The sequence below is a fragment of the Vreelandella sulfidaeris genome, assembly GCF_042429665.1.
GTDB lineage: Bacteria > Pseudomonadota > Gammaproteobacteria > Pseudomonadales > Halomonadaceae > Vreelandella.
The window spans coordinates 574591-689933 of sequence record NZ_JBHMAC010000013.1 but is presented as its reverse complement, the minus strand read 5'-3'; the positions used below and the strand labels follow the sequence as shown (position 1 = coordinate 689933).

At 55.8% G+C, this 115343-nt stretch carries 105 protein-coding genes and 1 riboswitch (2 of these 106 only partly in view); of the genes, 58 read left to right on the top strand and 47 right to left on the bottom strand.

Annotated elements, in window-relative coordinates; all coding sequences use genetic code 11:
* Positions 1-37 carry the 3' end of a zinc-binding alcohol dehydrogenase family protein gene (locus ACFFLD_RS17760; RefSeq protein ID WP_386042807.1) on the top strand. The gene continues 1019 nt to the left of window position 1, outside the view, so the window shows 37 of its 1056 coding nt (coding positions 1020-1056); its start codon lies beyond the left edge, outside the window; its stop codon occupies positions 35-37.
* A gap of 168 nt (positions 38-205) precedes the next feature.
* On the opposite strand, the gene nanR is transcribed toward ACFFLD_RS17760, so the two are convergent.
* From nanR to ACFFLD_RS17720, 8 genes are all read right to left on the bottom strand, one after another.
* Complete coding sequence (gene nanR / locus ACFFLD_RS17755) at positions 206-925, bottom strand: transcriptional regulator NanR (RefSeq protein ID WP_386042805.1); 720 nt, start codon at positions 923-925, stop codon at positions 206-208.
* A 76-nt stretch (positions 926-1001) separates the two neighbouring features.
* Entirely contained in the window at positions 1002-2078 is a 1077-nt protein-coding gene (locus ACFFLD_RS17750; RefSeq protein ID WP_386042803.1) for an Ldh family oxidoreductase, read from the bottom strand.
* 16 nt (positions 2079-2094) lie between these two features.
* On the bottom strand, positions 2095-3474 hold the full coding sequence (locus ACFFLD_RS17745; protein ID WP_386042801.1) for a TRAP transporter large permease: 1380 nt from the start codon (positions 3472-3474) through the stop codon (positions 2095-2097).
* 35 nt (positions 3475-3509) lie between these two features.
* On the bottom strand, positions 3510-4046 hold the full coding sequence (locus ACFFLD_RS17740; protein ID WP_386042799.1) for a TRAP transporter small permease: 537 nt from the start codon (positions 4044-4046) through the stop codon (positions 3510-3512).
* Between the two features lie 103 nt (positions 4047-4149).
* A complete protein-coding gene (locus ACFFLD_RS17735; RefSeq protein WP_386042797.1) occupies positions 4150-5151 on the bottom strand; it encodes a sialic acid TRAP transporter substrate-binding protein SiaP in 1002 nt (333 codons plus the stop codon).
* A 161-nt stretch (positions 5152-5312) separates the two neighbouring features.
* On the bottom strand, positions 5313-6488 hold the full coding sequence (locus tag ACFFLD_RS17730; RefSeq protein ID WP_386042795.1) for a four-carbon acid sugar kinase family protein: 1176 nt from the start codon (positions 6486-6488) through the stop codon (positions 5313-5315).
* On the bottom strand, positions 6485-7507 hold the full coding sequence (gene pdxA / locus ACFFLD_RS17725) for a 4-hydroxythreonine-4-phosphate dehydrogenase PdxA (RefSeq protein ID WP_386072485.1): 1023 nt from the start codon (positions 7505-7507) through the stop codon (positions 6485-6487). The genes ACFFLD_RS17730 and pdxA overlap by 4 nt, the downstream gene beginning before the upstream one ends.
* Positions 7504-8268, bottom strand: a complete 765-nt coding sequence (locus ACFFLD_RS17720) for an SDR family NAD(P)-dependent oxidoreductase (RefSeq protein ID WP_386042791.1) — start codon at positions 8266-8268, stop codon at positions 7504-7506. Before ACFFLD_RS17720 ends, pdxA begins: the two co-directional genes overlap by 4 nt.
* Positions 8269-8499: 231 nt before the next feature.
* On the opposite strand from ACFFLD_RS17720, the gene ACFFLD_RS17715 reads away from it, so the two are divergent.
* From ACFFLD_RS17715 to ACFFLD_RS17705, 3 genes are read left to right on the top strand one after another with little or no spacing between them, the layout of a single operon-like run.
* On the top strand, positions 8500-9663 hold the full coding sequence (locus ACFFLD_RS17715; RefSeq protein ID WP_386042789.1) for a fumarylacetoacetate hydrolase family protein: 1164 nt from the start codon (positions 8500-8502) through the stop codon (positions 9661-9663).
* Between the two features lie 46 nt (positions 9664-9709).
* On the top strand, positions 9710-11011 hold the full coding sequence (locus ACFFLD_RS17710; protein ID WP_386042787.1) for an L-fuconate dehydratase: 1302 nt from the start codon (positions 9710-9712) through the stop codon (positions 11009-11011).
* Positions 11011-12438, top strand: a complete 1428-nt coding sequence (locus ACFFLD_RS17705; RefSeq protein ID WP_386042785.1) for an FAD-binding oxidoreductase — start codon at positions 11011-11013, stop codon at positions 12436-12438. The genes ACFFLD_RS17710 and ACFFLD_RS17705 overlap by 1 nt, the downstream gene beginning before the upstream one ends.
* 72 nt (positions 12439-12510) lie before the next feature.
* Here ACFFLD_RS17705 and ACFFLD_RS17700 read toward each other — a convergent pair whose 3' ends face one another.
* The 4 genes from ACFFLD_RS17700 to ACFFLD_RS17685 form a co-directional block, all read right to left on the bottom strand.
* A complete protein-coding gene (locus ACFFLD_RS17700; protein ID WP_386042783.1) occupies positions 12511-13806 on the bottom strand; it encodes a TRAP transporter large permease in 1296 nt (431 codons plus the stop codon).
* Positions 13803-14345, bottom strand: coding sequence for a TRAP transporter small permease (locus ACFFLD_RS17695; RefSeq protein WP_386042781.1), 543 nt, complete (start codon positions 14343-14345; stop codon positions 13803-13805). Before ACFFLD_RS17695 ends, ACFFLD_RS17700 begins: the two co-directional genes overlap by 4 nt.
* A gap of 106 nt (positions 14346-14451) precedes the next feature.
* A complete protein-coding gene (locus tag ACFFLD_RS17690; protein WP_386042779.1) occupies positions 14452-15432 on the bottom strand; it encodes a TRAP transporter substrate-binding protein in 981 nt (326 codons plus the stop codon).
* Between the two features lie 299 nt (positions 15433-15731).
* Positions 15732-16631, bottom strand: coding sequence for a LysR family transcriptional regulator (locus ACFFLD_RS17685; RefSeq protein WP_386042777.1), 900 nt, complete (start codon positions 16629-16631; stop codon positions 15732-15734).
* A 151-nt stretch (positions 16632-16782) separates the two neighbouring features.
* Here ACFFLD_RS17685 and ACFFLD_RS17680 point away from each other — a divergent pair, with 151 nt between their 5' ends.
* Both ACFFLD_RS17680 and ACFFLD_RS17675 read left to right on the top strand, forming a co-directional pair.
* Positions 16783-17988 (top strand): CaiB/BaiF CoA transferase family protein, encoded by a 1206-nt coding sequence (locus ACFFLD_RS17680; RefSeq protein WP_386042775.1) that lies wholly within the window; start codon positions 16783-16785, stop codon positions 17986-17988.
* Positions 17989-17997: 9 nt separating this feature from the next.
* Positions 17998-18939 carry a hydroxymethylglutaryl-CoA lyase gene (locus ACFFLD_RS17675; RefSeq protein ID WP_386042773.1) on the top strand — a complete coding sequence of 314 codons (942 nt, stop codon included), beginning with the start codon at positions 17998-18000 and terminating at the stop codon, positions 18937-18939.
* Here the strand turns inward: ACFFLD_RS17675 and ACFFLD_RS17670 are convergent.
* The 6 genes from ACFFLD_RS17670 to speB form a co-directional block, all read right to left on the bottom strand.
* A complete protein-coding gene (locus ACFFLD_RS17670) occupies positions 18936-20408 on the bottom strand; it encodes an aldehyde dehydrogenase family protein (RefSeq protein WP_386042771.1) in 1473 nt (490 codons plus the stop codon). The two genes, ACFFLD_RS17675 and ACFFLD_RS17670, sit on opposite strands and share 4 nt — an antisense overlap.
* Positions 20409-20421: 13 nt before the next feature.
* The gene (locus tag ACFFLD_RS17665) at positions 20422-21156 is read right to left on the bottom strand and encodes an MBL fold metallo-hydrolase (protein WP_386042769.1); all 735 of its coding nucleotides are present in this window, start codon (positions 21154-21156) and stop codon (positions 20422-20424) included.
* Positions 21153-22463, bottom strand: a complete 1311-nt coding sequence (locus tag ACFFLD_RS17660; protein ID WP_386042767.1) for a purine-cytosine permease family protein — start codon at positions 22461-22463, stop codon at positions 21153-21155. Before ACFFLD_RS17660 ends, ACFFLD_RS17665 begins: the two co-directional genes overlap by 4 nt.
* On the bottom strand, positions 22453-24111 hold the full coding sequence (locus ACFFLD_RS17655) for a 5-guanidino-2-oxopentanoate decarboxylase (protein ID WP_386042765.1): 1659 nt from the start codon (positions 24109-24111) through the stop codon (positions 22453-22455). Before ACFFLD_RS17655 ends, ACFFLD_RS17660 begins: the two co-directional genes overlap by 11 nt.
* 9 nt (positions 24112-24120) lie before the next feature.
* Positions 24121-25503 carry a YjiH family protein gene (locus ACFFLD_RS17650; protein ID WP_386042763.1) on the bottom strand — a complete coding sequence of 461 codons (1383 nt, stop codon included), beginning with the start codon at positions 25501-25503 and terminating at the stop codon, positions 24121-24123.
* A gap of 153 nt (positions 25504-25656) precedes the next feature.
* The gene (gene speB / locus ACFFLD_RS17645; protein ID WP_386042761.1) at positions 25657-26604 is read right to left on the bottom strand and encodes an agmatinase; all 948 of its coding nucleotides are present in this window, start codon (positions 26602-26604) and stop codon (positions 25657-25659) included.
* 218 nt (positions 26605-26822) lie between these two features.
* Here speB and ACFFLD_RS17640 point away from each other — a divergent pair, with 218 nt between their 5' ends.
* From ACFFLD_RS17640 to ACFFLD_RS17620, 5 genes are all read left to right on the top strand, one after another.
* Entirely contained in the window at positions 26823-28238 is a 1416-nt protein-coding gene (locus ACFFLD_RS17640) for a sigma-54 interaction domain-containing protein (RefSeq protein WP_386042759.1), read from the top strand.
* Between the two features lie 110 nt (positions 28239-28348).
* Positions 28349-29479: an ABC transporter ATP-binding protein gene (locus ACFFLD_RS17635; protein ID WP_386042757.1), complete on the top strand. Its 1131-nt coding sequence runs from the start codon at positions 28349-28351 to the stop codon at positions 29477-29479.
* Positions 29480-29536: 57 nt separating this feature from the next.
* Complete coding sequence (locus ACFFLD_RS17630; RefSeq protein ID WP_386042755.1) at positions 29537-30817, top strand: ABC transporter substrate-binding protein; 1281 nt, start codon at positions 29537-29539, stop codon at positions 30815-30817.
* 101 nt (positions 30818-30918) lie between these two features.
* Positions 30919-31803, top strand: coding sequence for a carbohydrate ABC transporter permease (locus tag ACFFLD_RS17625; RefSeq protein ID WP_386042753.1), 885 nt, complete (start codon positions 30919-30921; stop codon positions 31801-31803).
* The gene (locus ACFFLD_RS17620; protein WP_386042751.1) at positions 31800-32648 is read left to right on the top strand and encodes a carbohydrate ABC transporter permease; all 849 of its coding nucleotides are present in this window, start codon (positions 31800-31802) and stop codon (positions 32646-32648) included. Before ACFFLD_RS17625 ends, ACFFLD_RS17620 begins: the two co-directional genes overlap by 4 nt.
* A gap of 45 nt (positions 32649-32693) precedes the next feature.
* Here ACFFLD_RS17620 and ACFFLD_RS17615 read toward each other — a convergent pair whose 3' ends face one another.
* Entirely contained in the window at positions 32694-33941 is a 1248-nt protein-coding gene (locus ACFFLD_RS17615) for a GGDEF domain-containing protein (protein WP_386042749.1), read from the bottom strand.
* Between the two features lie 188 nt (positions 33942-34129).
* Between ACFFLD_RS17615 and ACFFLD_RS17610 the strand changes: the two genes are divergently transcribed.
* On the top strand, positions 34130-34414 hold the full coding sequence (locus tag ACFFLD_RS17610) for a YrhK family protein (protein ID WP_386042747.1): 285 nt from the start codon (positions 34130-34132) through the stop codon (positions 34412-34414).
* Between the two features lie 46 nt (positions 34415-34460).
* Here ACFFLD_RS17610 and ACFFLD_RS17605 read toward each other — a convergent pair whose 3' ends face one another.
* The 3 genes from ACFFLD_RS17605 to ACFFLD_RS17595 all read right to left on the bottom strand — a co-directional run bounded on the left by ACFFLD_RS17605 (position 34461) and on the right by ACFFLD_RS17595 (position 36213).
* Positions 34461-34727 (bottom strand): DksA/TraR family C4-type zinc finger protein, encoded by a 267-nt coding sequence (locus ACFFLD_RS17605; RefSeq protein WP_386042745.1) that lies wholly within the window; start codon positions 34725-34727, stop codon positions 34461-34463.
* A 135-nt stretch (positions 34728-34862) separates the two neighbouring features.
* On the bottom strand, positions 34863-35438 hold the full coding sequence (locus tag ACFFLD_RS17600) for a YgjV family protein (RefSeq protein ID WP_386042743.1): 576 nt from the start codon (positions 35436-35438) through the stop codon (positions 34863-34865).
* 16 nt (positions 35439-35454) lie between these two features.
* Complete coding sequence (locus tag ACFFLD_RS17595; protein WP_386042741.1) at positions 35455-36213, bottom strand: DeoR/GlpR family DNA-binding transcription regulator; 759 nt, start codon at positions 36211-36213, stop codon at positions 35455-35457.
* 154 nt (positions 36214-36367) lie between these two features.
* Between ACFFLD_RS17595 and ACFFLD_RS17590 the strand changes: the two genes are divergently transcribed.
* From ACFFLD_RS17590 to ACFFLD_RS17570, 5 genes are read left to right on the top strand one after another with little or no spacing between them, the layout of a single operon-like run.
* Positions 36368-37354 carry an ABC transporter substrate-binding protein gene (locus ACFFLD_RS17590; RefSeq protein ID WP_386042739.1) on the top strand — a complete coding sequence of 329 codons (987 nt, stop codon included), beginning with the start codon at positions 36368-36370 and terminating at the stop codon, positions 37352-37354.
* A 2-nt stretch (positions 37355-37356) separates the two neighbouring features.
* A complete protein-coding gene (locus ACFFLD_RS17585) occupies positions 37357-39057 on the top strand; it encodes an ABC transporter permease (RefSeq protein WP_386042737.1) in 1701 nt (566 codons plus the stop codon).
* Positions 39045-40118 carry an ABC transporter ATP-binding protein gene (locus ACFFLD_RS17580; RefSeq protein ID WP_386042735.1) on the top strand — a complete coding sequence of 358 codons (1074 nt, stop codon included), beginning with the start codon at positions 39045-39047 and terminating at the stop codon, positions 40116-40118. The genes ACFFLD_RS17585 and ACFFLD_RS17580 overlap by 13 nt, the downstream gene beginning before the upstream one ends.
* Positions 40115-41197, top strand: coding sequence for an MBL fold metallo-hydrolase (locus ACFFLD_RS17575; protein ID WP_386042733.1), 1083 nt, complete (start codon positions 40115-40117; stop codon positions 41195-41197). Before ACFFLD_RS17580 ends, ACFFLD_RS17575 begins: the two co-directional genes overlap by 4 nt.
* On the top strand, positions 41194-41640 hold the full coding sequence (locus ACFFLD_RS17570) for a phosphatase domain-containing protein (protein ID WP_386042731.1): 447 nt from the start codon (positions 41194-41196) through the stop codon (positions 41638-41640). The genes ACFFLD_RS17575 and ACFFLD_RS17570 overlap by 4 nt, the downstream gene beginning before the upstream one ends.
* Here ACFFLD_RS17570 and ACFFLD_RS17565 read toward each other — a convergent pair.
* The 3 genes from ACFFLD_RS17565 to ACFFLD_RS17555 form a co-directional block, all read right to left on the bottom strand.
* Positions 41637-42800, bottom strand: coding sequence for an MFS transporter (locus tag ACFFLD_RS17565; protein ID WP_386042729.1), 1164 nt, complete (start codon positions 42798-42800; stop codon positions 41637-41639). The genes ACFFLD_RS17570 and ACFFLD_RS17565 overlap by 4 nt on opposite strands.
* Positions 42791-43795 carry a GlxA family transcriptional regulator gene (locus ACFFLD_RS17560; RefSeq protein WP_386042727.1) on the bottom strand — a complete coding sequence of 335 codons (1005 nt, stop codon included), beginning with the start codon at positions 43793-43795 and terminating at the stop codon, positions 42791-42793. Before ACFFLD_RS17560 ends, ACFFLD_RS17565 begins: the two co-directional genes overlap by 10 nt.
* Before the next feature lie 188 nt (positions 43796-43983).
* Positions 43984-44667, bottom strand: coding sequence for a GntR family transcriptional regulator (locus ACFFLD_RS17555; protein WP_386042725.1), 684 nt, complete (start codon positions 44665-44667; stop codon positions 43984-43986).
* Between the two features lie 155 nt (positions 44668-44822).
* Here ACFFLD_RS17555 and dctP point away from each other — a divergent pair, with 155 nt between their 5' ends.
* The 19 genes from dctP (at position 44823) to ACFFLD_RS17460 (ending at position 65557) form a co-directional block, all read left to right on the top strand.
* Positions 44823-45818 (top strand): TRAP transporter substrate-binding protein DctP, encoded by a 996-nt coding sequence (gene dctP, locus ACFFLD_RS17550; protein WP_386042723.1) that lies wholly within the window; start codon positions 44823-44825, stop codon positions 45816-45818.
* Between the two features lie 83 nt (positions 45819-45901).
* Positions 45902-46423, top strand: coding sequence for a TRAP transporter small permease subunit (locus ACFFLD_RS17545; RefSeq protein ID WP_386042721.1), 522 nt, complete (start codon positions 45902-45904; stop codon positions 46421-46423).
* A gap of 2 nt (positions 46424-46425) precedes the next feature.
* Positions 46426-47760, top strand: a complete 1335-nt coding sequence (locus ACFFLD_RS17540) for a TRAP transporter large permease (RefSeq protein WP_386042719.1) — start codon at positions 46426-46428, stop codon at positions 47758-47760.
* Positions 47761-47771: 11 nt separating this feature from the next.
* Entirely contained in the window at positions 47772-49139 is a 1368-nt protein-coding gene (locus ACFFLD_RS17535; RefSeq protein WP_386042717.1) for a malonyl-CoA decarboxylase, read from the top strand.
* Positions 49136-50674, top strand: coding sequence for a malonate--CoA ligase (locus ACFFLD_RS17530; RefSeq protein ID WP_386042715.1), 1539 nt, complete (start codon positions 49136-49138; stop codon positions 50672-50674). Before ACFFLD_RS17535 ends, ACFFLD_RS17530 begins: the two co-directional genes overlap by 4 nt.
* Before the next feature lie 236 nt (positions 50675-50910).
* On the top strand, positions 50911-51369 hold the full coding sequence (locus tag ACFFLD_RS17525; RefSeq protein WP_386042713.1) for a DUF2170 family protein: 459 nt from the start codon (positions 50911-50913) through the stop codon (positions 51367-51369).
* Positions 51370-51481: 112 nt separating this feature from the next.
* Positions 51482-52177: a PspA/IM30 family protein gene (locus ACFFLD_RS17520; protein ID WP_386042711.1), complete on the top strand. Its 696-nt coding sequence runs from the start codon at positions 51482-51484 to the stop codon at positions 52175-52177.
* Positions 52178-52251: 74 nt separating this feature from the next.
* Positions 52252-52974, top strand: a complete 723-nt coding sequence (locus tag ACFFLD_RS17515; RefSeq protein WP_386042710.1) for a DUF2491 family protein — start codon at positions 52252-52254, stop codon at positions 52972-52974.
* Positions 52975-53068: 94 nt separating this feature from the next.
* Positions 53069-53482 carry a DUF350 domain-containing protein gene (locus ACFFLD_RS17510; protein ID WP_386042708.1) on the top strand — a complete coding sequence of 138 codons (414 nt, stop codon included), beginning with the start codon at positions 53069-53071 and terminating at the stop codon, positions 53480-53482.
* 28 nt (positions 53483-53510) lie between these two features.
* Entirely contained in the window at positions 53511-54119 is a 609-nt protein-coding gene (locus ACFFLD_RS17505; RefSeq protein WP_386042707.1) for a DUF1190 domain-containing protein, read from the top strand.
* 17 nt (positions 54120-54136) lie between these two features.
* The gene (locus ACFFLD_RS17500) at positions 54137-55303 is read left to right on the top strand and encodes a glutathionylspermidine synthase family protein (protein WP_386042705.1); all 1167 of its coding nucleotides are present in this window, start codon (positions 54137-54139) and stop codon (positions 55301-55303) included.
* A 199-nt stretch (positions 55304-55502) separates the two neighbouring features.
* Positions 55503-57560 carry a methyl-accepting chemotaxis protein gene (locus tag ACFFLD_RS17495; protein ID WP_386042703.1) on the top strand — a complete coding sequence of 686 codons (2058 nt, stop codon included), beginning with the start codon at positions 55503-55505 and terminating at the stop codon, positions 57558-57560.
* Positions 57561-57582: 22 nt separating this feature from the next.
* Entirely contained in the window at positions 57583-58650 is a 1068-nt protein-coding gene (gene cheB / locus ACFFLD_RS17490; protein WP_386042701.1) for a chemotaxis-specific protein-glutamate methyltransferase CheB, read from the top strand.
* Positions 58647-60104, top strand: a complete 1458-nt coding sequence (locus ACFFLD_RS17485; RefSeq protein ID WP_386042699.1) for a CheR family methyltransferase — start codon at positions 58647-58649, stop codon at positions 60102-60104. Before cheB ends, ACFFLD_RS17485 begins: the two co-directional genes overlap by 4 nt.
* 1 nt (position 60105) lies before the next feature.
* On the top strand, positions 60106-62214 hold the full coding sequence (locus tag ACFFLD_RS17480) for a hybrid sensor histidine kinase/response regulator (protein WP_386042697.1): 2109 nt from the start codon (positions 60106-60108) through the stop codon (positions 62212-62214).
* A gap of 41 nt (positions 62215-62255) precedes the next feature.
* Positions 62256-62612 carry a response regulator gene (locus ACFFLD_RS17475; protein ID WP_386042695.1) on the top strand — a complete coding sequence of 119 codons (357 nt, stop codon included), beginning with the start codon at positions 62256-62258 and terminating at the stop codon, positions 62610-62612.
* 246 nt (positions 62613-62858) lie between these two features.
* Entirely contained in the window at positions 62859-64529 is a 1671-nt protein-coding gene (locus tag ACFFLD_RS17470) for a diguanylate cyclase (protein WP_386042693.1), read from the top strand.
* The gene (locus ACFFLD_RS17465; protein WP_386042691.1) at positions 64519-65079 is read left to right on the top strand and encodes a chemotaxis protein CheW; all 561 of its coding nucleotides are present in this window, start codon (positions 64519-64521) and stop codon (positions 65077-65079) included. Before ACFFLD_RS17470 ends, ACFFLD_RS17465 begins: the two co-directional genes overlap by 11 nt.
* A 1-nt stretch (position 65080) precedes the next feature.
* Positions 65081-65557: a hypothetical protein gene (locus ACFFLD_RS17460; protein WP_386042689.1), complete on the top strand. Its 477-nt coding sequence runs from the start codon at positions 65081-65083 to the stop codon at positions 65555-65557.
* Here ACFFLD_RS17460 and ACFFLD_RS17455 read toward each other — a convergent pair.
* The 11 genes from ACFFLD_RS17455 to ACFFLD_RS17405 all read right to left on the bottom strand — a co-directional run bounded on the left by ACFFLD_RS17455 (position 65540) and on the right by ACFFLD_RS17405 (position 76356).
* Entirely contained in the window at positions 65540-66745 is a 1206-nt protein-coding gene (locus tag ACFFLD_RS17455) for a molybdopterin molybdotransferase MoeA (protein WP_386042687.1), read from the bottom strand. The two genes, ACFFLD_RS17460 and ACFFLD_RS17455, sit on opposite strands and share 18 nt — an antisense overlap.
* A complete protein-coding gene (moaB, locus tag ACFFLD_RS17450; protein WP_386042685.1) occupies positions 66738-67256 on the bottom strand; it encodes a molybdenum cofactor biosynthesis protein B in 519 nt (172 codons plus the stop codon). Before moaB ends, ACFFLD_RS17455 begins: the two co-directional genes overlap by 8 nt.
* Positions 67257-67260: 4 nt before the next feature.
* On the bottom strand, positions 67261-67587 hold the full coding sequence (locus tag ACFFLD_RS17445) for a DUF1244 domain-containing protein (protein WP_386042683.1): 327 nt from the start codon (positions 67585-67587) through the stop codon (positions 67261-67263).
* 86 nt (positions 67588-67673) lie between these two features.
* Positions 67674-68774, bottom strand: a complete 1101-nt coding sequence (locus tag ACFFLD_RS17440) for a formate dehydrogenase subunit gamma (protein WP_386042681.1) — start codon at positions 68772-68774, stop codon at positions 67674-67676.
* Between the two features lie 11 nt (positions 68775-68785).
* A complete protein-coding gene (fdh3B, locus tag ACFFLD_RS17435; protein ID WP_386042679.1) occupies positions 68786-69400 on the bottom strand; it encodes a formate dehydrogenase FDH3 subunit beta in 615 nt (204 codons plus the stop codon).
* 105 nt (positions 69401-69505) lie between these two features.
* Positions 69506-72358 carry a formate dehydrogenase subunit alpha gene (locus ACFFLD_RS17430; protein ID WP_386042677.1) on the bottom strand — a complete coding sequence of 951 codons (2853 nt, stop codon included), beginning with the start codon at positions 72356-72358 and terminating at the stop codon, positions 69506-69508.
* A gap of 24 nt (positions 72359-72382) precedes the next feature.
* Positions 72383-72583 carry a twin-arginine translocation signal domain-containing protein gene (locus tag ACFFLD_RS17425; protein ID WP_386042675.1) on the bottom strand — a complete coding sequence of 67 codons (201 nt, stop codon included), beginning with the start codon at positions 72581-72583 and terminating at the stop codon, positions 72383-72385.
* Between the two features lie 106 nt (positions 72584-72689).
* The gene (locus tag ACFFLD_RS17420; protein ID WP_386042673.1) at positions 72690-73319 is read right to left on the bottom strand and encodes a TorD/DmsD family molecular chaperone; all 630 of its coding nucleotides are present in this window, start codon (positions 73317-73319) and stop codon (positions 72690-72692) included.
* Positions 73320-73323: 4 nt separating this feature from the next.
* Positions 73324-75051 (bottom strand): 4Fe-4S dicluster domain-containing protein, encoded by a 1728-nt coding sequence (locus ACFFLD_RS17415; RefSeq protein WP_386042671.1) that lies wholly within the window; start codon positions 75049-75051, stop codon positions 73324-73326.
* 199 nt (positions 75052-75250) lie between these two features.
* Complete coding sequence (locus tag ACFFLD_RS17410) at positions 75251-75919, bottom strand: DUF3306 domain-containing protein (protein WP_386042669.1); 669 nt, start codon at positions 75917-75919, stop codon at positions 75251-75253.
* Entirely contained in the window at positions 75916-76356 is a 441-nt protein-coding gene (locus ACFFLD_RS17405; RefSeq protein ID WP_386042667.1) for a DUF3305 domain-containing protein, read from the bottom strand. Before ACFFLD_RS17405 ends, ACFFLD_RS17410 begins: the two co-directional genes overlap by 4 nt.
* Positions 76357-76472: 116 nt before the next feature.
* On the opposite strand from ACFFLD_RS17405, the gene ACFFLD_RS17400 reads away from it, so the two are divergent.
* Genes ACFFLD_RS17400 through ACFFLD_RS17380 form a run of 5 tightly spaced genes read left to right on the top strand, consistent with a single transcriptional unit; the run spans position 76473 to position 81259 of the window.
* The gene (locus tag ACFFLD_RS17400) at positions 76473-77330 is read left to right on the top strand and encodes a formate dehydrogenase accessory sulfurtransferase FdhD (RefSeq protein ID WP_386042665.1); all 858 of its coding nucleotides are present in this window, start codon (positions 76473-76475) and stop codon (positions 77328-77330) included.
* Positions 77327-77953, top strand: a complete 627-nt coding sequence (mobA, locus tag ACFFLD_RS17395; protein WP_386042663.1) for a molybdenum cofactor guanylyltransferase MobA — start codon at positions 77327-77329, stop codon at positions 77951-77953. The genes ACFFLD_RS17400 and mobA overlap by 4 nt, the downstream gene beginning before the upstream one ends.
* A complete protein-coding gene (gene moeA, locus ACFFLD_RS17390) occupies positions 77950-79221 on the top strand; it encodes a molybdopterin molybdotransferase MoeA (protein WP_386042661.1) in 1272 nt (423 codons plus the stop codon). Before mobA ends, moeA begins: the two co-directional genes overlap by 4 nt.
* Before the next feature lie 14 nt (positions 79222-79235).
* The gene (moaA, locus tag ACFFLD_RS17385) at positions 79236-80240 is read left to right on the top strand and encodes a GTP 3',8-cyclase MoaA (protein ID WP_386072482.1); all 1005 of its coding nucleotides are present in this window, start codon (positions 79236-79238) and stop codon (positions 80238-80240) included.
* Positions 80241-80242: 2 nt separating this feature from the next.
* Positions 80243-81259, top strand: a complete 1017-nt coding sequence (locus tag ACFFLD_RS17380) for a CobW family GTP-binding protein (protein WP_386042657.1) — start codon at positions 80243-80245, stop codon at positions 81257-81259.
* Between the two features lie 4 nt (positions 81260-81263).
* Here ACFFLD_RS17380 and ACFFLD_RS17375 read toward each other — a convergent pair whose 3' ends face one another.
* Complete coding sequence (locus ACFFLD_RS17375) at positions 81264-83987, bottom strand: bifunctional diguanylate cyclase/phosphodiesterase (RefSeq protein ID WP_386042655.1); 2724 nt, start codon at positions 83985-83987, stop codon at positions 81264-81266.
* A gap of 201 nt (positions 83988-84188) precedes the next feature.
* Between ACFFLD_RS17375 and ACFFLD_RS17370 the strand changes: the two genes are divergently transcribed.
* Positions 84189-85088: a LysR family transcriptional regulator gene (locus tag ACFFLD_RS17370; RefSeq protein ID WP_386042653.1), complete on the top strand. Its 900-nt coding sequence runs from the start codon at positions 84189-84191 to the stop codon at positions 85086-85088.
* Between the two features lie 60 nt (positions 85089-85148).
* On the opposite strand, the gene ACFFLD_RS17365 is transcribed toward ACFFLD_RS17370, so the two are convergent.
* Positions 85149-86669 (bottom strand): NCS1 family nucleobase:cation symporter-1, encoded by a 1521-nt coding sequence (locus ACFFLD_RS17365; protein WP_386042651.1) that lies wholly within the window; start codon positions 86667-86669, stop codon positions 85149-85151.
* Positions 86670-87369: 700 nt separating this feature from the next.
* Between ACFFLD_RS17365 and ACFFLD_RS17360 the strand changes: the two genes are divergently transcribed.
* From ACFFLD_RS17360 to preA, 4 genes are read left to right on the top strand one after another with little or no spacing between them, the layout of a single operon-like run.
* A complete protein-coding gene (locus ACFFLD_RS17360) occupies positions 87370-88236 on the top strand; it encodes a nitrilase-related carbon-nitrogen hydrolase (RefSeq protein ID WP_386042649.1) in 867 nt (288 codons plus the stop codon).
* Between the two features lie 31 nt (positions 88237-88267).
* Positions 88268-89707: a dihydropyrimidinase gene (gene hydA, locus ACFFLD_RS17355; protein WP_386042647.1), complete on the top strand. Its 1440-nt coding sequence runs from the start codon at positions 88268-88270 to the stop codon at positions 89705-89707.
* A 40-nt stretch (positions 89708-89747) separates the two neighbouring features.
* Positions 89748-91127 (top strand): NAD(P)-dependent oxidoreductase, encoded by a 1380-nt coding sequence (locus ACFFLD_RS17350; protein WP_386042645.1) that lies wholly within the window; start codon positions 89748-89750, stop codon positions 91125-91127.
* Positions 91124-92467 carry an NAD-dependent dihydropyrimidine dehydrogenase subunit PreA gene (gene preA / locus ACFFLD_RS17345; protein WP_386042643.1) on the top strand — a complete coding sequence of 448 codons (1344 nt, stop codon included), beginning with the start codon at positions 91124-91126 and terminating at the stop codon, positions 92465-92467. Before ACFFLD_RS17350 ends, preA begins: the two co-directional genes overlap by 4 nt.
* 42 nt (positions 92468-92509) lie before the next feature.
* Here the strand turns inward: preA and ACFFLD_RS17340 are convergent, their stop codons facing one another.
* Together ACFFLD_RS17340 and ACFFLD_RS17335 are read right to left on the bottom strand one after the other, a co-directional pair.
* On the bottom strand, positions 92510-93727 hold the full coding sequence (locus ACFFLD_RS17340; RefSeq protein ID WP_386042641.1) for a multidrug effflux MFS transporter: 1218 nt from the start codon (positions 93725-93727) through the stop codon (positions 92510-92512).
* Entirely contained in the window at positions 93717-94325 is a 609-nt protein-coding gene (locus ACFFLD_RS17335) for a TetR/AcrR family transcriptional regulator (protein ID WP_386042639.1), read from the bottom strand. The genes ACFFLD_RS17340 and ACFFLD_RS17335 overlap by 11 nt, the downstream gene beginning before the upstream one ends.
* 243 nt (positions 94326-94568) lie before the next feature.
* Here ACFFLD_RS17335 and ACFFLD_RS17330 point away from each other — a divergent pair, with 243 nt between their 5' ends.
* Positions 94569-95432, top strand: coding sequence for an ABC transporter substrate-binding protein (locus ACFFLD_RS17330; protein WP_386042637.1), 864 nt, complete (start codon positions 94569-94571; stop codon positions 95430-95432).
* A 115-nt stretch (positions 95433-95547) separates the two neighbouring features.
* Here ACFFLD_RS17330 and ACFFLD_RS17325 read toward each other — a convergent pair whose 3' ends face one another.
* The 3 genes from ACFFLD_RS17325 to ACFFLD_RS17315 all read right to left on the bottom strand — a co-directional run bounded on the left by ACFFLD_RS17325 (position 95548) and on the right by ACFFLD_RS17315 (position 101669).
* Positions 95548-97251 carry a methyl-accepting chemotaxis protein gene (locus tag ACFFLD_RS17325; RefSeq protein WP_386042635.1) on the bottom strand — a complete coding sequence of 568 codons (1704 nt, stop codon included), beginning with the start codon at positions 97249-97251 and terminating at the stop codon, positions 95548-95550.
* Positions 97252-97522: 271 nt separating this feature from the next.
* The gene (locus ACFFLD_RS17320; RefSeq protein ID WP_386042633.1) at positions 97523-100570 is read right to left on the bottom strand and encodes an efflux RND transporter permease subunit; all 3048 of its coding nucleotides are present in this window, start codon (positions 100568-100570) and stop codon (positions 97523-97525) included.
* A gap of 1 nt (position 100571) precedes the next feature.
* Positions 100572-101669, bottom strand: coding sequence for an efflux RND transporter periplasmic adaptor subunit (locus tag ACFFLD_RS17315; RefSeq protein ID WP_386042631.1), 1098 nt, complete (start codon positions 101667-101669; stop codon positions 100572-100574).
* Positions 101670-101844: 175 nt separating this feature from the next.
* Between ACFFLD_RS17315 and ACFFLD_RS17310 the strand changes: the two genes are divergently transcribed.
* Positions 101845-102465, top strand: a complete 621-nt coding sequence (locus ACFFLD_RS17310; RefSeq protein ID WP_386042629.1) for a TetR family transcriptional regulator — start codon at positions 101845-101847, stop codon at positions 102463-102465.
* Between the two features lie 13 nt (positions 102466-102478).
* On the opposite strand, the gene ACFFLD_RS17305 is transcribed toward ACFFLD_RS17310, so the two are convergent.
* A complete protein-coding gene (locus tag ACFFLD_RS17305; RefSeq protein WP_386042627.1) occupies positions 102479-104155 on the bottom strand; it encodes a methyl-accepting chemotaxis protein in 1677 nt (558 codons plus the stop codon).
* A gap of 447 nt (positions 104156-104602) precedes the next feature.
* Here ACFFLD_RS17305 and codB point away from each other — a divergent pair, with 447 nt between their 5' ends.
* The 4 genes from codB to ACFFLD_RS17285 all read left to right on the top strand — a co-directional run bounded on the left by codB (position 104603) and on the right by ACFFLD_RS17285 (position 108530).
* Positions 104603-105865 (top strand): cytosine permease, encoded by a 1263-nt coding sequence (gene codB, locus ACFFLD_RS17300; RefSeq protein WP_386042625.1) that lies wholly within the window; start codon positions 104603-104605, stop codon positions 105863-105865.
* 19 nt (positions 105866-105884) lie between these two features.
* Positions 105885-107138: a cytosine deaminase gene (codA, locus tag ACFFLD_RS17295; RefSeq protein WP_386042623.1), complete on the top strand. Its 1254-nt coding sequence runs from the start codon at positions 105885-105887 to the stop codon at positions 107136-107138.
* A gap of 51 nt (positions 107139-107189) precedes the next feature.
* The gene (locus ACFFLD_RS17290) at positions 107190-107663 is read left to right on the top strand and encodes a YbaK/EbsC family protein (protein ID WP_386042621.1); all 474 of its coding nucleotides are present in this window, start codon (positions 107190-107192) and stop codon (positions 107661-107663) included.
* A gap of 107 nt (positions 107664-107770) precedes the next feature.
* A riboswitch (FMN riboswitch) is annotated at positions 107771-107929 on the top strand.
* Positions 107930-108032: 103 nt separating this feature from the next.
* Entirely contained in the window at positions 108033-108530 is a 498-nt protein-coding gene (locus ACFFLD_RS17285; RefSeq protein WP_386042619.1) for a 6,7-dimethyl-8-ribityllumazine synthase, read from the top strand.
* A 58-nt stretch (positions 108531-108588) separates the two neighbouring features.
* Here ACFFLD_RS17285 and ACFFLD_RS17280 read toward each other — a convergent pair whose 3' ends face one another.
* Both ACFFLD_RS17280 and ACFFLD_RS17275 read right to left on the bottom strand, forming a co-directional pair.
* A complete protein-coding gene (locus tag ACFFLD_RS17280; protein WP_386042617.1) occupies positions 108589-109038 on the bottom strand; it encodes a rhodanese-like domain-containing protein in 450 nt (149 codons plus the stop codon).
* Positions 109039-109048: 10 nt separating this feature from the next.
* Complete coding sequence (locus ACFFLD_RS17275; protein ID WP_386042615.1) at positions 109049-109495, bottom strand: GNAT family N-acetyltransferase; 447 nt, start codon at positions 109493-109495, stop codon at positions 109049-109051.
* Positions 109496-109588: 93 nt separating this feature from the next.
* On the opposite strand from ACFFLD_RS17275, the gene pdxR reads away from it, so the two are divergent.
* Both pdxR and ACFFLD_RS17265 read left to right on the top strand, forming a co-directional pair.
* Positions 109589-111097, top strand: a complete 1509-nt coding sequence (pdxR, locus tag ACFFLD_RS17270) for a MocR-like pyridoxine biosynthesis transcription factor PdxR (protein ID WP_386042874.1) — start codon at positions 109589-109591, stop codon at positions 111095-111097.
* Positions 111072-111701, top strand: coding sequence for a DNA-3-methyladenine glycosylase I (locus ACFFLD_RS17265; RefSeq protein WP_386042613.1), 630 nt, complete (start codon positions 111072-111074; stop codon positions 111699-111701). The genes pdxR and ACFFLD_RS17265 overlap by 26 nt, the downstream gene beginning before the upstream one ends.
* Positions 111702-111761: 60 nt before the next feature.
* Here the strand turns inward: ACFFLD_RS17265 and ACFFLD_RS17260 are convergent, their stop codons facing one another.
* Positions 111762-112313, bottom strand: coding sequence for a fasciclin domain-containing protein (locus ACFFLD_RS17260; RefSeq protein WP_386042611.1), 552 nt, complete (start codon positions 112311-112313; stop codon positions 111762-111764).
* 179 nt (positions 112314-112492) lie between these two features.
* Between ACFFLD_RS17260 and ACFFLD_RS17255 the strand changes: the two genes are divergently transcribed.
* The 4 genes from ACFFLD_RS17255 to ACFFLD_RS17240 all read left to right on the top strand — a co-directional run.
* A complete protein-coding gene (locus tag ACFFLD_RS17255) occupies positions 112493-113053 on the top strand; it encodes a sigma-70 family RNA polymerase sigma factor (protein WP_386042609.1) in 561 nt (186 codons plus the stop codon).
* Positions 113032-113742 carry an anti-sigma factor gene (locus tag ACFFLD_RS17250; protein ID WP_386042607.1) on the top strand — a complete coding sequence of 237 codons (711 nt, stop codon included), beginning with the start codon at positions 113032-113034 and terminating at the stop codon, positions 113740-113742. The genes ACFFLD_RS17255 and ACFFLD_RS17250 overlap by 22 nt, the downstream gene beginning before the upstream one ends.
* A 275-nt stretch (positions 113743-114017) precedes the next feature.
* Complete coding sequence (pcsA, locus tag ACFFLD_RS17245) at positions 114018-114770, top strand: phosphatidylcholine synthase (protein WP_386042605.1); 753 nt, start codon at positions 114018-114020, stop codon at positions 114768-114770.
* A gap of 33 nt (positions 114771-114803) precedes the next feature.
* On the top strand, positions 114804-115343 hold the 5' portion of the coding sequence (locus tag ACFFLD_RS17240) for a uracil-DNA glycosylase family protein (protein WP_386042603.1). The gene runs 153 nt beyond the window's last position; 540 of the gene's 693 nt are visible here — the first part of the coding sequence; it begins with the start codon at positions 114804-114806; its stop codon lies off the right edge, out of view.

The window sequence follows — 115343 nt, the reverse complement described above, 5'->3', positions numbered from 1 at the left end:
TGCACCCCGACAATCCACTCATGGAGCCTTGTCATGACCCATGCCTTCGGCTGCAGCGTCACTGATGGCGACACCCAGACGCTATGCCAGTTACTCGCATTTTCGATGGTCTGGCCATTGGCAACCAAGTCCAGTCCCTCTCCTCTGTCGAAGCTCAGCATCGGCGTGGAATGTGGTGGTTCAGTCGGCTTTTCCGGGCGGCAGCTCAATCGGACGCGAGACGCCGTTTGAGCTGCATGTAGGTGCCATAATGCCGGTCTAAGTGGCGGCGCATCGCCGCTTCGGCAGCGTCAGGATCACGCGACTCAATAGCCTCGACAATCTCAGTATGTGCCGCGGTGGCAGCCTTGTCTTCATCCTTCTGTTGCAGCACTTGAGCACGCCGGTCATCCAGCCATTCCGACAGCGCCACATGAATGGCATCGAAAATCGGATTTTGCCCAATGCTCGCCAGCACGCCGTGAAAATCGTTATCGGAACGTTTGAAGCGCGCTTCATCACCGATCGCATCGCGGTTGTCGGCAAGTGCCGAACGCAGGCGAGCAAGGTCATCATCACTGGCGTTATGCGCGGCATAACGTGCCAGGGATATCTCGAACATGGCCCGTGCTTCCTGAAAGTACTGCTGACCATCGGGTTTCGAAAGCAGTTGCCGGGTAACGCCGGACAGCCGGGACATCACCGCTTCGGCAGTAGGGCGAATAACCCTGGCGCGGGTGCCACTATTAATGGCGATTAACCCGAGTTGTTGCAGGTGAAACAGCGCTTCGCGCACCGCTGGCCTGCCGACACCAAACTGCTCCATCAACTCCCTTTCAGAGGGTAGTTGATCATTCTCGCTCAGCCGCCCCTCGAGAATTTCGGCCTCGAGTTGCTCGGCGACCTGTTCGGACAGCGTTTTTCGCTCGATCCGGTATCTGCTCATAGGCAGTCACCCTTAGTTAACCTGGAATTCGCCGCCATTTTACTGCATTTCTTACCAATATCCTTCATCCAAGCCATCAATCGAGTCGAATAAGCGGCGCTATTCGATACCGTTCAGCAATTTCTGCGTAGGCGAGTTGATTGGCAGAATCGAGCGGAATGCCTTCGGCGTCGCGTCGGGCTTGGCAGCGCCACTCACGATCTCCAGGCGCCATCACCGTCGCATTGGGAGAGACCGCTTGTCCACGCAGGTCGGCTAAGTAATCGGCTAATCCTTTAGCAAAGGTGCCTTCGTCTACAAATGCATCAGGTTTCATGGCGAGGAAAAAGTGCCCGACCCCGCGTGGTGTCGACATGTCCGGCCCGCCCATGGGAAGTAGCTTAAAACCGTGCTGCATGCCCGACAGCGTTGAGCTTAGCACCTCAACCATGCCTCCCAAACCTGCGCCCTTAAAGCCAAAATCACTGCCTCCCAATGGCAACAGTGCGACAACCTCACTAGGCACACGACTAACCTTGCCGGCGGCATTTGCCGCCACTTGGTCTGGCAGCTCACGGCCAATAGCTCCGTACTGCTGCACGCGGTTCCAGGGAATCGAACTGGTCGCCATATCCAGCAGGTAGGGCGACTCCCCCGCTACCGGTGCCGCAAAGGCAATTGGATTAGTGCCATGAAAAGGGTTAGCGCCGTCGTGTAATAGCACAAAGGGGTCAGAGTTACAGAACGCCATGCCGAGATAACCGCGCTCCGCTGCCGCTAAGGCATAGCACCCTGCTGCACCAAAATGGGAAGAGTTGCCCACGGCGACCGCGCCCAACCCTACTTTATCGGCCATCTCCATGGCATGGTCCATGGCGGTGTAGCCCGCCAAATGCCCCAGCCCATCATCCGCATCCAAGAACCCCGTTGCCGCCAAGCGCTGCTGAAAAACCATGTTGGGCGCCCCCTTGATGCGTCCACCTCCGAGCGCTTGCAAATAGTGAGGCAGCAGACGCAGGCCGTGGCTGTCGGTTCCCATTCGTGAGGCTGTGACTAACGCACGGGCCACCGCTTTTGCTGATGCCGGATCAGCGCCCGCCGCGGCTAACACCGCCTCCATAAAACGCTCCAGATCCTCGCGGGCTATACGGAAGTCTTGCTGGGCATCAGACATAAACCGATCTCTCCTATTAACGATAAAGCAGCGTAGGCAGCCACAGCGAGATGGCTGGCACAAAGGTAACCAACAATAGCGCGATCACCAGCGGCACCAGGAACGGCAGTGTTCCTCGCATGCACTTCTCGAAAGAGATGCCGGAGACCCGCGACAATACATAAAGCACCATTCCCACTGGCGGTGTTAACAAGCCAATCATTAGATTGAGCACCATGATCACACCAAAATGAACCGGGTCGACACCAGCAGTGACGGCTACTGGCAACAGCACAGGCACCAATATGGTGATCGCCGCAATGGTCTCCATAAAGCAACCCACGACGATCAACACCAAATTGATGATGATCAACGTAGCGATGGGGTTATCAGCGAATGGCCCGAGCAGGGTCACCACATGCTGGGTGACCTGGTTGCTAGTCAGGATCCAGGCAAATATCGAGGCGCCAGCGACGATTAACAGAATGACCGCCGTGGTCTCAATCGTCTCCATGCTGACTTTCAACAAACGGCGCCAAGTGAGGGTGCGGTAGATTACGCCACCCAACAAAAGCGCATACACAACCGCCGCGATGGCCGCCTCGGTAGGCGTAAAGGCGCCGCTCATAATGCCGCCGACAATAATAACGGGGGTCAAAAGCGATAGAAAAGCACGCTTGAAGGTATGCCCAAGCACCGGGATAGAGAACACCGCATCACGGGTATAGCCGCGACGCCGCGAAATGATCGTAATCATTGCCATCAAGACTAGCCCCATCAGAAGCCCCGGCACTAATCCCGCGACAAACAGTTGACCAACTGAAACCGACGCCATCACACCGTAGATCACCATCGGCAGGCTTGGGGGAATGATCGGACCGATAGTCGAGGATGCGGCGGTGATACCAACCGAAAATTCCTCGTCGTAACCGGCGTCTTTCATGGCCTTGATTTCGATGGTGCCAAGTCCTCCGGCATCAGCCACCGCTGCACCGGACATGCCTGAAAAGACGATACTGGCACCAACATTGACGTGACCAAGGCCTCCTCGCATCCACCCCATCAGCGCTTTGGCAAAATCGAAAATGCGAGAGGTAATACCGCCATTGTTCATCAGGTTGCCGGCAAGAATGAAAAAAGGAATCGCTAGCAACGGAAAGCTATCGATGCCATTGATCATGCGATGCACTACTACCACATCGGGCACCCTGCCAGTCATCAGTACATAGAGTAGGCATGAACCGGCGAGGCTGATGGCGATAGGCACGCCCATCACTAACAGAGTGAACAACGCCGCGAATAGAAACAGTAGGTAGTGTTGTGTAACGGCCAGCGCCATGCAGCCAAGTATCGCAACCGACGCGACCAGCGGTGCTACCATTGCGCCACCGCGTCGCATGGACAAAATGTTGGGCATTGGTGTGATCTCCGGAAGAGTATCGTTAGAACGATTTATTCTTGACTATTAAGCAGCTCATGAGACCCCGTGCGCCAGTGCCGAACCGCCACCTGTATACCGCGCACCAGCATCATGATGAAGCCCAGCATCACCAGGTAGTAGAGCCAGCTTTTAGGAATGTCGACCGACACCATCATCGCACTGGTGCGGTCGGCCAGTTTGAAAGTGACCCAGGCCATGATGGAGAAAAAAGCGATATTAATCAGGTCGACTACCGTCGCCATCAAACGGCCAAGCCACATCGGCATGTAGCGATAAAAGAACTCCACGGCGATATGTGAGCCCTTGCGCACGGCCATAGTGCTACCCAGAAAGCCCACCATCACCAGCAAGTAGCGCGCCATCTCTTCAGTCCAGGCGATGGAGTTGCCGAGTACATAGCGGCTGAAGAATTGCAGAAAGACATCCAGAGCGAGAAGCCAGAAGATCCCTAGTGTCAAGAAATCCTCCATGCCGTACTCACGAACATCGAAGGAGTCGTCATCGAGGCCAGCGAAGCTGATCTCATTAGTGGCATCGTGTTGGGTCATAGAAGGTTCCCTGTCGCCCCACCCTAGGCTGGAGATGGGGCGAGTTATGGCCTACGAAATTAGCCTCAGGATAAGTGAGTCCAGAAAAGCACTCACCTCGGCGTTATTGCCCGATAGCCTGCAGGCGATCATAGGTTTCCTGATCCCAGGTCGCCGCCTCGCCGTTATGGGCAGACATTGTGGCATCACGGAAGGGAGCGACATCCACCTCATTGACAGTCACGCCCTGCTCCTCGAACCAGGCAACCAGCTCGTCTTCTGACGCCAGGATATCCTGGGTGATACGCTCGCCAGCTTCCTTGTAAACCTCACGAAATATTTCGCGGTCTTCCTCAGAGAGGCGATTCCACAGCGGTCCACCGGCGATGGTGATCAGCGAATCGGTGATATGCCCAGTTAGATTGATATAGTCCTGCACCTCATGGAACGCCTTGGCCCGAATGGTCGGCAGTGGGTTCTCTTGGGCATCCACCACGCCTTGTTGCAGCGCTAGATAAACCTCTGAGAAAGCGATGGGTGTGGGGTTAGCCCCTACCGCTTCAGGGAACATCATGTACATGGGTGCATTCGGTGTCCGGATTTTCAGGTCTTGCATATCCTCCGGCGTATTGATCGGTTTGTTGGAGGTGACATGGCGACGGCCGTAGTAATTCATGGCTAACGGCACGTTACCGGTTTCATCCTGGTAGCCTTGGGCAATTTCTTGAAACAGATCACTGTCAGCGTAAGCTTGCCAATGCTCAAAATCGCGGAACATGTAGGGCGCGCCGGCAATTCCTACGGGGCCATAGAAACGTCCGGCAAATTGATTGCCGGTGTAGATCAGATCGACAGTCCCGAGCTGCAACCCCTCGTTGATATCCGACTCTTTACCCAGCGACGACGCCGCGTGGACATTAATCGAATAGCGGCCATCGGTGCGCTCCTCTATTTCGTCCGCCGCCCACAGTGCCCACTCATGGTAGGGTTCGGATGTCTCATAGACGTGTGCAAACGTAAGCTCTTCTTGCGCATTCACTGCACCGGTCAACGTAAGACCGCTAGCAATCAATGTGGCACTTAGCAGGCGAGACATCTTGAGGTGGTGTTGTCGTTTTTGGCTCATCGTGTACTCCTCACAACCATTGGATTTGTTGTTGGTTATTGTGCGAGTGGCGGCAACCGATATAACTGACCATCTGTCTGTATACGTATCATACCACCAGATTCAAAACTAGCTGGTTGCTTGCCATCCTGCAACCATTGCGATCAGGGTTTTTATCGTACTTATAGCGCGCCTGACGATGTAAAAAGCTGATCATGCAACGTCACTAGCAGCCGGGGGTCACCAAAGCCGCCTGCTTTAGTCATCACTCGTTGCCGCGTATCGCCATCTAAAAAGCCCAGGGCTACCCCCGGCGACCACTCCGTTTCAACGGAGATATACTTGACGTCCATCTTTGTAAGCACAGCCATGGCGATGTCGCCGCCCGTTAGAAACAGCAAGTACTCCTCAGACGCCTGCCAGGAAGTAGCAATGTCAGTTACTTTAGCAGCCATCGCTACTGCCACTTGGCTGGCCGGAATGTTGCAACCAGGTACGACCGCACAGCTACTTAAATCGGGGTGGTATAAATCGTTATGGCCACACGCTTCCACAACATCTAAATCAGGCAAACGCTGACGTAGCTGCTGGAACTGCTCAGCGGCGCGATGACTTCGCGAGCCGATGGCATAGAGCACCGACTTTACGCGGTGGAGCGATCGAAACTGCCCTTTAATTTGTCCAAAACAGTCCTGCGCAATCGCCGTTGCCAGCCCAGCGGCACCCACCATGGCTCGCGCAGCGCCAGCACTCAGAAGTAGGGTATAGAGTGCTGAAAGCTCCTCATCGCTTTCGGTATCGACAATACAGTCCTCACTAGTAAGCAGTTCGTTCTGGCCGGGTCGATAGCGCTGCAAAGGCATACCGTTGGTAGAAAACACGTGATCAATCGGGCCGACAAGCGGTGTTGAGCGAGCATCCTGCTGGTAATCCGTCTCCCTTAAAGGAACGCCATCGACCCACACTTCGGCGCTACGCACCACTCGCCCCTGTGCCGGAACGGCAGGGGCCAGCAGCAGCGGAAGCTCAAGAGCCTCTCGCATCGCCCGACACTCCGCGACCACTTGACCTCGCAGCGTCGAATCGATTTTTTTAAACCACTGCTGCGGGCCTACACGTTTGAGTAAGCGTACTGCTTCGCTCACTCGAAGCGCGGCTTCCTCAGCGTTGAGATGGCGGGATTCGGTATTAACAGCGATAACGTCCGGCCACTGGCCTTGCCAAGCGGTTAGGGTCGCTGCTAGTACCTCCAGGCCGATCACTACCCGGGCATCCCCTCCCCGTGCGGCAAACGGGGCCGCTGTGTCCAGCGCACCCGATAAATCATCGGCAATAATCGCTACCTGGCAGCCACTCACAACGCGGCTCCACTGGCTAACCGACGCGCGTAGGCAATGGCTGACGCCATATTGGTAGCATCGGCTCTACCCTGCCAGGCAATATCAAAAGCGGTACCATGATCCACGGAGGTACGTTGCAGCGGTAGCCCAAGACTGACGTTCACCGTGGTATCAAAAGCAATCAACTTGACGGGGATATGGCCCTGGTCATGATACTGGGCAATCACCAAGTCGAACTCGCCTTGCGAGGCTCGGTAAAACACCGTATCTGCCGAGATAGGTCCGCTCACATCAAAGCCGCGCTGGCGCAAGCGTTCCACTGCAGGTGCGATACAACGGCTATCTTCATCGCCAAAAATCCCACCTTCGCCGCAGTGCGGGTTGAGCCCAGCAACCGCGATACGCGGCTCACGCGTGCCCAGGGCGATTAAATGCGCATGCCCTGCTTCAACAGTGGCAATAATGCGCTCAGGGGTGACACGCTCGATCGCCTCACGCAGCGAGACATGGGTCGACACATGCAGCGTTGAGAGCGTTTCAGATGCGAGCAGCATGAACGATGAGGGCGCACCGGTAAGCGAGGCCAGCATACCGGTATGGCCATCGTAATGGTGCCCGGCCTCATGCAACGCTGCTTTATTAAGCGGCGCGGTGACAATCACTTGGGCATGCCCCGCCTGCACTAGCTCTACCGCTTTTTGAACACAGCGAAACGCCATATCGCCCGCACTGGCGCTTATTTCACCATCGGGTATAACCACCCCCGACGGCACTTCAACGGCGGCGACCGCCACGCTGTCTTCACTATGCTCAGCTTGCTCAAGGGACACGAAGGCCAAGTCATTGGCGCCCGTGCTGGCACTCGCGCGGCGGAGAATCCCAGGATCCCCCACCACTACCGTCGAGGCACGCTCGGCTGCCGACATAGCGCTCAATGCTCGACAAATGATCTCTGGGCCGATGCCAGCAGGATCGCCCATAGTGATCGCTATTTCATAGTGCTTATGCCTTTTAGACGTAGGAGAAGAGGTACTCATGGCATTAGCTGTCCGCCGTTAACTTCAATGATCTGACCCGTGACGTAGCCACTTAATGTATCAGTGCCAAGGAAGACATAAGCGCCTACGCACTCTTCCGCCGTGCCCAACCGCCCCATGGGAATCGAGGCACGCGCGGCATCTAAATGCGCTTCACTGGAGTGCCGGTCATGGAAATCGGTCGCGATCGTGCCAGGGGCGACGGCATTAACGCGAATATTATCCCCCGCCAATTCCTTGGCCATATTACGCGTTACCGTACTTACAAACCCTTTGGCGGAAGCGTACAACCCCGCACCACCTCCACCGCCGTTACGTGCGGCAATTGAGGTCGTGTGAATGATATTCCCGCCCCCAGCACGCTGAAAATGCGGCAGTGCCGCTCGGCTGGCCATGATCACCGAACGCACATTGAGATCCATGACCCGGTCATATTGGTCATCGTCCATCCCATCTAAACCAACACGGCCCTGCATATCGCCAGCGTTATTGATCAACAGGTCTAAACCGCCCAGACGTTCAGCAGCATCATCGACTAATTTTTGGGTCTCGCTGGTGTGGCTTACGTCTGCTTTTAGGGTAAAAGCATCCCCACCCGAATCGCGAATCGCCTTAGCCACGGCTTCAGCGGGTGCCTCACTGCTGTGATAGTGCACCGCTACGTGCGCCCCCAACGCCCCCAATTGTTTTGCGACCGCTGCGCCAATTCCACGGCTGGCACCGGTAATCAACACTCGCTTACCTTTCCACTCGTCTAACATGCAATCCTCCTTACCGCTTTTTGTTTTATGGTGAGCGTTGTACTTCGCGAACCGGCTTCATCGCGATAGATTTAACTATCGACCCGAAATGGAGCGGTGCGCTACAGTAAGTCATGACCTGGCATACCTGTCATACAACACGACATCCATAACATGATAGGCGATGCCACACCAATCGCCAGTCGAGCATCATTTGTTAACAACAATTGTGAACTACTACCGGAGGCGCACGTGCAACCACTTTCTCTAACGGACTCTCTGCCCGATGACCTGGATAAAGCGCTGTTGGTGGGCCGCGTATGGCTGGAGAGCCCGCACCCCGGCCCCGCGCTAGTGACCGTGCAAAGCGGCCAAGTTATCGATATCACTGCGTTTGGCCCGACCATGGCAGACCTACTCGAGCGCGACGATGCTCTGGAGATAGTGCGAAATGCACAAGGAGCCAATCTGGGCAGTATTGAGACATTATTGGCAAACTCTCAGCTCCCCCACCCCAAGGCGCCTTATCTGCTGGCCCCTTGCGATGTGCAGGCGGTGAAAGCGTGCGGCGTCACCTTCGCAGTCAGTCTTTTAGAACGGGTAATCGAAGAACAAGCGGGTGGTGACTCTGCGCGTGCCAACGAGCTGCGCAACGACTTGCAGGCATTAGTCGGCACCGATCTTTCTAAAATTGCACCGGGCTCTGAAGAAGCCATGTCACTGAAAAAAGCACTTCAGGCACGCGGCGCCTGGTCGCAATATATGGAGGTCGGCATCGGTCCCGATGCGGAGGTATTTACCAAAGCCCAGCCGCTCTCATCGGTGGGCTTCGGCACGCCAGTGGGCCTGCACCCGTCATCAAAATGGAATAATCCTGAGCCGGAAATTGTCCTGGCGGTAGACAGCCGCGGCCAGGTGCGCGGTGCCACCCTAGGCAACGACGTTAATCTTCGCGATGTGGAAGGACGCAGTGCTCTACTGCTCGGCAAGGCGAAAGATAATAATGCCTCCTGCTCCATTGGCCCTTTCATCCGCCTGTTTGATGACCATTTTGATATTGATAGCGTTCGCAACTGCCAGGTATCGCTGCGCATTGAAGGTGAGGATGACAACTTCCTGCTCCAGGGCGAGAGCGACATGCGCGAGATCAGCCGCGACCCGTTGGACTTAGTGCATCAAACCATCGGCGCCCACCACCAATACCCGGACGGCTTTATGTTGTTCCTGGGCACCATGTTCTCGCCTATTCAGGATCGCGATGGTGAAGGCCAGGGCTTTACCCATCACCTCGGCGACCGGGTCACCATCACTACGCCAGCGCTGGGCGCCCTGGTTAATCGAGTAGGCAGAAGCGATCAACTATTGCCCTGGACCTACGGCATTCGTGACTTGATGCGCCATTTAGCCCGACGCTGATTCTAACCAGCAATACGCCACTCATCGCACCGCCAAGGAGAGCAACATGACAACGATAACTCGCGTCGAAATTCAGGACATCCGCTTCCCCACCTCGCGCTCGCTGGATGGTTCGGATGCCATGAATGCTGCGCCGGACTACTCCGCCGCCTATGTCATCCTGCATACCGATGACGCCAGTCCCGAGGGGCACGGTCTGACCTTCACGATTGGTCGCGGTAACGAGATTGTGGTCACTGCCATCCAGTCGCTGGCCCCGCTGATTGAAGGGCGCACGCTAGCTTCCATTACCGACAACATGGGGACTTTTTGGCGTGACATCACCGGCGATAGCCAGTTGCGCTGGATTGGCCCCGATAAAGGCGCGATTCATCTGGCCACCGCCGCCATCGTCAATGCCGTATGGGATATGTGGGCGAAACACGAAGGCAAGCCGGTGTGGAAACTACTGGTGGATATGACGCCCGAACAGCTGGTGCGCTGTCTCGATTTTCGCTTCGTCACCGATGCGCTAACCCCACAAGAAGCGATCTGTTTGTTGCGCCGTCAAGCCTCCGGCAAAGCGGCCCGGGAAACCGAAATGCGCCGCGATGGTTACCCCGGCTACACCACCTCAGCGGGCTGGCTAGGCTACAGTGACGAGAAGGTGCGCAGCTTGGCTCGGGAAGCGCTGGCCGAGGGCTGGACCCACTTCAAACAGAAGATTGGCGGTGATATTGAAGAGGATGCAAGACGCGCAGCGCTGCTGCGTGAGGAGATCGGCTGGGATAACGTATTGATGATGGACGCCAACCAAGTGTGGGAAGTCGATGAGACCGTCACCAAAATGCGCCGGCTAGCCGAATTTGATCCGCTCTGGATTGAAGAGCCCACCAGTCCTGACGATATTCTAGGGCATGCCGACATTCGTCATCGCGTCGCGCCTATCGGCGTTGCCACCGGCGAACATTGCCACAACAAGGTAATGTTCAAGCAGTTCTTCCAGGCGGATGCCATCGATTATTGCCAGTTAGATGCAGCTCGTTTGGGTGGGCTTAACGAAGTGATTTTAGTAACGCTAATGGCCGCTAAGTTCGGCGTGCCCATTTGCCCCCACGGCGGTGGCGTTGGGCTTTGCGAATATACTCAGCATATCTCCCTATTCGATTATATTGCGGTATCCGGCAGCCTCGATGGTCGCGTGCTGGAGTATGTGGATCACCTTCACGAGCACTTTGTCGACCCTGTGGTCATCAACCGTGGCCGCTACCAAGTGCCCGAAGCGCCGGGTTACAGTATTGCCATGCACCCAGAGTCTCAAATACAGCACCGCTTTCCCGAGGGTGCTGCCTGGCAGGAAGAGAGTTAATGACCGACACCATTCCCTTTTTAAACGAACTCACTACCCTTCTCGGTGAGCGCGGTCTCATTCGTGAGCCTGACGCCATGGCGCGTTACATCAGCGACTGGGCGGGCGATACACTGGGCATGCCGCTGGCCGTGGCCCGGCCAGCGAATACCGAGGAAGTCGCTGAGGTCGTCAAGCGCTGCCATGAGCATGGTATAGCGATGACACCCCAGGGCGGGCATAGCGGCCTGGTAGCAGGTGCCTTGCCCGCCGCGAGCGGGCAGGAACTGGTCATTAGCCTGGAGCGCATGAATAGCGTGCGCGCCATTGACCCCATTAACTTCACCATCACCGTCGACGCTGGCTGCATTCTTGAGAACGTCAAGCTGGCCGCCGCGGAACATGACTGCGACTTTTCGCTCTCGTTGGGCGCCCAGGGTAGTTGTCAGATTGGCGGCAACATTGCGACCAACGCGGGTGGGCTTAACGTGTTGCGCTACGGCATGATGCGCGAGCTGGTGCTGGGGCTTGAAGTGGTACTCCCCGATGGTCGCCTTTGGGAAAGCCTTAACGCGCTGCATAAAGATAACCGCGGCTACGATCTTCAACAGCTGTTTCTGGGTAGCGAAGGCACATTGGGGATCGTCACTGGCGCGGTGCTGAAACTCTCTCCACGCCTTACCCAAAGCCGCAGCGCGATGCTGGGTCTGCCCTCCGTTCAGGCGGTGATTGACCTATATAGTCTGGCGCGACGCGACTGCTGTGATTTGCTGACGGCTTTTGAGCTGATTCCTCGTCGCTGCATTGAGCTGGCGATCGAAGCAACACCCGAGCTAAGCGATCCACTGGATAACGCCTACCCCTGGTATGTGTTGATGGAAGTGGCAGCCACTGGACCGGTGGATTTGGGGTCATTGCTGGAACAGCTGCTGGAAACCGGTATGGAGCGTGACTTGGTGCTGGATGGCGCGCTGGCATCGAGCGACACTCAATCCGCCCAGTTATGGCAGTTCCGAGAAAGCATGCTGGAAGGTCAGCGGCGACGCGGCGAGCATTTGCGTACCGATATCTCGGTGCCCATCTCATCGCTTCCCGACTTCGTTAGCCGGGCCAGTGACGTCGTTATGGCGGCGTCACCCGAGTGCGAGATCATTGCCTACGGGCACGTGGGCGATGGCAATCTGCACTTCAATATTCTGCCACCCAGCGCAATGATGGACAGCGATAAGAAAGCCCACCTGCACGACCTGGAGGAGCGCCTGTTTGAGGTGCTCGATGAGTTCCACGGCAGCATCAGTGCCGAGCACGGCATTGGCCGTAAAAAGCAAGCGCCTTACCTGGCACGGCTATCGCCTATTGAGCGGGAGTTGATCAGCGGCGTTAAAGCGCTGTTCGATCCCAAGGGACTGATGAATCCAGGCAGGATCTTGCCTGCAAAGGAGCACTAGCAAGCATTAGAAAGGCCCACCTGCCCCGCGGAAACAACGCCGCGGGGCTTTTCTATCAGATAAATGTCTTGATCAATACCCCATAACATCCGGCAGCCACGTGGCCAATCCCGGTACAGCAATGAGCAGCAGAATGGTGGCAATAATCGGCAGCAGGAACGGCAGTATGGCAGTGACTACCTGACCGTAACGCAGCCGGGTAATACCGACCATCAGGAAAAGCACCGTACCGAACGGTGGCGTAATGACGCCCACCGACAGTGTAATCACCATCACGATGCCGAAGTGTACGGGGTCTAGCCCAGCACTGAGCGCCGCTGGCACCACAATGGGGGTGAAAATCAGGATGCTTTCGATTACCGACATAAAGCAGCCGATCAGCAGGAAAAACAGCGCAAAGCAGAGCAACAGCGCAAACATGGGCATATCGATGCTGGCGACCTGGCCCGCCAATGCCTGCGGAATGCCCATGCGTACCAGTATCCAGCCGTAAAAACTGGAAACCGCGATAATCAGCAGGATCACCGCGCTGAACATCAAGGTGCGCCGAAAGGCGTTGAATAGATCCCGCCCATTCAAGTCGCGATAGACCAGCCCCCCCAGAATTACTGCGTAAAGTGACGCTATGGCGCCAGCCTCGGTGGGCGTGAAAAAGCCGCCCCAGATACCGCCGACGATAATCGCTGGCATCATCAGCGGTAAAATAGCGCGTTTACCGGTGCGAACGACTTCACAGGCATCAAAAGGGGTGGGTTTAGGCATCACTACCTTACCGCTGGCAGATAACAACACGGTCATGCCCATTAGCAGCAGCGCCATCAAGATACCCGGCATCAGCCCCGCCATGAACAGCCCGCCAATACTCACATTGGCCAGCCAGCCGTAAACAACCAAGGCAATACTGGGCGGTAGAATCGGCCCGATTACGCTGGAGGCAGCGGTAATCCCGGTAGAATACCCCAGCTCATAGCCGCGCTCTTTCATCGCCTTGATTTCAATACTGCCAAGCCCGGCGGCATCGGCCACAGCGGTGCCCGACATCGTTGCAAAAATGGAGCTTGCCACCACGTTGGCGTGGCCAAGGCCCCCCTTGGTAAATCCCACCAGCGCGGTAGCGAAATCAAAAATTCGCGTGGTGGTGGAGCCAATATTCATGATATTGGCGGCCAGAATAAATAGCGGAATCGCCAGCAGTGTGAAGTTATTGAGCGTTTGCACCATGCGCAGCGGGAGTAACTCAACGGGCAGCCCGCCGGTGCCGGTGGCAACCAAAGCAATAAAGGAGGTAACACCAATGGCGACCACCACGGGCAAACCAATGGCCATCAGTACTAACAGGCCACCGACGAAAATCAGTAGTTCGGTCATGGTTGAGAGGCCTCCTCTTCATGGGACGTTTCCAACCACGCCACCGGGCCGCGCAACGTTTGCCAAAGGGCGATCAGTGCCATACCAACAAAGCTGAAAAAGATACCGTAATAGAGGTAGCTGAAACTGATACTTAACGAGACGGTTTTATTGTTGGCGCTCATGTCCGACATGATCCACGCACCCCAGGCGGCAAGCGCAAAAAATGCGCAGGAGATCAGCGCAGTTAAACGGTACTGAATATTTTTACCCAGCCCGGAAAGCTTGTGGCTAAACAGATCGACCACCAAGTGCTCGCTGCGTGCCCAGGCGGATAGCGAGCCAAAACCAATAGCGTAGATCGCCAGCATCGATGCCACCTCCTCAGTCCAGGGCATCCCCAACCCCAGCAGGTCGCGGGCAATCACGGCCGCCACGATCAGCAGCAAAATGGCTGCCATCAGCGCCACGCCGACCCCATCGCACAGCCGTGTAACGCCGCGCAACGTATAGAAAGCAATTCGATCCGGCCCCTTGTTGGGCACTACCGCGTCTTCCACAGGAGAACTCCTTACCCTGACGTCTTCTTGGTCATCTATGACAACTTACTTGACTGATAAAACAACGACGGCCCAATGGGCCGCCGCGATCTCTGTCCGTTTCGTGTTACTCGCTGTCGTTACCCAGCGCATCTTCACGAACGCCCTCGGCCATGTCAGCCATGACACGATCAATGGCCGGTAACGCTGCCTCGCGGAAAGGCGCCACATCCGGTTCAATGACGGTCATGCCTTCATCCTGCAGCGCTTGCAGGTAGAAATCATCGAGCTCGCGTTCTTGCTCTGACCCATACTGGCGGGCCACCTCAATGGCCTCTTCGATCAGCGCCTGATCTTCCTCTTCAAGACCCTCCCACCAGCGAGCACTGGCCACCCAGCTCCACGGGAACTGCACGTGGCTGGTCATGATCAAATAGTCCTGCACTTCCCACAGGCGACGGGTATAAGGAGAGGAGAGCGAGTTCTCATGCCCATCGACCTGCCCCGTCTGCATGGCGAGATAAATCTCTGGTGCCGGCACGTTGACTACCTGAGCGCCAATCTCCTGCCACACTTCCAGCCATACCGGCAGCGAAGGCAGACGCAGGCGGAAACCCTCCAGATCAGCCGGTGAGTGTATCTCCTTGTTAGCTGTCATGTGGCGGGGGCCGCGGTGCTGCAAACCAAAATACTTCAAACCGCCCTGGCTTTCGGCTTTCTCGACCAGCGCTTGGCCTGAAGGACTCTCCATATAGGCGTCGACCTCGTCCCAGGTGGTGAATACAAAGGGCACCGTAATGGCGTCATATTCAGGCGCATACTGTTGGCGCCAGTTACCACCGGTCAGAGAGAGCTGGGTTTGGCCCAGGTTAAGTAGCTCCAACACGGCGTTTTCACCGCCCAGCGAACCCGCCAAAAAAGGACGCACTTCAAAGCGGCCAGGCGCTTGCTCCTCCAGGTACTCCGCAAAGCGCTCTACCGCTGCGCTTTCCGAGCCGCCTTCGCTCATAGTGTTGTTGACTTGAATTTCGATAGGGTTCGCCAAGACGAACGGCGCCGTCGTCAGCATGCCTAGGGTAGCCAGCGTGGCAAGCAGTTGTTTCCGCATGGGATGACTCTCTACGGTTGTCGTTATTGGGTGTGATGCTCGTTCGATCTTGAAACAAGCCGTCAATGGGCTCAAATCGACGTTCAAGAAGGCTGGCTTCGTCAAATACGATGGCTAGAAACGCTGCTATAGCGCGCTCTGTTAGTTGACCGGTGGCGACCATACGACCAAAGATGAATACCTGTCCGCTATCAATGGCTCTTTAACTAGGCAGTCATGAGCCGCCACAATACCGTGGTGTCACGAAAGCCAAGACTACCGCTTTCACGATGCGCGAAGTCACTGGCTCTCTTTTACAGCTAGCCCTCGACGGTATGCTGGGTAAGGTGATCCACCAGATGTCGGGCCGTCACGTGCAGTGAGGAATAGCGGCGCATGCCAATCACCAACTCGCGCTGGGCCCACGGGTCGCTGAGTGGAATGCTTTTGAGCTGTAAATCACCCAGGTCACGGTAGATGGTTTGCTCAGGCAGTACGCCAACGCCCATGCCGTGGTGAATCATCCGGCAAATAGCATCGAAACTGCGCACCTGTATGCGCATACGCAGCGCTTTACCTGCCAGGGTCGCCTGCTCATACAGCAGCGATTGAAGCGAGGCATCCTGCTGCAAGCCAATAAAATCGAAGGCCAATGCTTCGTTGAAGGCGATGCTTTCACGTTCAGCCAGCGGATGATCGATAGGCGTCATCAGCACCAACCGATCCTGCCGATAGGGAAGCTGTTGAAGATCTGGCGCTGGCACATGCCCGGCGAAAATCCCGACATCGGTCAGGCCATCACGCACGGCAGCAATGATTTCGCTGCTGACCCGCTCCTGCAGGTCGATCTTGATTTCAGGGTAGAGCTTGGAAAAAGCACTGAGATCCTGTGGGAGAAAGGCGATGATCGCCGAGGTATTGGAGTGAATACGCACGTGCCCACGCACGCCTTCACCATACTCACTAAGCTCGGCATGGAGACGCTCGATGTTATCCAGAATACGTCGGGCATGGTGCAAGAACGCCTGGCCTGCGGGGGTCAGCTCAACGCCACGAGGACGACGGTAAAGTAACGTGGTGCCTACCAGCGCCTCCAGATCACTGATTCGCTTGCTCACGGCTGCCAGCGCCAGGTGTTCACGCTCGGCGGCGGCCGTCAGGCGGCCCTCATCCGCCACGGAGATAAACAGTTTAAGGGTGACGAAATCGAAGCGACGCATGACACATAACTCCCATGAGGCAGACGAATGATGCTAACGCATACCTTCGTAAGCGACGAACCCTTTGTTCCCGATTGCCTAATTGTCGCTCTTGGTCGGCTCACGCATGCTGACCATAACCGATGATAACGATAAATAGAGGAAAGCCTTAATGAATGCCTCCGAAGCCCGTCAGCTCCCGCTAAAGGGCTTAAAAGTGCTTGAGCTTGGCCAACTGATAGCGGGACCTTTCGCCACTAAACTGCTGGGTGAATTTGGCGCCGACGTGATTAAAATCGAGCCGCCAGGCACCGGCGACCCACTTCGTAAATGGCGAATGATAGAGGACGGCACCTCGCTGTGGTGGCATGTACAAACCCGCAACAAGCGCTCGGTGGCATTGGATTTAAGGAGCGAAGAGGGCCAGGCCTTGGTGCGAAAGCTCGCCACCGAGGCTGACGTAGTGGTGGAAAACTTTCGCCCCGGCACGCTGGATAACTGGGGGCTGGGCTGGGAGGCGCTTGCCAACCTCAATCCGCGGCTGATCATGGTGCATATTTCCGGCTACGGCCAAACCGGCCCTTACCGCGACAAACCCGGTTTTGGTGTGATTGGCGAAGCCATGGGCGGGTTGCGTTATCTCACCGGCCAGCCGGGAGAGCCTTCAGTGCGGGTGGGCGTCAGCATCGGCGACTCGTTGTCGGCGCTGTATGCCGTTATCGGTACGTTGCTGGCGCTTCAGGAGCGCAACCACAGCGGCCTGGGCCAGGAGATTGATGTTGCGCTGTATGAGTCGGTGTTTGCGATGATGGAGAGCCTGCTGCCGGAATTTGATGCCAGCGGCCAAATCCGCGAGCCCAGCGGCAGTGCTCTGCCCGGCATCACCCCCTCCAACGCCTACCGCTGCCAGGGCGGCGATTACGTATTGATCGCCGGTAACGGCGACAGCATCTTCAAGCGTCTTATGGGCGTTATTGGCCGTGAAGAGTTAGCCAACGATCCGGCGCTGGCTCATAACGACGGGCGAAGCCAGCAGGCCGACATGATTGATGCCGCCATTCAAGCCTGGACCGCAGAGCGCCCAAGAGAAACCATTTTACAGGCCTTGGATGATGCCCGCGTGCCCGCAGGCTATCCCTACACGGCAGAAGACATCGCGGTTGATCCCCACTACCTGGCACGCGAAATGATTCAAACCTTTACCCGTCCCAACGGCAACCCATTAAAAGTGCCCGGCGTACTGCCTAAACTCAGCGCTACCCCTGGCCGCATCGGTAATGGAGGCCCTGCCCTGGGCCAACACACCGACGACGTGCTGGATGAGCTGGGCATTGATCAAGACACCCGCGCCAAACTGCGCCAAGCGGGTATCATTTAGGGAGTTGTCATGAGCCAACGATCATCATGCCCTGCAAAGGTAGAGATCAACGAAGTTGCCCCACGGGATGGTCTGCAGATTGAGGCACGTTTTGTCCCCACGGAAGCGAAAATTCGCTGGATCGACGCGCTCTCTACCACAGGCCTACGCCGCATCGAAGCAACCTCGTTCACCTCACCCAAAGCCATTCCCACCCTGCGCGATGCCGCTGAGGTGGCGACCGGCATCCAGCGCCGGGAGGGTGTCGATATCACCGTACTGGTCCCGAATGTAAAAGGCACCGAGCGGGCATTGGGCTGCCAGGTCGATGAGATCAACCTGGTAATGTCGGCAAGCAATAGTCACGGCCTGGCCAACCTGCGCATGACGCCAGAACGCTCCCTTGAACAGTTCGCCGCCATTCTGGACGTCACTAAGGACAGCGGTGTGTTTATCAATGCCTCACTCTCGACGACCTTCGGCTGCCCCTTTGAGGGTGAGGTTCCCGAAGTACGGGTACTGGAACTGGTCGAGAAGCTTATCGACTTGGGCATTCAGGGCGTGACGCTCTGTGATACCACCGGCATGGCCAACCCCGTCCAGGTCAAACGCCTATGCGAAACGGTGCTAGAGCGCTGGCCCCAAACGCCGTTTACGCTGCACTTCCACAACACTCGCGGCATGGGATTGGCCAATGCGCTGGCGGCTTGGCAGGCGGGCATTACCCGTTTCGATGCCTCATTAGGCGGGCTGGGCGGCTGTCCCTTCGCTCCCGGGGCAACGGGCAACGTATGTACCGAAGACCTGGTGCATATGTTTGAAAGCATGGGCGTCGATACCGGCGTCGACCTGGATGCGCTACTGGATGTTGCCGCCACCCTTCCCGACCTTATCGGCCATGACGTGCCGGGGCAGGTGGTTAAAGCCGGGAAATCGACCCGGCGTTATGCGATGCCAGTACGCGAGTCTTAAGCAGGCCCAATCACATGCTTTACTTCAAGGTACGCACTTAGCCCCCAGGGGCCGAGTTCACGCCCGATACCGCTACGCTTGAAGCCGCCCCAGGCGGTTTCGGGTAGCACCAACTGTTCGCTGTTATACCAGATGCTGCCCGCCTTGAGCTGACGGCCAATCCGCTTGGCGCGTTCTGGGTCACCGCTAATGACCGTCGCCGCCAAGCCAAAAGCGCTGTCATTGGCGAGTTGAATCGCCTCCTCTTCGCTTGCCACGCTGCGGGCGCAGAGCACTGGACCGAAAATCTCCTCTTTCCACAGGCGGCTCCCCACCGGCACATCGCGGTAAAGCGTGGGTGCCAGGAAATAGCCTTTTTCGGGTAGCGTGCGATGTGTCCCATCGCGCACCACTGTCAGCCCTTCCTGCTCGGCAAGATCCAGATAGCGTTGCACGGCGTCACGCTGTTTGGCACTGGTCAGTGGACCAAGGTCGGTAGTGTCAGCAAGCGGGTCGCCCAGCGTTATCGCATCCATGCGCTCGGCAAGCGCGGCGTATAGTGCGTCAGCGACGTCTTCATGCACCAATAAACGCGAGGTTGCTGAGCAGATCTGCCCGGCATTGAAGTAGATGCCCGCCATCACCCAGTCAGCAGCTTGGGCAGGGTCGGCGTCCTCCATCACCAGAATCGGTGATTTTCCGCCTAGCTCTAAAGAGACGCTGGCGGTACGCGCGCTGGCGGCTTGCATCACTGCTTCACCGACACGATTACTGCCAGTAAAGGAAACCTTATCCACGCCTGGATGATTAGCGAGCGGTGCGCCAATGCCCTCACCGTCGCCGTTGAGCAGATTCAAAACACCCGCGGGAAGACCAATCTCCAAGGCAATTTCTGCCAATATCTGCTCGGGCAGTGGGACCACCTCTGAGGGCTTCAGAATGGCCGTACAGCCAGCGGCCAGCGCAGGCGCGAGCTTCCAGGCGCTGGTCACCAGCGGGAAATTCCACGGTGTAATCAATCCCACGACACCAGCGGGGTCGTGATAAGTACGTGCCTCGACGCCTTCCATCTCGACGTCAACACGCTCGCCTTGGCGGGCATCCAGCGCTTTCGCCTGCTTGGCGTAATAGCGGTAACAGGCAATCGCATCGTCCAGATCAATCCCCGCCTCTGCCAGTGGTTTACCGTTATTGGTCGCTGACAATGTGATCAACGAATCCCGGCGAGCCATCAGGGCATCGGCAAAGCCATCAAGGTATGTTGCACGTGCTGCCCCACCCAGTGCCTGCCAAGCGGGTTGCGCTATCTGCGCCGCCTCTACTGCGGCATCAACGTCCGCGGCATCCCCCGCGGTTATCTGTGCAATACGCTCTTCGCGGTAAGGGTTCATCACGTCGAGCAGGCGAGTACCTTTGGAGGCGACCCACTGGTTATTGATAAACTGCTGGTCAACAACTGATGGATAAGTGGTCTGTGAGGTCATGGACATTTTCGTGGCTCCTTTAAAGATCATGTTGGCGAAGCCAATCATCGATGAGCTTTGTGAGATGCTGGCCGCTAAAACTGGGAAAATGGCCGCCGTGAACAATGCGAACGGGCAGCTTGCGCAACCGACGCATGCTGGCGGCGTAGTCGGTAAGATCGCTATGCCAGAGGTCTTCAATTAACGGGCCATCGTAAATCAGGTCGCCCGAGATCAGCGTCTGGGTGGCCGCCTCCCACAGCGCGATCCCGCCGGGCGAGTGGCCCGGAGTATGAATCACCTCCCACTGACGATTACCCAAATCCAGCATTTCACCATCCGCTAGCGGGCGCACCTGCTGCGGCGCCGTGATGCGGTAGCGACTATGCGAATAAGGATTGGAAGGCAGCGCCTCAAACATCTCATCGCTAAGAAACTGATCGGCCAGGGTACGCGTGTTGTCGGGTGAGGCCAGGATGTCCGCCTCGGCGGCATGCACATGGCAGCAGCCAAACTCGTGGGCGGCGCCGATATGGTCAAAATGCGTGTGGCTGGCCACCGCCAACAGGTCACGCTCGGCAAGCTGCGCCACGTGCTGCCGTAGCGGCACTGCGCCCAGGCCGAAGTCCACGACCATGCCGCGCTTGCTGCCCTGAACATGCCAGATATTGCAGCGATAGAATGGCTTGATCCACGGCTCATCGATGAGAGTGATACCGTCTTCCTTAGGGGCGGTACGGTACCACTGCTTTGCATTGATACGCTGAAGAGTCATACGGCCACCCGTTTCCCGACAACCGCTTTACTGACAATAAAATAGAGCGCGCCAGTGATCACGAACACCGGCAGCGACGCACCAAAATCCAACGGATCGACCCAGTTCCAGTAGTAAGCTAGTAACGCACCTACCGCGTAGCTGCCCAGCGCCAGCCAGTTGAAAGCGGGCAGACTATGTTCAGCCTGGATAAGCTGTGCAGAGGTATAACGCTGACGTCCCAGCAGGTAGTAATCGACAATCATCAACGAAAAGGCAGGAATAAACACACTGCCAATAATCAATAAGAATGTCTGGAACTGATCAAGAATTCCAGGAATGAGGGCACCGATTACCGATACTACGCCGATAATCAGCGCCGGTTTCCAGAACGGCACCTTAGGGCGCACGCTCATAAACGAAAGCGTCGCGCTATAGACACACATCACGTTGGTAGTTAGTACCGAGAAGAAAATCACCAGAGCAGCGGGCAGGCCGAATCCGAAGCCGCTCAGCAGGGCCGTGGGGTCGTAGGTGGGCTCCATACCGACGCTGATCGAAAGCGCTGACACCGTAGCGCCCAAGCCCATCGCCACCAGCGTTGCCACCACGTAGCCGCCCCAGGTGCCCACCACTGCGGCTTTTAGCGAGCAGCAATGCCGATTGTAGTCAGCCGCCAAGGGAATCCAGGAAAACGCCGTCGCGACCACGATATCGAACACCACGCCGCCGCCCAGCACGCCTTCGGGCTCCAACTGGGTGATGCTCGGCAAATCGTAATGCCGATTGAGTGCGAACAGCACCACCGCCGAGAGTCCCAGCATCAGCAGTGCCGCTATTTTCTCAACTTTCTCGATCCCTAAGTGACCGCGCAGCGCTATCAGCACCACCAATGATTCACAGATAACTGTGAAGAGCGCCACATTTGAGTAACCGGTAAAGCTTTCCACGGCGTAATCCAGACTCATGCCAGCGAGCAGCGCCTGAATCCAACTCCAGGCAATCAGCGCTAACAGATTCACCCAGGCGGGGAAGTTAGCCCCTTTTCTGCCGAAAGTGCCCCGCGCGAGTACCATCGTGGTCATGCCGGTTTGCTGTCCCATCACCCCGATTAACACCAGCGGAATGATGCCAATCGCCGAACCAATCAAGATCAGCAACATCGCATGCTGAAAGGTCAGGTCAGGGACTAAAAACATGCCGGTCAGGATGGTGGTAACCACCACATTGGCGCCGAGCCACAGTGCAAAGGTTCCCGGCAGCCCGAGGCTATGCTCAACGTTGTCCGCTGATAGGGTATCTTGACCTACGACGTGATTATTTTTCATTATTATCTCCTGTTGATATCAGGCTTTTCTGCCACGCAGCGGCGTCAATTTCGATCAGTAAAGGCCCGTTTGTTTCACGGTTGGCGAGCGCCTGGGCAAGCTCGGCGGGGCTTTCCACCAGCATGCCAGGGCAACCAAAGCCTTCGGCCAGGGTAAGGAAGTTGGGCGCTTGAATATCGACACCTAAGCGCGCCACGCCGTTGGCATCCATATACCGGCGGATCTCTTCGTAACCGGCGTTGTGCCACAGCACAATCACCACCGGCAGGCGGGCTTCGACCGCGGTGGCGATTTCTGAGAGGGTAAACATCACGCCGCCATCCCCCACCAGTGCGACCACGGGCAGATCGGACCGCGCCAGCTGTGCCCCCAGCGCCGCGGGAAGCCCGTAGCCCAAGGTGCCGTAACCGGTGGACGCATTGAAATAGCGCCGAGGCGCTGGCTGGCTAACCAAATGGTTGCCGGCATACACCGGCGCGGTGGAGTCGCCTACCAGAATCGCGTCAGGCAGGTACTCGGCAAGCGTTTTATAGAGTGGCACAAAGTCGCTAAACGCCGGATCATTTGCCAGATCAAGCACGTTCAAGGCGCCAGCGGTTCGCTCCGCGCCATGACGTTTCAGCGGTTCGGGAAAGAGACCGAGCAGAAGCTCCAGACTACGCCCGGCATCGCCTACCAAGCCAAGCGTGGTGCGCTGATTGCGTACCAGCTGTTCTGGGTCGAGATCAATCCGGATCAGCGTGCCGTTGAGCTGAAAGCCGTCATCAAACACCACGTCGTAATCGGTCTCGCCAAGCTCCGTCCCCACCGCCAGAATCACATCGGCGTTAGCGGCAAGCTCTCTCACAGCGGGCAGCGCTGCATTGGCGCCCAAGTCCAGCGGATGATCACGGCCAAGCAGCCCCTTGGCGTTGATAGTGGTGACCGTCGGGGCATCGAGATTTTCTACCAACGCACGCGCGGCGCCAGGTGATGAGACACAGCCACCACCCAGCAGCACCAGGGGCTGTTTCGCCGTTTTCAATAAACGGGCTGCTTCAGCGAGACCCTCTGGGTCAGGTGCGGCACGGTAGAGCATGGGCGCTTGCCAGGTAGCAGGCGCCACCACCGGTGCATTAAACAGATCGATAGGGATTTCAATATGCACCGGACCGGGGCGAGCACCGTTGAAGACCGCAAAGGCACGCGCCAGCACCTCGGGCAACGTGTTGGCATCCAGCAGAGTGTGGCTAAACCGAGCTACGCCGCTGATCATTTGCTGCTGGCTGGGTAGTTCGTGCAGCCGCCCCTGACCTAGGCCCAGCGTATCGCGGCGGTTAACACTTGAGATCACCAGCATGGGTATCGAGTCCGCCAGGGCCTGCCCCATGGCGGTGGCAATATTGGTCATCCCTGGCCCGGTGATAATCAGACAAACCCCAGGCTGACCGCTGGCACGGGCATAGCCATCAGCCATGAACCCAGCGCCTTGCTCATGGCGCGGGGTGATATGCTGAACGTCGCTGTCTTCCAGGCCGCGATATAGCTCCACCGTATGCACGCCGGGAATGCCAAAAACGGCGCGCACTCCGTAACTATCACGCAGCAGGCGAATCAGTAGCTCGGCGCAGGTTATCGTCGCTTGATGGTTCGTTTCGTCAACGCTCATTAGACCCCCTTAAAAGAAAAACGTATGGGCCATAAAGGCGATGATCGGCAGTGTAATCGCGGTACGCAGCAGGAACACCACCGCCAGTTCCCACAGAGCGATAGGAATTTTGGATTTCAGCAGTAGCGCGCCGATTTCCGACATGTACACCAGTTGCGTCATGGAAAGGCACGCAATGACAAAGCGCGTCAGTTCGCTGTCGATATTGGTGGCCAGTACCGCCGGCAGGAACATATCGGCAAAGCCAACCAGCGTCGCCGGTGCGGCCGCTTGAGCCTCGGGAATCCGTAATAGTTCAAGCACCGGCACCATGGGGTAAGAAAGCCAGGTGAATAGTGGGGTAAATTCGGCCAGAATCAGCGCCACGGTGCCAATGGCGAAGACCAGCGGCAGCAGCGTCAAAAAGATATCAATGACGTTAATGAGCGCCAATCTTGCTAGCGCTTTAGGCCCAGGGGCTGCCGCGGCGCGGCGGGTAGCCTGCAGCAGGCTATAGCGGAACAGGCCGACGTTTCCAGTATTCTCCTCGCTGATCTGACAGCCTACCGGTTCATAGTAGTCGTTGGATTTCAGTGATAACGGCGGAATACGCGACACGATAATCGCAGCCACCAGCCCCGACACCACAACGGTGAAGTAAAACGGCACGAAGAGATGATTGATGCCGATAAAGTTGGTGACCAGCAGGCTAAAGGCAATGGACGCCACCGAGAAATTCGTCGCGATCACCGAGGCTTCGCGGCCGTTATAAAAGCCCTGCTCGTATTGCTGTGAGGTAATCAATACGCCCACGGTGCCCGACCCCATCCAAGAAGCCGTCGCATCGATAGCGCTACGCCCCGGCAAGTTGAAAATCACCCGAAACGGCTTGCGCACCAGGCTACCGATAAACTCCATGAAACCAAACTCGACCAGAAACGGCAGCAAAATGGCGGCAAAGAAGAAAAACGTCAGTAGCACCGGCGCCAAGTCGTTGAGCATCACCCCGCCCGTAAACGAAGCGGTGACGAATTCAGGGCCAACCTGAAAGTAAGTCATCACCACGAAGATGGCGCCCAGGAGGCGTAGCGCCACCCAAATCAGCCCGACATTGAACATATCGCCAAAGTGGCCGCCTTGGGCCCAGCCGGGGTTAGCCGCTTTTACGTACAGCGTCACTATCACCGAGATACACAGCACCCCCATCGCTATCAGCGGTAACGCCTCGCCGAGTAGCGCCTGTAGGCCATCGGCCATCATTCCCATCCCGATATTGACCGAGTCGCCTACCTGGAACGGCACCAGAAACAGCAGCACGCCGATAATGGACGGGATCAAGAATTTCAGTAGATGGCGTCGAGGGATAGGTCCCGTTGAAGAGGGCTCGTCGAGATTCACTTGTGAGTAAGACATGAACGTTCACCTATAGGAGTGATTATTGGAGGTGGGCTGGCGGCGTCCTGAAGGGAAGCAGTGCTTCCCTTCTTATATTTTGTAATCTGTGCCTTGTTAGGTCGGCACTTGGTACGTCAAACCTGATGGTTGAACGTTTTAGAAGCCGAGCGATTAGCCGTGTTTCACGCCCGGCAGTACACAGAGCATTTCATATAACAGCGTGGCGCCCATTAGCGCGGTGTTACCGCTGGTGTCATAGGGGGGTGATACTTCCACCAGGTCACCGCCAACAATGTTCAGACCCGCGGCACCGCGCACAATTTCCAGTCCCTGTGTCGACGTCAAGCCGCCCATTTCCACCGTGCCGGTACCCGGCGCTACCGAGGGATCGAGACTGTCGATATCAAAGCTGATATACACCGGCGTATCACCCATCTGCTCGCGCACTTCCTCCATCAATGGCGCAAGCGACCGGTACCAGCACTCCTCCGCTTGCACCACACGAAACCCCTGGTCGCGACACCAGTCAAAATCCTCGGCTGAATAGCCAGTGCCACGCAGACCGATTTGTACCACCTTGCCGTGAGCCAGCAAGCCCTCTTCCTGGGCGCGGCGAAAAGTAGTGCCGTGAGCAATCTCTTCACCAAACATGTGCTCGTTCACATCGGCGTGAGCGTCAATATGAATCAGTCCTACCGGACCGTGCTTTTTGGCCATCGCCCGCAGAATGGGCAGCGTCATGGTGTGATCGCCACCCAGAGTTAGCGGTGTACAGTCGTGGCTAAGCACGTCATCGAAAAAGTCGGTGATAATGTCGATGCTTTTCGGCAGATGAAACGTATTGATCGGCACATCGCCAATATCCGCCACCTGCAGGCTTTCAAACGGCGCAGCACGAGTGGCCATGTTGTAGGGGCGCAGCATGCGCGACTCATCGCGGATCTGACGCGGCCCAAGACGCGTTCCGGGTCGATTGGAAGTGCCAATGTCCATAGGAATGCCAATGAAAGCAGCATCCAAGCCAGCCGCATTTTCCTGCGTTGGCAGGCGCATCATGGTGGCAGGACCTGCAAAGCGCGGCATGGTGTTACCGCCCAGCGGCTGGTTAAATTCCGGCATCGTCGTCTCCCTTGATTTATTTTGGCGCTGAGGCGCGGCTTGCATCTCTCCAAAGATATTGCACAGAGCGTGCCAACTTCATGAAAGCGATAAACAGGTAGGAATACCGATTTTTTGATGCAAAAATGCATCAAAAACACCCATCATCAATTCATTTATGAATCAAAGATTCATAAATGAATTACTATTATGAAGCTGGCAGCCATGAGAGAGACGGGATGAGTGAGATAGACAAACGCGTGCTGGAAATCATTGTGGAGACAGCCAACGACCACTTCTTTATCGTTGGCGGCGATGGAAAGATCATCGATGTCAGTCCAGGTGCTGAAGCGGTTTACGGGGTGTCACGGGAAGAGCTTCTGTCAAGCAGCGTGCAGCAGCTACAAGCCGCCGGAGTGCTCAAGCCCTCCATCACCATGGAGGTGATACGCACTCACAAACCCGCGCAACTAATGCAGGTAACCGGAACAGGTCGCCGTGTCATTGCCGACGCCTACCCGGTGTTCATCGACGGCAAGCTGGAACGTATCATTAGCCGCTCGCGTGACTTAACCGATCTGCAGCTGCTTCAAGACGAGTACGCACTGCTGCAAAAACGCTTCAGCGAACATTTGAAGCGCAGCCAAGTAGCCCCGGATGCTGAGGAGCAAGCGCTGGATGACGCGTTGGACAGTTTACAGGTACGCAGTGGCGTGATGCGTGAAATAGCACTACTCCTGAAGCGAGTAGCCCCTTCGGATGCCAACGTGCTCATGCTAGGCGAAACAGGCGTGGGTAAAACCGCCTTTGCCAAACAGCTTCATCGTTGGAGCCAGCGCCGCGATGGCCCCTTTATTGATGTGAACTGTGCAGCGATTCCTGAAAATCTATTTGAGTCCGAAATGTTTGGTTACCAGCCGGGCGCTTTCAGCGGTGCGGCACGCCAAGGTAAAGCAGGGCTACTGGAGCAGGCCGAAGGTGGCACGCTGTTTCTTGATGAAATAGGCGAGTTACCGCTACTCATGCAAACCAAACTGCTCAAGGTCATCCAGGATGGCAGCCTGACCCGCCTTGGCGACACCCGCTCGCGTAAAGTCAATTTTCGCCTGGTCGTCGCCACCAACCAAGACTTGGCCACGCGGGTCGAGGCAGGACTATTTCGCCTGGACCTTTACTATCGCCTCAACGTGATTCCGGTCACCCTGCCGCCGCTGCGAGACCGCCGTGAGGATATTCCCGACTTGGTAGATGCCTGCCTGAAGCGGCTTAATCAGCGCTATGGCCGGCACAAAATACTTGCCACCCCCGTGTGGTCGACGCTAATGGGTAGCGAATGGCCGGGCAACGTGCGCGAGTTGGAAAACTGGCTGGAAAGGGCTTGGCTCTCAAGCCCGACTGACCAAATAGAGGTACCGACCACGAGTAACAACACTACGCAGCCACCCGAAAGCTTACCGACTATGTCGCCCATGGTGGCGGTGCCGCTAGCACCTAATGAAACCCTCAAGCAGTACCTGGCACGCCTGGAACGCACAACCCTTGAGGAGCTTTGCCGCACGTTGCCGAGCACCTACGCCATCGCCGAGCGGCTGGGCATCAGTCAATCCAGCGTCGTACGTCGACTGCAGCGTTACGGTATTAACGTCGTTAAATAACGTGTATCGATACGTAACCGTCATCTGGCTGCCACGCAAGCGTCATACAACCGCAACACCTTCATCACAAGCTTGACCCATAAAAGCCAATAGTGGGTGACGGGTGTGTTATGTCGAATCAATCGCGAATCCGACTGGAGCAGGTGACGAAGCGTTGGGGCGCATCGACGGCGGTCGATAACATCTCTTTTGACGTCACGCCTGGGCAATTTGTCATTCTGCTCGGCCCTTCGGGCTGCGGAAAGTCCACTACGCTGCGCATGATCGCCGGGCTGGAAGAAGCCAGTAGCGGCCAGGTGCATATTGGCGAGCGCGATGTCACCCACCTGCCCCCCGGCGACCGTGGGCTGAGCATGGTGTTTCAGTCCTACGCGCTGTTTCCACATTTAAGCGTTGCCGACAATATCGTGTTTGGCCTGCGCAGTCGCAAAGTGCCCAAGGCAGAACGGCGCGAGCGTTTAAACAAGGTAGCCGAGCTGGTCGACTTGACCGATTACCTGGACCGCAAACCCGCCCAACTTTCCGGTGGCCAGCGCCAGCGGGTAGCGCTGGCGCGTTCGATAATTTCCGAACACCCCATCTGCTTAATGGATGAGCCGCTTTCCAACCTGGATGCTCGCCTGCGCAGCGATATGCGCCGCGAAATCAAAGCGCTGCAGAGCCGCCTGAACATGACGGTGATCTACGTTACTCACGATCAAGTGGAGGCCATGAGCATGGGCGATCGTGTGATTCTTATGCAGCACGGCACTATCGTGCAGGATGGTACGCCTGACGAGTTATATAACCGCCCCGCCAGTGCTTTTGCCGCCAGCTTTATTGGTAGCCCTGCGATGAACCTGCTGCCCCTGGTGGCAGGTGCAAACGGCGCCGTTATTGAAGGCGAACCCGGCACATCGGTCGCCCCGCTGGAGGCCGCTGGCGGTCAGCTAGGCATTCGGCCTGAGGACATTGAGCTGCATCCTGCCAACTCCCCTGGCGTGCCTGCCACGGTGATTAGTGAAGAGTACCTGGGGGCAGACACCATTGCGTATGTGGCAGTGGGGGCACACACCCTGCGCGTAAGGCTTAACGGAAGACCGTTGCTTACCCAACCGGCATGCCGCCTCTACTGGGCGCCCGAGAAGATACATCTGTTCGATGCTAATGGTCAGCGACGCCATGACACGCTGCAGGAAGATCCCTCAGCGGCTTATCGGCGCGTTCCTCGTCCACCGGCGGTGGGCTCTTTTCAGCACTGATCTTTATCACCCTTGATCGTTTCACCCTGACCCAACCTGACATTTGTGGAGACTTTTATGCGTTTGCGTATCCCTTTTACGATGACGGCCCTGGCAGCGGGTTTGTTAAGCGCCGCCCAGGTCAATGCCGATAGCGTGGATTTGACCATGTACTACCCGGTGTCGGTGGGTGGGGCGTTAACCGAGGTGGTGGATGATCTGGTAGCAGCGTTTGAAAACGAACACCCTGATATCAACGTTGAAGCCATTTACGCTGGCAACTACGACGATACGCGCGTACGCGCCATGTCCGCGATGGAAGCCGGCGACACGCCCCAGCTCTCTGTCATGTTCTCCATTGATCTATATGAATTGCTTGAGCAGGACGCGATTGTGGCGTTCGATGATCTTGTCGAGACCGACGAAGAGCGCGAATGGCTGGATAGCTTCTACCCCGGCCTGATGGAAAATGGCCAACTGGATGGCAAAACCTACGGTATTCCCTTCCAGCGCTCCACCATCGTGCTGTTCTGGAACAAGGATGCCTTTGAAGCCGCGGGGCTAGACCCCGAAGTACCTCCCGAAAACTGGCAAGAGATGGCCGAGATGGCTGCTACCGTGCGCGAAGCCTCCAACGGCGAGCAGTGGGGCGTGATGGTGCCCTCCACGGGTTACCCCTATTGGATGTTTCAGGCATTCGCCTTTCAGAACGGCCACCGCTTAATGAGCGAAGATGGCACCGAGGTCTATTTTGACGACCCCGCCGCGGTGGAAGCGCTTGAGTATTGGGTATCGCTGGCCAATGAACACGACGCCATGCCAAGCGGCACCATTGAGTGGGGCACGCTACGCCAGAACTTCCTGGAAGCGTCCACAGCAATGATGTGGCACACCACCGGCAACCTGACTGCCGTGCGTAACGACGCCAATTTTGATTTTGGCGTGGCGATGCTGCCCATGAAAACGCAGCGCGGCAGCCCTACCGGCGGCGGCAACTTCTATATTTTTAAAGATACTAGCGAAGAGGAACAACGCGCCGCGATGACCTTTATTCGCTGGATGACCGCCCCCGAGCGCGCCGCTGCCTGGTCAATCGAAACCGGCTATATGGGCGTTAGTCCTGCCGCTTACGACACCGACGCGCTACAAAGCTATGTCGATGAATTTGCGCCAGCGGCGGTCGCACGTGATCAGTTAGAACACGGCACCGCAGAACTTTCTACCTATCAGGGCGGCCGTGTACGCCGAGCGCTGGATAACGCTGTGCAAGCCGCGTTAACCGGCCAAATGACACCAGAAGAAGCGCTCAGCCAGGCACAACAGGAAGCCGATAGCGCCCTGCGTCGTTACGCACGCTAACGGCGATTGCCTGGCAATCGCTGCTGTCTGCACGGGACTCATCGCCTGTTTTCCAACCTCGCCGGGGTGCGCCCCGGCCTTGTTTACTAACGGCACCGATAATGACGTTAAATGCTCATGGAAAAATGCAGCTGTACGGAGCACTTCTACTGCTACCTGCTGCAGTACTGCTGACGACCTTTGCTTATTTACCATCGGTCAACACTGTCATTAACAGCCTTTACCTGCCGGGTTTTCGGGGCGGACCCGACGAGTTTGTCGGCATCGAGAATTATCAGGTGCTATTCAATGACCCGACGTTCTGGAAGGTGGCCCGCAATAATCTGCTCTATGCATTGGGCACCATTCCCACCTCTATGGCGCTAGCGTTGGGCATGGCGCTGTTGGTGAACAGCAAGCTACCGGGTCGCGGCTTTGTACGTATGGCATATTTTACCCCCACGATTCTGCCCATGATCGCCGCCGCTAATATCTGGATGTTCTTCTACGCCCCGCAGATCGGCTTGTTTAATAGCCTGCTGGGAGCGCTGGGTTTCCCTGGCGTTAACTGGCTGGGCGACCCAAACGTCGCGCTGGGATCAGTGATTGTCATGTCGGTGTGGAAGGAGGCCGGCTTTTTTATGATTTTTTATCTGGCGGCGCTGCAGAGCTTACCGCCCGAGCTAAAAGAAGCGGCCAACCTTGAAGGCACCAGCCGCTGGAGTTTCTTCTGGCGAGTTACCTTTCCGCTGCTGATGCCCACCACCCTATTTGTGCTGATCAACGCGTTGATTAATTCAGTCAGAGTGATAGACCACCTGTTTATCATGACCAAAGGCGGCCCCAACAACGCCACTAACCTGCTGCTTTATTATGTTTACGAAAACGCCTTCTCGTTCTTTGATCGCACCATGGCGGCGACTATCACCGTCGTGATTCTGTTGGTGCTTGCCGTGGTGGCGACGCTGAAGTTCACGCTTCTTGATCGCAGGACACATTACCAATGAGAGCTGTTATTTCATCGCCCCCAAGTGGGCGCGTTCGCAATGGGGCGCTGCCATCCTTGGAAACCGTTGCGGCATGGCTGCTAGCGATTATCTGGGTATTCCCTCTGCTGTATGCGTTTTGGGCCGCTTTCCACCCCAGCGAGTTCATGGTGAATTTTTCGCTCTTTGCTCCTCTTACCCTGAGTAACTTCACCGACGCCTGGTCTCAAGCGCCTTTTGTCCGCTACTACCTGAACACCTTTGCGCTGGTGACAGGCGTGGTGATTAGCCAATTTATTGTCTGCACCCTGGCGGCGTTTGCCTTTGCGCGTTTTCCGATTCCCGGCAAGAACGTACTGTTTATGCTGGTACTGATTCAGCTCTTCGTGTTTCCCGAGGTGTTGATTGTTGAGAATTACGCGATCGCAAGCGATCTTGGGCTGATCAATACCATCACCGGGATCGGTTTACCTTACGTGGCCAGCGCGTTAGGGATTTTTCTGCTCCGTCAAACCTTCAAGACCATCCCCCGCGAACTTGAGGACGCCGCGCGCATTGAAGGCTGTGGATGGCTGGAAATTCTTTGGAAGGTGTACGTACCGTTAGCTAAACCCACTTATCTGGCCTACGGACTAGTCTCGATCAGCCATCACTGGAACAACTTTATCTGGCCACTGGTAGTCACCAACTCGGTAGAAAGCCGTCCGCTAACCGTAGGTCTCGGTGTGTTCTCCGCCCCGGAAACCGGTGTTAACTGGGCCACCGTCAGCGCTGCGACGCTGCTGAGCATTGCACCGTTGCTTGTCGCTTTTCTGCTCTTTCAGCGCCAGTTCGTGCAATCATTTTTAAGAGCAGGCATTCGCTAACCACACGGTTTACCGAGCAGCCTGTCTGCTCTCTGCCCAATGACGCTATTGGGCGGATACGCCTTCACTACCCCCAACGTCCTCGCCGGTCGTTACCTCAGCCGAGCCCGCTAACCAAGTGCGGTTGCGACCATGCCGCTTAGCTTCATAAAGTGCGTTATCGGCCTGGGAGAGCAGGTCTTCCAGAGTGAGTCCATGGCTTGGGGAGAGCACCGCCACGCCAATGCTGACGGTAATAACACTCTGGGCCGACACGCCACGATTAGGGATCTGCAATGCGCCTATGCTATAGCGAATACGTTCTGCGGCCGTCACAGCTGCCTCGGGTGATGTGTTCACAATCAGCACCACAAACTCTTCACCGCCAAATCGCCCCACTAAATCGGCATCGCGGCTATTGATTCGCATCGCCTGCGACACCTGCCGTAAACAGGCATCCCCCTGCGGATGGCCGTAGTAGTCGTTGTAAGCTTTGAAGTGATCGATATCGAGAATCATCAGGCCTAAACAGAGCCTATTATTAGCGGCGTCCTGCCATAGCATAGGGAAGACCGCATCAAACTGACGTCGATTGGCAAGATTGGTTAAGGAGTCTGTGACCGACAGGTGTGACAATTTTTGATTGTCTTTAAGGTAATAACCCGCCTGGAGCTTTTCTCGTAACACGTGCAGATAGGACGTTCGCTCACTGCGCTCGAAACGATAATTGGCAACCAGAGTAAACAGCGCCGTCGCGATAAGGGTAAAGATAGCCAACCGCTTCACCTCTGACGGCATGGCCGAATAGGGAAGTATAAACGCCAGCATGACCATCATGCAGCTGGCAGTGGTCAGCACCGCATAACGAAACCGCAATGAATAAACAATATTGCCGACTAGAAACAGCAGCCCAAAGGAGAACACATCCAGATAAGAATAGGGAACGGTAGACGTCACAAAAATCAGGCATGAGATTGTGGTAGCGACCACCACGGTACTCGCCATTAGTGCTTCACGTGCTGACGGCACGACGCCGCGATAGACACACCACAATACTGGTAACGCGAAAAACAGTATGCCGCCTAATCGCATTAACAGCGCCGTGGTAAAGGCGTCAGGGCGAAAGCTGTAGTCATTAATCAAAAACAGCCCGTAGATACTCGATGAAATAAGCCCAGCCACCACCATATGGTGGCTGCGCTGGCGCTGGGTATCGGCCTCAAAACGTGTTTCTACGCCCTCAGTAAAACGTAAACGCCAAGGGTGGCTGTCTAGTTCATCTTCAACCGCTTTCAGCAACGCGTCATTATCCATTGCACGCCCTCAATTCAATCACGCTACTGATAGCTTTATTACTTTTAATCAATATTAAAAGCTGAACATCACGCTGATCCCCTTTAACAATGTGCCAAAATAGCGTTTAGTTAAAATCACTATTACGCCTAACTTTAAACGATACATAGCGAATCTTTTATCGCCATCATGCCTGTCGGAGGAACACCATGCAGCGCAAGCAAGACCCGCAAACACGCGATTGGACGTTTACCATAGGGCAGCGTGAATTAGTCATTCATCAACGCTACGAAGTCGTCAGTATGCTTAACGATTTCCTCTTGGGAGTTTGGTTCACCCTTGGTAGCGTGTGCTTCTTCTTTGAAGGCAGCATAAAAACGGCTGGGGTCTGGCTGTTTGTGATTGGCAGTGTGCAGTTGCTTTTGCGCCCCGCTATTCGCCTGCATCGCTATATTTATTTCAAGCAACTTCCCGACACCAATCAAGACGCCTAGCCAGCAATACAGCGTATGAAGATCGCAACGATGGGCGCAGCCAGCGTCAACGCAGTTGGCTATCTTTACTGCCACGACGGTTATAGCCACTGAAAGAGGACTGCTTTTTATCCGCCTTTACCTGGCAATCGATACACAGGCGCACCCCAGGCAATGCCTGACGACGCGCCTCGGGAATCGGTTCACCGCACTCATCACACTCCTTAAGGCTTTCACCGCGGGGTAGTTGATGGCGCGCACGCTGCACCGCATCGTCCAGCGTGTTCTCGATCTGCTCTTGTTCGGCGCCGTCTTTTGACCATCCCCCTGCCATTGTCGCTCTCCTCGCGTCAGCTAACTCATGTATTCAGCATAGCAGCTAGACAACTGAGTGTTCTCGATGGTCCCACGCCTTCTTTTACATCAAGGCGTGCGGCGGCTAAAGGTAACGCCAGCATGAGGCGTTCTGCTAGGGGGTAGGATCTTTCTTCTGGGCATGATCTAGCAGAGCATCATTGAAAACATCGGGATATTTACGCCTGGCCCTCACCAACCGAATAATCGTGACGATATTGGTAATCACAATCAGCCCTTCAGCAATGGTGCCCCCAATGGTGCCGATCAACAGGTTGTTCAACATCCAGGCAACAGCAGCCATCCCTAGGAAAACGCGCATGGCGATACCGCGCAGCATAAACATGCCAACGGTGCCCAACACCATCGCTATTAGCGGCAGAACGTCGACACAACTTCGCCATGTCAGTGCGGCGGCGAGCGCGCTGGCCAGCAGCACAACGGTCATCACGGTTTTGCTGCCCAGGTAACGGCGCGCCAGCACAATGCGCGCAATCACCAGCACCGTGAGCACCGCTGCTGTCCAACTTTCGAAAAATACGAACTGCAGCGCAAAGGCCACATTGGCAGAGATCAGCAGGGCCAATAAGCGGTCATCCTGTTTGCTTGAAAAGGCCACTACGCAAAGGACAAGGGCCACTAGGCCAAAGAACTGGCCGACCATAACGCTATGGCTCATGTTATCGAACACTCGGTATGCTCCTGTGTTAATCCTGCCCTAAAAAACGAACGCCCTGTGCCGCCAACGGGCTTCTTAGTTTGTCGGGGAGCGGCACATCCGTCACCACCGCGTCGTAATCACTAAGTGTTCCTGCCGCGCAGCGAAGCGGCAGATCGAATTTGGATTTATCCAGCACCAACACTCGATAGCTGGCGTGGGCCAGCAGCGCCTCGCGCGCCATGACCTCATCATCGTTGTAGTCATAAAGCTGACCGTGGCTATCCATGCCGCCCACAGAGACAATGCCGACATCGGCGCGGTAGCGCTGAAAAAAACGCCAGGCATCACCGCCAATCACATCCTGATCGCGACGCCGCACGCGCCCTCCCGCGACCACCAACTCACATTTCAACTGACACAGTTTAATCAGCGCATGCAGATTGTTAGTCATGATGTGCAGGCCCTGTTTATCACTCAGTGCACCGGCTAACTGTTCAACCGTGGTGCCAGTGCCTAGAAACAGTGCCTGATAGTTTTGTACCAAGCTGGCAGCTCGCGTGGCAATCTGCCGTTTCCCCGCGCCATTCACGATTTGGCGCTGGTCATAACCAATATTCTCCTGCTCGGGAAAGGGTAACACCTCCCCTTGGCGGCGCAGCACTAGGCCCTTATCGGCCAAGTGACGAATATCCCCGCGCAGCGTCTGCACCGATACCCCAAAGTGGTGCGCCAGGCTATCCAGCGTTTGACGGCCATGGGAGTGAATCCGCTGGAGCAATTGTTGACGGCGTTCTAGCTGGCGCATGGTCCCCCTCAGTGCAGTGAAAGCAAAAGCGTGACAAACGAAAGAAAAATAGCCTCGTACGAAAACCAGAAAGCATCAAACGAAAGCATAGTGTCACTTTGTTGTAAGCAGGTGACAGTAACTTAGGAGGGGCTCACTCACCGGAGGTTTACCCATGTTGAAGCGCCCTGTGGTTTCTGCTCTTGCTGCTGCGATAGCCAGCTTGTCTCTTTCCGCCCCAATCATGGCAAACGAAACGCTCACCCTTTACACCAGTCAGCCCAACGGCGATGCCCAGCAAACCGTCGATGCCTTTCAGGCAGCCTACCCTGATATTGAGGTGGAATGGGTGCGCGATGGCACGACACGACTGATGACGCGGTTGCGCTCGGAGCTTTCGGCTGGCGTAAGCAACCCCGACGTGCTGCTGATTGCCGATAGCATGACCATGGAATCTCTCAAACAAGAGGGCCACCTACAGCCTTATTTGAGCGCTGAACGTGAGTCTTATGACGCTGAGCTTTATGACCCCGAAGGCTATTACTACGGCACTAAGCTGATCACCACCGGCATTGTCTATAACACCGGTGCTGAGCATCAACCGCAAAGCTGGCAGGACCTGCTGGGGCCTGACTATGAAGGCATGGTCACGATGCCCAGCCCACTCTACTCGGGTGCGGCACTGATTCACATGGCGGCGGTGGCTGACAATCCTGACCTGGGCATGGAATATTACGAAGCGCTTAAGGCCAACCGTACCGAGGCCCAAGGCGGCAATGGCGGGGTCTTTAACGCGGTTGCAGCGGGCACCAAGCCCTACGGCATAGTGGTGGATTTTTTGCCGATTCGTGAAGCTGCCAAAGGATCACCGGTCGAGTTTGTATTCCCTGTAGAGGGTGTCAGCGCGGTAACTGAGCCGGTCGCCATTATGCAGGGCGCAGACAACCTGGAGGCTGCGCAAAAATTTGTCGATTTTGTGCTCTCCCAACAGGGCCAGGAGTTGGTAAGTCAGCAAGGTTACCTGCCGGCTCATAACGACGTTGCCGCACCGGAAGGCTTCCCCGCCCGCGATACGATTACCTTGATGCCCGTCGATACCGAACAGGCATTAGCGCAGGAAGAGATGCTTAAACAGCGCTTTAGCGATTTATTCGGCGGGTAATCATGGCACCTGCTATTGCTCACAGCAGCCAGCATCGCTGGCTGCTTTCAAGTCTCTTGATCGCCATCGTACTGCTGAGCCTGGCGCCTAGCCTGCGCCTGCTAATGGAGGCATTGAGCGACCTTTCTCAAGGCCGCCAATCACCGCTGTGGCAGGTGCTCACCAGCGCTGGCACTTGGCGAGCGCTATGGCACAGCTTGTATACCTCAGGGCTTGCTATGCTGATCGCGATGATGCTGGGAAGCCTGTTTGCTTTCGCCATTACATTGACGAATGTGCGCGGCAAAGCATGGTTAGTGTTTTGCTTTATGCTGCCCATGATGATTCCCCCTCAAGTGACGGCCTTAAGCTGGCTACAGCTGTTTGGCCCCGCCAGCCCGTTATTGAAAAGTATCGGCATGGCACCGCCACTGGGCAGCCCGCAGCCCCTCTATTCAGCAGAAGGCATTGCCTTGCTACTGGGAATACAGAGCGCTCCGCTGGTATTTCTAGCACTGCGCACCAGTCTGCTGTCGCTGCCTCGAGAGCTGATCGAAGCCGCTCGCATCAGCGGGGCCAAACAAACCCAGGTATGGGGGCATATTATTCTGCCGGTGACCCGCAGTGGTTTGATTGCCGGTGGGGCCATGGCGTTTATCTCAAGCCTGGGTAATTTTGGCATCCCCGCCATGCTAGGCATTCCGGCGGGCTATTTTGTACTGCCTACGCTGATCTACCAGCGGATGGCCAACTTCGGCACGGGCGTGCTGGCGGAAATGGCCGCTCTGTCACTGCTGATTGGATTATTGGCGCTAGCCGGGGTCGCGCTACAGCAGCATTTAATGCGCAGCAGCCGCTTTGGCTTGGGCGGCCATAGCGGGCGCAGTCACGATTTTACCCTGGGCGGCTGGCGCACGCTGGTGACCACCACCCTCGTCGTAATCTTGCTGATTATTCTGGTGGCCCCACTACTCGCGCTGATCATCAGTTCACTGGTACCCGCCATGGGCGTCCCGCTTAACGCCCAAACAGTCACCCTGAATGCTTATGCAGAAGTAATAGGTCGCCAGGGAGCCACATGGCGGGCAATGCACAACAGCTTATGGCTGGCAGGAAGCGCCGCCGTGGTGCTGATGCTGCTGAGTCTGCCCTTAGCGTATCGACTACAGCGACTGCCGGAGCGCTTACGAAGTGTAGTGCTCAGCGCGATTGAAATCCCCTATGCACTGCCTGGCGTGGTGCTGGCTATTGCCTGCATTCTGCTGTTTGTTCGTCCGTTACCGCTTATCAATGTGGCGCTCTACGGCACCCTGGGGCTGATCTTTATCGCTTATCTGGCGCGCTTTTTAGTGGTGTGCGTCAAGCCTGTAGCGGCTAGTTTGGCGCAGCTGGACCCTTCCCTTGAAGAAGCGGCGCAACTGGCTGGCGCAAGCCCGTGGCAGCGCCTTGGCGGGATCATCTTACCGCTGGTGGCCCCGGCCCTGTTCGCTGGCGGGCTGTTGGTGTTCTTACTGGCAGTCAACGAACTCACTGTATCCGCGCTGCTATGGAGTGCCGGTAACGAAACCCTCGGCGTGCTGATTTTCAACCTGGATGAGGGTGGAGAAAGCGTCCTCGCCTCGGCGGTATCAGTGCTTGTAGTGGCGATGGTGGCCTCATTGATGTTAGCGCTGAGTTTAATGGCGCCGCGCTTACCCAAAGGAGTTATCCCATGGCAGGGTTGATGATTGACCGCGTGACCAAGCGCTTTGGCGAACACACTGCGGTGGATGCACTGTCGCTGGAGATTAAACCAGGCGAATTTGTCGCCCTACTAGGTCCCAGCGGGTGCGGAAAAACCACCATGCTACGCATGCTGGCGGGTTTTGAGTCCACCAACGAGGGTACTATTCAGTTAGCCAACCGTACCCTGGCCAGTGCCGACACGCATGTACCGCCTGAGCAGCGCAACATGGCCATGGTGTTCCAGTCCTATGCACTGTGGCCGCATATGAGCGTCGCCGATAATGTGGGCTACCCCATTAAACTGCGCGGCCTCCGCGGGGCGGCTTACCACCAAAAAGTTCAGCAAGCGCTGGCCCTGGTGGAACTTGAAGCGTACGCCGAACGTATGCCACAGGCCCTTAGCGGCGGGCAACGCCAGCGGGTAGCGCTGGCACGCTGCTTGGTCAGTGACCCTTCGGTGGTACTGTTGGATGAACCACTGGCCAACCTGGACCGCCACCTACGCGCCACCATGGAACACAGCTTTCGTGATTTTCACCGGCGCACCGGCGCTACCCTGGTTTACGTCACCCACGACCAGAGCGAGGCCATGGCACTGGCTGACAAGATTGCGGTAATGAAAGCGGGCAAGCTGGTGCAGTGGGGAGCACCGGAAACTCTCTACCGGGAGCCGCGGACGGCCTGGGTGGCTGGGTTTATCGGCCAGGGCAGCCAATTAAAAGTCGCCGCTGGCCACCCAGGAAAGCGGTTGGAGCGCGCCACCCTCATGCGGGGGTTGAACGCTATTGAGACTGAACGAACCCAAAGCGTACTGGTACGCCCGGAACACATCCAGCTTGACACCACGCGCTCGTGTTCGGCCAGCAGCACCTCTGATGACAGCGCCCACTACCTGACCGCTAAAGTGGAGAGCGTTATTTTCCGCGGAGAGCGTTATGAACTTAATGTGCGCTTGCCCAGTGGAGAAACATTGCTGGCCTATCATCACACCGCGCCCGAGGTGGGTAGTCAGGTCGCCGTTACGCTTCAAGAGGGCTGGTGCCTGGAGCCAGACCAATGAGTGTCACTATCGAGATTCTTAGTGGGTTAGGCGCAAAAGGACCTGCCGCCATCATGGTAGAAGCGCAAGGAAAACGACTATTACTGGACGCAGGCGGCGCACTCCACCTAGGCGACCCCATCACGTGGGCGAATAACCTGGCCGTCGATGCGGTACTGATCAGTCACGACCATATTGACCATATCGGTGGGGTGGCCGAGCTAGCGGAAACCATACCGCTTTACTGCACACCGCAGATCGCCAAGTCATTACCGCATCAACGCGCTTGGCACCCCCTGCCTGAACGCGGCACTCTTAACGTCGCGGGCATCCCCGTTACCACCGGCCAAGCGGGGCACTCACTCGGCGGTGTGTGGCTGCATCTAGCGTTGGAAGAGGGGATTTTCTATAGTGGCGATGCCTGCTTTGAATCACGATTATTTCCATTTGATACCCCACCACCGGCGCGTATTGCGCTGTTGGATGCCTCCTACGGCAGCTACGACCACTCTCAAGCGAGCTGTGTACAGGCGATCAGTGAGCATCTTGATCGACCGCTGGCCTTCCCTGTTCCCGAAACCGGTCATGCCCTTGAAATGGCACTCTGGCTAGCCGACGAAGCTGACCGGCGGCAGTTAAGCCTTGCGATCGACCCAGTAATTCGCAACAACCTGGCAGCCCTGTTGGCACTGCCTGCCACCCTACGCAGATCGGGGCACGACGAAGCCATTCGCGCGCTTTTAAAACAGCCAAACGCTGACCTGCCAGCCCTTCAACTGATGTGTGATCGTAACGACTCGCCGGCACACTGGCCTGACCACCACCTGCTCCATACCGGTTACCTCACCCCTGACCGCCGCACCGAATTCGCTGCGGGCGACATTAGCTGGCAGCGCTGGAATGTTCACTTGCGTGCATCGCACTTGGTAGCACTCGCCGACCAACTGGGCGCTACCCAAGTAGTGCCGCTCTTTACCTTACTCACCGAGAACGAGCTGGCTGCGTGGCACAACCTTCTTAGCGATCGCCTCTGCACGGCTCAGCGTTTCTCTGCGAATTCTCGTTTAACCACTGTTTCCTGTACCGGGAGTTTTGTATGACCACCGTTATTGTTGATGTCGACGGCACGCTCGCCGAGTTCCATCCCCACCAGGTCAGTGACTGGGTGCTGGGTAGCCAGAAGCAGTGGGATCCTTTCTTCGCCCACATGGCCGAAGCGCCAGTCATCGAACCGGTGGCGAAGCTGGTCAAGCTACTAAAAGCTCAGGGCCAACAGATCGTGATTTGCAGTGGCCGCCCCGACACCCACCGTGAGCATACTCAGCGCTGGTTGGAGCGTCACACTATCCCTTTTGATGCGATGTACCTGCGCCCCGAGGGCCATGACCACGTCGATGACGAAGCAGTCAAAGAGGCGCTGCTCAGCACCATGCGGGCCGACGGTTTCGAGCCTTGGTTGGTACTGGATGACCGCGATGCGGTGGTTGCCCAGTGGCGCGCCTTGGGCCTTACCTGCCTGCAATGCGCCCCGGGGGATTTTTAAGCGTTTTCTAGGCGAGGTCGCCGCTGCCACGCCAGCAACACCAAGGGCACTAGCGCCACCGGAATGAGTAGCGCATTTAGCGTCGCCCATCCCAAGATATTGACCAACGGCCCCGCCAGCAGCGCCGTCACGGCGACCGTACCAAACACCAGAAACTCGTTGGCCGCCTGAGTGCGCGCCTTATCTGCTGGCTGGTAGCTTTGCGTCAACAAACCGGTAGCGGGCAGGAAGGTAAAATTCCAGCCAAGCCCCAACAACACCAAGGCAGCGTTAAAGCCTGCAAACCCGGCATCAAATTGTGCGGCGCCAGCGCTTGCGGCCAGCAATAAACAGCCCGCGCCAATCATGCGCGAAGCACCCAGCCGCGCCGTCAAATGGCCGGTAAAAAACGAGGGTAAAAACATGGCCACCACATGCCACTGAATGGTGGTGGCGACATGGTTAAAATCATGCCCAGCACCCGCCATTGCCAGCGGCGTCGCGGTCATGGCTAGGTTCATCACCCCGTAGCCGACCGCCGCTGAACTCACGGCGAGCAAAAAAATGGGCTGCCGAAGGATGGTTTTCAAGGGTTTCTTCTCGCCCTCCACGACCGGCACAAAGGCCACCGGCAGCCGCGTACACAGCAGTATGCCCAGTGCCAGTGCATACAATACGCCCAGCCCGACGAAGCTGCCGAGAAACGGCGTCTCACTTAGCTCGCGACTAACGCGGGCAAGCCAGGGGCCTGCGAACGCAGCCAGCACACCACCGCCCATCACTAAACCAATAGCTCTATCCCGCAAGGCCACAGGGGCTGACTCAATGGCCGCAAATCGGTAAAGCTGTCCAAAGCCGATGCCGATACCAATTAGCCAAGTGGCTAGCAAGAACAGTCCAAAGCTCTGTTGACGTAGCGCTAAAATGGCAACAGCGGTTCCCAACAGACCGACAAGATTGCCCAGTATGAAACCGCGCCTGCGACCCAGCCGCCCCATGATCAGCGAAGCGGGAATAGTGGCACACATCAGCCCCAACCACTGGCTGGCCACCGGCGCGGTGGCCCAGTTAGCGGTAGGTGCCAACGAGGCGCCAATGAGTGGTGAAACGGCAATGAGCAGGATATTACCGCTGACCAACAATGCCTGACAGAGTGATAGCAAGGTGACGGTTATGGGCATGCGTGTGGCTCCATAGAAGAATCAGCAGAGGAAGATGCAAAACGCTGGCGGTAAACCGAGGGCGACACACCGTAGTAGCGCTGGAATTGTCGACGTAACTGTTCTGCCCCACCCAGACGCCAGCGTTGGGCCAAGCGCTCAAGGGAGAGCTGTTCGCGCTCATCCAGTAACGCCAGGCGCGCTTGTTCAAGGCGTAACTGGGTGAGGTAGGCGCCGGGAGTCGTCTTTAAGTGACGCTTGAATAACCGTGTCAAATGGCGGGGAGAGATCGCCATCAGATCGGCCATGCTATCCAGGCCATGATCGACACTGGGATCGGCGTGAAGCTGATCCAGCAAACGGCGCAGCGGCCCCACCTTCTGCTGGCAGCGCAATATCTCGCTAAACTGAGACTGGCCGCCAGGGCGCTGTAAAAACATCACTAGCTCACGCGCCACTCGTCCGGCCAGCCCCGCCCCATGATCCGCCTCTACCAGCGATAGCGCCAGGTCGATGCCCGCCGTGACGCCTGCACTGGTATAGCGACCGTGGCTTTCGATATACAGCGCATCAGGCTCGACATTAAGCGCGGGGTACTCATCGGCCAATTGTTCAGCATGACGCCAATGGGTCGTTACCCGGTAGCCATCCAATAGACCTGCCGCGGCTAGCAAAAAGGCTCCCGAGCAGATTGACCCAAGACGTCTCACCTGAGGCGCCATCTCGCGAAGCACAGCTTTTACCTCAGTGATGTCGCGTTGCTGCATGACGCCACTACCGCCTGCTACCAAGAGCGTATCCAAGGGCAGCAAGGGAGTCAGTTGGTGATAGCTATGCGTGGCATTCACGGCCAAGCCACCATTGGTGACTATCGGGCCCACGCTCTCCGCCAATAGGGTCAATCGATACAGCGGCTGAGGGCTTAGTGCATTGGCGCTGGCAAACACCTGCCAAGGGCCGGTGACATCCAGTAACTGGCAGTCGGGGTAGGCTAGTAGCGCAATATGGCGAGTCACGATCTCTCTCCGCTAGAGGAACATAGAAGCGATAGAGAGAGTGTCAGCGCTGCGCCCAATGTCAGCAAGGACCATTACCCCACCGATAAAGACATGCCGTTGCCTAGAGGGCCAGGCTAGATCGTTAGGCTAAATAGCTAGGTGAAATAGCTAGGTGAAATAATTAAGCGATACCGCTTGGCTTGGGCTCAGCCGGTTTGTTCAAGTGGCGACGCCATCCGGCGCACGCTGGAAACGAAGTCGCTAAAGCGCTCGCCCTGAATCAGCACATGGTCACTCAGCGCCTGCTGCGCCGCGACGGGGTCGCCCCGTTCTATCGCTTCAACGATGACTTGATGCTCGCTAAGCGAGGTATTAACCCGCTGGCGAACCTGTAGCTGCAGGCGTCGATAAGGCTTGAGACGCTGCTTGAGCTGGCGCGCCTCGCTGGCTAGAAAGGTATTGTGGCTAGCGGCGTAAATGCAGTCGTGAAACCCTTCGTTCTCGTAATAGTACTCATCGCTGTCTCCCGCCAAGGCAGCCGCCTCGCAGCGTTGATGCGCTTCATGTAGCGCCGCTAGTTCCTGTTCGGTAATCCGGCGTGCCGCCAAACGGCCACACATGCCTTCCAACTCCGCCATCACTTCGAACATCTCGATCAACTGATCAATCCCCACCTTAGCGACAAAGGTGCCTTTCTTGGGCGAAACGGTGACGAGGCCGCTAGCTACCAACTGTTGAAAAGCTTCACGTACCGGGGTTCGCGAGACCTGAAACTCGCGACCCAAGGCTTCCGGATCCAAACGTTCACCCGGTAAACGGCGGCCATTAATGATGTCGTCTTCAAGCGAATCTTTGAGCCGCTGAGCGTTGGAGCGCTTGATGTCCGTCATGTTTTACCTCCTTTAAACGCCGCCGAATGTGAACATTAAAAAACGTCATATAGTTGACATTAGCATAGTTAAGCGCTATTGAAATATATATCAGCACGGCTGATGAACATATTAAGCGCTACCAAACACACAACAACAATGGTTGGAGACGCAACATGCAACGTTTTTTGATCTCAACGACGACTGCTTTAAGCCTCGCCATGGTGATGTCGCACGCCTCGGCCGATACCGTGCTACGTGCTTCGCATCAATTCCCCGGTGGCCAAGGGGATGTACGCGATGAAATGGTCCAAATGATGGCCCGCCAAGTGGCCGATGCCGACGTCGGATTGACGATAGAAGTTTATCCCGGCCAATCGCTGTTCAAGGCTCGCGAACAGTGGGGCGCCATCACCCGTGGCCGGTTGGATATCACCTCACTGCCGCTTGATTACGCCAGCGGGCGGCACCCGGAATTCTCAGCCACTCTGATGCCTGGTTTGGTGCGCAACCAAGCACATGCTCAACGTCTCAATGACTCCGAGTACATGGAGATGATCAAGGAGGTCATTAGAGAAGGGGGGGCTCGCGTGCTCGCCGATGCTTGGCTGTCCGGTGGGTTCGCCTCTAGCGAGCAGTGCATTACCTCACCCGATACTGTCGATGGACAGAATTTACGCGCCGCGGGTCCGGCGTTTGAGGAAATGCTGGCCGCCGCTGGTGCCTCCATTGCGTCTATGCCCTCCTCTGATGTGTACACGGCGATGCAAACCGGCGTACTGGACGCCGCCAATACCTCATCGATGTCGTTTATCTCCTACCGGCTCTACGAGCAAGTCGAATGCTTGACCGAGCCTGGCGATTTTGCCCTGTGGTACATGTACGAACCCATCTTGATTTCTGAGCAGGTGTGGCAAGGACTTAACGAAGAGCAGCAGGCAGCGCTGATGGAAGCCGGCGAGGCGGCCGAAACATACTTCGCTGAAGAAGCTGCCGCCATCGATCAGGAAATGGTCGATCTCTATAAAGAGAATGGCGTTGAGGTAGTCAGCATGAGTGAAGAGGACTACAACGCGTGGCTTGAGATCGCCCGCGAAACCTCCTACAAGAACTTTGCTGACAATGTTCCCAATGGCCAAGCCATTATCGACGCGGCACTGGCCGTCGAGTAAGCAACGCGACTGGACTTAACGGGACGGCTGCCCTTACGGGTAGCCGCTTATTACAGATGCTTGCTTAGTTTGACGAGGGACCTATGGCACCTGCAACGACTCACACAGCTCCTGCACGCGGGGGCGTTATTGGCGGCTATATACGCGTCATGGATAGCCTATCGCGGCTATCCGCCTACTTGGCCTGCGGTCTCTTTATCGCTGGCGTATTAGTGATTTGTCAGATGGTGTTTATTCGCTACCTGCTGGGCATGAGCACCAGTTGGCAGACCGAATTCACCATTTTCTCGGTGACGGGCGCCATGTTGATGGGCAGTCCCTATGTACTCATGACCGGCGGCCACGTCGCCATCACCATTGTCCCTGATGCATTAGGGGGTATTGCTCGCACTATCATGCGCTTGATCGCCTCCTTGTTTGGCTTGGCGTTTTGCGCCGCCCTGGCGTATGCCAGTTGGGTGTACGTGGTCGAGGCGCTCCATGGCGAGTGGACCACGGGGTCTGTCTGGAATCCGCCACTATGGCCCGCCCTACTGCCCATGGCCGTTGGTGCCACCCTACTGTCACTGCAATATGTGGCTGAAATCCTGCGTGGGGAGAGCTGAGCATGGATCCGATTACCTTAGGCATTATTGTCGCCGTCGCGCTGATTGCACTCATGGCGATTGGCACCCCGATTGCGTTTGCCCTCGGCGGTGTCTCGCTGCTCGCGCTCCTCTATGATCGCGGGCTTGCTGAGCTTACCTACTTCGGCGAGACCTTTTTCGACCGCATCGCGGAATTCGGCTTCGTGGCTATTCCCATGTTTATTCTGATGGGGGCTGCCGTGGCGTCTTCGCCCACCGGCCGCGACCTGTATCGTTCTCTGGACCTGTGGATGGGCAAACTGCCCGGCGGCTTGGCGGTGTCCAACATCGGTGCCTGCTCTATTTTTGCTGCTCTGTCGGGCTCCTCCCCGGCTACCTGCGCCGCGATTGGCAAAATGGGCATTCCTGAAATGCGTAAGCGCGGCTACCCAGACGGAGTCGCCGCAGGCTGTATCGCCGCAGGCGGTACCTTGGGCATTTTGATCCCGCCATCGGTCACCATGATCATTTACGGTATTTCTACCGAAACCTCGATTGGCAGGCTGTTTATCGCAGGTGTGGTGCCGGGCTTTATGCTGGCCGGGCTATTCATGATCTGGACCATGTTTGCCTGCAAGATGGCCGGTGGTTATAACAATCCCATGGCGGCGTCGGCAGAACGGCTAAAGCAGACCGTTAAAGAGAACGTCGATACCAACCTAAAGGCGTTGGTACGTGTGCTGCCTTTCCTGGGCGTGGTTGCGGGCATTCTGTTTGCACTGTATGGCGGGGTCGCAACACCTTCTGAAGCTGCGGGCGTTGGTGCATTCCTGTGTTTGGCGCTGGCTATTCTGATTTACCGCATGTGGCAGGTGGGCCCGATCAAACTGATCATGCGTGATTCGCTGCGCGAGAGCGTCATGATCATGCTGGTGATCGCCACCGCTGAAGTCTTCGCCTATGCACTCTCCTCCATGTTTATTACCCAGACCGTGGCCGCCGCGATTGCCGACCTTGAGGTTAACCGCTGGGTACTGATGGGCGTTATCAATCTTTTCCTGTTGGTGGCGGGCTTCTTTCTGCCGCCGGTTGCCGTGATCGTCATGACCGCGCCCATTCTTCTGCCCATTATTTTAGCGGCTAACTTCGACCCCTACTGGTTCGCGGTTATCTTGACCATCAATTTGGAGATTGGCCTGATTACGCCGCCAGTGGGCCTCAACCTGTTCATTATCAAAGGCATCGCGCCCGATATTTCGCTGCGCGACATTCTCATGGGAAGCTTGCCCTACGCGCTATGCATGGTGCTGGGTATCTTGTTGCTGTGCCTCTTTCCAGGCATTGCGCTATGGCTACCCAACTTGATCATGGGGTAAGGAGTTCAAACATGAACATGATGTTTTTGCAGGAGTTGTTCAACAACATCACCCAGCGTGATGCGCTGTTGCGCCGCCGTCAGCCCGAGACCTTAACCCCTGACCATCGCCAGTTGGTCAAGGCCTGCCAAAAGCTCCTGGAAAGCGACGGCGAAGCCTCCAGCATTGCGTTAGCAAGCCGTGCATTGGCGATATACCAGCGCCTGCCGGCGGCTGAAAAAAGCAGTTTTTTTGACCGCCTGGCAACGGACTTTGCCGCCGATCCAGGCCCTATTGATAGCGCTTATGCGGCCTATCAAGAGGCTCGCGACAATCCCACGTTGCAACGGCTGTTCGAAGCGTGTGAACCTCGCCGTCAGGAGCTTTTCAGGCGTCTCAACCTTGCCAGCGACGGTACCTATGAGCTGGTAAAAATGCGTGAAGACCTGCTGGAGTTGCTGCGCGAGAAGCCCGAGATGGCGGCCATCGATGATGATTTTGCTCACCTGTTCGGCTCCTGGTTTAACCGTGGCTTTTTGATGCTCAAACGTATCGACTGGAACACGCCGGCATCGGTACTTGAAAAAATCATCCGCTACGAGGCGGTACACGAAATCCAGGATTGGGATGACCTGCGCCGACGGCTGGATGCGCGTGACCGGCGTTGCTTCGCCTTCTTTCATCCGGCCATCGGTGATGAGCCACTGATTTTTGTGGAAGTCGCCCTGCATAAAGGCTTACCGAGCCATATTCAACCCATCTTATCCGGCAAAAGCAGTCACCTTAAAAAAAGTATCGAGGAGCCAGAAGACGCCGACACAGCGGCCTTCTTCGGTATCAGCAACTGCCAGACAGGCTTACGCGGCATCTCTTTCGGTAATTTTTTAATCAAGCAAGTGGTTCAGGAGCTTTCCCAGGAACTACCGCAGCTTAAATACTTCGTGACCCTGTCGCCGGTCCCCGGTTTTGCCCAGTGGCTTCAAGAACAACGCACGGACGAACAGCTGCCCGGCTCGATTCGTAACGCGCTTAAAGAGCTTGAAACCCCAGGCTGGCATGAAGATAAACCCCGCGAAGAACAGCTTAAAGCCGCGATACGCCCCCTAGCTGCGCGCTATCTGGTGGACGAGAAAAACCGCCATGGCCTGCCGCTAAACCCGGTGGCGCGTTTTCACCTCGGCAACGGGGCAGAACTACACCGTATTAACTGGCTGGGCGATATCTCCACCAAAGGGTTCAAGCAGGCTGCTGGCTTAATGGTCAACTACCTGTATGTACTGGACGATATCGAACGCAACCACGAAAACTATACCGCCAAGGGTACCGTTGCCTGCTCAAACGAGGTACGCGACCTTGCTCGCCGTGCCCGCAAGCTGGCTAAGGGAGAGACCATCAAATGAGCCACAATCTATTCGACACGTTCGCTGCCCAAATGCGAAAGCGCGCTGACGCCGATTTTATTACTACTCGCAATGGTCGCCGCTATAGCTATACCGATGCGTTAACCCAAAGTGCCCAGCTCGCTGGCGCGTTAACCGAGCTAGGCGTTAAGCAAGGCGATCGTGTTGCCGTACAGGTAGATAAAAGCCCCGAAGCCATACTGCTTTACCTGGCCTGCCTGCGCATCGGCAGCGTCTATTTACCCCTGAACACAGGTTACACTGGCGATGAAATTCGCTATTTTTTGAATGATGCCGAGCCTGCGCTGTTTGTCTGTCGACCCAAGATGGAAGAACAAGCACGCGCACTCGCCGCTGACACCGGCTGTCCTGCCGTGGCGACGCTGGGCCATGCCGCCGATGGGTCGCTGATGGACGCCGCTCAACAGGCAGCACCTCGAGAGGATAGCGTAGCGCTTGAGAAGGATGACCTGGCTGCCATTCTGTACACATCAGGCACCACCGGGCGCTCGAAAGGCGCCATGCTAACCCATCAGAACTTAGCCTCTAACTCCAAAACATTAGCCAGCGCCTGGCACTTCAGTGCTGATGACCGGCTGATTCATGCACTGCCGATCTTCCATACCCATGGTTTGTTCGTGGCCTGCAACGTCACCCTGATGGCGGGTGCCAGCATGCTGTTCCTGCCAAAGTTCGACGTCGATGAAATCTTCGCCGAGCTGCCCCATGGCAGTGTGTTGATGGGCGTCCCCACGTTCTATACGCGCCTGGTGCAGGATGAGCGCCTGACGCCGGAGATGACCGCGAATATGCGGCTATTCGTTTCCGGCTCAGCCCCCTTGACCAGTGAGACACATGCCGCGTTTGAAGCGAAAACCGGCCATGCGATTCTTGAGCGTTACGGCATGACCGAAACCAATATGAATCTTTCCAACCCCTACGAGGGCGCACGCCGTGCGGGCACTGTTGGTAAGCCACTGCCCGGGGTGGAGATGCGCATTATCGACCGAGAAAACGGCCGAGAAGTGCCCCAGGGAGAGATTGGCATACTGCAGGTTCGTGGCCCTAACGTCTTTACCGGCTACTGGCGAATGCCCGAAAAAACACGTGAAGAGTTGCTGGAAGATGGCTTTTTCATTACCGGCGACCTCGCCATGGTCGATGACCAGGGCTATGTGCATATCGTGGGTCGCGACAAGGACCTGGTGATTTCAGGGGGCTATAACGTCTACCCCAAAGAAGTCGAACAGGTGATTGATGAGCTTGATCAAGTCGCGGAGTCGGCGGTGATCGGTCTCCCTCACCCCGACTTTGGCGAAGGCGTTACCGCAGTAGTGGTACGCCAGCAAGGCGCTACTCCTGGAGAAGACCAGCTAGAAGAAGCCGCGGTCATCGAGCATCTAGACGGCCGTCTTGCTAAGTACAAGCAGCCCAAACGGGTGTTTTTTGTTGATGAACTGCCGCGCAACACCATGGGCAAAGTGCAGAAAAATGAACTGCGCAAACGCTTCCACGATACCTATCCAAGCACCTAACGGTCCTCTTTATATCGCTACCGGTTAGTCCCCTCCTTTGCCCCGTAGGTTGGCCTCGTGCCACACGGGGCTTTTTTTATAGAGAACGCGTTGCTCATATATCGAGACGGCATTGCTAAGCTGGCGTGCGAAGACCAGACAAGGCGAAAATAGTGAATAGAGATTTCCCTAACTGAACCATTTGCTCTACTAAGTGTTAAGGTGAAAGGTCTTAACGAACGATGGAGCAGATCGCCTTGACTACGCCTACCGTTACTAGCGGCATTACCGCCAGCGAACTATATCGCTTAGTAAACCAGCCTGCGGTCACTGAGGGAGAAGCAGACACTATTGAGTGGCCTGAGGGCACACTTACCCTGGACGAGGACAATCAGACCCTGATCTGGACACTTAGCGATTACGGTCATTTACCGATCACTTTATCGCGTAGCGAAAATGAGTGGGTGGCGATGTCACCGATTGCAGCTGTCGATAGCGTTAAAAACAGCGCTGAACTGAATGAGGTGCTGCTGCGCCAGGGCATTGCGTTACCGCTCGCCTCCGTGGGAATCGTTGAGATCGACGGGCAGGACGTTTATGTGGCTTACGGGCAGCTGTTTGGCGACTCTAAACTTGAGTCCATTTGTGCCGAACTGCATGCCACCGCCAGTGCAGCCATGGACGTTGCTGAACTGATACAGACGCATTTCGTCTAATCTTTTCAGACCAGTCATCACTATTGTCATGATGGCGTATCAAAACGATGTTTTAAAAATAGTGTTTTAAAAAGCAGTACCTTAAAAACAGTATTTAAACGAGAGATGCCCTATGTTGAGTAAAATCATGACCGCCCTGCGCGGCAAAGCGAATGAAAGCGGACAGGCCGTCGTCGACTCCCAGGCGTTGCGCATTTTGGATCAGGAAATTCGTGATTCCGAAAACCATCTGAGCCAGTCCAAAACCGAACTTACCCGCCTAATGGGCCAGCGCCAGCTAAACAGCAACAAAGCCGATACACTGGAAAGCAAAATTGCTGAACTGGAAAAAAGCGCCGAGGCCGCCTTGGATAAAGGCGAGGAAGCCTTAGCAGTAGAAGTAGCGGAACGCATGGTGGCGCTGCAGGACGACCTGGAAGCAGAACGCGCCATTGTTAGCGAGTATGACGCCAGTATCGAAAAACTGCGTGGCGCCATTCGCGGCACCGACAATCAGCTTCGCCAGCTTAAACAGCAGGTAAGCGTCGTCAAAGCCACCGAGTCAGCGCAAAAAGCGCAATCTGCCGTGGCGTCTCGTCATTCAGGACAAAACAGCGCGATGAGCAGCGCCATGGAGTCACTGGAGCGCATTAAAGAGCGCCAGCAGCTAAACTCGGCGCAAATGCACGCAGCCGATGAAATGGCCGCAGAAGAGAGCGGAAGCTCCTTGGAAGCACGCCTCAAAGCGGCTGGCATCGGCGGCCAGGAACGTAAAGCCGACGATGTGTTAGCGCGTCTGAAAGCCAAGAAAAGCGCGGCTCAAGAGTAATAACACGACTAGCATGAACGCGTCGCATCAACGCTAGTCCTTCAACACACGTCCTTCCATCGAGAGGCAGGCCCATGCTTAACACCCTCAAGGCCCTTTTCCGCGCGAACACGCAGCCATCGCCAGAGCAGAGCCAGGGGCGTCCGGTCGCCGCAGGGCTGCCTACCGGTATCAGTCAGGAAGACTTAGAGGGCCTGCGTTTGGATGGTCGCGTCAATATCAAGCTGATTGGTCTGCGTGCACATGCCGACGCGCTGTTTAGCTGGGATGACGATGCCTATTATCATATTGCCGCCGTGGGCCATGTCGACCTAGGCCAGGACGCGCATTTAGTGCGCTTTTATCTGGATAACGATACGTGGCTTCAGGCCAATATTGAAAACGGCCAGGTGCTTGAATATAAGCTATTCGACTTTTACCGTGTTGCTCACCTGTCGGATGCTGAGTTTGACAAAATGATCAACGGTGACGATAAAACGTCTGATCGTATTGGCGCGCAAGCCATCACCCTCGCGTCTACCGCCGATGAAACGAGGACCGGCACGTTTCAGCGGGTATGGGGCGACACTGAAAGCCTGTGGTCACCCCCGGTCATCTTTGAAGAACAGGTCATGACTACCGAGAGTGTCGTCGCCCGCCGTGTGACACACCATGCCATGCTCTATGAGCGCACCATTCAGGGGACTGAACGCATGGAGTATTTACTGCTAAGCGCTGAAACCGACGGTGAAGATAGCTTTATGCTCGTGCAAAACGTGGGCGTGGATGTGGCCTCCGTCGACATCGACGCGGTATAACCCGGCACTTTAGGTTATGAGCTATCAGCACGTTTATAACTGCATATTATAACGACGCACTATCAACACGAGCCATCACAAGGAAACTGCCACCATGGTGAATTATCTCTACGGCCTGCCATCGTTTTTTGCTTATTTAGTAACCGCGATTGTGCTGCTCGCCGCCTTTATGTATTGCTATAGCCGCATTACTCCCCATAACGAGTGGACGCTGATTCGCGAAGGCAATGCGGCGGCAGCGTCCGCCTACGGCGGCTCCATCGTGGGCTTTACTATTCCGCTGTATAGCGCGATGGCGCACTCGATTAACTTTATCGATTTCGTACTCTGGGGCGTGGTCGCGTTTATCGTTCAACTGGCCACCTTCTTCGCGGTTAAGCTATTTCTTCGTAAGCAGGGCGAAAGCCTGTCTCAGCACATTACCGAAGGCCACCAAGCCTATGGCATTTTAATGGCTAGCGTGGCCGTGGCAGTCGGCTTACTCAACGCCGCTTCGATGACTTGGTAACGACGACGTGGTAAAGGAGATAGCCCACATGTCACAACACGATCACACCCCGCATTTACCGCGTCGCAAGCGTAGCGCGCGCTTATCACTAGCGATGATGGGGGCTAGCGCCTTTGGTCTTGCCGCCTGTGGCCAGCCGCCCCAGGAAGAGCAGATCACCGGCGTCGACTTCGATCAGCCGCGCAGCTTTCAAAGCGTTGAGGAGTGCGTCGCTGAGAATGTCTATACCCGCAGCGCCTGTGAAGACGCTTATGAAGCCTCGTTAGAAGAAGTGCCGCGCTTTAATACCCTTGAAGCGTGCGAAGCGGAGCATGGCGAAGGCGCCTGCACCGCACCGACCGAAGAGCAGGCCCAAGCGGCCACCGGCAACACCGGCGGCAGTTGGTTTATGCCCGCCATGATGGGCTACATGGTGGGCAGCATGATGTCGAACACCAACCGTGGCCGCTCCTTCGAGCGGGTTTACCAAGAGCCGATCTACCGTAACCGGCAGAACCAGGGCAACTGGAATACCGCGACCAATCAAGCCACGCAACGAGTAACCCAGCGCAACAACGCGATGCGTAGTTCGGTGGCGACTTCTCAGCGCAGCGGCTTTGGTTCACGCTCGTCAGCCCGGGGAGGCTGGGGCTCTTAGCCGCCAGCAAAGGCGATATGCTACGCATTGATATTCCTGAACGTAAAGAGTGGAAAGCCCTGGCCCACGAGCTGGGCTTTCATTTTCATACCATCGAAGGCGAGCCTTACTGGAAAGAGGATGCTTATTACCAGTTCACCCTGGAGCAGGTGGAGCGGGATATTGAAGCGCCTACCGAAGCGATCCACGAAATGTGCATGGAGCTGGTGGATAAAGTCTGCCACTCCAATGCGCTGATGCAGCGTCTGGCGCTGCCTGAACATATGTGGGACAGCATCCATCACTCGTGGCGTTCGGGTCAGCCGCACCTCTATGGCCGAATGGACTTTGCCTATTCGGGTGACGGACCGGCCAAACTGCTGGAACTCAACTATGACACGCCCACATCGCTATACGAAGCAGGCTTTTTTCAGTGGGTGTGGCTTGAGCAGGCCATTGCCCAAGGCATCCTGCCCCGCCACGCTGATCAGTACAATTCGATTCAGGAACGGCTGATCAACGCCATGGCTCACCTGGGTGACCGCATTGACGCGCGCACGCTGTATTTTTCCTGTATCAAGGAGAATGACGAAGAGCGCGCCACGGTGCACTATCTCCAGGATGTAGCGGTACAGGCTGGCCTCAAGGCGCCGTTTATCTTCATGGAGGATATCGGTTTTCGCCCTGGCGCGGAGCACTTCGTCGACCTGGATGACCAGCCTATCCAGGCGATTTTCAAACTCTACCCCTGGGAGGAAATGGCCGACGACGCATTCGGTGAGGCGATTCCCCAATTAAATACCCATTGGTTTGAACCGCCTTGGAAAGCGGTGCTGTCCAATAAGGGAATTCTGCCGCTGTTGTGGGAACACTTTGAAGGCCACCCCAACCTGCTGCCGGCCTTTTTCGAGACGCCCCAAAGTCCGCCCTTGCCAGCAGGCTGGGTGCGCAAACCATTCTTCTCACGGGAAGGTAGTAACATTGAATTGGTGACACCCGCAGGTCACCGCGAAAGCGTTGATGGCCCCTACACCGACAGCCCCTGGATTCGCCAGGCTTACCATCCCATGCCGCGTTTTGGTAATAACCATGCTCTCGTCGGCAGCTGGGTCGTAGGTGATCGCGCGTGCGGTATGGGCATTCGTGAAGACGTTGGCCGTATCACCAAAGACTCCTCCTGCTTTGTTCCTCACGCTATTGTATGAAACGTTAATAAATCCCTAAGACAAACGCTGGACATTGCTACCGAAAAAAGCTGAAATCGTGATGACAATAGTCTGGTTACTCCTTTCTTAGAGTAGCCAGTACCTCTGCATCCTTTTTACCCTGAGCGTTACTTAATAGTGTTGTGGCGAGCCACGCTGCGCTATCAGGGCCACCGCTTACTTTGGAGCAACGGCGAACATGATAGCGCGCTGGAAATATCTACCTATACGGCTTCGTTTATTCCTCTCGTTTGGGACGGTCTTGGCGCTCGCGATGCTGCTGGCGCTTTATTTACAGGCCCGCTCCCATAGCCAGTCAAGGCTCGACAACCTGATTAACCATCATTTGCCAGCCCAGGTAGAAGGCCTCGCCGCCGACATCAACTTGAGCCTCAGCGAAGATTTGGCCATTTCTGAGAGTCTTGCGAACAGCTATTTTATTGAGCAGTGGATACGGGAGGGTCTGCCGCAAGAGCGGCAGGATGAAGTGACCGCTTATCTCACGCGCTTAATGGCTCAGCTGGATACTGAGCTGATGTTTATCGCCGCCCAATACCAAGGCCGAGGCTACTATCTTCAGCTACGCAACGGTGAATTGCTTCAACGCGTGCTTCAGCCTCCTGGCAACGAAGACGACTGGTACTATCGTTTTGTTGAAAGCGACAGCGCCTACGAGCTTAATTTAGATAGCGGCGCGTTTACCGCCGATGAAGCCTTTGTATACGCTAATTACCGCAGTGCGGTGAATGCTAGCAACGGCCTTCCTCTAGTGGTGGCGGGCTCGGAGCTAGATCTTTCTAAAATGAATTCGCTCATCGAAGGCTTTCACTTAGGCGACAGCGGCCGCGCCTCGTTGCTGAGCGACGAAGGCGAACTGCTTATTAGCAGTGATGAAGCGGTGAGCAGTAGTGAAACCGCTAATAGCATTGAAACAGCGGCAGAGGTTTTATCCACGCAACCCTCGCCGCGCCTGTTACGGGACGAACAGCTACAAATAAACGAAATTGAGCGTGACGGCCACGCCTTATTGGTTAGCACACGCTGGCTCCCCGAACTGCAGCGCTACCTAATGGTTGAAATCGATAAAAATGACTATCTAGCCTCGACCCGTGAGCACTTCCTGATATCCAGCGGTATCGGGCTGCTCATTTTGCTGGTGGGATTGCTGGTACTCTACCCGCTGACCGGTAAGCTTATTCGGCCATTGCATGATTTCCAGCGCCAGCTTAAAGACATTACCCAGAGCCTGGACCTATCCCGACGGGTCAAAACCGACGACCAGGCGGAGCTTGGCGATTTAGCCCACCAGACCAATGAGTTGCTTGAACGCCTTTCGCGTGCGATCGCCGCGGTGGCCAAGAACTCGTATGCGCTGACCCAGGTAGCCGAACGCTTGGCTAAAACAGCCGGGCTTTCCGGCATTCACGGCAGCGACGTTAATTATGAAGCAAGCCAAACCATGGCGGCTGCCGTCGAGGAAATGGCGTCATCGGTGGCTGAAATCACTTCCACCATGGAAGAGCTTTCCACCTCGTCTACCCAAATAGCCGATCACTCCCAGTCTGTCGTCGACGTTGCCAACCAGACGCTGGAGCGCAGCCGAAAAGGCAGCGCAGCCATGCAGCTGCTACATTCAAAAATGCAAACGATACGAACGGATAGCGAGCAGAGCCTAGCCGAGATCATGACGCTGGGGGCGAAATCCAAGCAGATCAATAAAGTGATGGAGTTAATCAATACGTTGGCGGCGCAAACCAAACTGATCGCGTTTAATGCGGCATTGGAAGCCTCAAGCGCGGGAGAATCTGGCCGACGTTTTTCGGTAGTCGCCAACGAAATACGCCGCCTGGCGGATAGCGTGACCGACTCCACCCAAGAGATTGAAGGGCATACCGACGATATTCAGACGGCTATCAATCGGTTGGTCGTGGCGTCTGAAAAAGGCGCCGCCTCCATTGAACAGGGCGTAGAAGTCAGTGTTAGCACTGCGCAAGACCTGGAAGCGGTGCTTAAGGCTGCGAGTCAAACCAGCAGCGCCGCCCAGCAGATATCGCTCTCGACTCAGCAACAAAAAACCGCCAGCAGTCAGGTGGTGATGGCGCTACGCGATATTGATACGGCAAGTTCACGCAATGCGCTCTCCGTGCGCAGTATTACCGATATCAGCCAGGACATGATTCAGATGTCAGCTGAGCTTAACGCACTGGTACAGGAATTCACCCTGACTAAGGCTAAGGCAGACAATAAAGATAAGTAGACATCGCTGATAAAGGATACCGATGAGTGTAATTCGGGTAGTCATTGCCGACGACAGCCAAGTAGCTCGCGACGTTTTACGCGATATCCTTAGCCGTGACGGTGACATTGAGATCGTGGGCGAGGCCAAAAATGGGCGAGAAGCCGTGACCATGGCTAAACGCCTGGCGCCGCAGCTCATCACTATGGATCTCAACATGCCGGTGATGGACGGCCTGAGTGCGATTGAAGAGATCATGTACACCAAGGGCGTGCCCATTCTCGTCGTCAGTGATCGCTCAGATGCTCAAACGGCCTACCAAGCGCTTGAAGTAGGCGCCCTGGAGGTCATGCCAAAACCCGCGCTTGAAGGCGCTGATGCCGAGCGCTTGCTGGAGCGGGTACGTCTACTCGCTGGCGTCACGGTCATTACCCGTCTGCGGCGTCATACCATGGCACCTGCCGCGCTTACGCCGTTCACGACACTGCCTACTTCGTCGGCTTATATAGCGCGTGATTATCAGCATGTGGTTGCGATTGCATGCTCAACCGGGGGCCCCCAGGCATTGCTACGCCTGTTACGGACACTCCCTGTCGATTTCCCCGCACCGATTGTGATTGCTCAACATATCAGTCATGGCTTTATTGGAGGCATGGCAGAATGGCTGGCATCGCTCTGTGCCATGCCCGTCAGCGTGGGCCAGGAAAACGAGCTGCTCCGCCCTGGGCATATTTATCTTTCACCCTCTGAAAGCGATTTGTGCGTCACGCCAGGCCATCGTTTAACACTACAATCCAGCCCTCAGAACTCACTTTACCACCCCAATTGCGATGTCCTACTGCAGAGCATTGCCGACGTCTATGGTAGCGATGCCATTGGCCTTATCTTGACCGGCATGGGGCGCGATGGGGTTAATGGCATGCGCGCCATTAAACAGGCCGGAGGCACCACTTTCGCCCAAGATGAAGCTAGCTCGGTGATTTACGGCATGAACCAGGAGGCCGTTAAAGCGGGCGTCGTTCAATATGAACTGCCGCTTGATAGCCTGCCTGAACGGTTGCTGCGCGAGGTGCGCGCTTACCGTTACAGTCGCTCGGAACCACTGGCATGAGTGCATTTAGCGATTTTAAAACCCTGGTTCATCAGCGCTGCGGGCTACATCTGGAGGGGTTAGCCGAAGCTCGGCTAACGCGAGCAATCGATAGCTTACAAGCCTCCACGGGGCTAAGCGACGCCACCCAGTTGCTCAATAGATTAATGAGTGACGTCACCTTCTTCGATCTTTTTGTGAGCCAGCTGACGGTAAACGAAACCTATTTTTATCGTGAACCGGACGCCTTGAACTGGTTGGTGAACCGCTACTTGCCTCAGCGTTTAACGTCAAAAGACACGCCGCTCTCTATCCTGAGCGCGGGCTGCTCGTCCGGCGAAGAGCCCTATAGCTTGGCCATGATGTTATTTGAGCGCTTTGGCGAGCGAGCCAAAACATTATTTAGGCTCACTGGGGGAGATGTCGATCATCAAGTGCTTACCAAGGCACGCCGAGCGGTTTATAGCGGGATGGCCTTTCGTGCCCTCTCGGACACCGTTAAAGAGCGTTATTTCACCCCGCACGAGGGCCGTTTCAAACTTAATGATGATATGCGCGAATGGGTCAGCTTTTGCCCCTTGAATCTACTCAATGCGCATGAGATCAGTGCTGGTGGCCCTTTCGACGTCATTCTCTTTCGCAATGTATCGATTTACTTCGACGAGCAAACACGTCGTCATATTCAGCAGCAACTTAGCCAGCTGTTAGCCCCCAACGGCATTTTACTGTGTGGTCTTACTGAAACCTTGGGTAACGACCTCGGTGTGTTTGAATTAACCGATGACAACGGCATATTTTATTTTCGTCATGCGGCACCCGCCGCTGCGCTGCCAACCACCCCGCCGCTTGTCCCCTTGCTCGACACCCCCATTGTCGTCACTGACAATCTAGACAGCGGCATGACTGAACCGGCGGCTCATCGCTTTGACGACGCCCTGACTACCACTTCAAGCGTTGATCATCGTCCGGATAACGATGGCGGTCACTTATCTCTCGATATCCCCAGTGAAGCCAGACTTGACGACGCTGACCAACAGCTACTCACTGCACACCGACTTCTCAACCAAAATGCCTTTAGCGACGCTGCTACATTGCTTACCAGCCTGCTTCAGCAGCAGCCATGGTCGGTCGATGCCCTTCTGCTGGCAGGGTTAGTCGCACGTTGGCATCAGCAGCCCACGGCTGCCTTTGATCATTTTAAGCGGGCCATTTACGCGGCGCCCGAGTGTTGGCCAGCCCATTTCTACATAGCGGAACTGTATCGTCAGGGTGAGTTAAAGGACGACCCCGTTCAACGACAGCGCAGCTATGCCGCGGTAGTACGTATATTGACGGCGTCCCCCACCTCCCAGGGAGGGTTAGCCACTATCACGTTGCCGATACCCCCAGGCGATGCGCGTTTTCTGGCTGAACGCTACTTGAACGACGTCAACACCAGCTTGGCCTCAACCAGTCACACACAGGGAGTGAGTTAATATGGCGCTGGATATAGGACGTTTTATAAAGCGCTTTGTGGAAGAGGCTGCCGATCATCTGCCGCGGCTACGCGAAGGCACCCACGCACTGGAACGGGGCCAGGCCGATCGCGAACTTATCAATGAACTGTTCCGCGCCGCCCATACGCTCAAGGGCTCGTCGCGTATGCTAAAGCTGGAACCCATTACCGCTATCGCGCATAGCACTGAAGAGCTATTAAGCTCACTGCGCGATGACACGATACAAGCCACACCAGACGTTATCAGCCTGCTCAACCAGGCGGTGGACGAATTGACAGATCAGGTAAGCCACCTGGCCGAAGGCGCCAGCGGTGATGAGTTACCTGCCGCTGACCAGGCGCTATGTAGCGCTCTTGAGCGTGCCGCTAACGGTCAATCCCAGCTTGCGCCCAGCCAACCTGAGCCTACCCCACCGCCCCTTGCCTCATCCTCAACGGCTCGTCCTGCGCCATTGACCGACAGCGAACTACGTCTTAGCGATACCGTTCGGGTGCGCATGGACCGACTGGACGATGTGATCCGTTTAATGGGCGAAGTGCTCTCGGGCCACCATCACCTGCATACCTTAGTAGATCAGGCGCGCACGCTAAGCGCCGCCCTTCCTGTCGAACATCAAGCGCCTTTTCATGCCTTCAATCGAGATTTCAAAGAGAGCGTGCTAAACCACGACTCGCTAATGAGTGACCTGCATGACCGCGCTCTGCAAATGCGCATGCTACCGCTAAGCGTGGTATTTGATCCGCTGGCGAAAATGTCGCGCGAGCTGGCCCAGTCGCTAGGCAAGCAGGTCGACTGCCGCGTTCGGGGCAGTGAAATTGAACTTGATCGCCAGATGATTGATCGCCTGTCCGACCCGCTTATTCACCTGCTGCGCAACGCCCTAGATCATGGCATAGAGCCCCCTGCCGTGCGTCAGGCAACGGGCAAATCGCCGCGAGGACAACTGGCGATTGAAGCGTGGCAGGACGCTGGCTGGGTCGTGGTGGAAATGCGTGATGATGGCGCTGGCATCTCGCTGGACGCCGTAAGGCAGAAAGCACTGGCCAAACAGCTGATTAGTGAAGAGCAGTTGAATGCGTTAAGCGAACAGGAAACCTTAGCGCTGATCCTCCAGCCCGGCTTTTCAACCAAAGGCATGATTACTGACTTTTCAGGGCGCGGGGTGGGCATGGACGTCGTCAAGCGTACCGTAGTGGACGAACTTAACGGCGACCTACAGTTATCGAGCGAGCCTGGCCACGGCACGCGCTTTACCCTGCGCTTACCGCTCTCTCTGGCAATGATGCGGGTATTACTGATCAGCGTCAGCGGCGCGACGCTTGGGGTCACAGCCCCCTATGTATCGGAGCTGGTGGAGTGCCCGGAGGAAGCGCTGATTGATGCGGCCGGCCAGCGTACGTTGATTTTACGCAACGAATTTGTCCCTGTTGTATCGCTTGCGCACATACTGGAACTCCCCGAGCCTGCAGTGACGGGCACCTGTTTGCTGTTAGTGGTTCATCAACGCCAACAAAAACTTGCCTTGGTTATTGATTCACTCATAGATGAACGCGACATGGTCATCAAGCCGTTGCCGGTACACCTTCGCCATTTACCTCTGGTATCGGGCATGGTCTCCATGGGCCGCAATGCGTTGGTGAGCTTGTTACATGTTCCTGCGCTGCTGGAAACCACCCGCCACCACGTGCTGCGGCCGAAAAATGAGCGAACGGCGTCCGCTGCCGCACAGCGTATTTTGGTGGTTGACGACTCCCTGAACACGCGCGAAATAGAAAAAGACGTGCTCGAAGCCTGGGGGTATCACGTCACGCTGGCTGAAAATGGCCGCGATGGTTTGGCCAAGGCAATGGCTGAACCGTTTGATGCAGTACTGACAGACGTTGAAATGCCGGTGATGGATGGCTTTGCGCTAACGGCGCGGCTACGAGAAGATGAGGTTTATCGTTATCGACCTATTATTATTATCACGTCGCGGGAAAAAGAGGCTGACCGACAACGTGGCATCGAAGTCGGTGCCGATGCCTATATCGTTAAAGGCAGCTTCGATCAGAACAATTTGGTAGAAACACTCAAAGCGCTGTTAGGCTAAATAAAGTTAACGCCCACACCACCACTGTTATGAGGTTATCAATGCACATCCTGGTCGTAGATGACGATCCGCTAGCGGGTGAAATGACGGCAGCACTGCTTGAGTCTCAAGGCCATGCAACCCTATTGGCCGCGGACGCCATGGAGGCTGTCGATCAATTAGACGCTCATGGCGATATCGGTCTGATTGTCAGTGATATGCATATGCCGCTGATTAGTGGGTTGGAGCTGTTAGCGATGCTACGCGAGCAAGATAACCCGTTGCCTTTTATTCTACTCACCGGAGACACGCCGGATGCCTCGCTGCATCAAACGCCGGGGCTTCACGCCTGCTTGCGAAAAGATGCGGACTTGGCGACCAATTTAGCCACGACCGTTAACCAGGCGCTTGAGCAATAAACAGCACGCAAGGGAATAGTAGGGATAGTAGGGATAGTAGGGATAGTAGGGATAGTAGGGATAGTAGGGATAGTAGGGATAGCAAGTAGAGATAGTAGGTAGAAATAGTATTAAGGGACCGTTTTGAAGGACAGTACTGAAGGACAGTACTGAAGGACAGTACTGAAGGACAGTACTTAAGGACAGCATGCAGGGACTGTATGAAGGTATGAATCGCCGCTTCCGATCACTTACGTAGGTTGTTTGATGTCTAAGCCCGCCCCTTCGCTAAACGATAAGCTAAACCAGTTGCGCAAGCGATTTATTGAGCAGCTTCCCGACCGGTTAGCTCAGATTGCCGAGCTGTGGCAGCAGAGCCGTGTTTCCACCAATGAGTACGCACGGCTAGCACCGGAGCTACATCGCTTTTTCCACAGTTTGAAAGGCACTGGCCGATCGCTGGGCTTTGAACGCCTCGCCATGTTGGCTGACGAAGCCGAGGAAGCGCTCACCGCTGCCCCCTCTCGCGACGATATCAACGTTTATATTCCCCACCTGCTAACCCAACTGAACCACGAACAGCAGCAGCTACACACTCACCATGGCCAACAACAAGCGTTGGCGGCCGTGAACAGCGTCGAGATCGCCCAGTGCGAGCCATTACGAAATAAGCGTCAGCGGCTTGTTTACCTATGTGACGATGAACCCGAGCAGGTCAGTCTTCTTATTCATCACATGCACTGCTTTGGTCATGAAGTGGTGCATTTTACCAATACGGATGCGTTCTTTAACGCGGTGCTCACCCGTCGTCCCGACGTCGTGGTCATGGACGTACACTTTCCTCAAGGCCAGACGGCAGGTCCCGAAACCCTGTCCAGCGTCAATAAACTGACTGGCCGCCCGCTACCCGCCATTGTTCTCTCCGCTCATGGAGATTTCCATTCGCGCTTGAGCGCCGTTCGCGCTGGCAGCAGTGGCTACTTTACCAAACCGGTGAAACCGCTGGACCTGATGTTAGCCATTGATGAAGTCACCGCTCCCGTAGCAGACGAGCCACTCAAGGTATTGATCATTGACGATGAGCCCGACGCAGCGGCTTATCATGCGTTACTGCTTGAGGAAGCGGGCATGATCGTGCACCAGGTGCATCATCCTGCCGACACGCTGAGGTCGCTGGAGCGCTTTAACCCTGATTTACTACTCGTGGATGTCTATATGCCGGTATGCTCAGGAGAAGAGCTGGCGACCATTATTCGCCAGCAGCCGGAGCATCTGGGTCTGCCGATTATTTATCTTTCCAGTGAAACCGACAGTCAAAAGCAACTATCGGCCATGGCGGCCGGGGTCGAAGCTTTTCTAACCAAACCGGTGCGCCCTGATGAGCTGATTTCCGCTGTTAAACTCCGCGCTGAACGGCTACGGCTACTGCGCTCATTAATGACCCGCGACAGCATGACTGGGCTGTATAACCACAGCACCACTACCGAGCTAATTACCAAAGCGTTGGCCCAGGCCCACCGAGAAAAAAGCCAGCAAGCCTTGGCAATGATCGATATCGACCATTTTAAACAGGTTAACGATACCCACGGTCACCTGGCGGGTGACCAAGTGATCATTACCTTGGCAAGACTACTGAAAAGTCGCCTCCGACTCTCCGATATTATCGGTCGTTACGGCGGTGAAGAGTTTGCGGTACTGCTAAAAGGGGTTGATGCTGAGCAAGCCACTACGTTAATTGACCGCTTACGTGAAGACTTTGCGCTGGTCGATTTCCACGCCGGGGATGTGAGCTTTCAGTGTACTTTCAGCGCTGGCATCAGCTGCTTCCCCGAGCACCCATCGACAGAATCACTGCGTTTGAACGCCGACCAAGCGCTCTACCAAGCCAAGCGCCTGGGCCGTAATCAGGTCAGTACGGAGTCAGTGGATGAGCATTAATAGTCACATCGACGACCACGAACCTGACGAGCCGCACGATCAACCGAGCCTGGACGACGCGTTAGCGGCATACCGCGAGGAAGAGAGCGTGGTAGAGGTGGACGAACCCACCCAGCAACTCGTGCTCTTTCGTCTCAATGGGCAACGTTTTGCGCTACCGGGCAGTGCCGTTAGAGAAATCTTGCCAAGCGATCAGCCCGTCTATTATGTACCGGGGCTACCAGCGTCGACGGAGGGTGTGATCCACCTACGAGGAACCATTGAATCCGTCATCAGCCTGCACCCTTTGCTCGGTTTACCCGCTCCGGAAAGACAAACGAATGGTGTGATTTTATTAATTAATGCGGCGGGAATTCGCAGCGGCGTGCGCATAGAACAGCTGGATGATGTCTGCGAGGTTGCCCAGAGCCTGCTGCAACCGCCGCCTGGAACACTGCCCAGTACGCTGCGCCCTTATGTCAGCGCGCTGTGGCAAATAGAGGAGCGAGAGGCGCTTACCCTGCTTGATCCAGAGGCGCTATTCGGGGCCTACCAGCAAGGGTTAGGCTGACGTGTCCAAGCATACCCCTCATCAGCACCAAGGCCGGTTGGCTATGGTGGTATTTCATGTAGGCCCTTATCGTGCCGCACTGGAAGCGCGCCATGTGCTGGCCATGACCGACGCCCCCAGCATGTCACGCAAGGCAAACGCGCATACACTGCTCCACGCCAACGATACGACTGAGCGTCAGTTCCCTCCCAACCGCTGGCTTACCTTACGATTGCCACCGCAAGCGGGACTGCCACACTCACATGTACCGCCTGCTCGCATTAACCGCAGCGATCCTGGCCATCTCTGGCAACTGGGCGTTAATGACGATATCACCCTTCAACAGCTATCGACCGATGCGCTTTACCCGCTGCCGGCGCTACTGCGCCCGCGGTGTTTTACTGACGCGTTGCGCGGCGTTACGTTCATCCAGCAGCAACTGGTGCTGCTACTGGATGCCACCAGACTTATGCCACAAGACTTACGCCACCAACCATAGACAGCTGATCACGTCGCCTTTGGCGACATCGCTGTTGGGGGGAATCACCGCAAAGGCGTCCGCATTGATACACGAGGACAACACCCCCGAGTTTTGGTCGTTAAACGCCTCGGCCACTATCCCACTGGGCGCAAACTGCAGCGTTACCCGCATATAGTGCTCCCGAGGGCCGGTGGTGGTAGCAAACCCCGCGGTGGCACTAAGCCTCGGTAGCGTTGCCTGCGCTGGGCAGTCCAATAATGCGCCCAGCAGCGGGCGTAAAAACAGCCACGCCCCCACAAACCCCGACACCGGATTACCCGGCAAACCGACAAAGCGTGCCTGGCTGCCATCGTTGCGCGGTAAACGACCCAGCGCCAACGGCTTGCCGGGACGAATCGCCAGCTTCCACATATCCAACTGGCCCAGCGACTCAAGCGCGGCTTTTACATGGTCTTCCTCACCCACGCTAACACCACCCGTACTTACCACCACATCGGCGTCCGCCGCTGCGTTTGTGAGCAGCGCAACGGTCTGATCAAAGTCGTCCGGCACACTCACGAGCTGGACCACCTCCGCGCCAAACGTCTCTAACAGTCTCTTCAACATTGGCCGGTTGGAGTTATACAGCTGACCCGGTTTTAACGGCGTGCCTGGATCAATGATCTCATCACCGGTGGAGAGCAGCGCAACGCGAGGACGGCGGCGTACACTTACCTGGGTAACGCCCTGGCCTGCCAAGTGGCCCAGCGCCGCCGCTTCGAGCCGCTCACCCGCCGCCAACAGTGGTTGACCTCGGCGCACATCGCGCCCTTGAAGGCGAATGTTGTCTCCACTGGGTATATCGGTAGGCATCAGAGCTTGATTATTCGCAACTTCGACGCGCTCCTGCATGACCACGCAGTCAGCCCCGGGGGGAATTTCACCGCCGGTAAAAATACGTGCGCAACTGCCGGACGCCAGCGGCTGGGCAGGAGTACCCGCCGCAATCCGCTGGCTAATGGGTAGCCACTGCCCTGCATCACCAGCGCGTAGCGCGTAGCCATCCATCGAACTGTTATCAAACGGCGGGACATCCAGCTGCGCGGTGACGGCTTCGGCCAACACTCGCCCAGCCGCCGCGTCCAATGGCACACGTTCAATAACGACAGGGGCAACGTCGGCTAGCAGCGCGGTAAGTGCGACCTCAATCGGCTGCAAATCAGCCATGCTGCCCCCGGCCTGGGATAACCAGGTTAGCGAAATTACACGGCTTATGGCGGCTATCCAACTGCTCGGCCAGAATGCCGTCCCAGCCCGTGCGGCAGGCGCCGGTTGAACCCGGCAAGCAGAACACTACCGTGGCGTTGGCGAGACCACCCAGACAACGGCTTTGAATCGTCGAGCTGCCGATCTCGTCACCACTCAGTTGGCGAAAGCGTTCGCCAAAGCCTTCGATGCGCTTATCCAGCAACACCGAAATTGCTTCGGGCGTCGAGTCACGTCCGGTAAAGCCGGTGCCACCCGTGGTAATCACTACCTGCACATCGGAGTCGGCTATCCACGCGGCCACGACCGCGCGAATACGGTAGACGTCATCAGGCACGATACGCTTCTCAATCAGGGCATGACCGGCGCTGGTCAATCGTTCAACCAACGCCTGACCGCTACGATCCGTCTCTTCAGTACGCGTGTCGGAGACCGTTAACACCGCAATGTTGAGCGCTTCCATTGGCTCCATGAGCTTACTCCTTCGTGCCTTTTTGGGCTTGCCGCGCCTCTAATGCCGCCAATTGTTCTGGCGTCGCGTTGCCCTGATACAGCCCCTTCCACTCGCTATAGGGCATGCCATACACGTATTCGCGGGCCTCTTCATAGCTAAGCGATTCATCTTTAGCGTCAGCGGCAGCAACCAACCACTTGGATAAACAGTTACGACAAAAGTCGGCCAGGATCATCAGGTCGATATTTTGCACGTCTTTATTATCGTCCAGGTGCTGTAGCAAGCGACGAAACGCAGCAGCTTCAAGTTCTGTTTGTGTGGAGGGATCTAATTCATTAAACGCTGACATGATCTTTCCTTTCATCAAGTGACTTGTGTTCAGCATAACAAAAGACACCGCCTTCCGGCGGTGTCTTAGGGGTTAATCACGGATAATTAACTGGTGCGAGGCGCCGATGGCTCCCGGCTGCCGCCAGATGCTTTTCGATCCGCCACCTCTTGCTCCGAAAGCGTTTGATCCTTGACCTCGTCGTACCACAGATTGTGATGCTCTTTGGCCCAGGTTTCATCCACATACCCGGTGGTCATACCTTCCAGCGCGCCTTCAGTGCCCAGCGTGCCGATATAGATATGCCCTAACGAGATGGCAGTCAGCCCCAATGCGCCGACCGCGTGGATGACGTTTGCCCACTGCATGGTATCGCGCCCCTGGTTAAAGTTGGGGAAGTCGAGCACCAAGCCGCTGGCAATCACCAGAACGCCGACGGTGGCAAGCAGCCAGTACCAGGCTTTTTCACCGCCGTTGGCAAAGCCAGCATCAACATGTTTTTTGCCCAACATACCGCCGCCTTTTTTAAACCAGACGAGGTCATGCTTTTTGGGAATATTATCTTTGATCAAGCTCACCAGCATGATGATAAGCAAAACACCAAAGATCGGCCCCAGGTAGTTATGCAGCACTTTCGTCGCGGCAATCATCCACGCCCACACGCCGTCACCAAACAGCGGGCGAAAGACGAACTTGCCAAACAACAGCGTCATGCCAGTCAGCGCCAGGACGATAAATAGCGTGGCTACCGTCCAATGCAAAGCCCGTTTCACCAAGGTCCAGCGCAGCAGCTTGCGTCCGGTACGCGGCTCTTCAAGGTACTTGCGTCCGACAATGAAGTAGAACAACGCAATCAGTGCCGCCATACCAAAGACAGCGATCAACCCGAATGGCGATACCCAGCGGTTACGTATCTCCCGCCATGTTTCGCCACTTGCATTGATCAGGCTGTAATTGCTGTCATGACGCGAATCGCGATAATTCGGCCCGGTCTCACCGCTACGCACCTGGCGCCACTGATCGGCAGTGATACCGGGGGCGGCGGTGGTCATTTCACGGTCAGGGTCGGCTTGAGCCACGGCCATTTGCGCAACGCCAAGGCTGAGTACCAGCGCGAACGCCACCAGCATAAACCGCCACATACCAAGGGCGAGCCCTTTACCTGAGCGCGGCACCCCAGCGGGCGCCTGTGCAGTCAACAGGTTCATGACACGCCTCCTTACCCTTTACGGGCAGCATCATAGGCTAGGTTATCGGCACTGGCCTTAGGATTGTTGGACCAGGCACCATCTTTGTGCCCACGGTGAACAACGCGCTGGCGGAAGATGTCAGCGACATCTTGAGCATCACCGGCAAGCAACGCTTTGGTGGAACACATCTCAGCACATAGCGGCAGCTTACCTTCGGCAATGCGGTTAGAGCCGTACTTCTCGTACTCTTCTTCTTTGCTCTCGGCCGGGCCACCCGCACAGAAGGTACATTTATCCATCTTGCCGCGCTCACCGAATGCGTCCTGCTGGGGAAACTGCGGTGCGCCAAAGGGGCAGGCGTAGAGGCAGTAACCACAGCCAATGCACAGGTCTTTATCGTGCAGCACGATGCCGTCATCGGTTTTGTAGAAGCAGTCGGTGGGGCAAACCGCCATACAGGGAGCGTCGTCACAATGCATACAGGCGACCGAAATGGACATTTCATCCGCTTCACCGTCATTGAGCGTCACCACACGACGGCGCTGAATGCCCCATTCGACATCGTTGGCGTTTTTACAAGCGGTGACGCAGCCGTTGCATTCAATGCAGCGTTCGGCGTCACACATGAATTTCATTTGAGCCATGTTGTTCTCCTCATGCCGGTGCGGGATGGCTCCCGCACCGTCGTGCTGTCAGGTCGGGCCCACCAGGCACTAACGGCCTGGTTGGGCTTGAACACGCCTTTGGATTTAAGCGCGTTCAATGCGGCAAATGGTGCACTTGGTTTCTTGCATCAGCGTCACCGGGTCGTAGCCGTAGGTGGTGGCGGTGTTGGCTGCTTCACCGATGACGTAGGGAACAGTCCCCTCCGGATAACGGTCGTGCAGGCTTTCACCCTGGAACATGCCGCCAAAGTGGAACGGCATGAACGCAACGTTGCGGTCAACGCGAGGTGTCACCAGGGCTTTGACTTTCACGCGGCCCCCTTCAGCCCCTTCGACCCATACCTGATCGCCGTCCTTCACGCCAAGGTCGTTGGCATCCGCCGGGTTGATCTCGACAAACATTTCCTGCTGAAGCTCGGCAAGCCAGGACATGGAGCGTGTTTCTTCACCACCACCTTCGTACTCAACCAGTCGCCCGGAGGTGAGGATCATTGGATACTCGCCGGTTTTATCGCGATCCTGAATGGTTTTATACATGGTCGGCAGACGCATGATGGAGTCGAAATCATCCCAGGTGGGGAAGCGTTCAACCAGATCACGGCGCGTGGTGTAAAGCGGCTCGCGATGCTTCGGCACCTGGTCGGGGAAGGTCCAGACCACGGCGCGGGCTTTGGCGTTGCCATAGGGCGCGCAGCCATGCTCGATCACCACGCGCTGGATACCGCCGGAGAAGTCAGTTTTCCAGTTTTTACCTTCCGCCGCCTGCTTCTCTTCGGCCGTCAGGTCATCCCACCAGCCCAGGTCTTTGAGGAGCTGGTCGTTGAATTCGGGATACCCATCGTCGATATCGCCACCTACCGGCGCAGAGCCTTCGGCCAGCAGATTCACCCCATCGCGCTCGATACCAAACCGGGCACGGAATCCCATCCCGCCTTCCATGACCGGTATGCTGGTGTCATAAAGGTTGGGCGAACCAGGATGTCCAAACTCCGGTGTTCCCCAGCAGGGCCATGGCAAGCCGTAGTAATCACCGTCCGCCGGGCCACCCTGGGCACGCAGGTTCTCAAAACTGAAGGTGTGCCAGTTCTGCTGATGCGCTTTAAGACGCTCAGGGCTTTGACCGGTGTAACCCACCGTCCACATGCCGCGGTTAATCTCACGCAAAATATCTTCTATCAACGGCTCGTTGCCGTTCATCTGATAGTTTTTGACCAGCTCATTACCAAACCCCAACTTGCGGGCAAACAGGTACATGATCTCGTGGTCAGGCTTGGACTCAAAGAGAGGCTCAATCACTCGGTCACGCCACTGGATAGAGCGATTGGTCGCGGTAACACTACCGGTGGTCTCGAACTGGGTAGCCGCCGGGAGTAGATAAACACCGTCGGTACGGTCGTGCATAACGGCAGCCACGGTGGGATAAGGGTCAACGATGACCATCATCTCCAGTTTCTGCATCGCTTTTTGCATTTCGACGCCACGCGTTTGAGAGTTAACCGCGTGGCCCCAATAGAACATCGCTTTCAGCGCGGTACGCTGGGAGATGTTTTCGTCATCTTCAAGCACCCCATCCACCCAGCGAGAAACCGTGATACCGCTGGTGTACATGGGCTTGCCATCGGCGTATTCGGTATCGTCGAAGCGGCCTTTCATCCACTCGTAGTCAAGATCCCAGACTGTTGCCCAGTGCTGCCATGCGCCTTCTGCCAACCCGTAGTAACCTGGCAGTGAGTCGGACCCCAGACCCAAGTCGGTGGCGCCCTGCACGTTATCGTGACCGCGCAGAATGTTGGCCCCACCACCGGACTTACCGATATTACCCAGCGCCAACTCAAGAATGCAGTAAGCGCGGGTATTATTGTTACCCGTGGTGTGCTGAGTACCGCCCATGCACCATACGACACAGCCGGGGCGGTTGTCGGAAAGACGCTTGGCGACATCAAACATTTCGGCTTCGGGTACGCCGGTCACTTCTTCTACGACACTGGGCGGGAAGTTGGCGACTTCGGCGCGCACTTCATCCATGCCGTAGACACGCTGATTGATGTACTCGCTATCTTCCCAGCCGTTATCAAAGATGTGCCACAACAAGCCCCAGATATACGCCACGTCCGAACCAGGACGCAGGCGAACGTATTTATTGGCCTTGGCGGCGGTACGGGTAAAGCGCGGATCTGCAACGATGATGTCGCAGTTATTACGCTCTTTGGCGATGAGGATATGCTGCATCGCCACCGGGTGTGCTTCACTGGGGTTAGAGCCAATGAACAGTATCGCTTTGCTGTTATGCATATCGTTAAGCGAGTTGGTCATGGCACCGTAACCCCAGGTATTCGCCACGCCCGCCACGGTGGTGGAGTGGCAAATACGCGCCTGGTGATCGGTGTTATTGGTGCCCCACAGCGAGGCAAGCTTGCGCATCAAATACGCCTGCTCGTTGTTGAACTTGGCAGACCCCAGCCAGTAAACGCTGTCGGGCCCGTGCTCTTCGCGTAGCGCAAGCACCTTATCGCCAATCTCGTTGACGGCGTCATCCCAGCTCATGCGTTGCCATTCACCGGCCACGAGCTTCATGGGGTATTTCAGACGCCGCGTGGAATGGCCGTGCTGGCGCAGCGAAGCGCCTTTCGCGCAATGCGCGCCACGGTTGATGGGGTGATCAAACGCGGGCTCTTGCTTGGTCCAGATTCCCTCTTGAACTTCAGCATAAACGCCACAACCCACTGAGCAGTGAGAGCAGATAGTACGTTTGGTCTCAACCGGCGAGTCTAGCACCGGGGTTTTGTCGGCTGACTCGGCGCGGCGCATCATTGGCGCACCCATAAAGCCAGCGGCAGCTACACCACCAGTGGCAGCACCGCTGCGCTTGAGAAATTGACGACGAGAAATACCCAGCCCAGAGGCCTTGGGGGTGTCGGTTTTGCGAGTTAAGCGCATGGCAAATCTCCTGGCATTCCGCCGTCAGTCACGCAGTGAGGCGTAGTAAGCGCGGACGTGATCAGTCTCACGGTAGTTAACCGTTTGTTTTTCGTTTTCCACCGGGGTCGAGTCAGCCTGAGCCAACGTGACGTGACCGATAGCCGCCGCAGCGCCAGCAGCGGCGGTTCCTAATCCAACGGTCTTCATGAACCGGCGGCGCTCGGAGTTGTGTGACTGGTGCATGGGGTTCTCCTCTTGCATGCCTTTATGCAGGCCTTTTTTATACACAGCTTCAGGCCTTTATTATCAGCTGCTGCTGTTGTCAGGTTGCTTCGCCGGTGCGTGCCCGCTAGGGCTCTACAATACGCACCGGCTCGTGGCTCGCATTACTGCTTATACGAGCCTGTTCGCTCTCCATAAAAGCGCCACCTAACTGCCCCAGCGCTGCATAGAAAGCGGTGTCTACCTTACCCAGATCGGCAAAACACGCGGCCGCCCAGGGGGCTAAATGCTGGCTAAAGAAATAGCCTTGTTCGCTGCTTTCAGCCTCAATCAGCATCGCCATGACCTCGCACAGCGCCGCTAAATGGTCTTCGGGTTCACGGATATGTTCACTGCGCTCAAAGCCAAGCACTTTTAAGTCGCGGCGCAGCGCCACCAAAGCCGCCTCCATTAATTCGCCATTGCGGTACCAGGATGCATACGGCAATACTTCGCCCTGAATAACACCCACCAAGTGACGGAAATGGGCACGTTGCAAGCGCTCAGGATCAGCACCGTTTTCTGTTTCGCTTTTAGCGGCACCTGCCAGTTCCTGCCAGCACTCTGCCAACCGGCTACCATCTTGCTCAATGGTCAGATCAGCCAACCAGTTCAATAGCTCGGTATCCGGTGCCTGGCGCAACAATGACGCTAATAGCGCATAAATATCGGCGCGTAGCGCCTCTGTTTCGTTAAGTGTGGATAGCGCATCCGTCATCGGCTTATACCTTCAGTTGTGAATCGGGATCGCGAATCATGGTTTTCCAGACATCTTTAACCCGGCAGTCTTCGCACATTTCCAGACGAATCATCGCCTCGCCAGCAAAATAGGGGTGATTCGCCAATTTCTCCTTAATCGTCTTAACCGTACTGACGGTCGCAAACGGCTTGCCGCAATTAATGCACTCAAACGCCGCCTCTTCATGACAAATATGCCTGGTCTCGCGCTCCTCTGAGGCGAGGAAACCGGGCATCAACGTGATGGCATTTTCCGGGCAGGCCTGCTCACACAAACCACACTGCACGCAGTCCGCTTCAAGGAAGCTCAGTGCAGGCGTAGCACCGCCTGATTTGAGTGCAGGAGTGGGGCAGTTACTCACACAGGCGTGGCACAGCGTACAGGCGTCTCTATCAACGTGAATAGCGCCATACGCAGCGCCTGTTGGCAACGCAATCCGCTCACTGCTGGGATTACCCAGCTCGGCTAAGCGTGCCAGGACACGGTTCAAACGTGCCCGCTTTTCCGGCTCGGGAAGACTTAACGGCGACTGCGTGAGCGGCATAAGCGTTGGCAAGGCATCACGCGCGGCCCCATCGGCGACCTCAATCAATTGAACGCGAGCACGCTCATGACCCAAGGCCTCTAATAGAGCATGTGCCTGGGCAAGCTGGTCGGTTAAAAAAGCGCTCAAACGGGCAGGCATATCAGGATGCAGTTGAATGCGCACCTCGGCGGCACCAGCAGCCAGCGCGGTTAACCACTGATCATGGCCCGCGGCCCCCAGCTCTTCTAACGGAACATCAATCACATGGCCAGCCGTTACCATGCCTGCTGCACGTTCAGCGTCTTGTGACTCATGGGTGATAAAACGCAGCACCGGCACCTGACCACCTGCGTCGCGGTAGGCGGCGAGCCAGGTAGAGAGGGTATCTTGCTGGCGGCGCGTTTCCGGTAACCGAAACTCGATCGCTCCCGTGGGGCAAGCGCTGGTGCAACTACCCACCCCCTGGCAGAGATAAGGGTCAACCTCGATATGCGCCTCTATCCGTCCCTGAATACTGGAGATAGCGTCTGCCGGACAAACATCCAAGCAGCGGGTACAGCCAATATTGCCGCTGGTCGAATGGGCACATAGGTCGCTGTTAACCTGAAAATAGCGCGGCTTATCGAACTCGCCCATCAATTCGGCAAACTCTTCTAGCGCAGTGCTTCTTGTCTCCGCCTGCTGCCAGTTAAATACCACGTAGCCGGGAGGCGGCAATTCAACCGACAAACAAGGGGTAGTGTTTAAATCCAGAATCAGATCAAACGTTTCTCGCCCAATCAAGGCGCGGGCGAGATTAAGCGGCTCATCGCTATTCAGCGTCGCGCTAAACGCGCCCAGATGTCCACCAATGTGCAGTTTTTCCGACTGGGCACGCGTCAGCGCCTGGGTAGTGAGCGTCGTTGTGGCAGCGATCAGCTCATTATCATTGATCTCATCATCTGATGTAGCAACGTTGGGCGCAGTAAAAATTAACGTCAATGACGCTAAGCCACGTCCTTGCAGGGCACGCGCGGCTTGTCGCGTATCACGCTCACTGCCTAACAGTAGCGCATGACCACGACTGTGATAGGTCACATTGGCGGGTGTTAAATTAGCGGGCCAAGAGATACGCTGGCGTACCGCTTCTCTGGCCTCCGCATTGCGCTGGCCGTCTAGCGACGCCAGTTGGATTCGTTGGTTCATGCGCTCTCACGGTCAGTGAATAATTCTTATTATAATTTTGAATTATATTGATTAACTATTGTGGCATAACCATACGTAGAAGCTAAGTTCAGCCTATGGTGAAATGCACTTTTTGCCAACCTGACACCCTTCAACGCTATTAACACTAATGCGCTAATCGCTACTCAAGATCCTGATTTTTAAAGCTTACCAGAGGACATCAAGGCTTCTTTTCAGCGTTAGAAAAATAATCAGACTGGTCGTCTAGCGAGGCGCTTTTTACCGTGTTGCTGCCCACCGTGCAAGATCCGGATGCATTTTCCTTTGACGCTGCTGATTGCTCGGTCGCACTTTCATGCTCGCTCTCATTGCCCTGCTCGCTGGCGGCTAGGTCTTGCTGGCTCTCGGGTTGTGCCTCATCTAACTGTTTATCGGCCGCTTCTTCTATTTTATGAGTCCAACGACGCAAGTTTTCTGCCAACCCTTCTGCCATGGGCTTTAGCTGCTGTCGGTAGTCGGCATCGTAATCATCCAAGCCATCTCGAACGTTGTAATTACCCGTCGCCCACAGCCGTTTCAAAGCTCGCCGACGCAGGCTCCCACTCACTCCCGGCACCATAAAGGCACTGAAATCGCTGCCAGCTTCCAGGGTATCGGGATCTGGCAAGGTATGGTCAAGGCTGCCAGGCTCAGGCGCTCGTGCTGGCTCGTCGTCGAGGTCGTCCGGTGACGATGGCTGAGCTGCGGGTTGGTCGGCGGGGACGTAGGCCTGTTCGGCTTCGTCCTCAGGCGCCTCACTGTCAGCCGGGCCGGTTAAAGGAGTGGCTGGCTCGCGTTGCTCGCTCTGGGCGTTACGTTTTAGTCGCGACCAACGCTCCAGGCGGCTCATTGTGGCTGCTCCTTGGTGGGCGTCTCTTTCGCGCGCCCGGCTCCTTTACGCTTTTTCTTGCGCATTTCCATCGGTGCTTCACCATGGTGGGCAAGGTAACGCTCTATCCATATATGAATGGCCATCGGCATGGGGGCTTCCAGCACCTGCTGCTCGCCATCCATCCACCCCGCCGCGACATCCTGACTGGCCGTGATCGCATCTGGCTTAGGCGTTTGCCCGGTAAAGCCTGCTCGTACAAATAGCCGTGGTGTGCTTGAGGTGAGGTTAAAACGGTAGGCCGCCCGCTCGGTCATGGAAAGCTGCAGATTAAGCACGTGCTCCCCTTGATCGCCCAGCGTAATGTCGTCAATCCGCCACTGGGTTAGGGTAAAACGCTTCACCTGTTTGGGCTCGGCAACTAGGGTAATACTCAGTGAACGTACATTATCAGTCATCGCGTTACCCCCTTAGCAAACACCGTAGACTTTCAACATATAGCCATTGAATGGGTAGACAAGTAAGCCTCCCCAGCGCCATCATCGTCAACCCTGTCGTTTTGCGAGGATCATCAATGCCCGCCCTTCAGTTAAGCCGAGCCCGCTTACCGGCCACCACCGAGATTAGCATCGTTGATGAGTTTGGCGATGAGCGCCAGCAGGCGATCGCTGCTGAGCGCGCGCTGACGGTATATCTCAATAAACGTGAGATCGTCACCTTAATGACGTTGGGCGATGATCCGGAAGCCTTGGTGGTGGGGTATCTGCGCAATCAAGGACTGCTGCGAGCAGCCGAAGACTTAACCGTTGTCCAGGTCGACTGGGAGGTCGAAGCGGCCGTGGTGGTGACGCGTCATTTACCCGACGACATGGAGGCGCGCCTTAGCACCCGCACGGTCACCACGGGCTGCGGCCAGGGCACGGTGTTTGGTAAACTATTGGATCAAACCGCATTGACGGCGCTGCCTACTACGCCACTAGCCCAGTCCACGCTCTACCAAATGCTGCAAAACCTTAACGCCTATAACGAGACATATCGAAGCGCGGGCGCTGTGCACGGCTGCGCGCTCTGTCATCAGGCCACGGTGCTCGACTTTGTTGAGGATGTTGGGCGCCACAACGCGGTAGACACGTTGGCGGGGCGCCAGTGGCTTCAACAGGCGAACAGCGCCAATGCGGATATTTTTTACACTACCGGGCGACTCACGTCCGAGATGGTGCTAAAAGTCGCGCAAATGGGGATTAGTGTCCTGGTATCGCGCTCTGGCGTTACCCAAAAAGGCGTTGAATTAGCCGAACGCTTTGGTGTCATGTTGATTGCCCGCGCCAAAGGGCGCCATTTTCAAGCCATCAACACCCAGCAACGTCTAGCGTTGGACGCTATTCCCGCACGGCCAACCCATGCCCGTTCATCCAAAGAGGCAAGCGCATGATATCCACTCACGAACTCACCGGCATGGTTCTCGCCGGCGGCGAAGGGCGCAGGATGGGCGGCCGCGACAAGGGTCTTGAGCCGTTTGCGGGTTTACCGCTAGTCGGCCATGTGGTGACTCGCCTTGAGGGGCGCGTGGCCGAACTTCTCATTAACGCCAACCGCAACACTGACGCCTACCAATTCTTTGCCGACCGTGTCATTGCTGATCTGGTAATGGACGGTGCCGAAGGTGGTTTTAAAGGACCCTTGATGGGTATCTATAGTGGCCTTCGGGCGGCCAAAACGTCATGGCTGCTGGTGGTCCCCTGTGACTCCCCTGCCCTGCCCAATGATCTAGTGGCTCGCATGGTGGAGGGCATTGGCGATCATGATATCGCCGTAGCCTTTGACGGCGACCGGCTGCACCCGGTAGTGGCGCTGATACGCACTTCGCTCGCCGATGACTTGGCCGCCATGCTTGCTGAAGGCGAACGCAAGATTGATCGCTGGTACGCCCGCCATGCGTGGTGCAAGGTCGATATGTCGGACTGCCCCGATGCGTTTGCCAACCTTAATACCGAGGAAGAGAAGCTGCGCCTGGAAGAAGCGCTGTTGAAACCTTCAGCAAAGGAGGCTAGATGACGCTCTCCTGCTTTGACCTTGGCGAGCAGATGCTGAGCGTCGACGACGCGCGTCAGGCACTCGCCACGTTGATTGAGCGCCCGCTGGGTAGCGAACATGTCCCCCTGGCGCAGGCGCATGGTCGCCGTTTGGCCGCGGCTGTACAGGCGCCCATTAATGTGCCGCAAAATACCAATGCGGCCATGGATGGCGTAGCGCTAGCCTTGCCCAGAGAAGGCGTTGGGGCCAAGCAGACCCACTGGCCACTGGCCGGTGAAGTGTTGGCCGGGCAATATCGCCGCGAATTAGTACCTGCCGGGCACTGTGTGCGCATCACCACCGGCGCCCCATTACCCCCGGGCACCGATACCGTGGTGATGAGTGAACAACTGCGCGAACCGATAGATGATAAGCCTGCGCATGTGATCATTGAGTCTCCAGAACTCCTCAAACACGGCCAGCACGTTCGCCAGGCGGGGGAAGATATTGCCATTGGCGAGACGGCTCTCCCCGCGGGAGCGCGACTCGATGCCGCCTCGCTCGGGCTTCTGGCATCATTAGGGCATGCAGAGGTCGGCGTTTACCGGCGTCCCAAGGTGGCGATCTTTTCCACCGGCAATGAGGTTACCGCGCCGGGTGATCCGTTACCCAAGGCTGGTATTTACGATGCTAACCGCTTCACGTTGATCGGCTTGCTCGCCGAGCAGGGTGCCGAGGTGATTGATCTGGGTATATTGCCCGATGATCTGGACGCGACCAAGAGCGCGCTTCAGCAGGCTGCCGAGAAGAGCGATTTAGTGATTACCAGCGGCGGTGTCTCGGTGGGTCAGGCCGACTTCACCCGCGAGGCGTTAGAACAGCTGGGACGCTTGGCATTTTGGCGTGTGGCGCTGCGCCCTGGCCGCCCCATGGCCTGCGGTTGGCTGGGCGAAAAACAGACACCATTTGTTGGTCTGCCCGGCAATCCTGTCGCGGTCATGGTAACCTTTCTACAGTTTGTCACGCCCTTGTTGAACCTCCTGCATGGGCAGTCGGCCGTCCCCCCCCTTCGTCTCCATGCGATTAGCGATAACGTCTTAAAAAGCCGCTTGAAGCGTACTGACTTTATTCGCGGCATTTACCATACTGATGTGACGGGACAGTTACACGTCAGCAGTACCGGCGCACAGGGGTCGGGTATTTTAACCTCGATGGTGGCTGCTAACTGCCTGATTGAGCTTGCCGACAACCAAGACGGCGCACAACCAGGCGAGGTAGTCAGCATACAACCACTAACGGGATGGCTATGAGCGAGCAACAGACAATGCAACAGCAATCCGCTCAGCAACTGATCGACGACTTTGGCCGACGCATCAGCTACGTGCGTATCTCGGTAACCGATCGTTGCGATTTCCGCTGCGTGTACTGCATGAGTGAGGACATGACTTTCCTACCGCGTGCTCAAGTGCTCACGCTTGAAGAGATCGCCATGGTGGCCCGTGCGTTTACCGAGCTTGGGGTAGAAAAAATTCGCCTGACCGGTGGCGAGCCACTGGTTCGTCGCGGTATCGAGCAGTTGGTCGATGAAATCGGCGCGATGCCCGGGCTTAACGACTTCACCATGACCACGAACGGTGCCAGCCTGCGTAAACACGCCAAGCAGCTTTATGCCAGCGGTCTGCGGCGGCTGAATATCAGTCTGGATTCGCTCGATGCCGAGCGTTTCAAGCAGCTTACCCGCACCGGCGATTTAGCCAAGGTCATCGACGGTATCCATGCCGCTCAAGAAGCGGGCTTTAAGCGCATCAAGCTTAACGCAGTGATTTTAAAAGGCCGTAACGATGACGAAGTGATCGATCTGGTCACTTTTGCCCGCCAGGAAGGCCTCGATATCAGCTTTATCGAAGAGATGCCGCTTGGCGATGTTTCTGATCACTCGCGGGCAGAAACGTTTTACTCAAGCGACGATGTGCAATCGTTAATAGAAACCCGTTATCCGCTGATGGCCACGGCCGAAACCACCCCTGGCCCTTCGCGCTATTTTAGAATGGCCGATAGCGAGAGCCGGGTAGGCTTTATCTCGCCCCACAGCCACAACTTTTGTGACACCTGCAACCGCGTTCGCGTCACCGTGGAAGGACGTCTATTGTTATGTTTGGGCAACGAGCACTCGGTGGATCTTCGCGCCGTCATGCGCCGTCACCCCGGCGATATGCAGGCGCTTAAAAAAGCCATCATTAACGCCCTGCCGCTGAAGCCCGAACGCCACCACTTCACTACCGACGGTGATATCCAGGTCGTGCGCTTTATGAACATGACCGGGGGCTAGCAGTGACCGCAGTCATCAACGTACCGGTGCATATCGTTACCGGTTTTCTCGGCAGCGGCAAAACCACGCTTATCCACAGCCTGATCGAGCAAAAGCCTGTGGATGAAACGTGGGCCATATTAGTTAATGAATTTGGCCAAATTGGTATCGACCAGGCCATGTTTGACGCCCGCGATGATGTCGTCGTTAAAGGGCTACCCGGCGGCTGTCTGTGCTGCCAGCTCGCCTTTGTGCTGCAAGCGGCCTTGGTGAATCTGCTGGCACGCAGCAAACCCGACCGAGTGATTATTGAGCCCTCTGGGCTGGGCCACCCGGCGGGCTTACTGGACCTGCTTCGTGGCGAGGCCTTTCAAGACGTCATTGACGTGCGTGATATTATTGCCACCCTCGACCCACGGCGGCTGGATGATCCCCGCGCTCGGCAGCACGATACCTTCCGCGATCAGCTCGATATGGCGGATGCGGTGGCGTTGACCATGCTCGACCACAGTACACCTGAACAGCTAGACGCCGCTCATGCCTTTGTGGCGCAACGCTGGCCGCCCCGTAAATGGGTACAGGAAGCTCACCATGGCGAACTGCCTATCAAGCTACTGACTCAGAGCGGCAGCGCCGACGCCAGTGATACCGCCATGCCCACCAGTCATCAAGCGCTGGTGGCAACGCCCAGCTTAACAGGCAATTTCTTCGACGCTCCCCCTACCCCCGGCCAGCCTCAAAAAGAAACCGGCACCTCGTTGGGCTATACAAGCGTCGGGTTACGTTGGCATCCAAGCGAGTGTTTCGATCTGGATCGGTTAGCCGCCTTGTTGAGCGAATTACCTCAAAAAGCTCGCATTAAAGGGGTATTTCATACTGATCATGGCTGGAAACGCTTTAACCGCGCAGAAGGAACGTTCAGCGTCGAAAATAGCGCATGGCGTCAGGACTCTCGTCTGGAAATTATCCAGCCCGACACGCTGGCGGCCTGCTTGCCGGATATCGAAGCTTCTTGCTCTACATGCCTGGCAGCCGATTAAGAAATCAATGGCGAGACAACCGCTGCTCGATCGCCTCAGCGGTACCCGAGCGCCCAAACAGAAAGCCCTGGTAAGCGTGGCAGCCATGCGCCCATAGCCACGTCTGCTGTGCATTGGACTCCACCCCTTCTGCGATGACCTCTAAATTAAGGCTTTTCGCCAAGGCGATCGTGCTCTCCACAATCGCCGCGTTGGCCGGACTTTCCAGTACCTGATGCACAAATGACTGGTCGATTTTCAGTTGATCCAACGGCAGGTGGGCAAGATAAGCCAGGGACGAATAGCCGGTACCAAAATCATCCAGAGAGAAGCGCACCCCTTGGGCTTTTAGCGCGAGCATTTTATCCCGTGCATCATCGCGCGCCTCTACAAACAGGGTTTCGGTTACTTCCAGCTTTAGCCGATCCAGTGGTGCCTGGGTGCGCGTAAACACGCCCTGAACCCGCTCTAAGAAATGCTCATCACGAAACTGCAACGGACTGATATTGACCGAGATAGTCAACTGGCTAAGCAGCGGTTGCTGCGACCAACGTGAAAGTTGATAACAGGCATTTTCCAACACCCATTCGCCCACATCATTAATCAGGCCGGTGCTTTCCAGGAGCGGGATAAACTCGCCCGGTGATACCAGACCCCGCTCAGGATGCTGCCAACGCAATAATGCTTCCACACTGGTAATCGTACCGTGATGATTCACCTGAGGCTGATAGTGAAGCAGCCATTGTTGCTCCACCTGCGCAAGTCGCACATCCGATTCTAACTTCACATGCGCCAATAGCGCGGTCTGCATGGAAGGAGCAAAGAAACAGACACGATGACGCCCGCTGATTTTGGCCTCAAACAGCGCCATGTCCACCTGCTGCAAATAGTCGTCTACGCTGTGCTCATTATTCTCCATGACGGTAATACCGATGCTACCCGATACCCTGAGGTGTTCTTCGCCCACGGCAATGGGCTCATTAAGTGTGGCTAGCAGTTTGTAGGCAATTTTTTCAGCGAGTTGGGCAGCTTTTTCAGGACAGCTATCTACCCCTTCAATTAACACGGCGAACTCGTCCGCGCCCAAGCGCGCTAACGTATCGGTGTCGCGCAACATTTGCCCCATTCGCTGCGCCAATCCCTGCAACAACTGGTCGCCGGTATAGTGGCCGAGGGTGTCATTAATTTGCTTGAAATTATCGATATCAATCAATATAAGCGCGCCACAGCGTTGGCGGCGACAAAGCTCTTTCAGGGCATTCCCCATGCGGTCAATGAACAGACGTCGATTTGCCAGACCGGTTAATGGGTCATAAAACGCCAGCTGATGAATCTCCTGCTCAGCGGCTTTACGCTCGCTGATATCATTTAAGGTGGCCACATAGTGGGTCAGGGTCTTGTCATCGCTATAAACCGCGCTAATGGTTAACCATTCAGGAAACATCTCACCATTTTTACGCTGGTTCCATAGCTCGCCTTCCCAGTGGCCGGTATCCATAACACGCTTCCATAAACGACGATAAAATGCATCGCTATGCAGGCCTGAACTAAACATACGAAAGTACTTGCCGACGAGGTCGGCTTCACGGTAGCCGGTAATACGGGTATACGTAGCATTGACCCTGAGAATGATTCCTTGGGGATCGGTAATCAGAATCCCCAGGTGCGTTTCGAAGGCGGCAGCAGCAACTTGCGCTTCGGCACGCGCCTGCTCGCGCTCCTCGATCCGTTGACGTAATTGATAGGATAATAAGAGACGGTTGAGATAGTGACGCGCACCCCACGCCCCCAATAACGCAATTACGGCCATCACCAGCGTTAATATCCAGGCGCGCTGTCGCCAAGCAGCCAGTGTTTGGCGAAAGTTAACGCCCACCACTACCAGCATTGGATAATCACTTACTCGCTGTATGCGAAATAAGCGCTCTTGGTCATCGATGGGTGAAACAGCGGTTAATGACCAGGCGAACTCTCCCCTCGCCAGCTCTCTTGCTCGCTTTTGAGAAGCGCGTGAACTGGTAATGTTCATGCCGATGGGTAACGACTCTGGTGGGGCAGGATGCCTAGCAATCAACTTCGAATCAGAATCGATCAATGCAATACTCTCGCCCTCATACACGTGCATCTGCTGCAGGGCATTGGCAAATACTCGCGGGGTAATACTAGCCAGCACCACCCCAGCAAACTCACCGGTTGGGCTCTCTAAGCGACGCCCGTGATACAAATAGAACTGCTGTTCACTTTCAGACCAGTGAAGCGGGGTCATCAGTTCACGCTGCCCGTTTTGCTTAAACGCGTTAAAAAATGCAGTCTTGCCAATGTTGATGTAGCCGTTACGATTGCCGCGTTGCGTTGCCAGCAGCACGTGTCCGTCCGGGTCCAAAATAGCGATTTCGTCGACCAAAGGAACGAACACAGTGAGGTTATCTAACGCCCGCTGCAGCATGAAGGAATTGTTCGCGTCAGGCATTCCCTGCATGCCAATGAGTTCAGTAAGGCCAAAAAGCGCCTGGCCACTTTGTGCGAACACTCCTTCTGCCCATTCATTGACCACATTAGCGCGAGCGATAATCCGTGATTCCGCGTCGATAATTTCCTGTTTATATTGCTCGCTCAGTAACCACCCAAAAATCACTATCATGGCGACAAGCGCCAGCAAATAGACAGCCACCACCTTTCGCCGCTGCTGGTGATAGCTGTACGGATCATTATCAATATACTTGCTGACAGCCAGGGGCGTGGCGAACATCGTACAGGGCCTTTATTCAGGTGCCCCCAATAGGCACCTGATACAGTGTTAAACAACCAAAACCGATACACACATGCGCTGATGGGTAATTTGGCCCAATAGTGCCGCGGCAATTTTATGATGTATATCAGGTCTTATCACAGTTGCTTCGCTAGAAAGGCTGACATTATACATCGATAGTCTAACTACCAAGGAGTTGTTATGGCATCGCTTGGTCAAATGAGCGATTACGAAATACGCCTCGTGCGCATTTTCCAAACGGTGGTGGAGTGCGGAGGCTTTACCGCGGCTGAAACCACGCTCGGCATCAGCCGTTCAGCGATCAGTCAGCATATGAATGATTTGGAGGGGCGGCTGGGCTTTTCACTCTGCCAGCGGGGGCGCGGAGGGTTCAGTTTAACCGAAGAAGGTAAAGAGATTTACCAGGCGGGATTAACGCTATTAGCGGCGCTGGAAACCTTTAAAAGCGACGTCAATGCCCTGCACCAAACGATCAAAGGCGAATTGAACATTGGCATTACCGACAACCTGGTGACGCTGCCAGCCATGCACGTTACCGATGCGTTAGCCAAGCTTTGTGCCCCGGAGAATGACGTCACGCTGCATATTCATATGGAGCCTTCAGATGCGGTTATTCGGGGCGTGATGGACGGCCACTTGAGCGTCGGCGTGGTGCCGGAGGTGAACCTGCCCACCAGCTTAGCCATTCGCCATCTGTATGATGAGCCTTCGTATCTTTACTGTGCGCTAGGCCACCCGCTATTCGCCGAGCACGATGAGCTGCTCAGCTTTTCTACTATCGCTCAATACTCGGCTATTTCGCCGCGCTACCCGTTACCGGTTCAGGCACGCCAGGCTCACGATGCACTCACACTGCGCGCATCGGCCTCTGATCGGGAAGGGGCTGCTTTTTTAATTTTGACCGGGCGCTTTATCGGCTTTCTACCTGAGCATGTGGCCGAGCAATGGGTCAAGGCGGGCAAAATGCGGGCGCTGCATGCCACCACCCAGCATTACCGTATTCCGTTTGTGCTGATCACCCGCCATGACCGCCGCCCTAATAGAGTGGTTGACGCCTTCTTGAATTTAATCAAGAGCTGAATTTGATCAAGAATTGAATGTTAGCCAGGGCGCAGAATGTCTGACGCCCGCTAATACACGTTATGAGTTCGGCTTTGTCGCCTCACTTGCCAAGATCGGAACAGGCCCTGCCTGAGGTGACGACGCCAGCACCTGACTTGCCACGTAGTAGACAATTGCGCCCAATGCCGACCCTGTAAACCAGCCATAATCGTAGAACCAGTTCATCGTGCCGGTTAACAGTGACATCAGGGTCAGCACCACCGGGACACCAAAGGCGATAAAACCTGCCACATTGACGGCGGGGTAGGCATGGTTATCCATATAAAGACTGGGGACATCCAGGCGCTGCTGCTTAATCAGAAAATAATCCACCGCCATAATGCCAGCGATAGGCCCTAGCAGGCTGGAATAGCCGAGCAGCCAGTTGGAATACATTTGCTCAAGCGACACCCCTGGCGGGATAAGCCCTGCTTTTTGCAATAGATCGTAGCCCATCAGTACCACGCCTACGGCGCCTGTTATCAATACACCGCGGGTCTGGTTAATCAACTTGGGCGCAATGTTCTGGAAATCATTGGTCGGTGACACGATATTGGACGCCGTGTTGGTGGAGATCGTGGCAATAATAATCAGCAGCATGGCCAACACCACCCAAAAGGGGCTATCGATATAGCCAATCAAACGCACCGGGTCGGCAACGGTTTGGCCTACCAATGTTTCTGATGCGGCGGTTAATACGACCCCAAGCGCCGCGAAAAAGAACATCGTCAACGGCAGGCCAATAATCTGACCGGCAATTTGATCTTTTTGGCTTTTCGCAAACCGACTGAAGTCAGGAATATTCAGCGACAGCGTAGCCCAGAAGCCCACCATGGCCGTGAGTCCTGCAAAAAAGTAGCCGTAGACCGATGCCCCTTCAGGCCGCGAGGGCGGCTGTGCCAAAAGCTCGGTCATCGACATATGGGGCCATGCCCACACCATCAAACCAACACCTACGGCCAACAGCAGCGGCGCCGCCAGAGTTTCCAGCCACTTGATCGATTCTGCGCCGCGAATGACCACATAAAGGTTCATCGCGCCGAACACGAAAAAGCCGATGACTTCGCCTACGCCCCCCAGCGCCGCCCAGGCAGGCACCAGCTCGGAAAGCATTAAATGAATCGCCAGCCCACCGAACATGGTTTGAATGCCAAACCAGCCACAGCCGACCAACGCACGCACTAGACAAGGCACATTCGAGCCTAAAATCCCAAACGATGAGCGCAGCACGACCGGGAAGGGAATGCCGAATTTTGTGCCAGGAAAGGCGTTCAAGGTGAGCGGAATCAGCACGATTACATTGGCCAATAAAATGGCTAATAACGCTTCCCCCACGCTTAAACCGAAATAGGCCGTTAATACGCCTCCTAACGTATAGGTGGGTACGCAGATCGACATGCCTACCCATAGCGCGGCAATGTTCCATTTCCCCCATGTGCGCTCGCTGGCCTGAGTGGGGGCAATATCATGATTAAAGCGGGGGCTGTCGCCTACGTCGTTACCTACGTCAAGTTCAATCAATCCCTCTCTGTTCACCATGCGGGAGGTGGAGCCTGTCATTGTATTCTCCTCAGCAGCGCTATTGCCCAATGTATTCACGGTTTCCTCTATCAATTCCAAGAGCAATAAGCGTGCCTAAAACAATCTCATCAATGCTAACTTATTGATCTAAAACTGACGCAACCGGCAGGCATACGGCTTTTTAATAGTGTATTTATTGTTATTCACCAAATCGCCATCAACGACCCTTAATCAGCTTAGCCTTTAAAATAAAAACCGCACCAAAAAGAGGCTAATAAAAACTATAAAATCATTTAAATAACAATAAGCATCTGTTTTTTATAGTACTTAAATATCACCAAGCGGGTGCAGCATTTCACCAAATTGGCAAAAAAAACCTTAAAAAATTTAAATAAAACAAAAAATCAAAGAGTTAAAAAGATAAATCAATCAATTTAAAAAACACTTGTAAAGATACCTTTCAAAGGTCTATGTTCAAAAAGCTGTCGAATGAGACAGCTTTGATGGCACGATTTTGATAGCAAGGTTTTGATGACACAGTTTCGTTAGCACTATAACAAATAACAATAACTCGCCCACTCCATCGCTTGCTGCATAGCGGCTAGCGCCGGCAGACCAGGAAACAGGGCACCGTTTGATGTCACCGCACGCCACATGAATACCCATTGGTTACCTGGCCAGTGACATACCACAAAGCGCCCGAAAGCGGTTGGCGCATAACAATTGAGAGGGCGGTTTCATGCAAAAAATGACGATCGGCATCATACAAATGGGCCTCAAGGTCAGTACCGACCTTGAACCAGCGGCCATTCGTGATGCCATGAACGAGGCACATCTGCCGCTGATTCAACAAGCGGCCGATAAGGGCGTACAAGTGCTGTGTTTTCAGGAGGTCTTCAACCAACCTTACTTCTGCCCCAGCCAGGACGAGAAGTGGTACGCCGCTGCCGAACGGGTGCCCGAAGGCCCTACCTGTCAAATGATGCAGAAGCTGGCTGCCCAGCATCGCATGGTGATTATCGTGCCTATCTTTGAGGAGACCGAGACCGGCGTTTACTACAATACCGCCGCGGTGTTCGACGCCGACGGCAGCTACCTCGGCAAGTACCACAAAACCCATATACCTCAGGTGGCCGGTTTTTGGGAAAAGTTCTTCTTTAAGCCTGGCCAATCCAACTGGCCGGTATTCGACACCGCTTACGGCAAGATCGGCGTGTATATCTGCTATGACCGCCACTTCCCCGAAGGCTGGCGGGCACTGGCGCTTAACGGTGCCGAGGTAATCTTCAATCCTTCCGCCACGGTGGCGGGGCTTTCCCAATATCTATGGGAGCTGGAACAGCCCGCCTCTGCCGCTGCCAACGGCTGCTTTATCGCCGCCATCAACCGCGTAGGCACCGAAGCCCCCTGGAATATCGGCGACTTTTACGGCTCCAGCTATATCGTCAATCCGCGTGGCAAGATCGAAGCCCAAGCCAGCGAGAGCGAAGACGAGCTGCTGGTCCACGAGATCGATCTGGATATGGTGCGCGAGGTGCGCAACAACTGGCAGTTCTTCCGTGACCGCCGCCCCGAGTCCTATACCCGCCTCACCGACGGCGAATAAGCCCCCTCAATAACCATTTAAGGAGCGCACCATGAGCTTATTAATCAAGGGCGGCACGGTCGTCACCCACACCGACACCTATCGCGCTGACGTACTCTGTGTCGATGGCAAAATTCAGGCAATAGGCACCGACCTGGAGTTTCCCGAAGGCTGTGAAACCGTTGATGCCAGTGGCCAATTGGTCATGCCTGGCGGTATCGACCCGCATACCCATATGCAGATGCCCTTTATGGGCGCGGTCGCCAGCGAGGACTTCTACACCGGCACCGCCGCCGCCATGGCGGGTGGCACGACGACGATTATCGATTTCGTGATACCCAGCCCCGGCCAATCGCTGCTGGAAGCCTTTGAAACCTGGCAGGGCTGGGCGGAAAAAGCCGCCACTGACTTCGCGTTCCACGTAGCGATTACCTGGTGGGACGAGAGCGTCAAAGAGGAGATGGGGACCCTGGTTCGCGAGCACGGCGTCAACAGCTTCAAGCACTTCATGGCCTACAAGGGCGCCATCATGGCCACCGATGACATTCTGGTGGAGAGCTTTTCGCGCTGTCTGGAGCTGGGCGCGGTGCCCACTGTGCATGCTGAAAACGGCGAGTTGGTGTATCACATGCAGCAAAAGCTGCTTGCTCAGGGCTTGACCGGGCCTGAAGCGCATCCGCTCTCCCGCCCGCCCCAGGTGGAGGGCGAAGCGGCCAGTCGCGCGATTCGCATTGCCAGCACCCTCGGCGCGCCTGTCTATCTGGTACACGTGTCAACCAAGGATGCAGTGGACGAAATTGCCTACGCCCGCCAACAGGGCCACGCCGTATTCGGTGAGTGCCTAGCCGGGCATCTGCTGATCGACGACAGCGTTTACCAGCACCCCGACTGGGCAACCGCAGCGGCCCACGTGATGAGCCCCCCTTTCCGCCCCAAGGGTCATCAGGAAGCACTTTGGCACGGACTGCAATCGGGTAACCTCCAGACCACCGCTACCGACCACTGCTGCTTTTGCGAAGAGCAGAAAGCCGCCGGTAAAGATGACTTTACCAAGATCCCCAACGGCACCGCCGGGGTGGAAGATCGCTTGGCCGTACTGTGGGATGAAGGCGTCAACACCGGCAAGCTCTCAGCCCAGGAATTTGTCGCCGTGACCTCTACCAATACCGCCAAGATCTTCAATCTTTACCCGCGCAAGGGGGCAATACAGGTGGGCTCAGATGCCGACCTTGTGGTGTGGGACCCTAACGGCACGCGGACCATCTCTGCCAAGACGCATCACCAGAACGTTGACTTCAACATCTTCGAGGGCAAGACGGTACGCGGCATCGCCCGCCATACCATCAGCCAGGGCAAATGGGTGTGGCGCGACGGCGAACTGCACGCTGAGCGCGGCGCAGGACGCTATTTAGAGCGCCCCGCCTATCCCGGCATGTTCGAGCTTTTGGCCAAACGTGCCGAGCTGAATGCGCCCGTCGCGGTAACGCGCTAACCCGTCACCTGCGCTTAAAAGAATAACAGGAGAAACGACCGTGACCCATCCACTAGACCACCTGCCCAGCGCACAAGAGGTCGGCACTTACGACCCTGAGACGCTTACCCATAACTTCAGCGACCTTCACCCACCGCTGACACCGCGCCAGGCAATGATTGAAAGCCAGCGTTGCCTCTACTGCTTTGATGCCCCTTGCGTCGAGGCCTGCCCGTCGGATATTGATATCCCAAGCTTTATTCGCCAGATCGGCGAAAACAATATCAACGGCGCGGCGCAGACGATTCTGGAAGCCAACATTCTGGGTGGCAGCTGCGCTCGGGTATGCCCCACCGAAATCCTTTGCGAGCGTAGCTGCGTGCGCAATCATGACGCCGAGTGTCAGCCGGTGCTGATCGGCTTGCTCCAGCGCCACGCCACCGACCATATGCAGTTTGAAAGCCACCCGTTCAAACGGGGCCCCACTACTGGACACCACATTGCTGTGGTAGGCGCCGGGCCAGCCGGGCTCTCCTGCGCCCACCGCTTAGCCATCCTGGGCCATCAGGTCACGATTTTCGAAGCCGAGCAGAAGCCTGGCGGATTGAACGAGTACGGCATCGCCCGCTACAAGATGACCGATGACTTTGCTCGCAAAGAAGTGGCGTTTCTGCTGGAAATTGGCGGTATCGACATCCAGTACGGCCAGCGTCTTGGCGATAATCTTGACCTGGCCACGCTCCATCAGCGCTACGACAGCGTATTCCTGGGATTAGGCTTGGGCGCAAGCCGGGCGATGGGACTGACTGGCGAGGACGCCCCCGGTCTGATCCCCGCGGTGGATTACATCAAGCCGCTGCGTCAGACCGATGATCTGGGCAGTTTGGCCGTTGCCAGGCGCTGTATCGTGATTGGTGCGGGCAATACGGCTATCGATATGGCCACGCAAATGGCCCGCCTGGGCGCTACTGAGGTAACCCTGGTCTATCGCCGAGGCGTGGAAGCGATGTCCGCCACCGACCACGAACAGGAAATTGCCAAGGCCAACGGTGTGCGCATGGTGACCTGGGCGCAGCCAGACGAAATCCTGCGAGATGAACAAGGTCTTGTGGCTGGTATGCGTTTTGCCAGAACCGCTGAGCAGGCCGGTCGATTGGTCCCGACAGGCGATACCTTCGAGATTGCTGCCGATGCGATCTTCAAGGCTATCGGGCAAGGGTTTGATGGCGCAAGCCTCAGCGATGCCACCGCCAACGAGCTTGCCCGCGAGGGTGAGCGCATTCAGGTGAATGCGTTCTTTCGCACGTCACTGCCCAACGTTTACGCCGGAGGAGACTGCGTCAATCCCGGCCAGGACCTCACCGTTCAGGCCGTGCAGCACGGTAAACTGGCCGCCCACGCCATCCACCAAGCGCTTGCCGCCAAGCAGGAGGCCGCATGAACACGATCCCTTTCTCATCCCTCTCTTTTCCAGGCAAGAAAAACAGTGGCGACAGCGTGGTGAATGGCGTCGATCTCTCGGTCAATTTTGCCGGTATCAAGGCACCCAACCCGTTTTGGCTAGCCTCCGCCCCGCCCACCGACAAGGCCTATAACGTGGTGCGTGCTTATGAGGCTGGCTGGGGCGGCGTGGTGTGGAAAACCCTTGGCGAAGAGCCCCCGGCGGTCAATGTATCTTCACGCTACTCGGCTCATTACGGCAAAAACCGTGAGGTGATTGGCTTTAATAACATTGAGCTGATTACCGACCGCTCACTGGAGGTCAACCTTCGAGAGATCACTCAGGTGAAGAAGGATTGGCCCGACCGAGCACTGATTGTCTCGATCATGGTGCCTTGCGTCGAGGAGGCCTGGGCCTACATTCTTCCACTGGTGGAGGCCACCGGTGCGGACGGCATCGAGCTGAACCTGGGTTGTCCCCATGGCATGCCGGAACGCGGCATGGGCGCGGCAGTAGGTCAGAACCCCGATCTGATCGAGAAAGTCACCTACTGGTGCAAGAAGCACTACTCCAAGCCAGTCATCGTGAAGCTGACGCCCAACATCACCGATATTCGTGTGGGAGCCCAGGCGGCGCTGCGCGGTGGGGCCGATGCGGTATCGCTGATCAATACCATCAACTCGATCACCAGTATCGACCTGGACAACATGGTCGCCAAACCCACGGTGGGCCATAAAAGCACTCACGGCGGCTACTGTGGCAGCGCCGTAAAGCCCATTGCCATGAATATGGTAGCGGAAATTGCCCGCGACCCGGCTACTCCCACGCTGCCCATTTCCGGCATTGGCGGTATTTCCACCTGGCGGGACGCAGCGGAATTTATCGCCCTTGGCGCGGGCAGCGTGCAGGTGTGTACGGCCGCCATGCTCAACGGTTTCCGCATTGTGGAGGAGATGAAGGACGGCTTATCCCGCTGGATGGCGGAAAAGGGCTACGACTCGATTGAAGCGTTTTCACGCAAGGCCGTCCCCCAAACCACCGACTGGAAACATCTGGATATCAACTTCAAGACGATCGCCAAGATCGATCAGGACTTGTGCATCGAGTGCGGTCGCTGCTATATCGCCTGCGAGGACACCTCTCATCAGTCGATCGCCAAACTCACCGAACCCGACGGCGCGCGCCGCTACGAGGTGATTGACGAAGAGTGCGTAGGTTGCAACCTCTGCCAGATCACCTGCCCGGTGGAAAACTGCATCACCATGGTCCCACAGGAAACCGGAAAGCCTTTCCTTGCCTGGGATAACGACCCACGCAATCCTTTTCGGGTAGCTAGCTGACCAACTACCGGCCCCCATTTTTCATAACGGGGGCCGCGCTAGCTAAGCGGCCATCGGCGCATGCCTGGGCCGAGATACCTGAAGACTGATCAACAGCGCCGCCCCGCCACAAAGGGCAATTGCGATGGGCAGCGTTGATGCTCCCTGGGGGGCCAAACTCACGGCATAACCAATGACAGCAGCCACCAGATAGTGCAAAACCCCCATGAGTGCCGAAGCAACACCCACCTGCCGACCTGCACATGCCATTGTCAGAGCGGTGACATTACCAAAGATCAGCCCCAAGGCCCCCACGGCAACGGCTAAAAGAGCGCTGTAAAGCAGGAGCGTTGGCTCACCAAACAGCGTCAACCCTGCCAGTAATGCGCCTGCCAGGCCATGAAGGGCCATTCCCACCAGCATCGCATTTCGCGCTTCCACGCCTCGTTTCAGCAGTTGGTTACTCAACGCGCCCCCCAGCACCAAGGCAACGGAATTAGCCGCAAAAACGTAGCTGAATTGGGTCGGCGTCAGACCATAATACTCAGTAAACACAAACGCCGAGGCACTGATATAGGTGAACAGGGAGCCGAGGATGACACCACCTGCCAGCGCATAGAGGAGAAAGGTGATGTGGCGTAGTTGGCGGCCATAGGCGCGCCAGATGCTCCCCATGTTCAGCGCGACCCGCTGATCGACCGGCAGTGAATCAGGCAGTAAGCGCCATCCCCATATCAGACCGATGGTGCCCATGACGGCCAAGGTCCAAAAGATAAACCGCCAGCCACCATGCTCCAACAGATAGCCACCCAGCAAAGGTGCCACGATGGGTGCAATCATCATGACCTGCATCAGCAGGGAGAAGATACTCGCCGACTCCTTCATATCGCACAGATCGGCCACAATGGCGCGTGGGCTCACCAGCCCAGCAGCCGCGCCCAGCGCCTGCAGAAACCGTGCGGCCAATAGCCATTCGACGCTTGAAGCCAGCGCTGCCAGCACCGACCCAAGGACAAATACGCCGATGCCCAGCAGCAGCGGCAGTCGGCGGCCAAAGCGATCCAGCAGAGGCCCGTAAAGCCCCTGGCCGATAGCTAGGCCAGCCAAAAATATCGAAAGCGTTTGCTGAATGCGCCCGGCGTCAACACCGAAGTCCGCTGCTAGTGCTGGCATTCCGGGCAGGTACATGTCGATTGCCATGGCATCCAGCGCGGTCAGCAGCGCCAGTAACAGCAGTAGTGCCAGGCCCACTGAGGGCGCCGCTACTCGATTAGCGTTCATGAGACACCTCCTGGCTGGCTGCCTGCTGCAGGGCCGCATTAAGCATCTGCTGCATGACCGCCCAGCGCGCCGCCGCCTGCTCGCAATCGGTGTATACCAGCTTGACCTGCAGGCTATCGATAATCCCCACATACGCTTGGCCATACTGCTGGAGGGTTGCCTTGGAGAGCGAGGCACTCCATAGGCGTACTCTTGCTTCGAAGGCCTCGCAAAGTTGATCCAGATAACGCTCGTGGCCTTCATCAATGGATGCTTTAAGCTTCTCGGGCGGCATATAGCTGGTGCGCAGTAAAAAACGCAGCTGCTGCGTGCTGTCATAGCGCTTAATCAAGTCTTCGGCGTAGCTTGACCCCGGCCCGTTTTCGGTAGGTTCATGCTCAAAGCAGCGAGCGGCCGCTTCTCGCTCATAAGCGAGTGCTTTCCTGAATACGTCCATGAAAAGCGCATCTTTATTGGCAAAGTGCGCGTACAGCGATGCCTTCTTGATGCCCACCGCTGCGGCAATCTCAGCCAACGATGAACCGTCATAGCCGCGTTCTGCAAAATGGGCCTCAGCCGCATCGAGGATACGCGAGGAAGTAGTGGATCGTGCTGACATATCGTTCTCTTTAAGCTCTCTTTTTAAGCTCTCTTTAATATAGCCGCGGTGACCGCTGGTAATAGAGAGCTCACTATACACAAGAAGCCTACCTACCGGAAGGTAGGAAAATACAAGACAAGCGATAATGTGCTAAAGGTTATGCAACATGTTGTTCCACATTCGCTTAACGACAATATGCCTTTTCCTTGAGAATATGAGAACTTATCTCATATAAACTATTTTCTCATAATGGGAGTTGTTATGAAGACCAGAGTATTGGCCCCCACGCTACTGCTTTCTGCGGTAAGCGCCATCGCCAGCGCCGAGCAGCGCATTGCCACCTTCGACCTGGGCAGTCTAGACACGCTGGAAGCACTCGGGGTAAGTGAACAAGTCTTCGGCGTGCCCAAGCAGATCCTGCCCGCTTACCTGGAGCAATATGCTGACGATGCCTACACCGATATTGGCGGACTGCGCTCGCCGGATATGGACGCTCTGCGTAACAGCGAACCCAGCCTGATTCTCTACAACGGTCGCCAGCGGGAGTGGGAAGACCAACTGGGCGACATTGCCACACTGCTTGATACCAGCCTGCAGGGCGACGACTATTTAACCGCCTTTGACGCCAATGTGCGCGAGCTCGCCAGCCGAGCTGAGGCCGAAAGCGACGCAGAGACGGCGCTTGAAATTCTGCATAACGAAATAGAAGTTCAGCGCGACGCGCTACGTAACGCGCCTCGTACGCTGGTAGTGACTCACAATGACGGCAATTTAATGCTTAACGAACACCCAGTGGTGCATGAGGTTCTGGGCGTAACGGCGCTCGACATGCCTGCTAGCGTCACCTCTGAAACCTACGGCACGCGCACATTTACCCCGTTATCTCCTGCTGCCATCAGCGAAATAGACCCCGAGGTTGTGCTGGTGATTGATCGCAGCGCCGCGATTGGCAATACGCCTGCCGACCCCGAAACGCTAACGCAATCGTTAGCAGACGCCGGTGCCGACAATGCCCAGGTAGTCATGCTCACGCCAGCGCTATGGTATCTCTCCGGCGGTGGTCTGAAGAGCCTAGCGCTACAGATTAAAGAAGTCTCGGCAGCGCTAAACAGTACAGCTAACTAAGCGCTCACAAAAAAATACCCCCTCTTTACGAGGGGGTATTACAGCCTAGGTAGCGAGAAACCTAAGTAACGAGAAACCTAAGTAGCGAGCAATCTCAATGGCGAGAAACGCTAGCTTAGAAAGCTTCCCAATCATCTTCAACGCTACTCTTCGCTGGGCTGCTTGCTTGAGTACGCGGCGCCGGGCGCAAAAGCGCAGGCTGTTGAGATGAATGCTGTAGCGAATTTTTAGACGAGGTCAGTGGGGCCTGTTGAGTCCGGCTCTTCTCTCCTTCAGCTAATTTGAATACCGCGACAACGCTTTCAAGCCGCGCCGCCTGTTCTTCCAATGAGCTTGCTGCAGCAGACGCTTCCTGCACGAGCGCTGCGTTCTGCTGGGTCACTTCATCCATCTGGGCAACCGCTTGGTTAACCTGCTCAATGCCCGAGCTCTGTTCCTGTGAAGCCGCCGATATTTCATCCATGATATCGGTCACGCGACGCACCGACGTGACCACTTCGCGCATGGTAGCACCAGCGCTTTCGACTAATACCGAGCCCTCTTTCACCTGTGTTGACGAGGTCTCAATCAGTGTTTTGATCTCTTTGGCCGCGTCGGCACTGCGGCTTGCCAAGTTGCGTACTTCACTGGCCACTACCGCAAACCCGCGACCTTGCTCGCCCGCTCTCGCGGCTTCTACCGAGGCGTTAAGCGCCAAAATATTGGTTTGAAAGGCGATAGAATCAATAACGCTGATGATATCGGTGACTTTTTGTGAGCTATCAGAAATGCTATGCATGGTGGTAATAACTTGTTCCACCACATCGCCACCCTGAACGGCTGTGCTGGAAGCATCGTTCGCCAGTTGGCTCGCTTGGCGGGCATTGTCGGCATTCTGTTTTACGGTAGCAGTCAATTGCTCCATGCTGGCGGCGGTTTCCTGCAGCGAAGCCGCCTGTTGCTCGGTACGTGATGACAGATCCGCATTGCCACTGGCAATTTCCCGCGCCCCGATATGAATCGAGCCACTGCTATCGCGTACTTCCGACACCGTTTTGGCCAGGTTGCCCTGCATATTCTGCATAGCGCTAAATAGCTTACCGATCTCATTGCTGCCACGTTCCTTTACTTTGCCGGAGAGATCATTTTGAGCAATACGCTCAAAGTGCGCCACCGCTTCGTTCAGCGGTTTTACAATTGATCCCACCATGGCGATACGCACGAATAGAACCATCAACGCTGCAAGTAAAAGCACAGCGATATCAATATATCCAATCAGCTGCTTATCGCTTTCATAATCGGCTATCATTAGCTCGTTTTGCTCAGCCATGTAGTCATTGTAGGCAATACTCGCCTCTATAAACTGCCGATTTAACTGGCTGGTCGTCTCTCTTGCAGCTCGAAACTGTGCCTGATCGCCCGCCTCTAACGCATCTCTTAGCGGTACCAACCCCTGTTCCATTAAACTCTGGAAAGTAGTACTCAACGTATCAACAAGTGGTGTCTGAGAAGCGATTTCCTCAAACTCTAAAAAATATACGTGGGCATCATCCTGCCAAGTTTGCGCCTGCTCCAAGTAATCACGTGCCGAGCGAGCGTCATTTTCATAGGCGGCAACGAAACTATTTATGTAAAAAAGCTGCGCATTAGCGACTGCCCGTTGACTCCGATTAACTGACCGAATTTGATCTGCAGTAAGATCAACTTCTTTAATCGTTTTGTCACCCTCTTCGTTACCAAGGTAACCAATAAACGCAATTAGAATAATAAGTAGCGAGAAAAGAGTTAACACCAGGGTCAAACTGGTTTTAACTGACACCTTACTAAGTAGCCGATTCATAGGAAAGAAACCTTACTCCCAAAGCGTATACGCTTCGGTTTGCTTTAAGTTGATAGAAGAAACTTGTCTAATCCTATTTAACTAGGAGCAGCAGTAACCATTTGGTTATCTGATATTACAGCGTCCAATAAACCTAAAGCATAGAGTTCATAATTTTTAACAATTGGCCTGTCGCTTGGCGTTCTCCTCACTGCTGAGTTCGCTATAAAAAATGGGGCAACACCTGAGCGAGTTCTCAAGTGTTGCCCCTGCTATTCTGCGGTCATTGGGTTTAGTGATCAGGGTGAATGCGAATCCGATACAGCACACAGTAAACCACCGGCAGCACAACCAGGGTCAACAACGTAGCAACGCCCAGGCCACCAATCAGCGCGACCGCCATGCTGGCGAAGAAGGCATCGCTAATCAGCGGTATCATCCCCAGCATGGTCGTCAACGCTGCCATGGCGACCGGGCGTACCCGGCTAACTGCCGCTCGCACCACCGCGTGATAGCGGTCCTCGTACTGGGGCAGCTGAACGTTGATTTCCTCAACCAGCACGATGGCATTCTTAATCACCATCCCGATCAGGCTCAATGTCCCGAGCAGCGCCATAAATGAGAAGGGCAAACCGGTGATCAGCAGTGCGCCCACCACGCCAATGATGGTGAGCGGCACCAACGACCAGATAGCCAGCGGTTGGCGGAAATTGTTAAACAACACCACAGTGATAATAAACATCATCACAAGCCCCAGCGGCAGCGAGGCAAATAGCCCGCTCTGGGCTTCCCCTGCGGTCTCAAACTCGCCCCCCCATTCCAGGCGATACCCTGAAGGCAACGGCATGGCTTCTACACGGGGTCTGACCTCGGCCAATATGCTGGCCGCCGTCACGCCGCTTAGTGGGTCGGGCTCCCCGTATACCGCCAGCATACGCTCGCGATTACGGCGCATAATCAACGGATCCGCCACTTGCGTGGTAATGTCGGCAATCACTTGGTCGGCGGTGATATAGCGTCCCAGCTCCTGGCTCCATACGTTGAGCGAGCCGAGATTATCCACATCATGGCGCTGCTCGGGGATGGCCCGCGCCACCATGGGTATCAAGTCACTCCCGTCACGATAGACCCCCACTTGGCTGCCGCTGGTACTCAAGGCCAGCGTGCTGGCCAGGTCTTCCCGGGTCACACCCAGACGCCGGGCAGTATCTTCCATAAAGATAGGCTTAAGGGCCTGAACGCGATTGCGCCAACTGGTACGCACGCTGGTCATGTGCGGCGTATCACGAAACATCGCTTCCACTTGATCGCCTAACTCGCGCAGCACCTCCGGATCACTGCCGTAAAAACGCGCCTCCAATTTGGCTTTGGGCGAAGGGCCAACCTCCAAGGGAGCGATTTTGTAGTCAATATCACTGTGGTCTCGCTCCAGCACTCTTTCAACATCCGCCATGCGCGCCTGTTGGGTCTCTTTGTCGTCAGTTTCCACAATCAACTGTGCATAGCTTGCGTAGCGGTCTTCCGGCGAGTAAGTCAGCGTAAAGCGCTGGGCGCCGCCGCCCACCGTAATGGTCAAATGACGGACGCCGTCCATCTCCATCACACGGTCTTCCAGCTCGCTAACGCGGCGCTGGGTTTCGAGAATATCGGTGCCTTCCGGCGTTCGATAATCGACAAAAAAGATCGGGGTATTCGACGCAGGGAAAAAAGCATTTTTAACGGAACCGAAGCCGACGACCGCCCCTGCCAATAACGCAGCCACTAGCACTAATGTGACCCAACGCCAGCGGATACCAATCACAATAATGCGCGCGAAAAAGCGGTACACCACGCCTTGGTAGGGATCATCCTGACCATCGCCAGGGGCGACATTGCGGAAAAACAGCTTGAAGTAGAATGGCGTTAGCGTCAGTGCGGTCACCCAGCTCAATAAGAGCGAGTAAAGCAGCACGAAAAACAGCGAGCCAATAAACTCGCCGGTGGTATCCGGCGACAGGCCAATCGGGGCAAAGGCGGCAATGGCGATGAGCGTGGCGGCCAACAAAGGCCAGGCATTTTGACGCACGACCTGGTGGGCCGAGTCTAAAATACTTTGACCACGTTTTAAGCCCACCAGCATACCTTCGGTGACCACAATGGCGTTATCCACCAACATGCCCAACGCAATAATCAGGGCCCCCAGGGATATTTTTTCCAACTGGAGACCATGAAAACGCATCAGCATAAATGTGCCGATGATGGTGGTTAGCAGGATAAACCCCATTAGCAGGCCACTGCGCCAACCCATAAACAGCATTAACACTACAATGACGATGGCCACCGCCTGAATGAGGCTCATCAAGAAGCCTGACACCGCATCATCGACCACCTGGGGCTGGTCGTAGACGACATTTAGCTCCATTCCAAGCGGCGTGCGTGCTTGCAGCTGTGAGAGACGCTGCTGCAGCCGTTCGCCAACTTCAACGACATTCACGCCACTTTCAAACGAGATGCCCAATGAGATCGCGGGCCGCCCCATATCGCGGTAAAGCTGCTGGGGGCGATCTGTCAGCTCGCGGCTGATATTGGCAATATCGCTTAGTCGTACCAGTTCGCCCTCGCCTTCGCTGACAATCAGGGCACGCAGATCCTCAATATTCGCGGCACTGCCCGTCGGGGTAATGCGGAAACGGTGCCCATTCTGCTTAAGGTGCCCGGCATCAACGACGGCATTTTGGGTATCTAACAATTGCTGCAAGCGGTTAAGCGGAATATTGAGCGCCCGCAACTTTTCGCGGTCTACTTCAATATAAATACGCTCTTCGCGCTCTCCGGCTAGCGACACTTTTCCGACACCTTCCACCAGCGCCAGCTCACGCTTGAGGAAGTCAGCGTGGTCAGCCAGGTCCGGCATCGGATAACCTTCGCCCGTCAGGTTAACCATGAAACCAAATACATCACCAAAATCGTCATTCACGCGCGACTGGCTAGCCCCTGGAGGTAACGCTGCCTGAGCATCCTGAACTTTACGACGTAGCGAGTCCCATAGCTGCTCAAGCTCCTCGTTTTGCACCGTGCTGACAAGCTCGATGGTAATTTGTGAGAGGCCATCCGAGCTAACAGAGCTGATACGCTTTATCGATGACATTCCCTGAATGGACTCTTCCAGGGTAGAGGTGACCTCCTGCTCCACTTCCTCCGGTGTTGCGCCAGGGTATTGGGTGGTAATCAACGCATTGCGGATAGTGAACTCAGGAAACTCAAGCTGCCCCATCCCCAGGAACGACAGCGCACCACCCGCCAGCAGCACCACCGTCATTAAATAGCTGGCTGCCCGATGGCGTAAAAAGTAGTCGACCATGTTAAAGCCCCTGCTCTTTTTCCCATGGGGTCACGTTGGTATCCGCCGTCAAGCGATGGGCACCCGCTGCCACAACACGATCACCTGCCGCCAATTCACCGCTGACCTCCAGTCCATTTGAGGTCAATGTGCCCACCTCCACCGGTACTGACTCAAGATGGTCTGAACCGGTGTACCGCCATACCAGCGCCTGATCTGGATCATCGCCGGCATAACTTACTGCTTCAGGGGGGAGGTGCCAGCGTGGTGCATGGGAGTCAATCTGCAAGCTCGCCAAATCCAACCGCACATTAGCGCTCATCCCATCCAGCAAGGTAATGTCGTCAGGCTGAGGGAGCGTTAACGTCACTTCATAGGCCAAGCTTTGGGCACTGGTTTGGGTGGTATAGGAGGCTAACTGGGCGAGATAAGGCTTGTCGCTATTACCAAAACGTACTTCGAACGCCATCGCGTCACCGAAGGGAGAACCGTCACGGCGAGGCAGGCGCTGTACAATCTGCTCAGGTAAATGAAATACCACGTCCAGCTGTCCTGGCTGCTGGATCACCGCCACGGTTTCCTGAACCTGAACGATCTGACGATTATCCACCGGCACCTGGGCAATAACACCATCGTAAGGCGCGCGCAGTTGGGTATGCGTTAGCTGCTCCTGTGCCTGTTCAAAATTAGCACGGGCGGCACGCCAATCGCTTTGTGCTTCATCAAACTGCGCCTGACTGACCGCTCCCCGTTCAAGGGTGTAACGCATGCGTTCAAGCATCGACTTGGCTAACTCTAAACGCGAGCGAGCGCTATCCAGTTGGCTTTGCGCGTTTTGGTCATCAATACGCGCAATCACCTCACCCTCTTGCACCGTTTGGCCGGGGCTCACGTTAAGTTCCAGTAATTCACCCGCCATGCGAAATGACAGGTTACTGCGCGTGGAAGCCTCCACGCGTGCTGGAAATTGTCGCTGCGATGCTGTGTTGGCCGATTCCAGCGTTATTAACTTCACTGGCCGGGTCACATCACCTGCCGGTGGTTGGGACTGCTCGCAGCCCATGAGTACCACCATGGCCAGTAGGAAAGGCAATGAACGAAGAAGAGTGAGGGGCACCATGGGCTCCTTGTAGGCGGTTAGCGCGGCTTTTTAAAACTGAATTCGGACAACCCAGCCTATAACCGATAAACTCACTGACATTCATGAATGTCAGTGAGTTTATAATAATCGCCCATCGGCGACTTTACTATCTATAACTGCCAAAATAGTGCTGATTCTACCCACAGGAGACGCTATGTCACGTCGCAAGGCCGATGCCGAACGTACCCAGGAAACCATTTTAAATGCGGCAGAAACCACCTTTCTAACGCAAGGGGTTTCGCGTACCACGTTGGCACATATTGCCCAGGCGGCGGGAGTGAGTCGTGGAGCGATTTATTGGCATTTTGAAGATAAAGCAGCGCTGTTTGACGCCTTGCTGGAGAGAGTCCGTATCCCGTTAGACGAAATTGTCGATGACGTGGCCGTTAAAACCGACATGACGCCCTTAGAGAGTTTGCGCGATATTGCTCAGCGCTCGTTGAACGCGGTTTGTCACGATTTATCGCTGCAGCGGGCAGCCACCATCGTGCTGCACCGCTGCGAAAAGCTGGAAGATGACCACCCGCGCATCAACATGATTACACAACTTTCAGAACACGCTGAAGCCCGGGTAGAAATGTTATTTGAGCAGGCCCAGGTAGCAGGCCGCCTACGCCCAGATCTAACGCCCGCCAGCGCCCGCCGTCAGTTTCATGGCTTTTTGATCGGCGTCTGCTTCGACTGGCTGCAGGATCCCCAGCAATACTCGTTGGCGGATGAAGGCAGCGCTATTGTCGAGACGTTAATCCGCGGGCTTTTCCCGGGCTCAGACTAGTCTACTGCTAGGATTAAAACTCCTCCCAATCATGATCCCCACTATGCGACAGGCTGGTTCCTCGCGCGGCAGGGCGTGCCAGCGCCTGTTTCGGCGGCGCGATAGAAGCCTGCGAAACACGGGCCTCGCCCTCCATTAAGCGGAAGGAGGACACCACTGCCTCAAGCCGCGCGGCCTGCTCTTCCAACGAACTAGCCGCAGAGGAGGCCTGCTGAACCAACGCTGCGTTTTGCTGAGTTACCTCATCCATTTGCGCCACTGCTTGGTTCACCTGCTCGATGCCTGAACTCTGCTCCTGAGACGCCGCGGAAATTTCATCCATAATATCGGTCACACGGCGCACAGAAGAAACAACCTCGCGCATGGTGTCACCGGCCGTTTCAACCAACACGGAACCCTCTTTTACTTGAGCCGATGAAGCATCAATCAGTGCTTTGATCTCTTTCGCTGCGTCGGCGCTGCGGCTGGCCAAGTTACGCACTTCACTGGCGACAACGGCAAATCCGCGTCCTTGCTCACCCGCCCGTGCCGCTTCTACCGACGCATTGAGAGCCAGGATATTGGTTTGAAAGGCAATAGAGTCGATAACGCTAATAATATCAGTGACTTTTTGCGAGCTGGCAGAGATGCCATGCATGGTAGTGATGACTTTTTCGACGACCTCCCCACCCTGAGCGGCGGTACTGGAGGCGTCATTCGCCAATTGGCTCGCCTGACGCGCGTTATCGGCATTCTGTTTTACCGTGGCAGTTAGCTCCTCCATGCTTGCCGCGGTTTCTTGTAACGAAGAGGCCTGTTGTTCGGTACGCGATGAAAGATCAGCGTTGCCGCCCGCGATTTCACGTGCGCCAATATGGATGGAGCCACTGCTATCACGAACGCCCGACACCGTTTTCGCTAAATTGCTTTGCATGAGTTGCATGGCACTGAATAACTTACCAATCTCGTTACGACCACGCGCACTCACACGCCCCGAAAGATCGTTTTTAGCAATGCGCTCAAAGTGTCCCACTGCCTCGTTTAGAGGTTTCACAATCGAGCCAACAAAGATTATGCGCACAAACAGAGCGGTCACCAGCGCTATGATGACCGCCAATAGCTCAATATATCCAAACATTTGCATCGTAGCGCGATAATCGCTTTCCAGCTGATTGCTTTGGGCAATGCCATAATCGTTAAAGGCCTGGCTGGCGGCAATAAAGCGCTCGTTCCACTGATCCCCTAGACGCTTGGCTTCCCGAAACGCCGCCCCGTCACCACGCTCTAAAGCCTCTGCCTGGGGTATTAAACCTTGATTAATAACCGCATTAAACGCCTCCACCAGAGGCTGAATTTGATCGCTTTGACTCTCGCCTACTTCAGCGTTGATGAAGCGATCAAAACGCTCCTGGGCACTTTCCCGAAAGCCCAGCGCCGTGTCCAGGTATGTCTCAGCCAGGATAGGATTGCCATAACTGGCTGCATCCAAACTGTTCATATAGAAAAGTTGTGTATCCGCTAGCGCCACCTGCGCACGATTTAACGCAAACATCTGCTGTATCGCTAACTGGTCGAGCTCATCCAAGGCTTCACTACCCTGCTTACCCGACTGATAGCCAAGCGCTGCAATGATAAGGATGAGCGTTGTAAACACGGTAATCACGAGCGTTAAGCTCGTTTTCACGGATAGGTTGCTAAATAGACGATTCATAGCGAGCAAGGCACCTCAACGTCAGGAATAAAAAGTTCCAGCAAGGCTGGTAGAGAAAGGAGTATCTAATCTTGGGTTATCACGACATGGCGATAATCAACCGCACCCGCTACTAGATGAGACACTGTACTATCGGCTTCAGGAATACGACCTTTAGCTCGTTTCGTTTATCCAAAGTGTTGATTAACGATATTAAATACCACTTACAAAACGCTTAAACTTCACCTTTATTTAATACATATTTTTCAAAAAGTTACTTATTTAATATTGTTCGCTTATATTTACGACACAAACTAATTTCTGACTATCGATACTCGACAATTGACTATTTAACGAAGACCTAACACTGTCGCTCAGCACTTCCACCATTAACCACCTCCCTTTGGCATATTTTTTGCTTTCTAAGGCATTAGCGAACCGCCACGTTACTGACGCCAGGAGATGTTGATGAACCACTCTGATTATCCGCTGAGTGAAGTCCCTACCCATGCCCGCAAAGGGCTGCTCTCTACATCCGCCGTATTACTTGGCTTTACCTTTTTCACTGCCACCATGTGGGCAGGCGGCACGTTGGGCCAGGCGTTTCCCATTGGCCAGCTGCTGTGGATCATTGGGATAGGTAATCTTCTATTAGGCACTTACGCGGCGATACTTGCCTATATCGCCTGCCAAAGCGGGCTTACCTCGGTGCTAATGGGCCGCTTTTGCTTTGGCGAGAAAGGCAGCAAACTCTCCGACTTTATCCTCGGCTTTACCCAAATCGGCTGGTACGCATGGGGTACCGCCACCATTGCCCTGGTGCTAGTACGCACCACAGGAATGCCGGAATGGTTAGAAATCCCCTTAATGGTGCTATTTGGTTTCGGTTTTTGTATTACCGCCATGATTGGCTACCGCGGGATGGACTGGCTTTCACGCATCGCGGTCCCTGCCATGATGTTGTTTATCATCGTCAGTCTGTTCACCGGACTAGTGGATGTGCGCGGTTTTGCAGGACTAAGCCAGCAAACACCCACTGAAAACATGAGCGTGGCGGCGGCGATTACCGTCATCATTGGCACCTTTATCAGCGGCGGCACCCAAGCCACCAACTGGAGCCGTTTCGCCAAGACGCCCAAAGTCGCCGTGATTGCGACCCTGGCCGCATTTTTTGTCGGCAACGGTTTAATGGTGCTCACTGGCGCACTCGGTAGCATGATTTATCAGCAGGCGGATATTGTGGATGTGTTAATCGCCCAGGGATTTGTGTCCATTGCCGTATTGATGTTGTTTTTAAACATCTGGACCACTCAGGACAATACTATCTATAACTTTGCCGTGGCGGGCTGCAACTTGTTGCGTACCGATAAGCGGCGACTGGTGACGGTAGGTGGCGCAGCGATTGGCACCGTGCTGGCCGTGGGTGGGATGTACAATCTGCTTATTCCCTTCCTGGTACTGCTAGGAACGTTTATTCCCCCCATGGGCGGCGTCATCATGGCGGACTTTTGGCTCAAACATAAGGGCCGCTACCCATCGCTGGATCGTGCAGCACTGCCTGACTTCAACCGTCGCGGGTTAACCGCGTATGCAATTGGCGCGGGTGCTGCCTATTTTTCTCCGTTATTGCCACCACTGGTGGGTGTGGTGGTGGCAGCGTCCAGCTATGCCGTGCTGCTGCACGTTAATCACGCTACGCTGACGGATACGCTTCCTTCACCTGCTAAATAATAAGTGAGCCCTTTTTTATATGAGCATGCAGATCATTAACGCCCGTTTACGCCAGCGCCCAGAGCTTTATCGACTTGAAGTGGAAAACGGCACGTTCAGCTCGATTACTATTCAGGACGCCCCGCAAACACCCAGCGAAGGTCAAATTGATGCAGGTGCAAAACTCATCTGTGCGCCATTTATTGAACCGCATATTCATTTAGATGCTGCGCTGACGGCAGGTGAACCCAGCTGGAACCAAAGCGGTACGCTATTTGAAGGCATTGAGCGCTGGAGCGAGCGTAAGCCGATGCTATCAGAGGCCGATATTCGCGAGCGCGCGCTGAAAACGCTTAATCTGTTGGTCGGCAACGGCGTTCAGTTTGTACGTACCCATGCCGACACCAGCGACCCAAGCCTCGTAGGGGTGAAAACCCTATGCGCCTTGCGAGATGAACTGAAGGACAAGATTGATATTCAGGTGGTGGCATTCCCCCAGGACGGCTTGCTCTCCTACCCCGGCGGCGACAGGCTGTTGGAAGAAGCGCTGGAGATCGGTGCCGATGTAGTCGGTGGTATCCCGCACTTTGAGTACACCCGAGAACTAGGCGTGGCCTCCATGAAACGGGTCATTGAGCTGGCCATCAAATATGACCGCTTGGTAGACGTGCATTGTGATGAAATCGACGATCCTAACTCGCGCTTTCTCGAAGTGCTGGCCCATGAGGCGCTGTGTAATGATCTGGGCAGTCGCGTGACCGCCAGCCATACCACGGCGATGCACTCTTATGACAACGCCTACTGCTCCAAGCTGTTTCTGCTGCTCAAGCGCTCGGGGATTAATTTTATTTCCTGCCCCACCGAAAGCATCCACCTGCAGGGGCGTTTCGACAGCTACCCGAAACGGCGTGGCGTGACGCGTGTGAAAGAGCTCAATGCAGCGGGTATCAACGTGTGCCTGGCCGAAGATTCCATTGTCGACCCCTGGTACTCGCTAGGTAATGGCAAGCTACTGCGCACGCTGGATTTTGGTCTGCATATCTGCCAGATGATGGGCTACCAGGACTTTAGCCAGGCGCTGTCGCTGATTACCGATAACAGCGCACGTACGCTGCACATTGAAGACCACTACGGTATTGAGGTAGGCAAACCGGCCAGCTTCAACCTGCTAGAAGGCGAAGACGACTACAGTGTCTTACGCCGTCAGGGCGATGTGCTGCTTTCGGTCCGCCACGGCGAAATCATTATGCAGCGTGAGCCCTCGAAAATAACAACGCCGTCATGGCTTGGCTAATGCAGTGACGACACGTTAGATTATCCCTTTTATCAGCTAAGGGAGCCCATGATGGGCATTGAGACCGTTCGTCAGTTTTTTGCTGAGCACGCGCCGGATATCACCATTGAAGAGCTGGACACCAGCACGGCAACCGTCGAGCTTGCGGCGCAAGCCCATGGTGTAGCTCCGGGGCAAATTGCCAAAACACTTGCGTTTAAAGTCGGTGAGCAACCGCTATTGATAGTCGCCAGCGGCGATGCGCGTATCGACAACCGCAAGATCCGCGACACCTTCGGCGGCAAAGCCAAAATGCTCGATGCAGACACGGTAATGGAGCTGACCAGCCATCCTATTGGCGGCGTTTGCCCGTTTGGCCTCGTTACCAATATACCGGTTTACTGCGATGAATCACTCCGTGCATATGACGAGGTGCTGCCTGCGGCAGGCTCGCCCACCAGCGCAGTGCGGTTAAGCCCCCAGCGGCTGGCTGATCTGGTCAACGCTCAATGGGTCGATGTCTGTTCACCGCCTGATGCGCCCTAGCTGCGCTTTTCCAATGCGGGTAAGATGGTCTGGCTGTAAATAGTTAGGCTATAAATAGTTCGACTATAAATAGCTCGGCGGCTATCAGTTGTGCAGCCGATACAGCAATACGTTCTCAGGGCGGGGTGAAAGTCCCCACCGGCGGTGATGAAGCCTTATATCAGGCAGCTAAGCCCGCGAGCGCTCAAGCAAGCAACGGTTTGAGGTCAGCAGATTCGGTGAGAAACCGAAGCCGACGGTGATAGTCCGGATGAAAGAGAACGGCACTCTAGACAGGTAAAGCAAAGGTGGCATTGGCTACTTTTTGCGGCTACCTGTCAAACGTGTCGCGTGCCCTGATTCTGGTATAACTTATTCAAGAGCATGACCATGAATCAGACATTTCCGTTAGACCTTTCCACCCATACCACCTCACAGCGTATCGCGTTTATTCAGGGCCACTGGCACCAGGATATCGTCGAGCAGGCGCTCAACGCGTTTATCGCGGAACTAGAACGCTGCGGGCTGAATGCCAACCAGGTGGACACATTCACCGTTTCCGGCGCTTATGAAATCCCTCTGCAGGCCAAGGTGCTTGCTGAAAGCGGTCGCTATGGCGCGATTGTTGGGGCGGGTTTTGTGGTCGATGGTGGTATCTATCGCCACGACTTTGTCGCCCATGCGGTCATTGATGGCATGATGCGCGTCCAGCTCGATACCCAGGTGCCGGTAATCTCAGCGGTTCTGACGCCGCATCACTTCCATGAGCACAGCACGCACCACGACTTCTACACCCAGCACTTTGTCACCAAGGGCCAGGAAGCCGCTCAGGCGTGTCTCAACACCATGGAAAATCTGCATCGCGCGCGCAAGCTGAACGACGCGTAATACTCAGCGAGATGTGACAACCAAGGGCCCGGCACTTGCCGGGCCTCGGTTTTTCAGGTTAACAGCCGCAGCCCGCAAGCGGCGTTTTTAAAACACTCCCCCGCTCTTCACCTGCCTGAATGGGGTGACCGTCGCGGCGCCAGAAGTCTAGCCCGCCCAACAGCTCCTTCACCTTGAAGCCTGCACTGGCAAGCTTCCACGCCCCTTTGGTGGAGCCATTACAGCCAATCCCATCGCAGTAAGTGATATATACCCGCGATGAATCGAGCGTGGCGAACCTTTCTGACGTCATCTCTTTGTGCGGCAAACTGAGCGCGCCGGGAATGTGTCCCGCGCAGTAGTGCTCGAAGCTGCGGGTATCGATAACCATAATCTCATCGATGCCATTGGCCAGATCCTGCGCTACATCCCAGGCATCGGTGTGATAGCAAAGCTTGTCATGCATCGCCTGCGCCATTTGGGAAGGCGCAGCCGGAGGAAACGCCAACACACTTGATTGTTCGCTCATGGAGTTCTCTCTAAACGTCTAATAAATAGCTATAAAACTCATGATTACGCTGCCAGCCCAACGACTCATAAAGCCCTTTGGCACGTTCATTAGTTATCTGGGTCATCAATACCAGGCGGGCAACGCCATGCTCGCGGGCAAGCTGAGCGGCGGCTTGCATCAAGGCCCGGCCAGCCCCTTGGCCGCGGCTGTCAGGCGATACGTACAGATCATTCAGCGTCCAGCGCGTATTCAACCCCACTGTGGATAAGCCGGGATAGAGCTGCACAAACCCATCTACCTCGCCGAGCGCGTTTTCGCTGACCAGGATAAAGGCGTCCCCTAGCCCGAAGCGTTGGCTCAAAAAGTGACGAGCGCCGTCAGGGTCGCTCTTTTGCTGGTAAAACTGCCGGTACTCATCCAACAGCACGGTCAGCACATCCAGATCGTTGAGTACGGCGGCCCGAACATGGCTCATGAGGCTCTCCTGTCATGTTATTGATATTCACAGTCTGCCGTTATAGTGGTACCTGCATAAGAGCCACTTTATAAAATAGTGAGGGTACCAGTGATGCGTCGTGCCGCGTCTAGTGAATGGCTGATTGATGCGTTAGCCCTGCGAGTCAGCGCCAGCGGTGACATGACATTGGTGTACCAGCTCTACAGCACGCTGCGTACCTGGATTCAACACGGCGAGCTGGAGGCTGGGGTACCTTTGCCGTCTTCAAGGCATCTTTCACAAGCGCTAAGTATTAGCCGTAATACCGTACTGGCGGCCATGGACCGATTGCAGGCTGAAGGCCTGATTGTTTCCCGGCGTGGGGCTGGCTTGTATGTCGCAAAACTGCCTACGATGCCGCTTCCCGTTGACCCGCCAGCCACCGCACTCGTTGAATACTCAGCCCGAGGACAGGCGCTGCTTGACCGCTGCGCAACATTAAGCCAGCACTATCATGCTTTCGCTCCCGGCATTCCGGGACTGGACCTTTTCCCGCATGCCCAGTGGCAGCGTCTGTTAAGGCGCCACTTTCACCAGGCTGATACCGCCTGGTTCTCCTATCAGTCGCTGGGTGGCTTACCCGCCTTGAAGGACGCGCTGTGCGATTACCTGACCCTCTCCCGCGCAGTGCGCTGTCGGCCTGAACAGATCGTCATTACCCAAGGGGCCCAGCAGGCGTTTGAACTGATTGTGCAACTATTAACTGACAGCGGCGAAAGCGTCTGGATGGAGGAGCCGGGCTACGGCGGTGCGCAAACGGCTTTTCAGGCTGCTGGATTAACGGTGACGCCGGTGCCGGTGGATGAGGAGGGTATGAACCCCGCGTTGTGCCCCGCCCCAACCTCATCCCCCCGTTTAATCTATGTCACGCCCTCGCATCAGTACCCTTGCGGTGTCACTATGCCGGTTCCCCGACGCCTGGCACTGCTGGAGTGTGCCGCTAGGCATGGCGCCTGGATTATCGAAGATGATTACGACAGCGAGTTTCGTTACGACACGCCCCCGGTTCCCTCGCTTCAAGGGCTAGCAGGCCAAGCTGCCGTCATCTACGTCGGCACGTTCAGCAAGGTACTCTACCCAGGGCTCAGGCTGGGTTATCTGGTTCTTCCAGACCCGCTGGCTGATGCTTTCAGACTTGCCCATGCCCGGCTACACAGAGAAGGCAACTACCCGGTTCAATCGGCGCTGGCCGAGTTCATCGCCAAAGGGCTCTTCTCGCGTCATATCGCCCGCATGCGAGCCAGCTACCGCCAGCGTCAGGCATGCCTGCGAAACGCCCTGTCCCCGGCCATCGAGAAGGGGTTGACGCTCTCATCAGGTCATGCCGGCATGCATCTGCTGGCTGAGCTTGATAACCAGACGCAGGAACAGCGGCTTATCGAGCTGGCACACCAGGCGGGCATCACGCTCTCACCCTTATCGCGCTACTATCTAGGCCAACCACAACGCGCCGGGCTGGTGTTAGGCTATGCCGGTGCGCCCGAAGATGAACTACACCGCGCAGGTCGCTGGCTCAGTCAGGCGTGGCTTAGCCTGCACGAAGGAAGGAAGCCCCATGCCAAGCTTGTTTACTGCCCCTGATGGTCAGCCTCGCTGCCAGTGGTGCGGCGGCGCACCCGAGTTTTTGCCCTATCACGATAACGAGTGGGGCTTTCCTGTGGCGGATGATCAACGGCTATTCGAAAAGCTGTGCCTGGAGAGTTTTCAATCGGGGTTGAGCTGGCGCACGATTCTCAACAAGCGCGACAACTTTCGAGCGGCCTTTCACCACTTCGACTTCCATCACGTTGCTAGCTTTAACGAACACGATGTACAGCGCTTATTGCAGGACGTGGGGATCATTCGCCATCGCGGGAAGATCGAAGCGACAATCAACAATGCCAAGCGAGCCCAGGAAATGGTTAAACAGGAAGGCTCACTGGCGGCCTTTTTCTGGCGCTATGAACCTGACCCTGACTCGCTAGTGGCCCCCCAAACCCAGACCACCTCAGCTGAATCCATCGCGCTTGCCAAAGAACTCAAAAAGCGCGGCTGGAAATTTTTTGGCCCCACCACCGCCTTTGCCTTTATGCAGGCCATGGGGCTGGTGAACGATCATGCTGAAGGATGCGCCCTTCGTCATAAAGCGGCGTTCGCGCGCGAAACATTTACACGACCCTCAAACACAAACAATCCCGCCGCCTGAAAAATCAGGCGGCGGAACTGGCAGTCACGGGGAAACTAAAGAGCCCCCGTTTCAAAGCATTTATGGCATCAACACGCTATCGATGACGTGAATCACACCATTCGACTGAGCAACATCAACGACCGTAATGTTGGCACTATTACCCTGCGCATCCATCACCATCAAGTTATTACCATTGCGTGAAACAGTCAGGTATTCGCCCTGTACTGTTTGAAACGCTACCGTGCCGTCATTTTCCATGACGTCTTCCCACAGCGCGTCGCGATTTAAATTGCCAGGCACAACGTGGTATGTCAGGACCGTCTGTAACTTCTCCTGGTTTTCAGGTTGTAGCAATGTATCTACCGTGCCGTCAGGCAAGGCTGCAAACGCCTCATCGGTAGGGGCAAATACGGTAAACGGCCCTTCACTTTGCAGCACATCGACTAGTTCAGCCGCCTTTACTGCCGCTACGAGCGTTTCATGGTCACCAGAGTTAACGGCATTTTCGATGATATTACGTTCGGGAAGCATGCTTGCTCCCCCCACAGTGGTAGGGCCGTGATCAGCGATAGCAACGCCAGTATAAAGAGCAGCGGCACACAGGCTAGCAGTAAGAAGTTTGAGTTTCATCGGTGCATCTCCTAGTTGTCATTAATATGGCTCAACAATGCAAGCTCACTAACACTTACGTGCTGCATGCTTAAACGGATGCACATTTTTTTATAAAAAGTTGATTAGAGGCTATTGGCAGCTCTATTGCCTTCAACGACACACTCATCAAAACTGGCCGCATGTTTTACTGCGCAGAGATGCTGAATGCTAGATGCCATGCAACGCTTATTGAGCAGCTCAATGGCTGTGCTCAAGGCGACCACCAAGCATTCGAACGCCTCTATCGTGCGTCTAGTACGCATCTATATGCCCAGTTGCTGCGTATAGTAAGAGACGAGGGCGCCGCTCAGGATTGCTTACAGCATGTATTCATCAAAATTTGGCATGCTGCTGATCAATACGACGCGATGCGAGCAAAGCCAATGACCTGGCTGTCGACACTCACCCGCAATATCGGCATCGACTGGCTACGGCGCCAAAAACCCCAGGATGCATCAACAGATGAACATCTGTTAGAGGCGGTAATAAGCACCGATGATCCAGAAGATGAAAGCATGCACGCCCAGCAGCATGACAGTCTACGTGACTGTCTCGGCACCCTGAACAGCCAGCAGCGACAACTAATGGAAATGGTTTATTTTCAGGGGCTCACACACAGCGAGCTCGCCCATACTCTTGCTCAACCGCTGGGTAGTGTGAAGAGCTGGATTCGCCGAGGACTCGAGAGGTTGAAAACATGCCTGACCAGTGGGATTTAACGAGCCCTGAAGAACGCCACCTTGCAGCAGGCGAATATGTGCTGGGAGCTTTAGATAGCGATCAGAAAGCGCGCTTTGAAGCGTTGCTAGCAGTCAGCCATGACCTGCGTAACGAGGTGGACAGCTGGCGCGAACACCTGCACCTATTCAACGAACAGCTTGACCCCAAGACACCCCCTAAAAAGATATGGAAACGCATCCGTCAGGCGACTGGGGCTTTACCATTACCCTGGTGGCAGCGCTTAGCTACATGGCAAACCATGACAGCCAGTTTTGGAGTAATCGCGCTGGCTATGGGCATGCTTTGGCAACAAGCGGAAAAAACCAAGCTGCCGCAGGGTGAAGCAGTGTTCGTCGTCCAGGATGAAGCACGCACGCCAGGCTGGATCATTAGTGCTACCCAGCAAGGAGAGCTGATCGTGCAGGCGGTTCAACCCTCACAGGTCGGCCGGAATCAGACTGGCGAATTATGGTTAATTGCTGGTGGGACACCCATCTCATTGGGCTTACTGCCGACGCAAGGTAGCCAACGTCTCCAACCCAACAGTGAGCTCCGCGCACAATTATTCAATGCTGACTTAGCCGTCAGTATTGAGCCTCAAGGCGGAGCGCCCGCCGGACAACCTACCGGCCCGATTGTTGACCATGGTCGCTTTACGCCTATGGCGGGCAGTAGCATCACCTTTTAATAGTGGAGGTGGGCGCCGCCACGTCGAGCTTGGCGGCGACGTACGCGGCCCCACACAAGAAGCCCCCACACAAAAAGGCCCGGCAAGCGTTTCAGCTCTAGTTGGAAAAGCAGGCACGTGCTTAATCAAACAGTATGACTCACTCGTCAATCGACACTAGCTAATACTCCCAACAGTAGCCATGCTATGAGTGAGTCAACTGCCTGCGTGTTCCACAATAGCGTGATAGTAGTGTAGCGTTTGGCACCCTTTATCCATGCAAACGGCAACAGAACATGACGTTCCCAACGGGGTTTAATGTGGCTAAACCGCTCTCTCCGCACGCAGCAGACACGCCTGCATCACGATGCAAGGCATGGAGTGTGCATGTATTAACCGCCAGCGGTGTACTGCTGGGCACCATGGCCCTGCTTGCGCTGATCGACGACAACCCGGTCGCCTGCCTGCTCTGGCTGGGTGCGGCGATGCTGATCGATGGCTTCGATGGCACACTGGCGCGCAAGTACGAGGTGAAAACGATACTGCCTCACTTCGACGGCTCCACGCTGGATATGGTCATCGATTATCTTACCTGGGCGTTTATCCCGGCCCTTTTCATCTACTATTTTATTGAACTGCCGCCCAATGTTGCGCTGCTGGCGGTGTTCACCATTCTGCTGTCCTCGATGTTCTGTTTCTGCAACACCAATATGAAAAGCCAGGATAACTACTTTGTGGGTTTTCCTGCCGCCTGGAATATCGCTGCGGCGAGTTTTTATATTCTCGACCTACCGCCCTGGCTCACCTTTGCGACCATCCTGATGTTGGCCATTCTTACCGTCACGCGGATGAAGTTTCTTCACCCGTTTCGGGTGAAAACGCTTATGCCGCTCAATATCACCGTCACGCTGCTCTGGTGCGTATGTGCCACCTCCCTGATACTTTCAAGCCCTGAGCACGCTGCCTGGGCACTATGGGGCTGGGGCATTACGTCGGTCTATTTTGTCGGCATGTGTTTGTGGCGGACGTCACAGGCGTGGTTCGATTGAACTGGTCATGGGATCGCAACAGGGAGTAGCAAGATGCCATTAACCCCCCATCAGCAGAAAAGCTTTAGAGCACTGGCCGCCGAGATCGAAGGGATCGATATCGAGGTCTACAAACGCTTCGATCGCGACCCGCTGGATCCGATCATCGGTCTTGGCCAACGCAACCTGCGTATCGGCTTTTTCGGGCGCGACCCCGGGCGCGATGAGGTACGCCATGGCGAGCCCTTCATCGGCGCTGGCGGGCAACTGGTTCGCAAGGCGCTCTACGCCCACCTGTATGGCGAGGAAATGCCCGACTTTGAGGCATCAAAAGCTGTAGGCGAGCATTTTTTCTGGATCAACACCGTGCCCTATAAGCCCATTGGCAACAAGGCGTGGTCCATGAAGGTCAAGCGCCACTTTCACACTCTGATGAATGAGGTGCTGATCTCGCATTGGGAAGGGAGAAGCCTAATCACACTGGGACGCGAAGCCTTCTTGTGGTTCGGCATAGGTCGCTCGAAGGATGAGCGAGACCGACTGGAAGCCTTCTGGAAGCAGGAAGATCGCTTTGAAAGTAGTATTGAGGTGACG

Coding starts and splice junctions, on each gene's coding strand:
- nanR (WP_386042805.1), bottom strand. CDS start 925: ATGAGCAGATACCGGATCGAGCGAAAAACGCTGTCCGAACAGGTCGCC.
- ACFFLD_RS17750 (WP_386042803.1), bottom strand. CDS start 2,078: ATGTCTGATGCCCAGCAAGACTTCCGTATAGCCCGCGAGGATCTGGAG.
- ACFFLD_RS17745 (WP_386042801.1), bottom strand. CDS start 3,474: ATGCCCAACATTTTGTCCATGCGACGCGGTGGCGCAATGGTAGCACCG.
- ACFFLD_RS17740 (WP_386042799.1), bottom strand. CDS start 4,046: ATGACCCAACACGATGCCACTAATGAGATCAGCTTCGCTGGCCTCGAT.
- ACFFLD_RS17735 (WP_386042797.1), bottom strand. CDS start 5,151: ATGAGCCAAAAACGACAACACCACCTCAAGATGTCTCGCCTGCTAAGT.
- pdxA (WP_386072485.1), bottom strand. CDS start 7,507: ATGAGTACCTCTTCTCCTACGTCTAAAAGGCATAAGCACTATGAAATA.
- ACFFLD_RS17720 (WP_386042791.1), bottom strand. CDS start 8,268: ATGTTAGACGAGTGGAAAGGTAAGCGAGTGTTGATTACCGGTGCCAGC.
- ACFFLD_RS17710 (WP_386042787.1), top strand. CDS start 9,710: ATGACAACGATAACTCGCGTCGAAATTCAGGACATCCGCTTCCCCACC.
- ACFFLD_RS17705 (WP_386042785.1), top strand. CDS start 11,011: ATGACCGACACCATTCCCTTTTTAAACGAACTCACTACCCTTCTCGGT.
- ACFFLD_RS17700 (WP_386042783.1), bottom strand. CDS start 13,806: ATGACCGAACTACTGATTTTCGTCGGTGGCCTGTTAGTACTGATGGCC.
- ACFFLD_RS17690 (WP_386042779.1), bottom strand. CDS start 15,432: ATGCGGAAACAACTGCTTGCCACGCTGGCTACCCTAGGCATGCTGACG.
- ACFFLD_RS17685 (WP_386042777.1), bottom strand. CDS start 16,631: ATGCGTCGCTTCGATTTCGTCACCCTTAAACTGTTTATCTCCGTGGCG.
- ACFFLD_RS17680 (WP_386042775.1), top strand. CDS start 16,783: ATGAATGCCTCCGAAGCCCGTCAGCTCCCGCTAAAGGGCTTAAAAGTG.
- ACFFLD_RS17675 (WP_386042773.1), top strand. CDS start 17,998: ATGAGCCAACGATCATCATGCCCTGCAAAGGTAGAGATCAACGAAGTT.
- ACFFLD_RS17670 (WP_386042771.1), bottom strand. CDS start 20,408: ATGTCCATGACCTCACAGACCACTTATCCATCAGTTGTTGACCAGCAG.
- ACFFLD_RS17665 (WP_386042769.1), bottom strand. CDS start 21,156: ATGACTCTTCAGCGTATCAATGCAAAGCAGTGGTACCGTACCGCCCCT.
- ACFFLD_RS17660 (WP_386042767.1), bottom strand. CDS start 22,463: ATGAAAAATAATCACGTCGTAGGTCAAGATACCCTATCAGCGGACAAC.
- ACFFLD_RS17655 (WP_386042765.1), bottom strand. CDS start 24,111: ATGAGCGTTGACGAAACGAACCATCAAGCGACGATAACCTGCGCCGAG.
- ACFFLD_RS17650 (WP_386042763.1), bottom strand. CDS start 25,503: ATGTCTTACTCACAAGTGAATCTCGACGAGCCCTCTTCAACGGGACCT.
- speB (WP_386042761.1), bottom strand. CDS start 26,604: ATGCCGGAATTTAACCAGCCGCTGGGCGGTAACACCATGCCGCGCTTT.
- ACFFLD_RS17640 (WP_386042759.1), top strand. CDS start 26,823: ATGAGTGAGATAGACAAACGCGTGCTGGAAATCATTGTGGAGACAGCC.
- ACFFLD_RS17635 (WP_386042757.1), top strand. CDS start 28,349: ATGTCGAATCAATCGCGAATCCGACTGGAGCAGGTGACGAAGCGTTGG.
- ACFFLD_RS17630 (WP_386042755.1), top strand. CDS start 29,537: ATGCGTTTGCGTATCCCTTTTACGATGACGGCCCTGGCAGCGGGTTTG.
- ACFFLD_RS17625 (WP_386042753.1), top strand. CDS start 30,919: ATGACGTTAAATGCTCATGGAAAAATGCAGCTGTACGGAGCACTTCTA.
- ACFFLD_RS17620 (WP_386042751.1), top strand. CDS start 31,800: ATGAGAGCTGTTATTTCATCGCCCCCAAGTGGGCGCGTTCGCAATGGG.
- ACFFLD_RS17615 (WP_386042749.1), bottom strand. CDS start 33,941: ATGGATAATGACGCGTTGCTGAAAGCGGTTGAAGATGAACTAGACAGC.
- ACFFLD_RS17610 (WP_386042747.1), top strand. CDS start 34,130: ATGCAGCGCAAGCAAGACCCGCAAACACGCGATTGGACGTTTACCATA.
- ACFFLD_RS17605 (WP_386042745.1), bottom strand. CDS start 34,727: ATGGCAGGGGGATGGTCAAAAGACGGCGCCGAACAAGAGCAGATCGAG.
- ACFFLD_RS17595 (WP_386042741.1), bottom strand. CDS start 36,213: ATGCGCCAGCTAGAACGCCGTCAACAATTGCTCCAGCGGATTCACTCC.
- ACFFLD_RS17590 (WP_386042739.1), top strand. CDS start 36,368: ATGTTGAAGCGCCCTGTGGTTTCTGCTCTTGCTGCTGCGATAGCCAGC.
- ACFFLD_RS17585 (WP_386042737.1), top strand. CDS start 37,357: ATGGCACCTGCTATTGCTCACAGCAGCCAGCATCGCTGGCTGCTTTCA.
- ACFFLD_RS17580 (WP_386042735.1), top strand. CDS start 39,045: ATGGCAGGGTTGATGATTGACCGCGTGACCAAGCGCTTTGGCGAACAC.
- ACFFLD_RS17575 (WP_386042733.1), top strand. CDS start 40,115: ATGAGTGTCACTATCGAGATTCTTAGTGGGTTAGGCGCAAAAGGACCT.
- ACFFLD_RS17570 (WP_386042731.1), top strand. CDS start 41,194: ATGACCACCGTTATTGTTGATGTCGACGGCACGCTCGCCGAGTTCCAT.
- ACFFLD_RS17565 (WP_386042729.1), bottom strand. CDS start 42,800: ATGCCCATAACCGTCACCTTGCTATCACTCTGTCAGGCATTGTTGGTC.
- ACFFLD_RS17555 (WP_386042725.1), bottom strand. CDS start 44,667: ATGACGGACATCAAGCGCTCCAACGCTCAGCGGCTCAAAGATTCGCTT.
- dctP (WP_386042723.1), top strand. CDS start 44,823: ATGCAACGTTTTTTGATCTCAACGACGACTGCTTTAAGCCTCGCCATG.
- ACFFLD_RS17545 (WP_386042721.1), top strand. CDS start 45,902: ATGGCACCTGCAACGACTCACACAGCTCCTGCACGCGGGGGCGTTATT.
- ACFFLD_RS17540 (WP_386042719.1), top strand. CDS start 46,426: ATGGATCCGATTACCTTAGGCATTATTGTCGCCGTCGCGCTGATTGCA.
- ACFFLD_RS17535 (WP_386042717.1), top strand. CDS start 47,772: ATGAACATGATGTTTTTGCAGGAGTTGTTCAACAACATCACCCAGCGT.
- ACFFLD_RS17530 (WP_386042715.1), top strand. CDS start 49,136: ATGAGCCACAATCTATTCGACACGTTCGCTGCCCAAATGCGAAAGCGC.
- ACFFLD_RS17520 (WP_386042711.1), top strand. CDS start 51,482: ATGTTGAGTAAAATCATGACCGCCCTGCGCGGCAAAGCGAATGAAAGC.
- ACFFLD_RS17515 (WP_386042710.1), top strand. CDS start 52,252: ATGCTTAACACCCTCAAGGCCCTTTTCCGCGCGAACACGCAGCCATCG.
- ACFFLD_RS17510 (WP_386042708.1), top strand. CDS start 53,069: ATGGTGAATTATCTCTACGGCCTGCCATCGTTTTTTGCTTATTTAGTA.
- ACFFLD_RS17505 (WP_386042707.1), top strand. CDS start 53,511: ATGTCACAACACGATCACACCCCGCATTTACCGCGTCGCAAGCGTAGC.
- ACFFLD_RS17500 (WP_386042705.1), top strand. CDS start 54,137: ATGCTACGCATTGATATTCCTGAACGTAAAGAGTGGAAAGCCCTGGCC.
- ACFFLD_RS17495 (WP_386042703.1), top strand. CDS start 55,503: ATGATAGCGCGCTGGAAATATCTACCTATACGGCTTCGTTTATTCCTC.
- cheB (WP_386042701.1), top strand. CDS start 57,583: ATGAGTGTAATTCGGGTAGTCATTGCCGACGACAGCCAAGTAGCTCGC.
- ACFFLD_RS17485 (WP_386042699.1), top strand. CDS start 58,647: ATGAGTGCATTTAGCGATTTTAAAACCCTGGTTCATCAGCGCTGCGGG.
- ACFFLD_RS17480 (WP_386042697.1), top strand. CDS start 60,106: ATGGCGCTGGATATAGGACGTTTTATAAAGCGCTTTGTGGAAGAGGCT.
- ACFFLD_RS17475 (WP_386042695.1), top strand. CDS start 62,256: ATGCACATCCTGGTCGTAGATGACGATCCGCTAGCGGGTGAAATGACG.
- ACFFLD_RS17470 (WP_386042693.1), top strand. CDS start 62,859: ATGTCTAAGCCCGCCCCTTCGCTAAACGATAAGCTAAACCAGTTGCGC.
- ACFFLD_RS17465 (WP_386042691.1), top strand. CDS start 64,519: ATGAGCATTAATAGTCACATCGACGACCACGAACCTGACGAGCCGCAC.
- ACFFLD_RS17455 (WP_386042687.1), bottom strand. CDS start 66,745: ATGGCTGATTTGCAGCCGATTGAGGTCGCACTTACCGCGCTGCTAGCC.
- moaB (WP_386042685.1), bottom strand. CDS start 67,256: ATGGAGCCAATGGAAGCGCTCAACATTGCGGTGTTAACGGTCTCCGAC.
- ACFFLD_RS17445 (WP_386042683.1), bottom strand. CDS start 67,587: ATGTCAGCGTTTAATGAATTAGATCCCTCCACACAAACAGAACTTGAA.
- ACFFLD_RS17440 (WP_386042681.1), bottom strand. CDS start 68,774: ATGAACCTGTTGACTGCACAGGCGCCCGCTGGGGTGCCGCGCTCAGGT.
- fdh3B (WP_386042679.1), bottom strand. CDS start 69,400: ATGGCTCAAATGAAATTCATGTGTGACGCCGAACGCTGCATTGAATGC.
- ACFFLD_RS17430 (WP_386042677.1), bottom strand. CDS start 72,358: ATGCGCTTAACTCGCAAAACCGACACCCCCAAGGCCTCTGGGCTGGGT.
- ACFFLD_RS17425 (WP_386042675.1), bottom strand. CDS start 72,583: ATGCACCAGTCACACAACTCCGAGCGCCGCCGGTTCATGAAGACCGTT.
- ACFFLD_RS17420 (WP_386042673.1), bottom strand. CDS start 73,319: ATGACGGATGCGCTATCCACACTTAACGAAACAGAGGCGCTACGCGCC.
- ACFFLD_RS17415 (WP_386042671.1), bottom strand. CDS start 75,051: ATGAACCAACGAATCCAACTGGCGTCGCTAGACGGCCAGCGCAATGCG.
- ACFFLD_RS17410 (WP_386042669.1), bottom strand. CDS start 75,919: ATGAGCCGCCTGGAGCGTTGGTCGCGACTAAAACGTAACGCCCAGAGC.
- ACFFLD_RS17405 (WP_386042667.1), bottom strand. CDS start 76,356: ATGACTGATAATGTACGTTCACTGAGTATTACCCTAGTTGCCGAGCCC.
- ACFFLD_RS17400 (WP_386042665.1), top strand. CDS start 76,473: ATGCCCGCCCTTCAGTTAAGCCGAGCCCGCTTACCGGCCACCACCGAG.
- mobA (WP_386042663.1), top strand. CDS start 77,327: ATGATATCCACTCACGAACTCACCGGCATGGTTCTCGCCGGCGGCGAA.
- moeA (WP_386042661.1), top strand. CDS start 77,950: ATGACGCTCTCCTGCTTTGACCTTGGCGAGCAGATGCTGAGCGTCGAC.
- moaA (WP_386072482.1), top strand. CDS start 79,236: ATGCAACAGCAATCCGCTCAGCAACTGATCGACGACTTTGGCCGACGC.
- ACFFLD_RS17375 (WP_386042655.1), bottom strand. CDS start 83,987: ATGTTCGCCACGCCCCTGGCTGTCAGCAAGTATATTGATAATGATCCG.
- ACFFLD_RS17370 (WP_386042653.1), top strand. CDS start 84,189: ATGGCATCGCTTGGTCAAATGAGCGATTACGAAATACGCCTCGTGCGC.
- ACFFLD_RS17365 (WP_386042651.1), bottom strand. CDS start 86,669: ATGACAGGCTCCACCTCCCGCATGGTGAACAGAGAGGGATTGATTGAA.
- ACFFLD_RS17360 (WP_386042649.1), top strand. CDS start 87,370: ATGCAAAAAATGACGATCGGCATCATACAAATGGGCCTCAAGGTCAGT.
- hydA (WP_386042647.1), top strand. CDS start 88,268: ATGAGCTTATTAATCAAGGGCGGCACGGTCGTCACCCACACCGACACC.
- preA (WP_386042643.1), top strand. CDS start 91,124: ATGAACACGATCCCTTTCTCATCCCTCTCTTTTCCAGGCAAGAAAAAC.
- ACFFLD_RS17340 (WP_386042641.1), bottom strand. CDS start 93,727: ATGAACGCTAATCGAGTAGCGGCGCCCTCAGTGGGCCTGGCACTACTG.
- ACFFLD_RS17335 (WP_386042639.1), bottom strand. CDS start 94,325: ATGTCAGCACGATCCACTACTTCCTCGCGTATCCTCGATGCGGCTGAG.
- ACFFLD_RS17330 (WP_386042637.1), top strand. CDS start 94,569: ATGAAGACCAGAGTATTGGCCCCCACGCTACTGCTTTCTGCGGTAAGC.
- ACFFLD_RS17325 (WP_386042635.1), bottom strand. CDS start 97,251: ATGAATCGGCTACTTAGTAAGGTGTCAGTTAAAACCAGTTTGACCCTG.
- ACFFLD_RS17320 (WP_386042633.1), bottom strand. CDS start 100,570: ATGGTCGACTACTTTTTACGCCATCGGGCAGCCAGCTATTTAATGACG.
- ACFFLD_RS17315 (WP_386042631.1), bottom strand. CDS start 101,669: ATGGTGCCCCTCACTCTTCTTCGTTCATTGCCTTTCCTACTGGCCATG.
- ACFFLD_RS17310 (WP_386042629.1), top strand. CDS start 101,845: ATGTCACGTCGCAAGGCCGATGCCGAACGTACCCAGGAAACCATTTTA.
- ACFFLD_RS17305 (WP_386042627.1), bottom strand. CDS start 104,155: ATGAATCGTCTATTTAGCAACCTATCCGTGAAAACGAGCTTAACGCTC.
- codB (WP_386042625.1), top strand. CDS start 104,603: ATGAACCACTCTGATTATCCGCTGAGTGAAGTCCCTACCCATGCCCGC.
- codA (WP_386042623.1), top strand. CDS start 105,885: ATGAGCATGCAGATCATTAACGCCCGTTTACGCCAGCGCCCAGAGCTT.
- ACFFLD_RS17290 (WP_386042621.1), top strand. CDS start 107,190: ATGGGCATTGAGACCGTTCGTCAGTTTTTTGCTGAGCACGCGCCGGAT.
- ACFFLD_RS17285 (WP_386042619.1), top strand. CDS start 108,033: ATGAATCAGACATTTCCGTTAGACCTTTCCACCCATACCACCTCACAG.
- ACFFLD_RS17280 (WP_386042617.1), bottom strand. CDS start 109,038: ATGAGCGAACAATCAAGTGTGTTGGCGTTTCCTCCGGCTGCGCCTTCC.
- ACFFLD_RS17275 (WP_386042615.1), bottom strand. CDS start 109,495: ATGAGCCATGTTCGGGCCGCCGTACTCAACGATCTGGATGTGCTGACC.
- pdxR (WP_386042874.1), top strand. CDS start 109,589: ATGCGTCGTGCCGCGTCTAGTGAATGGCTGATTGATGCGTTAGCCCTG.
- ACFFLD_RS17265 (WP_386042613.1), top strand. CDS start 111,072: ATGCCAAGCTTGTTTACTGCCCCTGATGGTCAGCCTCGCTGCCAGTGG.
- ACFFLD_RS17260 (WP_386042611.1), bottom strand. CDS start 112,313: ATGAAACTCAAACTTCTTACTGCTAGCCTGTGTGCCGCTGCTCTTTAT.
- ACFFLD_RS17255 (WP_386042609.1), top strand. CDS start 112,493: ATGCTGAATGCTAGATGCCATGCAACGCTTATTGAGCAGCTCAATGGC.
- ACFFLD_RS17250 (WP_386042607.1), top strand. CDS start 113,032: ATGCCTGACCAGTGGGATTTAACGAGCCCTGAAGAACGCCACCTTGCA.
- pcsA (WP_386042605.1), top strand. CDS start 114,018: ATGACGTTCCCAACGGGGTTTAATGTGGCTAAACCGCTCTCTCCGCAC.